At 60.8% G+C, this 113,488-nt stretch carries 111 protein-coding genes and 1 pseudogene (2 of these 112 only partly in view); 58 read left to right on the plus strand and 54 right to left on the minus strand.

The genetic code is table 11. The annotated features are described in order from the left end of the window. The 13 genes from rplF to JK213_RS08900 form a co-directional block, all read left to right on the plus strand. Positions 1–143, plus strand: partial view of a 50S ribosomal protein L6 gene (rplF, locus tag JK213_RS08840; protein ID WP_062029308.1) — the 3' portion only. 394 nt of this gene lie to the left of the window's left edge; 143 of the gene's 537 nt are visible here — the last part of the coding sequence; its start codon lies beyond the left edge, outside the window; it ends in the stop codon at positions 141–143. Next, positions 143–505, plus strand: a complete 363-nt coding sequence (gene rplR / locus JK213_RS08845; RefSeq protein WP_099286914.1) for a 50S ribosomal protein L18 — start codon at positions 143–145, stop codon at positions 503–505. Before rplF ends, rplR begins: the two co-directional genes overlap by 1 nt. 11 nt (positions 506–516) lie before the next feature. Continuing rightward, complete coding sequence (gene rpsE, locus JK213_RS08850; protein WP_099286913.1) at positions 517–1,092, plus strand: 30S ribosomal protein S5; 576 nt, start codon at positions 517–519, stop codon at positions 1,090–1,092. Next, the gene (rpmD, locus tag JK213_RS08855; protein WP_194262298.1) at positions 1,085–1,273 is read left to right on the plus strand and encodes a 50S ribosomal protein L30; all 189 of its coding nucleotides are present in this window, start codon (positions 1,085–1,087) and stop codon (positions 1,271–1,273) included. Before rpsE ends, rpmD begins: the two co-directional genes overlap by 8 nt. Position 1,274: 1 nt before the next feature. After that, a complete protein-coding gene (gene rplO, locus JK213_RS08860) occupies positions 1,275–1,763 on the plus strand; it encodes a 50S ribosomal protein L15 (RefSeq protein WP_194262299.1) in 489 nt (162 codons plus the stop codon). Between the two features lie 97 nt (positions 1,764–1,860). Further along, entirely contained in the window at positions 1,861–3,234 is a 1,374-nt protein-coding gene (secY, locus tag JK213_RS08865) for a preprotein translocase subunit SecY (RefSeq protein ID WP_194262300.1), read from the plus strand. Continuing rightward, positions 3,231–3,812 (plus strand): adenylate kinase, encoded by a 582-nt coding sequence (locus tag JK213_RS08870; protein ID WP_194262301.1) that lies wholly within the window; start codon positions 3,231–3,233, stop codon positions 3,810–3,812. Before secY ends, JK213_RS08870 begins: the two co-directional genes overlap by 4 nt. Positions 3,813–4,028: 216 nt before the next feature. Then, positions 4,029–4,406 carry a 30S ribosomal protein S13 gene (gene rpsM, locus JK213_RS08875; RefSeq protein WP_099286973.1) on the plus strand — a complete coding sequence of 126 codons (378 nt, stop codon included), beginning with the start codon at positions 4,029–4,031 and terminating at the stop codon, positions 4,404–4,406. A gap of 58 nt (positions 4,407–4,464) precedes the next feature. Further along, a complete protein-coding gene (gene rpsK / locus JK213_RS08880) occupies positions 4,465–4,857 on the plus strand; it encodes a 30S ribosomal protein S11 (protein WP_011251943.1) in 393 nt (130 codons plus the stop codon). Positions 4,858–4,988: 131 nt separating this feature from the next. Then, positions 4,989–6,008: a DNA-directed RNA polymerase subunit alpha gene (locus tag JK213_RS08885; protein ID WP_011251942.1), complete on the plus strand. Its 1,020-nt coding sequence runs from the start codon at positions 4,989–4,991 to the stop codon at positions 6,006–6,008. A 27-nt stretch (positions 6,009–6,035) separates the two neighbouring features. Beyond that, positions 6,036–6,458, plus strand: coding sequence for a 50S ribosomal protein L17 (gene rplQ / locus JK213_RS08890; protein WP_099286909.1), 423 nt, complete (start codon positions 6,036–6,038; stop codon positions 6,456–6,458). Between the two features lie 338 nt (positions 6,459–6,796). Further along, the gene (locus JK213_RS08895) at positions 6,797–8,107 is read left to right on the plus strand and encodes an MFS transporter (protein WP_194262302.1); all 1,311 of its coding nucleotides are present in this window, start codon (positions 6,797–6,799) and stop codon (positions 8,105–8,107) included. Positions 8,108–8,486: 379 nt separating this feature from the next. Beyond that, positions 8,487–8,657, plus strand: a complete 171-nt coding sequence (locus JK213_RS08900; RefSeq protein ID WP_194262303.1) for a DUF1328 domain-containing protein — start codon at positions 8,487–8,489, stop codon at positions 8,655–8,657. Positions 8,658–8,721: 64 nt separating this feature from the next. Here JK213_RS08900 and JK213_RS08905 read toward each other — a convergent pair whose 3' ends face one another. The 4 genes from JK213_RS08905 to JK213_RS08920 are packed head-to-tail and all read right to left on the minus strand — an operon-like array spanning position 8,722 to position 18,126. Continuing rightward, complete coding sequence (locus JK213_RS08905) at positions 8,722–10,266, minus strand: efflux transporter outer membrane subunit (protein WP_194262304.1); 1,545 nt, start codon at positions 10,264–10,266, stop codon at positions 8,722–8,724. Then, on the minus strand, positions 10,266–13,544 hold the full coding sequence (locus tag JK213_RS08910; RefSeq protein ID WP_194262305.1) for an efflux RND transporter permease subunit: 3,279 nt from the start codon (positions 13,542–13,544) through the stop codon (positions 10,266–10,268). The genes JK213_RS08905 and JK213_RS08910 overlap by 1 nt, the downstream gene beginning before the upstream one ends. Continuing rightward, positions 13,541–16,741, minus strand: coding sequence for an efflux RND transporter permease subunit (locus JK213_RS08915; protein WP_194262306.1), 3,201 nt, complete (start codon positions 16,739–16,741; stop codon positions 13,541–13,543). Before JK213_RS08915 ends, JK213_RS08910 begins: the two co-directional genes overlap by 4 nt. Before the next feature lie 38 nt (positions 16,742–16,779). After that, positions 16,780–18,126: an efflux RND transporter periplasmic adaptor subunit gene (locus JK213_RS08920; RefSeq protein WP_194262307.1), complete on the minus strand. Its 1,347-nt coding sequence runs from the start codon at positions 18,124–18,126 to the stop codon at positions 16,780–16,782. A 295-nt stretch (positions 18,127–18,421) separates the two neighbouring features. Here JK213_RS08920 and JK213_RS08925 point away from each other — a divergent pair, with 295 nt between their 5' ends. The 4 genes from JK213_RS08925 (at position 18,422) to JK213_RS08940 (ending at position 21,276) form a co-directional block, all read left to right on the plus strand. Further along, entirely contained in the window at positions 18,422–18,712 is a 291-nt protein-coding gene (locus tag JK213_RS08925) for a CsbD family protein (RefSeq protein WP_194262308.1), read from the plus strand. A 76-nt stretch (positions 18,713–18,788) separates the two neighbouring features. Continuing rightward, the gene (locus tag JK213_RS08930) at positions 18,789–19,424 is read left to right on the plus strand and encodes a DUF4339 domain-containing protein (protein ID WP_194262309.1); all 636 of its coding nucleotides are present in this window, start codon (positions 18,789–18,791) and stop codon (positions 19,422–19,424) included. A gap of 146 nt (positions 19,425–19,570) precedes the next feature. Then, on the plus strand, positions 19,571–20,194 hold the full coding sequence (locus JK213_RS08935) for a ribonuclease HII (protein WP_194262310.1): 624 nt from the start codon (positions 19,571–19,573) through the stop codon (positions 20,192–20,194). Next, positions 20,191–21,276, plus strand: a complete 1,086-nt coding sequence (locus JK213_RS08940) for a DNA methyltransferase (RefSeq protein ID WP_194262311.1) — start codon at positions 20,191–20,193, stop codon at positions 21,274–21,276. Before JK213_RS08935 ends, JK213_RS08940 begins: the two co-directional genes overlap by 4 nt. Positions 21,277–21,347: 71 nt before the next feature. Here the strand turns inward: JK213_RS08940 and JK213_RS08945 are convergent, their stop codons facing one another. The 5 genes from JK213_RS08945 to JK213_RS08965 form a co-directional block, all read right to left on the minus strand. Continuing rightward, positions 21,348–21,965 (minus strand): ankyrin repeat domain-containing protein, encoded by a 618-nt coding sequence (locus JK213_RS08945; protein ID WP_194262312.1) that lies wholly within the window; start codon positions 21,963–21,965, stop codon positions 21,348–21,350. 77 nt (positions 21,966–22,042) lie between these two features. Continuing rightward, complete coding sequence (locus tag JK213_RS08950) at positions 22,043–24,082, minus strand: glutamine amidotransferase (protein WP_194262313.1); 2,040 nt, start codon at positions 24,080–24,082, stop codon at positions 22,043–22,045. Further along, complete coding sequence (locus JK213_RS08955; protein ID WP_211571360.1) at positions 24,079–26,817, minus strand: DUF4159 domain-containing protein; 2,739 nt, start codon at positions 26,815–26,817, stop codon at positions 24,079–24,081. Before JK213_RS08955 ends, JK213_RS08950 begins: the two co-directional genes overlap by 4 nt. Further along, the gene (locus JK213_RS08960; protein WP_211571361.1) at positions 26,814–27,740 is read right to left on the minus strand and encodes a DUF58 domain-containing protein; all 927 of its coding nucleotides are present in this window, start codon (positions 27,738–27,740) and stop codon (positions 26,814–26,816) included. The genes JK213_RS08955 and JK213_RS08960 overlap by 4 nt, the downstream gene beginning before the upstream one ends. 5 nt (positions 27,741–27,745) lie before the next feature. Next, positions 27,746–28,774 (minus strand): MoxR family ATPase, encoded by a 1,029-nt coding sequence (locus tag JK213_RS08965; protein ID WP_211571362.1) that lies wholly within the window; start codon positions 28,772–28,774, stop codon positions 27,746–27,748. 152 nt (positions 28,775–28,926) lie between these two features. Between JK213_RS08965 and JK213_RS08970 the strand changes: the two genes are divergently transcribed. From JK213_RS08970 to JK213_RS08980, 3 genes are read left to right on the plus strand one after another with little or no spacing between them, the layout of a single operon-like run. Next, a complete protein-coding gene (locus JK213_RS08970; RefSeq protein WP_228125490.1) occupies positions 28,927–29,466 on the plus strand; it encodes a DUF1285 domain-containing protein in 540 nt (179 codons plus the stop codon). Then, positions 29,463–30,653, plus strand: coding sequence for a CCA tRNA nucleotidyltransferase (locus JK213_RS08975; protein ID WP_194262317.1), 1,191 nt, complete (start codon positions 29,463–29,465; stop codon positions 30,651–30,653). The genes JK213_RS08970 and JK213_RS08975 overlap by 4 nt, the downstream gene beginning before the upstream one ends. A gap of 45 nt (positions 30,654–30,698) precedes the next feature. Continuing rightward, entirely contained in the window at positions 30,699–32,453 is a 1,755-nt protein-coding gene (locus JK213_RS08980; protein ID WP_194262318.1) for an ABC transporter ATP-binding protein, read from the plus strand. Here JK213_RS08980 and JK213_RS08985 read toward each other — a convergent pair. The 6 genes from JK213_RS08985 to JK213_RS09010 form a co-directional block, all read right to left on the minus strand. Continuing rightward, complete coding sequence (locus JK213_RS08985; RefSeq protein ID WP_194262319.1) at positions 32,411–32,923, minus strand: RNA pyrophosphohydrolase; 513 nt, start codon at positions 32,921–32,923, stop codon at positions 32,411–32,413. The genes JK213_RS08980 and JK213_RS08985 overlap by 43 nt on opposite strands. After that, positions 32,920–34,080, minus strand: coding sequence for a divergent polysaccharide deacetylase family protein (locus JK213_RS08990; RefSeq protein ID WP_194262320.1), 1,161 nt, complete (start codon positions 34,078–34,080; stop codon positions 32,920–32,922). The genes JK213_RS08985 and JK213_RS08990 overlap by 4 nt, the downstream gene beginning before the upstream one ends. A gap of 18 nt (positions 34,081–34,098) precedes the next feature. Then, positions 34,099–35,556 carry a S41 family peptidase gene (locus JK213_RS08995; RefSeq protein WP_194262321.1) on the minus strand — a complete coding sequence of 486 codons (1,458 nt, stop codon included), beginning with the start codon at positions 35,554–35,556 and terminating at the stop codon, positions 34,099–34,101. Positions 35,557–35,684: 128 nt separating this feature from the next. Beyond that, positions 35,685–36,965, minus strand: a complete 1,281-nt coding sequence (locus JK213_RS09000) for a murein hydrolase activator EnvC (RefSeq protein ID WP_211571363.1) — start codon at positions 36,963–36,965, stop codon at positions 35,685–35,687. After that, complete coding sequence (gene gpmI / locus JK213_RS09005) at positions 36,952–38,484, minus strand: 2,3-bisphosphoglycerate-independent phosphoglycerate mutase (protein WP_194262323.1); 1,533 nt, start codon at positions 38,482–38,484, stop codon at positions 36,952–36,954. The genes JK213_RS09000 and gpmI overlap by 14 nt, the downstream gene beginning before the upstream one ends. Before the next feature lie 114 nt (positions 38,485–38,598). Continuing rightward, the gene (locus JK213_RS09010) at positions 38,599–38,790 is read right to left on the minus strand and encodes a CsbD family protein (RefSeq protein ID WP_194262324.1); all 192 of its coding nucleotides are present in this window, start codon (positions 38,788–38,790) and stop codon (positions 38,599–38,601) included. A gap of 163 nt (positions 38,791–38,953) precedes the next feature. On the opposite strand from JK213_RS09010, the gene msrB reads away from it, so the two are divergent. The 3 genes from msrB (at position 38,954) to JK213_RS09025 (ending at position 40,374) form a co-directional block, all read left to right on the plus strand. After that, positions 38,954–39,370, plus strand: coding sequence for a peptide-methionine (R)-S-oxide reductase MsrB (gene msrB / locus JK213_RS09015; RefSeq protein ID WP_194262325.1), 417 nt, complete (start codon positions 38,954–38,956; stop codon positions 39,368–39,370). Next, entirely contained in the window at positions 39,367–40,005 is a 639-nt protein-coding gene (upp, locus tag JK213_RS09020; protein ID WP_099286883.1) for a uracil phosphoribosyltransferase, read from the plus strand. The genes msrB and upp overlap by 4 nt, the downstream gene beginning before the upstream one ends. An 81-nt stretch (positions 40,006–40,086) precedes the next feature. After that, positions 40,087–40,374 (plus strand): DUF1330 domain-containing protein, encoded by a 288-nt coding sequence (locus JK213_RS09025; protein ID WP_194262326.1) that lies wholly within the window; start codon positions 40,087–40,089, stop codon positions 40,372–40,374. Positions 40,375–40,377: 3 nt separating this feature from the next. On the opposite strand, the gene JK213_RS09030 is transcribed toward JK213_RS09025, so the two are convergent. Further along, entirely contained in the window at positions 40,378–41,604 is a 1,227-nt protein-coding gene (locus JK213_RS09030) for a threonine ammonia-lyase (RefSeq protein WP_194262327.1), read from the minus strand. Then, complete coding sequence (greA, locus tag JK213_RS09035; RefSeq protein ID WP_099286880.1) at positions 41,604–42,077, minus strand: transcription elongation factor GreA; 474 nt, start codon at positions 42,075–42,077, stop codon at positions 41,604–41,606. Before greA ends, JK213_RS09030 begins: the two co-directional genes overlap by 1 nt. Before the next feature lie 165 nt (positions 42,078–42,242). Between greA and JK213_RS09040 the strand changes: the two genes are divergently transcribed. After that, complete coding sequence (locus tag JK213_RS09040; protein WP_194262328.1) at positions 42,243–42,767, plus strand: DUF2975 domain-containing protein; 525 nt, start codon at positions 42,243–42,245, stop codon at positions 42,765–42,767. Further along, positions 42,767–42,973, plus strand: a complete 207-nt coding sequence (locus tag JK213_RS09045; protein WP_194262329.1) for a helix-turn-helix transcriptional regulator — start codon at positions 42,767–42,769, stop codon at positions 42,971–42,973. The genes JK213_RS09040 and JK213_RS09045 overlap by 1 nt, the downstream gene beginning before the upstream one ends. Positions 42,974–43,029: 56 nt before the next feature. Here JK213_RS09045 and carB read toward each other — a convergent pair whose 3' ends face one another. Both carB and carA read right to left on the minus strand, forming a co-directional pair. Next, positions 43,030–46,284, minus strand: a complete 3,255-nt coding sequence (gene carB, locus JK213_RS09050; protein ID WP_194262330.1) for a carbamoyl-phosphate synthase large subunit — start codon at positions 46,282–46,284, stop codon at positions 43,030–43,032. Positions 46,285–46,287: 3 nt separating this feature from the next. Beyond that, positions 46,288–47,667 (minus strand): glutamine-hydrolyzing carbamoyl-phosphate synthase small subunit, encoded by a 1,380-nt coding sequence (gene carA, locus JK213_RS09055; RefSeq protein WP_194262331.1) that lies wholly within the window; start codon positions 47,665–47,667, stop codon positions 46,288–46,290. A 247-nt stretch (positions 47,668–47,914) separates the two neighbouring features. On the opposite strand from carA, the gene JK213_RS09060 reads away from it, so the two are divergent. Together JK213_RS09060 and JK213_RS09065 are read left to right on the plus strand one after the other, a co-directional pair. Beyond that, the gene (locus JK213_RS09060) at positions 47,915–48,370 is read left to right on the plus strand and encodes a GatB/YqeY domain-containing protein (RefSeq protein ID WP_194262332.1); all 456 of its coding nucleotides are present in this window, start codon (positions 47,915–47,917) and stop codon (positions 48,368–48,370) included. Between the two features lie 129 nt (positions 48,371–48,499). Continuing rightward, on the plus strand, positions 48,500–49,450 hold the full coding sequence (locus JK213_RS09065; protein WP_194262333.1) for a cation diffusion facilitator family transporter: 951 nt from the start codon (positions 48,500–48,502) through the stop codon (positions 49,448–49,450). Between the two features lie 57 nt (positions 49,451–49,507). Here JK213_RS09065 and JK213_RS09070 read toward each other — a convergent pair whose 3' ends face one another. After that, positions 49,508–49,879 (minus strand): hypothetical protein, encoded by a 372-nt coding sequence (locus JK213_RS09070; RefSeq protein ID WP_194267962.1) that lies wholly within the window; start codon positions 49,877–49,879, stop codon positions 49,508–49,510. Between the two features lie 205 nt (positions 49,880–50,084). Here JK213_RS09070 and dnaG point away from each other — a divergent pair, with 205 nt between their 5' ends. The 7 genes from dnaG (at position 50,085) to JK213_RS09105 (ending at position 57,551) form a co-directional block, all read left to right on the plus strand. Beyond that, positions 50,085–51,932, plus strand: coding sequence for a DNA primase (gene dnaG / locus JK213_RS09075; RefSeq protein ID WP_211571364.1), 1,848 nt, complete (start codon positions 50,085–50,087; stop codon positions 51,930–51,932). A 166-nt stretch (positions 51,933–52,098) separates the two neighbouring features. Next, a complete protein-coding gene (gene rpoD / locus JK213_RS09080) occupies positions 52,099–54,057 on the plus strand; it encodes an RNA polymerase sigma factor RpoD (RefSeq protein WP_194262336.1) in 1,959 nt (652 codons plus the stop codon). A 21-nt stretch (positions 54,058–54,078) separates the two neighbouring features. Continuing rightward, positions 54,079–54,654: a GNAT family N-acetyltransferase gene (locus JK213_RS09085; RefSeq protein WP_194262337.1), complete on the plus strand. Its 576-nt coding sequence runs from the start codon at positions 54,079–54,081 to the stop codon at positions 54,652–54,654. Between the two features lie 159 nt (positions 54,655–54,813). Then, positions 54,814–55,296 (plus strand): 30S ribosomal protein S6, encoded by a 483-nt coding sequence (gene rpsF, locus JK213_RS09090; protein ID WP_194262338.1) that lies wholly within the window; start codon positions 54,814–54,816, stop codon positions 55,294–55,296. 5 nt (positions 55,297–55,301) lie between these two features. After that, positions 55,302–55,592 (plus strand): 30S ribosomal protein S18, encoded by a 291-nt coding sequence (rpsR, locus tag JK213_RS09095; protein WP_194262339.1) that lies wholly within the window; start codon positions 55,302–55,304, stop codon positions 55,590–55,592. 10 nt (positions 55,593–55,602) lie between these two features. Beyond that, complete coding sequence (gene rplI, locus JK213_RS09100; RefSeq protein ID WP_099286870.1) at positions 55,603–56,193, plus strand: 50S ribosomal protein L9; 591 nt, start codon at positions 55,603–55,605, stop codon at positions 56,191–56,193. A 140-nt stretch (positions 56,194–56,333) separates the two neighbouring features. Next, positions 56,334–57,551 carry a cyclopropane-fatty-acyl-phospholipid synthase family protein gene (locus JK213_RS09105; protein WP_194262340.1) on the plus strand — a complete coding sequence of 406 codons (1,218 nt, stop codon included), beginning with the start codon at positions 56,334–56,336 and terminating at the stop codon, positions 57,549–57,551. A gap of 9 nt (positions 57,552–57,560) precedes the next feature. Here JK213_RS09105 and rsmA read toward each other — a convergent pair whose 3' ends face one another. Genes rsmA through JK213_RS09150 form a run of 9 tightly spaced genes read right to left on the minus strand, consistent with a single transcriptional unit; the run spans position 57,561 to position 67,491 of the window. Continuing rightward, the gene (gene rsmA, locus JK213_RS09110) at positions 57,561–58,379 is read right to left on the minus strand and encodes a 16S rRNA (adenine(1518)-N(6)/adenine(1519)-N(6))-dimethyltransferase RsmA (protein ID WP_194262341.1); all 819 of its coding nucleotides are present in this window, start codon (positions 58,377–58,379) and stop codon (positions 57,561–57,563) included. A gap of 1 nt (position 58,380) precedes the next feature. After that, entirely contained in the window at positions 58,381–59,739 is a 1,359-nt protein-coding gene (locus JK213_RS09115) for a peptidylprolyl isomerase (protein WP_194262342.1), read from the minus strand. A gap of 2 nt (positions 59,740–59,741) precedes the next feature. Continuing rightward, complete coding sequence (locus JK213_RS09120; protein ID WP_408869892.1) at positions 59,742–62,066, minus strand: LPS-assembly protein LptD; 2,325 nt, start codon at positions 62,064–62,066, stop codon at positions 59,742–59,744. Continuing rightward, on the minus strand, positions 62,066–63,256 hold the full coding sequence (gene lptG, locus JK213_RS09125) for an LPS export ABC transporter permease LptG (RefSeq protein ID WP_194262343.1): 1,191 nt from the start codon (positions 63,254–63,256) through the stop codon (positions 62,066–62,068). The genes JK213_RS09120 and lptG overlap by 1 nt, the downstream gene beginning before the upstream one ends. After that, the gene (lptF, locus tag JK213_RS09130; RefSeq protein ID WP_194254875.1) at positions 63,253–64,422 is read right to left on the minus strand and encodes an LPS export ABC transporter permease LptF; all 1,170 of its coding nucleotides are present in this window, start codon (positions 64,420–64,422) and stop codon (positions 63,253–63,255) included. Before lptF ends, lptG begins: the two co-directional genes overlap by 4 nt. Before the next feature lie 57 nt (positions 64,423–64,479). Further along, a complete protein-coding gene (locus JK213_RS09135) occupies positions 64,480–64,977 on the minus strand; it encodes a hypothetical protein (RefSeq protein ID WP_194262345.1) in 498 nt (165 codons plus the stop codon). Between the two features lie 2 nt (positions 64,978–64,979). After that, positions 64,980–66,005 carry an L-threonylcarbamoyladenylate synthase gene (locus JK213_RS09140; protein ID WP_194262346.1) on the minus strand — a complete coding sequence of 342 codons (1,026 nt, stop codon included), beginning with the start codon at positions 66,003–66,005 and terminating at the stop codon, positions 64,980–64,982. Then, complete coding sequence (locus JK213_RS09145; protein WP_194262347.1) at positions 66,002–66,799, minus strand: 3'(2'),5'-bisphosphate nucleotidase CysQ; 798 nt, start codon at positions 66,797–66,799, stop codon at positions 66,002–66,004. The genes JK213_RS09140 and JK213_RS09145 overlap by 4 nt, the downstream gene beginning before the upstream one ends. 53 nt (positions 66,800–66,852) lie before the next feature. After that, positions 66,853–67,491, minus strand: a complete 639-nt coding sequence (locus JK213_RS09150) for a hypothetical protein (RefSeq protein WP_194262348.1) — start codon at positions 67,489–67,491, stop codon at positions 66,853–66,855. Between the two features lie 92 nt (positions 67,492–67,583). Here JK213_RS09150 and JK213_RS09155 point away from each other — a divergent pair, with 92 nt between their 5' ends. From JK213_RS09155 to JK213_RS09205, 11 genes are all read left to right on the plus strand, one after another. Then, on the plus strand, positions 67,584–69,056 hold the full coding sequence (locus JK213_RS09155) for a leucyl aminopeptidase (RefSeq protein ID WP_194262349.1): 1,473 nt from the start codon (positions 67,584–67,586) through the stop codon (positions 69,054–69,056). Then, positions 69,040–69,516 carry a DNA polymerase III subunit chi gene (locus JK213_RS09160; protein WP_228125469.1) on the plus strand — a complete coding sequence of 159 codons (477 nt, stop codon included), beginning with the start codon at positions 69,040–69,042 and terminating at the stop codon, positions 69,514–69,516. The genes JK213_RS09155 and JK213_RS09160 overlap by 17 nt, the downstream gene beginning before the upstream one ends. Before the next feature lie 84 nt (positions 69,517–69,600). Then, on the plus strand, positions 69,601–70,689 hold the full coding sequence (locus JK213_RS09165) for an aromatic ring-hydroxylating dioxygenase subunit alpha (protein WP_194262350.1): 1,089 nt from the start codon (positions 69,601–69,603) through the stop codon (positions 70,687–70,689). 36 nt (positions 70,690–70,725) lie between these two features. After that, positions 70,726–71,571 (plus strand): aldo/keto reductase, encoded by an 846-nt coding sequence (locus JK213_RS09170; RefSeq protein WP_194262351.1) that lies wholly within the window; start codon positions 70,726–70,728, stop codon positions 71,569–71,571. 122 nt (positions 71,572–71,693) lie between these two features. After that, positions 71,694–72,920, plus strand: coding sequence for a hypothetical protein (locus JK213_RS09175; RefSeq protein ID WP_408869894.1), 1,227 nt, complete (start codon positions 71,694–71,696; stop codon positions 72,918–72,920). Further along, positions 72,920–73,789, plus strand: a complete 870-nt coding sequence (locus JK213_RS09180; RefSeq protein ID WP_194262352.1) for a hypothetical protein — start codon at positions 72,920–72,922, stop codon at positions 73,787–73,789. The genes JK213_RS09175 and JK213_RS09180 overlap by 1 nt, the downstream gene beginning before the upstream one ends. Further along, complete coding sequence (locus tag JK213_RS09185; RefSeq protein ID WP_194262353.1) at positions 73,786–74,307, plus strand: hypothetical protein; 522 nt, start codon at positions 73,786–73,788, stop codon at positions 74,305–74,307. The genes JK213_RS09180 and JK213_RS09185 overlap by 4 nt, the downstream gene beginning before the upstream one ends. Beyond that, entirely contained in the window at positions 74,307–75,395 is a 1,089-nt protein-coding gene (locus JK213_RS09190; protein ID WP_194262354.1) for a hypothetical protein, read from the plus strand. Before JK213_RS09185 ends, JK213_RS09190 begins: the two co-directional genes overlap by 1 nt. Beyond that, the gene (locus JK213_RS09195) at positions 75,365–76,831 is read left to right on the plus strand and encodes a hypothetical protein (protein WP_228125471.1); all 1,467 of its coding nucleotides are present in this window, start codon (positions 75,365–75,367) and stop codon (positions 76,829–76,831) included. Before JK213_RS09190 ends, JK213_RS09195 begins: the two co-directional genes overlap by 31 nt. Continuing rightward, positions 76,828–77,313, plus strand: a complete 486-nt coding sequence (locus JK213_RS09200) for an NADH-quinone oxidoreductase subunit B family protein (RefSeq protein ID WP_194262355.1) — start codon at positions 76,828–76,830, stop codon at positions 77,311–77,313. Before JK213_RS09195 ends, JK213_RS09200 begins: the two co-directional genes overlap by 4 nt. Before the next feature lie 166 nt (positions 77,314–77,479). Beyond that, positions 77,480–78,415, plus strand: coding sequence for an ROK family protein (locus JK213_RS09205; RefSeq protein ID WP_194262356.1), 936 nt, complete (start codon positions 77,480–77,482; stop codon positions 78,413–78,415). A 73-nt stretch (positions 78,416–78,488) separates the two neighbouring features. Here the strand turns inward: JK213_RS09205 and JK213_RS09210 are convergent, their stop codons facing one another. The 3 genes from JK213_RS09210 to JK213_RS09220 form a co-directional block, all read right to left on the minus strand. Beyond that, positions 78,489–79,406, minus strand: coding sequence for a phosphatidylcholine/phosphatidylserine synthase (locus tag JK213_RS09210; RefSeq protein WP_194262357.1), 918 nt, complete (start codon positions 79,404–79,406; stop codon positions 78,489–78,491). Positions 79,407–79,420: 14 nt separating this feature from the next. Continuing rightward, a complete protein-coding gene (locus JK213_RS09215) occupies positions 79,421–80,098 on the minus strand; it encodes a phosphatidylserine decarboxylase (protein ID WP_194262421.1) in 678 nt (225 codons plus the stop codon). A gap of 79 nt (positions 80,099–80,177) precedes the next feature. Next, positions 80,178–80,894, minus strand: a complete 717-nt coding sequence (locus JK213_RS09220) for a bifunctional 2-polyprenyl-6-hydroxyphenol methylase/3-demethylubiquinol 3-O-methyltransferase UbiG (RefSeq protein ID WP_194262358.1) — start codon at positions 80,892–80,894, stop codon at positions 80,178–80,180. 40 nt (positions 80,895–80,934) lie between these two features. Between JK213_RS09220 and gloB the strand changes: the two genes are divergently transcribed. Then, the gene (gene gloB, locus JK213_RS09225; RefSeq protein WP_194262359.1) at positions 80,935–81,651 is read left to right on the plus strand and encodes a hydroxyacylglutathione hydrolase; all 717 of its coding nucleotides are present in this window, start codon (positions 80,935–80,937) and stop codon (positions 81,649–81,651) included. A 56-nt stretch (positions 81,652–81,707) separates the two neighbouring features. Here the strand turns inward: gloB and JK213_RS09230 are convergent, their stop codons facing one another. The 8 genes from JK213_RS09230 to JK213_RS09265 form a co-directional block, all read right to left on the minus strand. After that, entirely contained in the window at positions 81,708–81,857 is a 150-nt protein-coding gene (locus JK213_RS09230; RefSeq protein WP_194262360.1) for a DUF2474 domain-containing protein, read from the minus strand. A gap of 18 nt (positions 81,858–81,875) precedes the next feature. After that, entirely contained in the window at positions 81,876–82,901 is a 1,026-nt protein-coding gene (gene cydB / locus JK213_RS09235) for a cytochrome d ubiquinol oxidase subunit II (RefSeq protein WP_194262361.1), read from the minus strand. Positions 82,902–82,906: 5 nt separating this feature from the next. Further along, a complete protein-coding gene (locus tag JK213_RS09240; protein WP_194262362.1) occupies positions 82,907–84,346 on the minus strand; it encodes a cytochrome ubiquinol oxidase subunit I in 1,440 nt (479 codons plus the stop codon). Between the two features lie 208 nt (positions 84,347–84,554). Continuing rightward, positions 84,555–85,613: a DUF2125 domain-containing protein gene (locus JK213_RS09245; protein WP_194262363.1), complete on the minus strand. Its 1,059-nt coding sequence runs from the start codon at positions 85,611–85,613 to the stop codon at positions 84,555–84,557. A gap of 249 nt (positions 85,614–85,862) precedes the next feature. Then, positions 85,863–86,612, minus strand: a complete 750-nt coding sequence (locus tag JK213_RS09250) for a lysophospholipid acyltransferase family protein (protein ID WP_194262422.1) — start codon at positions 86,610–86,612, stop codon at positions 85,863–85,865. 45 nt (positions 86,613–86,657) lie between these two features. Next, the gene (locus JK213_RS09255; protein ID WP_194262364.1) at positions 86,658–87,251 is read right to left on the minus strand and encodes a YdcF family protein; all 594 of its coding nucleotides are present in this window, start codon (positions 87,249–87,251) and stop codon (positions 86,658–86,660) included. Further along, positions 87,248–88,156, minus strand: a complete 909-nt coding sequence (locus JK213_RS09260) for an ABC transporter permease (protein ID WP_194262365.1) — start codon at positions 88,154–88,156, stop codon at positions 87,248–87,250. The genes JK213_RS09255 and JK213_RS09260 overlap by 4 nt, the downstream gene beginning before the upstream one ends. Continuing rightward, entirely contained in the window at positions 88,153–88,854 is a 702-nt protein-coding gene (locus tag JK213_RS09265; RefSeq protein WP_194262366.1) for a cell division ATP-binding protein FtsE, read from the minus strand. The genes JK213_RS09260 and JK213_RS09265 overlap by 4 nt, the downstream gene beginning before the upstream one ends. A gap of 123 nt (positions 88,855–88,977) precedes the next feature. Between JK213_RS09265 and JK213_RS16075 the strand changes: the two are divergent. After that, positions 88,978–89,070: pseudogene (locus tag JK213_RS16075) on the plus strand (zinc-ribbon domain-containing protein); the annotation flags it as partial. Positions 89,071–89,082: 12 nt separating this feature from the next. Beyond that, on the plus strand, positions 89,083–89,466 hold the full coding sequence (locus tag JK213_RS09270; protein ID WP_228125497.1) for a hypothetical protein: 384 nt from the start codon (positions 89,083–89,085) through the stop codon (positions 89,464–89,466). Positions 89,467–89,494: 28 nt separating this feature from the next. Here JK213_RS09270 and JK213_RS09275 read toward each other — a convergent pair whose 3' ends face one another. Continuing rightward, positions 89,495–89,905, minus strand: coding sequence for a hypothetical protein (locus JK213_RS09275; RefSeq protein WP_099286841.1), 411 nt, complete (start codon positions 89,903–89,905; stop codon positions 89,495–89,497). 138 nt (positions 89,906–90,043) lie between these two features. Between JK213_RS09275 and JK213_RS09280 the strand changes: the two genes are divergently transcribed. The 3 genes from JK213_RS09280 to JK213_RS09290 are packed head-to-tail and all read left to right on the plus strand — an operon-like array spanning position 90,044 to position 94,242. Beyond that, positions 90,044–91,843 carry an ATP-binding protein gene (locus JK213_RS09280; RefSeq protein WP_373319081.1) on the plus strand — a complete coding sequence of 600 codons (1,800 nt, stop codon included), beginning with the start codon at positions 90,044–90,046 and terminating at the stop codon, positions 91,841–91,843. Next, on the plus strand, positions 91,840–93,777 hold the full coding sequence (locus JK213_RS09285; RefSeq protein WP_194262368.1) for a response regulator: 1,938 nt from the start codon (positions 91,840–91,842) through the stop codon (positions 93,775–93,777). Before JK213_RS09280 ends, JK213_RS09285 begins: the two co-directional genes overlap by 4 nt. A gap of 24 nt (positions 93,778–93,801) precedes the next feature. Then, positions 93,802–94,242, plus strand: coding sequence for a SufE family protein (locus JK213_RS09290; RefSeq protein ID WP_194262369.1), 441 nt, complete (start codon positions 93,802–93,804; stop codon positions 94,240–94,242). A gap of 40 nt (positions 94,243–94,282) precedes the next feature. On the opposite strand, the gene JK213_RS09295 is transcribed toward JK213_RS09290, so the two are convergent. The 3 genes from JK213_RS09295 to JK213_RS09305 all read right to left on the minus strand — a co-directional run bounded on the left by JK213_RS09295 (position 94,283) and on the right by JK213_RS09305 (position 97,813). Beyond that, complete coding sequence (locus JK213_RS09295; RefSeq protein ID WP_194262370.1) at positions 94,283–94,492, minus strand: hypothetical protein; 210 nt, start codon at positions 94,490–94,492, stop codon at positions 94,283–94,285. Between the two features lie 107 nt (positions 94,493–94,599). Beyond that, positions 94,600–95,253: an energy transducer TonB gene (locus JK213_RS09300; protein ID WP_249200506.1), complete on the minus strand. Its 654-nt coding sequence runs from the start codon at positions 95,251–95,253 to the stop codon at positions 94,600–94,602. 133 nt (positions 95,254–95,386) lie between these two features. Beyond that, positions 95,387–97,813 (minus strand): glucose/quinate/shikimate family membrane-bound PQQ-dependent dehydrogenase, encoded by a 2,427-nt coding sequence (locus tag JK213_RS09305; RefSeq protein ID WP_211571365.1) that lies wholly within the window; start codon positions 97,811–97,813, stop codon positions 95,387–95,389. 310 nt (positions 97,814–98,123) lie between these two features. Here JK213_RS09305 and rpmI point away from each other — a divergent pair, with 310 nt between their 5' ends. The 5 genes from rpmI (at position 98,124) to lpxB (ending at position 103,579) form a co-directional block, all read left to right on the plus strand. Further along, positions 98,124–98,324, plus strand: a complete 201-nt coding sequence (rpmI, locus tag JK213_RS09310; protein ID WP_046901279.1) for a 50S ribosomal protein L35 — start codon at positions 98,124–98,126, stop codon at positions 98,322–98,324. A gap of 14 nt (positions 98,325–98,338) precedes the next feature. Then, on the plus strand, positions 98,339–98,695 hold the full coding sequence (gene rplT / locus JK213_RS09315) for a 50S ribosomal protein L20 (protein ID WP_062033041.1): 357 nt from the start codon (positions 98,339–98,341) through the stop codon (positions 98,693–98,695). Positions 98,696–98,794: 99 nt separating this feature from the next. Further along, positions 98,795–99,865 carry a phenylalanine--tRNA ligase subunit alpha gene (gene pheS / locus JK213_RS09320; RefSeq protein ID WP_211571366.1) on the plus strand — a complete coding sequence of 357 codons (1,071 nt, stop codon included), beginning with the start codon at positions 98,795–98,797 and terminating at the stop codon, positions 99,863–99,865. Position 99,866: 1 nt separating this feature from the next. After that, positions 99,867–102,335: a phenylalanine--tRNA ligase subunit beta gene (pheT, locus tag JK213_RS09325; protein WP_194262373.1), complete on the plus strand. Its 2,469-nt coding sequence runs from the start codon at positions 99,867–99,869 to the stop codon at positions 102,333–102,335. Beyond that, positions 102,332–103,579 (plus strand): lipid-A-disaccharide synthase, encoded by a 1,248-nt coding sequence (gene lpxB, locus JK213_RS09330; RefSeq protein ID WP_194262374.1) that lies wholly within the window; start codon positions 102,332–102,334, stop codon positions 103,577–103,579. Before pheT ends, lpxB begins: the two co-directional genes overlap by 4 nt. A 4-nt stretch (positions 103,580–103,583) precedes the next feature. On the opposite strand, the gene trpS is transcribed toward lpxB, so the two are convergent. Both trpS and JK213_RS09340 read right to left on the minus strand, forming a co-directional pair. After that, the gene (gene trpS, locus JK213_RS09335; protein WP_194262375.1) at positions 103,584–104,573 is read right to left on the minus strand and encodes a tryptophan--tRNA ligase; all 990 of its coding nucleotides are present in this window, start codon (positions 104,571–104,573) and stop codon (positions 103,584–103,586) included. A gap of 42 nt (positions 104,574–104,615) precedes the next feature. Further along, on the minus strand, positions 104,616–105,101 hold the full coding sequence (locus JK213_RS09340) for a cytochrome c (RefSeq protein WP_322783040.1): 486 nt from the start codon (positions 105,099–105,101) through the stop codon (positions 104,616–104,618). A gap of 95 nt (positions 105,102–105,196) precedes the next feature. Here JK213_RS09340 and JK213_RS09345 point away from each other — a divergent pair, with 95 nt between their 5' ends. Then, entirely contained in the window at positions 105,197–105,739 is a 543-nt protein-coding gene (locus tag JK213_RS09345) for a thymidine kinase (RefSeq protein ID WP_194262376.1), read from the plus strand. A 27-nt stretch (positions 105,740–105,766) separates the two neighbouring features. Here JK213_RS09345 and JK213_RS09350 read toward each other — a convergent pair whose 3' ends face one another. The 8 genes from JK213_RS09350 to JK213_RS09385 form a co-directional block, all read right to left on the minus strand. Beyond that, positions 105,767–106,273, minus strand: coding sequence for an FKBP-type peptidyl-prolyl cis-trans isomerase (locus JK213_RS09350; protein WP_099286833.1), 507 nt, complete (start codon positions 106,271–106,273; stop codon positions 105,767–105,769). A 26-nt stretch (positions 106,274–106,299) separates the two neighbouring features. Beyond that, the gene (locus tag JK213_RS09355) at positions 106,300–107,532 is read right to left on the minus strand and encodes an argininosuccinate synthase (RefSeq protein ID WP_099286832.1); all 1,233 of its coding nucleotides are present in this window, start codon (positions 107,530–107,532) and stop codon (positions 106,300–106,302) included. Between the two features lie 77 nt (positions 107,533–107,609). Further along, positions 107,610–108,833, minus strand: a complete 1,224-nt coding sequence (gene rlmN / locus JK213_RS09360; protein WP_211571367.1) for a 23S rRNA (adenine(2503)-C(2))-methyltransferase RlmN — start codon at positions 108,831–108,833, stop codon at positions 107,610–107,612. 81 nt (positions 108,834–108,914) lie between these two features. Next, entirely contained in the window at positions 108,915–109,676 is a 762-nt protein-coding gene (locus JK213_RS09365) for a TlyA family RNA methyltransferase (RefSeq protein ID WP_194262378.1), read from the minus strand. A 7-nt stretch (positions 109,677–109,683) separates the two neighbouring features. Beyond that, entirely contained in the window at positions 109,684–111,666 is a 1,983-nt protein-coding gene (gene dxs / locus JK213_RS09370; RefSeq protein ID WP_194262379.1) for a 1-deoxy-D-xylulose-5-phosphate synthase, read from the minus strand. Positions 111,667–111,670: 4 nt separating this feature from the next. Then, positions 111,671–112,576: a polyprenyl synthetase family protein gene (locus JK213_RS09375; protein WP_194262380.1), complete on the minus strand. Its 906-nt coding sequence runs from the start codon at positions 112,574–112,576 to the stop codon at positions 111,671–111,673. After that, on the minus strand, positions 112,573–112,836 hold the full coding sequence (locus tag JK213_RS09380; protein ID WP_099286827.1) for an exodeoxyribonuclease VII small subunit: 264 nt from the start codon (positions 112,834–112,836) through the stop codon (positions 112,573–112,575). The genes JK213_RS09375 and JK213_RS09380 overlap by 4 nt, the downstream gene beginning before the upstream one ends. A 97-nt stretch (positions 112,837–112,933) precedes the next feature. Further along, positions 112,934–113,188 (minus strand): sulfurtransferase TusA family protein, encoded by a 255-nt coding sequence (locus JK213_RS09385; protein WP_194262381.1) that lies wholly within the window; start codon positions 113,186–113,188, stop codon positions 112,934–112,936. Between the two features lie 168 nt (positions 113,189–113,356). Between JK213_RS09385 and JK213_RS09390 the strand changes: the two genes are divergently transcribed. Next, on the plus strand, positions 113,357–113,488 hold the start of the coding sequence (locus JK213_RS09390) for a hypothetical protein (RefSeq protein WP_099286825.1). It continues 213 nt past the right edge of the window; 132 of the gene's 345 nt are visible here — the first part of the coding sequence; its start codon is at positions 113,357–113,359; its stop codon lies beyond the right edge, outside the window.

Genomic DNA, 113,488 nt, shown 5'->3' on the forward strand with positions numbered 1-113,488 from the left:
TTGTCGTTGAGGGTAACGACAAGCAGCGTGTTGGTCAGGTTGCGCTCGATATCCGCAGCTTCCGCAAGCCTGAGCCTTACAAGGGCAAGGGTGTTCGGTATGAGACCGAGGTTCTGCGTCGCAAGGAAGGTAAGAAGAAGTAATGGCAACGCAGCAAGGATTGCAGGAACGCCGCCGTCAGCGGCTGCGCTTCCAGCTTCGTCGCAAGAGCGGCGGCCGGCCGCGTCTGTCGGTCTTCCGTTCCAGCAAACACATTCACGCCCAGATCATCGACGATGCACAGGGCCGTACGCTCGCCAGCGCCTCTACGCTGGAAAAGACGCTTCGCGATGCTGGTAAGACCGGTGCCGACGTGTCTGCGGCCACGGCTATCGGTAAGCTGATTGCCGAACGTGGTGTTGCCGCTGGCGTGAAGACTGTCGTGTTTGATCGCGGCTCTTATCTGTATCATGGCCGGGTCAAAGCCCTGGCAGAGGCTGCCCGTGAGGGCGGACTTTCGTTCTAAGGAGATCACACATGGCACGTGAGCCAAGAGAAGGCGGCCGTGGTGGTCGTGAGCGCGAGCAGGGCGATGATCTGATCGACAAGCTCGTCACCATCAACCGTGTTGCCAAAGTCGTAAAGGGTGGTCGCCGTTTTGCGTTCGCTGCCCTCGTCGTTGTCGGTGACCAGAAGGGGCGCGTTGGTTACGGTGCGGGCAAGGCTCGTGAAGTTCCCGAGGCAATCCGTAAGGCAACCGAGCGTGCAAAGCGCACGATGATCCGTGTGCCGATGAAGGAAGGTCGTACCCTCCATCACGACACCTTCGGTCATTACGGTGCTGGCAAGGTTGTTGTTCGTGCGGCTGAAGCCGGTACGGGTATCATTGCCGGTGGTCCGATGCGTGCAGTGTTCGAAAGCCTCGGCGTCAATGACGTTGTGGCCAAGAGCTTGGGAACGCGGAACCCGCATAACATGATCAAGGCAACGTTTGCTGCGCTCGAAAAGGCCAGCAGCCCACGTCATGTTGCGTCCCGTCGCGGCAAGAAAGCTGCTGAACTGTTTGGCAAGCGCGAGCAGGGTCAGACGGAAGCGGAGGTGACAAATGGCTGAGAATGGCAAGACCGTTCAGGTTACGCAGATCGCTTCGGTCATCGGTCGTAAACCGGGCCAGGCTGAGACCATCATTGGTCTTGGTCTGCGCGGAATTGGTTCCACGCGCACGCTGGAGGATACTCCGGCCGTGCGTGGAATGATCCGCAAGGTTGCCCACCTCATCAAGGTGGAGGGTTGAAATGAACCTCAACGAACTGCGTGACAACGAGGGTTCTCGTTATCGCAAGAAGCGTCTTGGACGTGGCATCGGGTCCGGCAAGGGCAAGACGTCAGGCCGTGGCGTCAAGGGTCAGAAGGCTCGTGAAGGCGTCTCGCTCAATGGCTTCGAGGGTGGTCAGCTTCCGCTGTACCGTCGTATGCCGAAGCGTGGCTTCGTGAACATTTTCCGCAAGGAATATGCTCCGGTGAACCTCGGTGCGATCTCCAAGGCCATCGAAAACGGAAAGCTGGACAAGGCTGCAACCGTCACTGAGGAGACCCTGCGTAAGGCTGGTCTCGTCAACGGAAGCAAGCTGGCTGGTGTCCGTCTTCTGGCCCATGGTGAACTCTCGCATGGCGTGACCATCGAAGTTGCTGGCGCCTCTGCTGCTGCTCTGGCAGCAGTCGAGAAGGCTGGTGGTACCGTTAAGGTGCTCGAGACCAAGAAGGACGCCCAGGCTGAGGCCTGAGTTCTCTTCTCCCGGGCTTTGTCCGGGTTAGGGTTGGATAGTGAACAGCGTCCCGTGCTTATGTGCGGCGACGCTGTTTTCATGAAAGGACAGGTGGATGGCTTCCGCAGCAGAGCAGCTCGCCGCCAATCTCAATATGAGTTCGTTTTCCAAGGCGACCGAACTCAAGAAGCGCATCTGGTTTACTCTCGGAGCGCTGATCGTCTATCGACTTGGCACCTATATTCCGGTGCCCGGCGTCGATGCGACCGTGATGGGGCAGCTTCTTGCCCAGCATCAGGGTGGCATTCTGGGGATGTTCGACATGTTCACGGGCGGTGCGCTTGGGCGTATGACCGTGTTCGCATTGAATATCATGCCGTATATCAGCGCCTCGATCATTATTCAGCTTCTTTCCACGGCGCTTCCTTCCATGGAAGCGATGAAGAAGGAAGGTGAGGCGGGTCGTAAAAAGCTCAATCAGTACACGCGCTATCTTACTGTGTTTATCGCTCTTTTCCAGGCTTACGGCATTGCCGTCGGGCTTGAAAACATGACGGCGCATGGTGCGAATGCTGTGGTAGCTCCGGGAGCGTTCTTCATTGCCTCCTGTGTGGTGACGCTTGTCGGCGGGACGATGTTCCTGATGTGGCTGGGCGAGCAGATTACGTCCAGGGGTGTCGGGAATGGCATTTCCCTCATTATCTTTGCGGGTATCGTCGCCAATCTGCCGAATGCTCTGGCCAGTCTTTTCGAACTGGGACGGACAGGAGCGCTTTCGCCAATTTTTGTGGTGATTTTTCTGGTTCTGGCGATTGCTGTCATTGGCTTCATCGTCTTCATGGAGCAGGCACAGCGTCGCGTTGTGATTCAGTATCCCAAACGTCAGGTTGGAAACCGTATTTTCGGCGGTGACTCCACCCACATGCCGCTCAAGGTCAACACCGCAGGTGTTATTCCGCCGATTTTCGCATCATCCGTATTGCTGATTCCTGTGACCATTTCCGGTTTCATGAACGGCCATTCGATGCCGGGATGGCTCTCCATTCTGGGGCAGCAGCTTGGCCAGGGGCAGCCGCTCTATATGCTGTTCTATGCTGCGATGATCCTGTTCTTCTCCTATTTCTATGCGGCGATTACATTCAATCCCGAGGAAACGGCAGAAAACCTGCGGAAGCAGGGTGGATTCATTCCGGGCATTCGACCGGGTGCGAGCACGGCGACGTATTTTGACAAAATCCTGTCCCGTCTGACCGCGATCGGCGCTCTGTACCTGGTTGTAGTGTGTTTGTTGCCGCAGATCCTGATCAGCAAATATAATGTCCCGTTCTATTTTGGTGGCACGAGTCTGATCATTATCGTCTCGGTCACGATTGATACGGTCACGCAGATTCAGTCTCATCTGGTGGCGCATCAGTATTCGGGTCTGATCCGCAAGCAACGCAGTCGCGGAAGCCGTGGTGGAGTGCAGGGAGGCACGAAACGTCGATGAACATCATTCTTCTTGGACCGCCCGGAGCCGGCAAGGGAACACAGGCCAAACGGCTTGAGACCCTCTATGGCTTCAAGCAGATTTCCACGGGCGATATGCTGCGCGCCGAGGTGGCTGCGGGCTCGGCGATTGGCAACGAAGCCAAGACGATCATGGAGAAGGGACAGTTCGTTCCAGACCCGATTATCGTTGCCATGATTCAGAACCGTATCGCACAACCGGATTGCCAGCGTGGATTCATCCTTGATGGCTTTCCCCGGACAGAAAGTCAGGCCGAGGCGCTCGATGCAATGCTGTCGCAGCGTGATCTGACAATCGGTGCGGTCATTCTGCTGGACGTCAACGAAGACGAACTCGTGGAGCGTATCGCCAGCCGCAAAAGTGAGGACGGAACGCGGCGTCCGGACGACAACCCCGAGGTTGTCCGTGCGCGTCTTGACGTCTATCGCAAGCAAACCGCTCCGATCCTTCCTTATTATGAGAAAGCCGGGCGTCTGCTTCATGTTGACGGTATGAAAGACGTTGAAAGCGTTGGCGAAGCGATTGATGCCATCGTCACAGGCGCGGCAAAAAACTGAGTTTCAGACAGATATCACGGAAAAGTGATCTCTATTATTTGACTCAGGTGGGGTGGGCAGTCTATTGCGCGCCCTCGACATAGGTGTAGCCAAACTGTTCGTGCGTCTGCCGGAATCGGTAGGCAGCAGGTTTGGCTACAAGATCATCGACCTGGCCATGGCTGGGGATATAACAGTCTGAAGCGGCTCCGGGCCGTTTCAATGGGAGTAACAAGCGTGGCACGTATTGCCGGCGTAAACATTCCGACCAACAAGCGGGTCGTCATTGCCCTGCGTTATGTCTATGGCATCGGTCCGGCGACAGCGCAGTCCATCTGCACGAAGCTCGAAATTCCCGATGCCAAGCGCGTCAACGAGCTGTCTGACGACGAAATCGTCAAGATCCGCGAACTGATCGATTCCGAACTGCGCGTCGAAGGCGATCTTCGTCGTGAAACCGCAATGAACATCAAGCGTCTGATGGACCTCGGTTGCTACCGTGGCCTTCGTCACCGTCGTGGCCTCCCGGTCCGCGGTCAGCGTACGCACACCAATGCCCGTACCCGCAAGGGCAAGGCTGTGGCGATTGCAGGCAAGAAGAAGGTTACGCGCTAATCCGCGCATGATTTTTTTTCATCGACGTTTTGCTTAAACTTTTAGGACGACCTCTCTCATGGCGAAGGCCGCTGCTCCGCGTATCCGTAAAAAGGAACGCAAGAATATCATTTCCGGTGTTGCTCACGTGCTTTCCACGTTCAACAACACCATGATCACCATTTCTGACGCACAGGGCAACGCGATTGCCTGGTCGTCGTCGGGTGCGCAGGGCTTTAAAGGCTCCCGTAAGTCCACGCCGTATGCTGCTCAGGTCGCTGCAGAAGATGCCGGCCGCAAGGCACGCGAGCATGGCATGGAAACGCTTGAGATCGAGGTCTCCGGTCCGGGTTCGGGGCGTGAAAGCGCTCTTCGTGCTCTTCAGGCCGTAGGGTTCAACATTACGTCCATCCGCGACATGACGCCCGTGCCGCACAATGGCTGCCGTCCCCGGAAGCGTCGTCGCGTCTGAGTGATGCTGTGCTGCGTATCGCGTGCGATACGCAGCATCTGTAAGTGATTGCATCTTTTACCGCACCGATGGTGCGGGCCCAGGTGCCGCCAATCCCCTTGGCGTGCTTCGTTGTTTGAAAGGCCACGACCTTGGTTCTCCAGAAAAACTGGCAGTCCCTCATCAAGCCGGAGAAGCTTGAAGTCGAGCCCGGACCGGTTGCCTCGCGCATCGCCACTGTCGTGGCCGAGCCTCTGGAACGCGGCTTCGGCATGACGCTCGGTAATGCACTGCGTCGTATTCTCCTGTCGTCACTGCAGGGTGCTGCCGTGACCGCCATCCAGATCGATGGCGTGCTGCATGAGTTCTCCGCCGTGCCGGGTGTGCGTGAAGACGTCACGGACATCGTCCTGAACGTCAAGCAGCTTGCTCTTCGCATGCATGGTGAAGGCCCCAAGCGCATGATCCTGACGGCCACTGGCCCGGGTGAAGTGACGGCTGGCCAGATCCAGGCAGGTCATGACATCGAGATCATGAATCCCGATCTGGTGATCTGCACGCTCGATGACGGCGTGAAGCTCGGCATGGAATTCACCGTCAATATGGGCAAGGGCTATGTTGCAGCAGCAGCAAACCGTCCCGAAGATGCTCCGATTGGCCTGATTCCCATCGATGCGATTTATTCGCCAGTCCGTCGGGTTTCCTATAAGATCGAGCAGACGCGTGTCGGTCAGGTCACTGACTATGACAAGCTGCTGTTGACGGTTGAGACCAACGGTGCGGTGACACCCGAAGACAGTCTGGCTCTTGCAGCCCGGATTCTTCAGGATCAGCTGCAGCTGTTCATCAACTTTGATGAGCCGCGTCCGGTCCAGCATGAAGAGCCGCAGGATGACCTGCCGTTCAACCGCAATCTTCTCCGCAAGGTTGACGAACTTGAGCTGTCGGTGCGTAGCGCCAACTGCCTTAAGAACGACAACATTGTTTACATTGGCGATCTGGTGCAGAAGTCCGAACAGGAAATGCTCCGTACGCCTAATTTCGGGCGCAAGTCGCTCAACGAGATCAAGGAAGTTCTCACCGGTATGGGGCTGTCGCTCGGCATGAGCGTCCCAGCCTGGCCGCCCGAGAACATCGAGGATCTGGCCAAGCGTCTCGACGAGACGTTCTGAGAACTTTCAAGGTAAGGAAAACTAGCAATGCGTCATGGTGTGAGCGGGCGTAAGCTCAATGTCACCTCTTCTCACCGCGCTGCCATGTTCCGCAACATGGCCGTGGCTCTCATCAAGCACGAGCAGATCACGACGACGCTCCCGAAGGCGAAAGAACTTCGTCCGGTCGTCGAAAAGCTGATCACGCTCGGCAAGCGTGGTGATCTGCACGCCCGTCGTCAGGCCTTCGCGCAGCTGCGTGACGATGCCGTCGTGACGAAGCTGTTCTCGGCTGTTGCCGAGCGTTACAAGGGACGTGCCGGTGGCTACTCCCGCGTTCTGAAGGCTGGCGTGCGTTATGGCGACAATGCCGATATGGCCGTGATTGAACTGGTCGATCGCGATGTCGCTGCGAAGGGCCAGGACAGCGGACCGAAGCAGAACGTTGCCGCGGAGCAGGAAGCCGCCTGAGGCTCCTGTTTTTGAAGCATTGAAAAAGGCCGGGGCAGGAATGTCCCGGCCTTTTTTGATTCGTGGTTTCTTGGTCACGCAAGTGTGTGATATATAGTCAGCACTCTTTGCAGAATCTTTCCTGTCTCTTTCAGAGACAGTCTGAATTTCCGTTCCTTCACAAGGCGCGGTTTCTCCCTTTTGAAGAATGCTCCGTCGTTCTTTTTCATAGGGGCTGCATCATTCTGAGAAACAGGCCCGAGCACTCTCGTAGGGCCTGCCACGACGCATCGAATATGTATCCCGGCAATGAGGCCCGGATGGGTTCGTGATGCGTCCAGCGTTTGGAGAGCGTTATAATGTCTGAATCTTCCCCTCCAAAACATGGGTTGGCGGAAACCCTTGGAATACCCAGAGCCCTGTTCTGGGCGTTCGTGGGACAGCTCCTGTTCATGGTCGGTGATGGTGTGGAGGCGGGGTATCTCGATACCTACATGCTCCATCATGGCCATACGCAGGGTTTCGTGAATGAAATGTTCACGTTTTATGGCATCACTGTGATGATCGCCGCCTGGTTCTCCGGGCCTCTGTCGGATCTCATGGGACCGAAGAAAGTCATGTGGCTTGGCCTCATTCTGTGGAGCGTGCTTGAAGTCGGGTTTCTGGCTCTGGGACTTGGGCCAAACAGTGGGCCGATGATTCTGCTGTTCTATACGCTGCGAGGGTTTGCATACCCGCTGTTTGCGTATGGCTTTCTCGTCTGGATTGCTGCTGCAACGCCGACAGCCATGCTGGGCTCGGCCGCGGGCTGGTTCTGGTTTTCCTTTTCAGCAGGTCTGCCCACTCTGGGATCGCAGTTCGCACGCTTTGCCATTCCGGAAATTGGCGAGCTTCGCACCTTCTGGTGTTCCCTGGGGCTTGTGATACTGGGTGGTCTTGTTGCGCTGCTGTTCACGCATGAACCGACGGGTAAGAAACGCCTTCTGCCGGACCATATTCCGACCAAGGATATTTTCTTTGGCTCCATGAGCATCATGTGGCGTGAGCCGAAGACGCTGATCGCCGGTATCGTCCGCGTGATTGATACATCTTCGGAATATGCGTTTCTCGCAATCATGCCCGCGTTTTTCGTGGATCATCTCGGCTTTTCTCTTGCCCAGTGGCTGAACCTCCTGTCGCTCATTTTCCTGAGCAACATCCTGTTTAACCTTGTCTCGGGCATGGTGGCCGATACGCTTGGACACCGGTTTGTCGTGGCCGTTTTCGGTGGGATCGGTGGTTTCGTAGCCATTCCGCTGTTTTATTATGTACCGCTCTGGTTTCCGGGAAATTTCTGGGCCGTGGCCGCAGCAGGAATTTTCTATGGCGCGACCGTCGCGGCTTTCGTGCCGCTGTCAGGCCTGATGCCGCAGATCTGCCCACGCGAGAAAGCAGCGGCATTGTCCATCCTTGGTTTGGGCGCCGGTGCGTCCACATGGGTCGGACCGGCTGTTGTTGCTGGTTGTGAAGCGGTTTTCGGACCGGGCATGCAGTATGTGATCTGGACGTTTGCGGTGATCTATCTGCTGTCTGCCGGGATGACGATGGCTCTGACCATCTCTCCTGAAGCGCAGCGCTATAATGAAGAAGCCGCACGTCGGGGCGAAGATGCTCCAGCAGTCGGTCACTGAGTGGACGGTCTGATTCAGATCATCCCTTAAGTGTTCTGACGATGTAAAAGAAAAGGCAGTCCGATAGCGGGCTGCCTTTTCTTGTGTTGGGAGGATGTCATGGCGGGAAGAAGATTTACGAGCACGGATTCGGAGCGCTTGCAGCCCGGGATGATCGAGAGTTGCTGTAAAAGCGCGCTCGTAACAAAAATTTCTCGGGTAACAAAAGAAACGGAAGCACTTGTCAGTGATCTGATGGTGGATCAGCCACTCTTCTGGCTGCTGGCTGCATCTTTTATCGGGTTTTTCCTGGGAAAGCGTCTTTTAAGAAGAAATTAAACTTCCGCACGTGCGTGACGTTACGACATGACCACGAACTCTTGGGCAAGGAACTGCCGTCATGCTGCACTACGCGATTGTTTTCTTCATCATTTCCATCATCGCCGGCGTTTTCGGTTTCTCAGGCATCTCTGCCGCCACAGCAGGTATTGCCAAGCTGTTTTTCATTCTCTTTCTGGTCCTGGCGGTGCTGGCCATTCTCGCAGGTGTGGCAGGACTGCACGCGCTCTGATCACCTGATACGATGCTGATATGAAGAGGGCGGGTGCCGATGGCCCCGCCCTTTTTTATGATCTTTAGTTCCCGTTCTTGTCCCTCTGGATGAAGGAAGGCAGGAACGGATTATCCGTCTGAAGCGAACTTTTGCTTGGAAGCTGTTGCGTCGTCCAGCCTCCGCCCAGATCCGTCATGAGCTTGACCTCGGCGAGAAACTGCTGCTGCCGCACGCTGAGCTGGGTTTCCTGATACTGAAGGGCGTTCTGTTCGGCGGTGATGACTGTCGTGTAAATCTGCGTTCCGGCGAGATACTCGTTCATGGACACCTGAACGGCGCTTTCGGCGGTTTTCACGGCAGCATTCTGTAAGGCAAGCTGCTGATCGAGATAGCGCAGGCCGGACATCTGGTCCTCGGTGTCCTGAAGGGCTGCGAGAACCGTCTGGCGGTAGGTGGCAACGGCATTGTCGTAATCGGCTTCTGCGCTGCGCACCGCAGCAGAACGCGCGCCGCCTTGGAAGATGGTTTCACTTGCAGCCGCACCGAGGCTCCATGTGCGCGTAGCGGTCTGGATCAGCTGTTCAAGAGGATTGCCGCTATAGCCATAGGACGCGGAGAGCGTGACCTGTGGGAAGAACGCGCCGATCTCGTACCCGATTTCCGCATTATAGGCTTCCATATTGCGCTCTGCCTGTGCCACGTCCGGACGACGCTGAAGCAGCATGGAGGGCACGGCGACGGGTGCGGCGGGGATCGTCTCAGGGAGGGGAGAGGCTGCCAGCGTGAGTTCTGCCGGGGCACGGCCCGTCAGCATGGCGATGGCGTGCTCGTACTGCGCGCGGGCAATATGGGCGTTTGACAGGCTGGCCTGCGTCGATTGCAGCAGGTAGCGGGCCTGAAGAACGCTGGTCGGATCAGCGACACCGGCATCAAGCTGGTTCTGGAGGATTTCCAGATTGTGGCGATAAAGATCCACGTTACGGGCATAAAGCGCAATCAGACTGTCCTGATAGCGCAGATCGAAATAATCCTGTGCGAGCTGGAGCTGATAGGACAGCCGCATGTTCGCAACGAGGGCGGCGTCAGCCTGGGTGGCGGCCACCTGCTGCTGAACCTGCCGACGGATCATGCCCCAGACGTCCACGGTCCAGCTTGCGGACGGTCCGGTGGTCCATGTGTTGGACGTGTAGGACTGGCTGGACGTGTAGGGAATGCCGTTACTGGCATTCGAGGTGCTGCCGCCCTGTGAGTTGCGGTTGAAGCTGAACTTGCCGCTCAGGGTCGGGAAAAGCTGCGCGCGGATCGAATCAATCGTTGCGGCCGCCTTGCGGTACTGCGCTTCATATTCTTTCAGGCTCTGGTTGGACGTGGCCACGCGTTCTTCAAGGTCGTTGAGAACGGGATCGTTGAAGATCGTCCACCAGTCTCCTTTGGGCATTTTCGCAAGATCGGGGGCAGCCATCTGCCAGCCCGGCGGCGGAGGCGCTTCCTTGAATTTGGCGGAGATGATGGCTTTCGGACGATGATAGTTCGGCCCGACCATGCCGCCGATACAGCCGCTCAGGAAAGGCAGGGTCGCCGCCCCCAGCAGGGCAGTGCGCAGGGTGGATTTACGGAGGGCGGGCATCAGGACTGTGTTCCCCGGGCTGAAAGATGGAAAAAAGAGGCGACGTGGGCACGCAGACGGCCCATGGCGCGCCCGAACCGGTCGAGATACAGGAAAATGACGGGCGTGCTGTAGAGCGTCAGCAACTGGCTGACGACGAGGCCGCCGAGAATGGCGATCCCCAGCGGTCGGCGGAGTTCGCAGCCATATCCGTTGCCGATGATGAGGGGCACGGCACCGAACGCAGCGGCCAGAGACGTCATAAGGATCGGGCGGAAGCGCAGATGGCTGGCCTGACGGATGGCCTCTCTGGCCGACAGACCCTCACGCTGTGCCACGAGGGCGAAGTCGATCAGCATGATGGCGTTTTTCTTGACGATACCGATGAGCAGGATCACGCCGATCATGGCCATGAGGGAGAATTCCTCGCCGCAGATCTGAAGTGCCAGAATGGCGCCGACGCCTGCGGATGGCAGCGTCGAAAGGATCGTCAGGGGATGGATCAGGCTCTCATACAGGACGCCCAGCACGATATAGACGGCGGCGAGGGCGGCGAGAATCAACAACACTTCGCTCCCTGCGGATTTCTGGAAAGCGGCCGCATTGCCCGCAAACCCTCCATGAATATCTGACGGGACATGCAGCTTCACCATGGCGGCCTGTACGGCATCCACGGCCGTGCCAAGCGAGACGCCGGGTGCAAGGTTGAAGGACACGGTCGTCGCGACGGATTGTCCTTCATGGCTGACGGTCAGGGCCGTATTGGTGTTGCGCTGCCGTGAGAGGACGGATAGGGGGACCATGTTGTCCACGCTTGTGGCGACGGCTGCACCGCTTGATGCCGATTTTCCACCTGCCAGCGCGTTGGCGACCGAGTTCTGATAGGACTGCTCACTCTGCGACAGGGTTGTGACAGCCGTTGTGGCGCGGGCGCGGATGTTGTTCGACGCCGTGCCGCCTGCTGCTGTTCCGCCGGATGTGCTGATCCACATCTGTTGCAGCATCGACGGGTCCTGCCAGTAGCGGGGCGCTGCTTCCATGATGACGCGGTACTGGTTGAGGTTGCCGTAGATAATGGAGGCCGCGCGCTGGCCGAACGCGTCATAGAGCGTATTGGAAATGAGCTGTGGCGTGACGGAATAGCGGGCTTCCGTGTCGCGGTTGATCGCGATGTTGATTCCCTGACCGCCCTGTTCCACGTCCGATGTCACGTCCATAAGTTCCGGCAGTCTGGAAAGCGCGGTTACGATCTTGGGAGTCCATTCGAACAGGTCTTCGGCGGAGGGCCCCTCAAGCGAATACTGATAGGCGGCGTCTCCGGGCCGCGAGCCCGTCCGAACGCTGCCGGGAGCCATCAGACGGAGCTGCGCGCCGGGAATGTGGGAGAACCTGCGGGTCAGGCGCTGGATGGTGGTTGCAAGATCGTCCGTACGTTCGGATTTGGGCTTAAGTGCGATGAACATGTTGGCCGAGTTGGCCGAACGCCCGCCGACACCGCCCATGACGCCCACGACATCTCGGTCAGACGCGACGCTTTTCATGGCCTTGACCACGATTTTCTGAAGCGCCTGAAACGAGATCGACTGATCGGCAACCACACGTCCCATGATCTGCCCGGTGTCTTCGGAAGGGAAGAAACCTTTCGGCATTTTCACATACAGCACACCGGCCAGCACCAGAGTGGCGGGCAGGGACATCGCGATCAGGAACTGATGCCCCAAGGCCCAGTCCAGCGATTTGCCGTAACCCGACGTGGTGGCGCTGATCATGCGTTCGAGGAAACGGCCGGTCTTCTTCCACAGGCCCGGACCGTTATCGTCCGTGTGGGTCAGAAGCTGGGCGCTGATCATGGGTGTCAGCGTCAGGGACAGGAGCAGCGAAATGCAGAGCGTGATGACCATGGTCATCGCGAACTCATGGAACAGCCGCCCCGCGATCCCGCCCATGAGCATGATTGGCGCAAACACCACGATCAGCGAGACCGTGATCGAAACGACCGTGAACGCGACTTCGGTCGTGCCTTTGATGGCGGCGTCCCGCCGGTTGTGACCCATCTCCATGTAGCGCGCGATGTTTTCCAGAACGACGATGGCATCATCGACCACGAAGCCCGTCGAAATCGTCAGGGCCATCAGTGACATGTTGTCGAGCTGGTACCCCATCAGCGCCATGGCCCCGAAGGTCCCGACGATCGAGACCGGCACCACGATGGCCGGAACCATGATGGCGGACAGACTGCGCAGGAACAGCAGGACGACGACGACGACGAGCACGACGGCAATGACAAGCGTCTGTTTCGTATCGTCCAGAGAGGCCCGGATCGTCTTGGAGCGGTCGATCAGGATCGAAATATTGGTATTGCCGGGCAGGGCGGACTGAAGGGCTGGCAGGCGGCCGCGAATGCCGTCAATCGTCTTGATGACGTTCGCGCCACCCTGCGAGAAGACCGTACAGATAATGGCGGCATTTCCGTTCAGATACCCCGCCTGACGGAGATCTTCGACGCTGTTCCTGACGTCCGCCAGATCCGTCAGGCGGACCGGCTGGTTGTTGCGATAGGCGATGACCAGATCGCGATATTCTTCCGCATCCGTCGCCTGATCGTTGGTGGAGAGCATCATCCGCTCGCCATTGGCATCCAGAAAACCTTTGGGCGTATGGGCATTGGCGGAGGCGAGGGCGGCGCGCAGATCTTCGAAGCCGATCCCGTAATGGAACAGGCGCAGCGGATTGATTTCAACACGCACCGCGGGAAGGGACGCTCCCCGGATTTCCACATCACCGACGCCCTGAATCTGGCTGAGCTGCGGGATGAGGATGTTGCTTGCGAAATCGTAGAGTTCCTGCGGCGTCCGGGTGCTGGACGATAGCGTCAAAGCGAGGATGGGCGGACCGTTGGAGTTCGCCTTCATATAGGTCGGGTTGCTGCGCAGACTGGTGGGCAGATCCTGTCGTGCGCCTTGCAGGGCCGCTTCCACGTCACGCGCAGCGCCGTTAATGTCCCGCGACAGATCGAACTGAAGCGTGATGTGCGTTTGGTTGACCATGGATTCCGAGGTCATTTCCGTGACGCCGGAAATCGCCCCCAGATGCCGTTCCAGAGGCCCTGCGATCGTGCTTGCGATTTCGGATGGAGAGCCACCGGGCTGGTTCGCGGTCACCATGATGACCGGAAAGTCCACGTCCGGCAGATCGGCGACGGGCAGGGCGAAATAGCCCATAACGCCGCCGATCACGAGAGCGACCGCCAGCAGCGTCGTGCCAACGGGCCTCAGGACAAAGAGGCGAACCAGATTCACGGAGCGCCTGTATGAGGGCTTGGAGTCTGGGGCTGCGACGGTGGGCTATGGCGGCGGTGGCGCTGTATGAAGGCGCGCGTTTTCGTTCCCAGTTCATCCATGAACAGATAGATGACGGGCGTGGTGAACAGGGTCAGAAGCTGGGACATCATCAGGCCGAAAACGATGGCCACACCCAGCGGTCGGCGCAGTTCGGAGCCGACACCCGTGCCGATCAGCAGAGGCAGGGCACCGAACAGGGCGGCCAGCGTCGTCATCAGGATCGGACGGAAGCGGAGCATCGCCGCCTGCTTGATGGATTCAAGCGGCGTATGGCCCTCCAGACGTTCGGCTTCGAGGGCGAAGTCGATCATCATGATGGCGTTTTTCTTCACGATACCGATCAGCAGCACGATGCCGATGATGCCCATGATGTCGAGATCCATCCCGAACAGATAGAGCCCGATCAGCGCACCGATGGCGGCGGAAGGCAGGGTGGAGAGGATCGTGATCGGGTGGATATAGCTCTCATAGAGAATACCCAGCACGATATAGACCGCGATCACGGCTGCCATGACCAGCCAGACCTCGTTCGATAGCGACGAGCGGAAGGCAGCCGCCGTGCCCTGGAAAGCAGTCTGGAACTCCGGCGGCAGGCCGATCTGCTTTTCCACACGCTCGATGGCGTTGGTCGCAGCCCCCAGCGAATAGCCGCTGGCGACGTTGAACGACACCGTCGTGGCCGGGAACTGGCCGAAATGGCTGATGAGCAGTGGGGCGAGGACATGCGTCATCGTCGTCACCTGCGACAGCGGGACAAGCCCCGATGTCGGCTGGCGCGTCGGGCCGGACGTGCTGCCACCGGCCTGCGAGGAAATGCCCGGCAGGTAAAGCTGGCTCAGGGATGTCAGGTCAGTCTGGAGTTTCGGATCGGCTTCCAGAATGACGCGGTACTGGTTGGACTGCGTGTAGATCGTCGTGATCTGGCGCTGGCCGTAGCTGTCATACAGCAGATTGTCGACCGTCTGCGGCGTGATGGAGTATCGCGCGCCGGTTGGGCGGTCGAGCGAAAGCTGGGCGACCAGACCCTCGGCCTGAAGATCGGACGTGACATCGCGCAGCGACGGTTCCTTGCGCAGGGCATCCACGAATTTCGGCACCCAGATTTTGAAGGTGTCGTAATCCGGATTTTCCAGCATGAACTGGTACTGCGTGGCGGAAATCGAGGAATCCAGAGACAGGTCCTGAATCGGCTGGACGTAAAGCTGCGCCCCGATCACCTGATCTCCGGTGGAGGACAGGCGATGCATGATGGCTTCAAGGCTGGACGTCCGCTGGTCACGCGGTTTGAGGTTGATCAGGAAGCGCCCGACATTCAGCGTCATGTTCTGGCCGTCGATACCCACGAAAGACGAGATGCTGGCGACATCCGGGTCTTTCAGGATCACGTCTCCAAGAGCGGCCTGACGGTTCTTCATGCCTTCAAAGGAGATGGCCTGCGACATCACGGAGATGCCCTGAATGACGCCGGTATCCTGTGTCGGGAAAAAGCCTTTGGGAATGGTCCAGGCCAGAACGCCGGTCAGAACAATCGTGCCCAGCGTGACCAGAAGGGTCGTGACGCGGAAGCGCAGCACGACATCGAGCCAGCGTCCGTAACCTGCGATCAGGGCGTTGATGCCGCGCTCGGTGCTATTGGACAGGCGGCTCCAGACCGTGTTTTTCGTGGATGGCGCATGCGTGTCAGACAGCAGGCGCGCGCACATCATCGGTACCAGCGTCAGAGCGACGACGGCTGAAATGATGATGGTGATGGAGAGCGTCATCGCGAATTCATGGAACAGACGCCCGACGACGTCCTTCATGAACAGCAGGGGGATCAGCACGGCGATCAGCGAGACCGTCAGCGAGATAATGGTGAAGCCGATCTCCCCCGCGCCTTTGAGCGCAGCGGTGTAGCGGTCTTCCCCGGCCTCGACGTAACGGGCGATGTTTTCGATCACGACGATGGCGTCATCGACGACGAAGCCGGTCGCGATCGTCAGAGACATCAGCGACAGATTGTCGAGCGAGAAGCCCAGAAGATACATCGCCGCAAGCGTGCCAATCAAAGACAGCGGAACGGACAGGCTGGGAATGATCGTCGCCGGAACATTCCGCAGGAACACGAAGATCACGCCCACCACGAGGAGCATGGCGAGCGCCAGTTCGTATTCCACGTCGCTGACCGAGGCGCGGATGGTGGTGGTGCGGTCCGTCAGAGGTGTGACGTCGATGCCCGGCGGCAGGTCGAGCTTGAGCTGCGGCAGGACGCGCAGGACGTTATCCACAACGCCAATAACGTTTGCGCCGGGCTGGCGCTGCACGTTCAGGATCAGCGCAGGCGTGCGGTTGGCCCAGGCGGCAAGCTGTGCGTTCTCCGCGCCTTCAACGACTGTCGCAATGTCGCGCACGCGGATCGGACCGTTGTTCTGATACGCGATCACCTGATTCATGAGCTGTTCGACGGACTGGATCTGACCGTCGATGCGCAGGGACGTGGAGCGCTTGGGGCCGTCGAATGTGCCGGTTGGGGAGTTGACGTTGACCGTGCTGATGATGGTGCGCAGCGTATCGATTGCGATGCCGTAAGAGGTCAGCTTCGGAATGTTGACCTGAATCCGGTACGCCTTGCGATTGCCGCCCGACAGGGTGACAAGACCGACGCCGGAAATCTGGCTGATCTTCTGTTCAAGCCGCGTGTTGACGTAATCTTCGACTTCAGGAAGCGGCAACGTCTTCGACGTAATGCCGAGCGTCAGGACGGGGGTGTCCGCCGGATTGACCTTCGCATAGATCGGAGGGGCGGGCAGATCGCTCGGCAGCAAGGAGGTGGCGTTGTTGATCGCGGCCTGAACTTCTTGCTCGGCCACGTCCATCGACATGTCCAGCCCGAAGCGCAGCGTGACGACCGAAGCCCCACCGGAAGACTGGGACGTCATCTGGTCCAGCCCGGCCATCTGGCCAAGCTGGGTTTCCAGCGGCGCGGTGACGGACGTACTCATCACGTCCGGCCCGGCACCCGGATAGAATGTCGAGACCGTGATCGTCGGATATTCGACCTGCGGCAGGGCTGAGACGGCCAGAAAATGGTAGCCGAGCAGACCGCTCAGCAGGATGGCGAACATCAGAAGGCTGGTGGCAACCGGGCGCTCGATGAACAGGCGGGACGGATTCACGATCTTGATGTTCCCTGTTTGACTGTTCTGAATGGCGATCAGTGGTTGCCGGTGTCGGCGGACGAGGACGGGTCGTTCTTCTGCTGAGGCGCATCCGAACTCTGCTGTCCGTCACGATGATGACGGTGCTGGCTGGCGCTCTTGTGCTCGGCTTCCGTCGTCTGCGCTGCTGCGGACGAGGTGTCGGGGATGGAGACCTTCTGGCCGGGGCGCAGATGGCTGACACCATCCGTCACGATCCGGTCGCCGCGGCTCAGACCCTTTTCGATCACGGCGTTCGTGCCATCGGTCGTGCCGACCGTCACGGGCACGACTTCCACGGTCATGTCAGGCTTGACGCGATAGACAAAGCGTCCGTCCGGGCCTGTCTGAAGAGCATTTGCGGGCACAAGCAGTGCGTCATGCAGCGTCGTGACCAGCAGATGCGGGTTGACGAACTGGTTCGGGAAGAGGTGCTCGTCCTCGTTCGCAAAGATACCACGCATCCGGACCGTACCGGTTGCTGTGTCGATCTGACTGTCGAGCGCCTTGACGGTGCCGGTGGCGATTTTGTGAGTGTTGTCGCTGTCCCATGCTTCGACGGACAGCTCGCCGGTCTTGTCCAGATATTTCATGACCTCCTGAAGCTGGTTCTGCGGAACCGTGAAGATCACGGAGATGGGCTGCATCATCGTCAGGATGGTCAGACCGCCGGACTGGCCAGCCGTCACATAGTTGCCGACGTCGAGCACGCGAATACCGACACGGCCTTCGACAGGCGCAATGATGTGACAGTACATCACGTTCAGTTCGGCATTGCGGACATTGGCCCGGTCGAATTCGACCTGACCTTCAAGCTGCTGCACCGTGAACTCCTGATCGCGCGCTGTCATGGCGGAGGTCGAGTTCTGTTTGATCAAGCGCTGGTAACGGGCGTTGTCCACACGGGCCTTTTCAAGCTGCGCCATATCGGCGGCCAGTGTGCCGCGATACTGGGCGAGCGTGGCCTCATAGGGGCGCGGGTCGATCAGTTCGAGTTCGTCACCCTTATGGACGTGCTGGCCTTCCTTGTAATAGACGGCCGAGATATGGCCGTTGACGCGCGGCGTGATCGTCACGTTTGTCACGGGGACGACTGTGCCGAGTTCCTGAAAGATCACGGGCATGTCGCCAGTATGGACGGTTGCGACAGCAACGGGCTGCACGCTTCCATCGGCTGCGGCACCACGACCATGTTTGTGTGTCGCGCCATGAGGGCGGAAGATCGCGAACAGGATCAGAAGAGCAATCAGAAGAACAACGCCCCAAAGGATCCAGCGCCGACGGCGGGACCGCGCAGGAGGGGGAGAAGACTGGGCGGTGCTGTTCGTAAGGCGGTCGCTGGAGCTGGCCGTCTGCTGATCCATGGTGGTTCTGTCTTTCCGCATAGCAGAGCACAGGGCTCTCAGGCGACGATGTTATGTGTTTTCATGCTTATACGGCAGGAGGCCAGCGCCTGCCATGACGCGACCTTAAATCCTGTTCAGTTTTGGTAATGAAAATCAAAATGACCGAAAATGATACGTTTCGTTACATTTATGGATATGAGGTTGGCCGCAGGGCTTGTCTCTTTTCGGTGCAACGATCATATCGGGTTGGAACCGGATGTCTCTGTTATGCGTTTGCATTGAGGACAGGTTAATCCGGACAGAGGAGAACAAAATGGCCGATACAACTGAAACGAAGGTCGAAGGCCTTGTGGATGAAGCCAAGGGCAAGCTCAAGGACGGTTTTGGCGGCTTGACCGGCGATACGAAGCTTCAGGCCGAAGGCAAGTTCGATCAGCTTTCCGGCATGGCACAGCAGGAATTCGCCGATCTGTACGACGAAGGCGAAACCAAGCTCGAAGCCGCAACGGCGTTTGTGCAGGATCGTCCGCTGATCTCGCTGGTGATCGCCACAGTTGTCGGAATGATCGTTGGTGGTCTGCTGTTCGGTCGTAAAAGCGACTGAGGCCCAACAGGCGTTTCGACCATAGGGACGTCTTTGTGCTAAAAGCCTTCCGGAGTAATCCGGGAGGCTTTTTTTCATGGAATGGTTTTACGACAACAACGGGCAGCAGGCCGGTCCAGTCTCCCGTGAGGAAATCCTGCGTCTGATCATGCAGCGGCAGATCAAGCCCGAAACGCTCGTCTGGACACAGGAATTCGGCGCAACATGGCGTCCGGCCAGCGCCGCGGGGCTTGTCTCTCCGCTGACGGGGCTATTGCGGATGTCTGCGGGGAGTTCGGAGCACTGGGCCTGGGCGCTTCTGGTGGGGCCATGGCTGATCCAGCGCCTGACGCTGCTGATCCTGGACTGGCGTCAGATCCCGGATAGTGGCCGGGTAGGACCGCTGTCCGTCGTCGGGATGATGTCGCTGCTCCTGTTCTTCATATCGTTCATGCTGGACCGTAATTCCCTTCGCGAAAGCGGAAAGACGCCGCCGGGTTTCTGGTGGTGGCTGTTTCTGCCGGGATATTTCTGGAAGCGGCGCCAGATCGTCGGTCGCGGGCTGTCGCTGCTGATCGTCAGCCTTGTGCTTCTTGCCGTCAATGTGACGGAGAAAATCTATCAGTTCCCCCAGATCGAGAAGGAACTTCAGATGCAGCACGGACACGCGGAGCAGCCCGCCCCATCGCCTCCGTCAGAGTCCGGTCAGGAGAACCAGCAGGAAGAGCTCTGACACCGTAGGCAAAGAGTCTTTCCCACCACACTTGACATATTAAACTTAGAACTCCTGCATTTTTGGGCTTCCCTTTCGAGTCGCCATGATTCAAAACCGATTCGGTCACCTGATTTCGCGGTGATCTGTCGGGGAGACACTCAGAAATGCCGGATTACGCCCTTGAATCTGCCCATGGGGGGCTGGTCGTCGGGATCGACGAAGTCGGGCGTGGTCCTCTGGCAGGACCGGTGGTGGCTTCTGCCGTAGCTTTTACGGCACAGCCGTCTGACACTCTGGCTGCCCTTCTCGATGATTCCAAGAAACTGACGGCTCGACGCCGGATGCTCGCCTATGAGGCCCTGATGGCCGACGAACAGGCGCTGATCGGCATTGGTGCGGCATCCGTTCTGGAAATCGAGCAGATCAATATCGCCCAGGCCTGCTATCTGGCCATGCGCCGGGCCCTGTCCCGGCTCGGCCGGATACCAGACCTTGCCCTTGTGGACGGCAAACATGCCCCGAAACTCCCCTGTCCCATCAAAATGGTGATCGGTGGCGACGGGATCAGCCTGTCCATTGCCGCAGCCTCCATCATCGCAAAGGTAACGCGCGACCGCCTGATGGCGCGTCTGGCCATGCGCCACGATGCTTATGGCTGGGAGCGCAATGCGGGTTACGGCACGGCCGCGCATATGCAGGGCCTGAAACTCCGTGGGGTGACACCTCATCACAGGCGCGGTTTCGCGCCGATACGAAACATGATTGAAGCAGAGGCACACGCAGCATGAGCGGTGAATTTCCCGTCGACCAGATCCTGCGTGGAGAATGCATCGAAACGATGAAGACGCTGCCCGATGGGAGCGTGGACTGCATTTTCGCCGATCCGCCGTACAACCTCCAGTTGCGCGGTGAACTTCGCCGTCCGGACGAGACTGTCGTGGACGGCGTGGATGACGATTGGGACAAGTTCGCGGATTACGCGACCTATGACCATTTCACGCGCGAATGGCTCAGAGAAGCACGCCGGATTTTGCACAAGGACGGCACGATCTGGGTCATCGGCTCCTATCACAATGTCTTCCGTCTGGGCGCGATCATGCAGGATCTGGGGTTCTGGATCCTCAACGACATCGTCTGGCGCAAATCCAACCCGATGCCGAATTTCCGCGGGCGGCGCTTTACGAACGCGCATGAGACGCTGATCTGGGCGGCACGTGGTCCGCAGAGCAAGTATCGGTTCAACTATCAGGCTATGAAGGCCCTGAACGACGACCTTCAGATGCGCTCGGACTGGTACCTGCCGCTCTGCACGGGCAATGAGCGTCTGAAGAACGAACATGGCCTGAAACTGCATCCGACGCAGAAGCCGGAAAGCCTGCTGCATCGTGTTCTGGTGGCCTCGACCAATGCCAATGATGTGGTGCTGGACCCGTTCTGCGGCAGCGGCACGACCCCGGCAATGGCCAAGCGTCTGGGGCGTCATTACATCGCCATCGAACGGCACCCGGATTACGTCAAGGCCGCGCGGGAGCGTGTGGCGCGGGAAGAGCGCCTGACCTCCGAGCAACTGGCGACGACGCCAGCACGGCGCGAAATGCCGCGTATCCCGTTCGGAAGTTTCGTGGAAACGGGTGTTCTGCCAGCAGGGACGGTGCTCTACGATCGGCAGAAGCGTCTGAAAGCGACCGTGACACCCGACGGCACGCTCGTATCGGGCAACCAGCGCGGCTCTATTCACAAGCTCGGCGCAGGTCTGACGGGCGCGCCGTCCTGCAATGGCTGGACGTTCTGGTATTTCGAGCGCGACGGCCAGTTCGTTCAGATCGACGTCCTGCGTCAGGAAAGTCAGGCGCTGCGCAACGTCGGCTGACGGAGAATCAACACTCATAAAAAAAGCCGGAGAATGTTCTCCGGCTTTTTTTATGTCTGGATCAGGAGCGTTTAGTGCCCTGCAAAGCCGAGGAAGCCGATTGAAGGATCGGCCTTGCCGCCGCTTGCGTCGAAATGCGAGGAAGCGGCGGCGGCGGCGCGTTTGGGGGTGACGGATTTCCCGCCGATCGTCAGATGACCGCTGCCGTTCTTCATCTCCACACCCTGATCGGACACGCTGTTTTCGATCTTTCCGTCCGGATTATAGGTCCGCATCGACAGAAGCAGGAACATGATGTCCTTGCGGTTCAGATCGATGGCCATGTCCAGCGGTGTCTGGTCCAGAACATTATGCCCACCCATATCGGCGCCGCGGTTGAGTGCTTCTTTTGCCGCGTTGAGCGAGCCACGATTGATGGCATCGAACAGGGCGACGGTTGGGTTTACGTCAACGCGCGCATGGCCAGCGTCGTCGTCGGAGGCTTCTGCTCCCGGAAGGGCGGAAGGCGGCGCAGCGCGCTGGGCGGCCTTGCGGGCTTCAGCTTTCTTCTGGTTGGCCTCGGCTTCCTGTTCAGCCTCGGCGTCGTCGGCATCCTGAGCCTGGGCGTGATGCCAGGGTACGAGAATCGTCGGCGTCATTGCCAGAGCGGCAACGAGCAGCAGGCGGGGCAGGGTGGGGAGCAGTCGCATAAAACCAATATACTGTGATCGTTCGTCCTGCGCGAGTCTGCAGATGCCTCTCGGAGGTGCCGGATTGTGACATTTTTTCAATGACCTTCCCGCCACCAGCCAATTGCGAGGAAAATCAGCGCTGCAAGGAGGGCCGCCCATGCCGGAACGAGGTCCGTCGTCCGCGTCTCACCTGCGACGGCCGCCGTGGTGACGGGAAGCCCCATCCAGTCCGAGCCGCTCATGGCCGAGCCGATGGGAACCTGTTTCAGATGGGGCGTATGATCCGCAACCCACGCCACGGTTCCTCCCGATGCCTGAGCACTGGCGCCCATGATGGTCGCGGTGGCGCGCAGGTCCTGCCGCTCGATCGGGTCGTGGGAAACGGGGCTGGCGAAAGCAACCAGACCATCCTGCCGGATACTCCAGATGCCGGGCATGGTGGCGGTCAGCGTGGCGTGCCAGACGCCATCGGTCTGTTTTAGGGTAACGGGCGTGCGTTTTCCGTCCGGCGCGGTGACGAAGGCCTCAGGCGAGACAGCCTGTCCCGCAGCGTGGCGCTCTATATCGAGTTGGCCGTTTTCGATCCGGGCGGTGAGGCGGTTTTCCTCAAGATCCGGCTCTTTCATGAGCCAGTGTGAGAGCCGCCGCAGAAGCTCGGCCTGCGGTCCACCGCCGCCTTCGCCACGAGACCAGAGCCAGAGCTGGTCAGACATGAGCATGGCCACGCGCCCCCGATCAACACGGTCCAGTAGCAGAAGCGGCGCGCCGTCCGGGCCATGCATCAGGTCTTCGCCGTGTGACTGGTCTGCACGGAGGGCGCGATACCAAGGGCCCCAGTCTTCCGTCAGGCCAGCCGTGACGGGATGCGTCTTGCCCAGAGCAGTCAGGGACGGACGGAAAGCCTGTGTGACGACCCCGTCCGTCCCGACATGGGCCGGAAGAATCTGTGCGAGGCTGGTATCCTGAAGGGTGCCCTCCTGCGTGAATTCAGGTCCTGCCGTCACCAGCAGTCCGCCGCCGTTGCGGACATAATCGGCGATATTGGTCAGGTACTCGTCCGGCAGGATGTTGCTGTTGCGAAAGCCGTCCAGAATGATGAGATCGAAACTGCGGATCTTTTCCTGAAACAGTTCGCGAATGGGGAACGGAATCAGCGCCAGATCCGACAGCGGGGTGCCATCATCCGTGTTGGGGGAGCGCAGAATGGTGAAGTGGACGAGATCCACGGACGGATCGGCCTTCAGCAACCTGCGCCAGACGCGCTCGCCCTGATTGGGAACGCCGGAGACCAGCAGCACCCGCAGCCGGTCACGCACGCCCCGGATCCGCACAACGTCGCTGTTGTTTTCCGTAGAGGCTTCGCCGGCCAGCGGAGAGACGGACAGGCCGACAAGTGTTTCGCCGGGATGCTGGACCGGGACCGTGATGTCCTGCGGCGTGCCGGTCCGGATCGGGCGGGTTTGCGGCGGGGCATCGCCTGAGCGAATCGTGAGAAGCGCGTCGGCCGCACCCGGAGCGCCCAGATCGTCGACCTGAACGCGGATCGTGGCGTTCTGTCCGACAATGGCATATGGCGGCGTGCTCAGGATGCGCAGACGACGGTCCTGTTCCTCGCCCCGGGCTGTCAGCAGAAGATGCAGCGGAAGTTTCTGTCCGTCCGGTCCCTGAAAGCGTGCCGGGAGATGGGCCGGAACGTCATGATCCATGCCGTCCGTCACGACGATGGCACCTGCGAACCGGCCCTGCGGCAGATCCGCGTGGTCCAGCGCCTCGAACAGGCGGGTGCCATGGCCCGTGCCGCCGGGAACATCGACGCGATGCAGGGTCAGGCCCGGAATATGGGCCGCATCCTGCATGATCTGCCGTGCGGTCTGATCCGCGATGGTCGTGCGGGGGCTGACCTGCATCGAGGCCGAACGATCCACAACCAGCAGCGCATCCTGCGGCACCGGACGAAGCACCGGATGAAGTGCGCGCGGCCCGGACAGCCATCCCAGCAGGGCCAGAACAGCGAGAGCCCGCCAGAGCATTCCGCGCGCACCGCGCAGGGCACCGTAAAGCGCGCCTGCAACACTCAGTGCGGCCAGCGTCGCCAGCAGCCAGACGGGCAGCATCGGAGAAAGATCGAACATCATGGTGCGTCCTCCTCGTCGGCGGTGTCGGGACTGGTTGTGGCGGGTGTCGCATCCGGGCTGCCGAGGCGGCGGAGCATTTCAGGATACTGGGCCTGATCGTTCTTGTAGTTTCCGGTCAGGGCGTAGAGCACCATGTTCACGCCGAAACGATAGGCCTGCGTGCGCTGGTCTTCGCCCCCGGGAATGACGGCGAAGGGATGGTTGCCCGAGCCGTCTACGGCCCAGGCATGGGCCCAGTCGCCATTGCCGATGATGACGGGGCTGACGTCATCATTCGCCTCGTCTCCGTTGCGCGCGACATAAACTGGCTGCCCGGCAACGCGACCGGGAAAGCCGCTGTGCAGCAGATAGAAGGTATGGGCCAGAACGTGCTTGTCCGTCAGCTTGGCGAGTGGCGGCACGACGAGGCCATCGGTCACGCGCTGTAGCGCGGCGCGGGCTGCTGAACTGGTGCCGGAATCCGTGTCGGTGCCCGCGCCCTGTTCGTCGATCAGCAGGATCCCGCCGTGTTCCATGAACGTATTGAGTGCTTTCGTGCGTTCGGGATCGGGCTGCATATCCGGTGTGATGGGCCAGTACAGGAGCGGATAGAATGCCAGATCGTCCTTGCCCGGAACAACGCCGTCGGGATGGCCGAGTGTCGCGGAACTGCGGGCGCTCGTATAATCGGAAAGGCCCTGAAGCCCTTCGCGGGAGACGGCGTCGATATCGTCATGGCCCGTAAGAACATAGGCCAGCCGCGTTTCGAGCGCGGCCTGCGGCACGGTTGCCGGAAGCGGAGGCGTTGTCTGTGCCGGAGTTTGAGCATGGGCCATCGGCAGAAGCAGAAAGCCTGCTACTGCCAGAGCGCCAAGCAGACCGCGCCGCCGCAGGGATAGGATCAGATCCAGCAGCAGCAGCAGCAGACCCGCCGCCATCAGCGCAGGACCGATCGGACGATCCGCATGCGCGCCATCAGGCGATATCCGGGTGCCGAGCAAAGGTTCCTCCACCATCGGCGAAGCAGCATCACCGAGATTGAGCGCGCGCGTTCCACGAGCTGGACCATAAAGCCCAGCAGGATGCGTGACGGAAACAGCCGTATGCGCCAGATCCGCAGCGCGGATGGAGCGCGCAGCCTGTGGCGGCATGACGAGCCCGCCATCGCTCCCGATGATACGCCATGGCGCCAATTCCGCCGGACCGCCGCCTGCCACGCCAGCGGAGCGTTCGATCAGACGCTCCAGCATGTCGGGAAATAGCCCGGAAAGCGGCACATTCGACCAGTCGGGTGAGGGCGTGACATGGAACAGGACGATCTCGCCATTGCCTTCGGCGCGCGCGGTTACGAGCGGGGTGCCATCGCTCAGGGCCGCCCAGACATGATCCGTCAGCCCCGTCTCGGGCTTGGCCAGAACCTGTCGCGAAACGGTGACATCGGGCGGAATCGTCAGGTCCGAAAACGGCGAGGTCTCGGGGAAGGGCGCCAGCGTCTGGGGTTTCCCCCATGACATCGGGCCGCCCAACTGACGCATCCCGCTCATGAGATGGACGGGAAGGAGCGCATCGGAGGTCGCGTCGGACGCGGCGGTCTGATCGGCCGCGAGACCGGGGCCTGCGAAGCGGACGAGCATCCCGCCATGACGCACCCAGTCCAGAACGCGATGGCGCGTCTGCTCGCCCGAAAGCGCCCCATCCGTTGCGATCAGAACCGACAGGGGCGCGCCCAGCAGGGCCGTGGCGTCGCCGCTATGCAGGTCCGCAATCGGTTGCAGGGCGCGATTCAGGAAGAATGCCGATCCGACAAGAGGTGTCGCGTCGCCGGGCGTCTGGAGAATACCGACCGGGCGGCGGTGATCGGCCTGTCCCATCAGATGCACAGCAGCAGGACCGGTCGCGCCTTCAAGTGTCAGACGGTCGAGCTGATTGCGTAGCAGGGCCGGGAGGGAGAGCGTCTGGTCCTTCCCCGTCGTGAGAGGATAGGCCGCAAGCGTGCCGCCATTGGCGTTGACGGCATGCAGCGTCACGGTCCGGGTCGGGCAGGGCAGCGTATCGACTGTCGCATGAAGCGCGCCGTCCTGACCTGTCGCAGCGTCAAGGCGCAGGATGTCACAGCCGTTCCAGCGCATGTCCTGAACGGACCGTGCCTTTGCGAGCGCGCCCCGCAGCGCGTCGTCTCCTTTCGCAGCCAGACCGTCCGAGAGTACCATCACGCGCTGGTCCGATAGATCCCGCCCCCCGAGCAAGACGGCCAACGCTTGACGGTCCGTTGGCCAGGGCTGCGGACGCAAATGTGAGAGATGTTCGGACAGGGCGTGGGGGTCATGCGTCGTGAAGGGTTCGGGCATTGCGCCGTCCGGCGCGCGCGCGGCGTGGAGGAACGTGACGTCCTGACCGTTGCGGATCGCGGTTTCGCCAAGCGCAAGCGCTGCGGAAATACGGTCGGTCCAGTGCGGAATGGCGGCCCAGCCATCATCGAGGATGAGGGTCAGTGGTCCGTTGCCGGTTTCGGCCTGATGTGGCGTCAGGACAGGACGGGCCAGCCCGAAAATGACGAGGGCCACCGCCACCATGCGCAGAATCAGAAGCCAGAGCGGGGAACGGGCGGCGTCCTCCCGCCGGGCCGTGAGCCGGTTCAGGATGAGCAAGGACGGAAAGGACTGTTCCTGCGGCGCGGGTGGGGTTGCCCGCACCAGCCACCACAGCGCAGGCAGTGCGAGCAGACCAAGCAACAGGAACGGAGCAAGAAGGATCATCGGCCGCCTCCAAGCGCCATGTGCAACGCTAGAAGGGCCGGAAGCGGGTTCTGCGACGTATCATGCACGATGCAGTCGGCATGGAGCGACGCCGCACTCTGTTTGAGGGCCGCGAGATGCGCGTTCATCGCCTGCTCATAGGCCGGGCCGAGGCTTTCCATGGCGGGAAGAGTCAGAACACCCCCTTCGAGTCCTTCAAACCGGATTCGGCCGGAGTGTTTCAGCTCCCGCTCTGCCGGATCGAGAATGCAGAGGAGATGGGTTCGTACCGGGCGGCTGGCGCAGGTTTTGAGGAACGTGTCGATCCGGTCTTCGTCCCACAGAAAATCGCTGATTACGACCAGATCGGACCGTGGAGGAACCAGAGACATGCGGGGAAATTCCGGCTCATCCGCATCCTGACGCAGAAGGGATGCCGCCAGTCGCGGGAGAACCTGACGTCCGGCAAGGGCGCGTCCAGCCTCGATTCCGGTCAGCAGACCCGCGCGTTCGCCGCCGCGCAGGGACGCGGAGGCCAGCGCCAGCGTGCAAAGCTGCGCGCGTTCGACTTTGGTGGGCAGGGTATCGGAAGACCGCCACCTCATGGAGGGCGACGGGTCACACCACAGCATCAGCGACTGGGCGTTTTCGCGCTCGCGCTCACGGACCCAGAACGTGTCTTCAACTGGCGAGCGGGCAGACTGACGCCAGTCGATGGACGTTGCGGGCTCGCCGGCATGATAGGGCCGGAACTGCCAGAAATCCTCGCCCGGTCCTGAACGTCTGCGGCCATGAACGCCGCTTTGCAGGCTTGCGGCAATCTTTTCGGCTTCAAGAACGAGCGCGGGCAGGGGCAGGCTTTCCGCCTGCGCAGTCGGAGCGCCGGAACTGGCGCCCCGGTTGCGGCGGAAGAAACTGCGCAGGGTATCGGACGGACTTTTCACGGCGATCAGAGGAGAGCCTGAGCCTGCTTGCGGATCAGGGCTTCGCTGTCCGTTCCGGCGGCACGGGCGCCAAAGCCCAGCCCGATACGATGGGACAGGACCGGGCTTGCAAGGGCGACAACGTCATCAAGGCTCGGTGCCAGACGGCCATCCAGCAGGGCGCGGGCACGGGTGGCGATCATCAGCGCCTGAGCCGCACGCGGACCAGGGCCGTAAGACACCGCCTCCCGTACCTCCGGCGAGGCGGATGGATCTTCCGGACGCAGCGAACGCGTCAGGTTCAGGATGGCATCCACGATCTGATCGCCGACCGGCAGACGCCGGACAAGGTTCTGGGCGGCGAGCAGACTTTCGGCATTCATCAGAGCCGAGACAGTCGGCGTCGTGGCGCCTGTCGTCTGAAGCAGCATCTGCCGTTCCGCGTCCCGGTTCGGAAAGCCGAGGCTGATCTGGAGCATGAACCGGTCGAGCTGGGCTTCGGGCAGGGGGTAGGTGCCTTCCTGCTCGATCGGATTCTGGGTCGCGAGAACATGGAACGGGCGCGGCAGGGCATAGTCCTTGCCCCCCTGCGTGACCCGACGTTCCGCCATGGCCTGCAACAGGGCGGACTGGGTGCGGGGGCTGGCGCGGTTGATTTCGTCGGCAAGCACAAGCTGGCCGAAGATCGGGCCGGGCAGGAAGCGGAAGGCACGTCGTCCGTCAGCATCCTGATCGAGAATTTCGGCGCCTGTGATGTCCGACGGCATCAGGTCGGGCGTGAACTGGATGCGCGTGGCCTCCAGACCCAAAACCTGTGACGCCGTGTTGACCAGCAGGGTCTTGCCCAGACCGGGCGCGCCCATCAGAAGTGCGTGACCACCAGACAGGATCGTGACAAGAACCTGTTCGATGACGCTGTCCTGACCCAGAACAATACTGCCGATGGCCTGACGGACATGATGGAGAACCGGAGCCAGACGATCGGCTTCAGCCACGTCCGCCTCGCCCCGCAGGGTGCCGGCGGAGACGCCGGAAGAATATTGCTGCTCGCTCATAGTGCCAGTCTGACAGGTGTGGGGGTTTCATCAAGGCTCGATTGCACCCAAGTTGGTGTGAGAAGAGAGTTTTTATGCAGTTGGAGGGAAAATTGAGCGATCATCAGTTCCGGCAGGCGGCCCGGCCTGACGTCTTCGCGGCTCCAGATCCGCTGGTGGCACCGTCATCCTTTCCCGACTGCTCGTCCACGGGCCCTCGAAAGCTGCCCTTTCTGATTCAGCGCGACGGGACGTGGCTGTATCGTGGCTCTGCGGTAAAGCGCAAAGCCATGCTGTGCATGTTCTCGTCCATGCTGACCCGCGACCCCGAAGGCATCTACTGGCTGAAAACGCCGATGGAACAGGGGATCATTCAGGTCGAGGACGCCCCGTTCGTGGCGGTCGAACTGGATTTTCGCGGAACCTGCGGGCGGCAGCAGAATCTCTGTTTCCGCACCAATATGGACGAACTGATCTGCATCGGCCCCGAACATCCGTTGTCCTGTGACTGGGACCGGCCTTCGGAAGAGTGTGCGGGGGCGCCTTACATCCATGTGCGGGATGGCGAAGGCGCCTTGCCAATCCAGGCACGGGTGACGCGCGCGGTTCATTATGAACTCGCGGCTCTCGCCGTTCCCGGTCATGTAAAAGGAAAACCCTGTCTCGGTGTGTGGAGTCAGGATTGCTTTTTCCCCCTTTCGCGGCCTGCATGACACAGAGCTCTGGTCTGCTGGAGCGGCTGCCGGATCGGAACGGTCTGGACCGGATCTGGAGCGTCCTGCCTGAAGCGCGTCTTGTCGGCGGGTCTGTCCGTGATCTGCTCGCAGGCGTCCCTGTCCATGATCTGGACCTTGCGACTCCAGAGCCTCCCGAGGACGTTCAGCGTCGGCTGGAAGGTGCGGGAATTCGTGTGATTCCGACTGGCCTGTCCCATGGAACGGTAACAGCGGTGCTGGATGGTGTTCCGTATGAGATCACGACCCTGCGCCGGGATGAAGAAACGGATGGACGTCATGCGGTTGTGGTCTGGACGCAGGACTGGACGGAAGACGCAGCCCGGCGCGATTTCACGATCAACGCCATGTCGCTGGATTGTCATGATCGTCTCCATGACTATTTTGGAGGACAGGAGGATCTGAAGAAGCGTCAGGTCCGTTTCGTGGGAGACGCATCGCGCCGGATTGCAGAAGACGCCTTGAGAGCGCTGCGTTTTTTCCGGTTCGACGCCCGTTATGGAAACGGCAATCCTGACCGCGCCGCCTGTAAAGCCGTGTCAGAACAACTCGGGCTAATTGGGACGCTTTCTGCCGAACGTGTTGCGTCTGAACTCTTTAGAATTCTGTCGGGTCCGCGCCTTGCGGAAACAATCGCAGCAATGGCGGCGGTTGGACTCTTGCCGGTGATCCTGCCGAACCCGGACCCGGCCGATTTGAACCGTTTGCTGAACTGCGGTGTTCCGGCAAACCCCCTGCTCAGGTTATTTGCTCTCTGCCACGAGAGCAGCCGGGCGTTGCTCGGACGACTGAAACTTTCCAATGCGGATGCGTCAAGAGTTGAAGTCTGGGCCTCAGACAGACCCGTCTTGTCGCCGGGCATGTCTGACGATGACCTGAGACGGCTGCGCGCGGAGCAGGAGCTGGATCCGCTTGTGGAGCGGAGCTGGCTACAACAGGCCCGTCTCGTGGGCGGACCTGACAGCACCTGGGATCGGTTTCGCTCCAGATTGCAGGCGCTGCCACAGCCGCAGTTCCCGTTATCGGGCAAGGATGCTCTTGCTCAGGGGATCCTGCCGGGGCCGGGAATGGGGCAGTGGCTGAAAAAAGGCCGGGACTGGTGGATGGCGCAGGGATGTCTGCCGGATCGGGCGCAGTGTCTGGCCTATCTTGCCGGATATCCGTGAGATCGCGGTTTCGTCCTTTTCGCAAGGTTTGCTACACCCCCGGACATGACGAAAACCACAGCCCTTGATACGGACAGCCGCGTCCTGATGAAACGCATCTGGCGCGAGGAAATGCGCCAGCATGTGGGACGGATCATTTCCGTCGTTGTTCTGACCGTTCTGATGGCCGCGCTGACCGCGCTTTATCCCGCCGTCATCAAGCGGGCCGTGGACATGTTTGCGGCGCATGATTCCCGGATCCTGTATCAGGTCCCGGCTCTTGTCGTGCTTGTGACCGGACTCAAGGCCGCGTCTCAGTATGGGCAGACGATTGCCGTGCAGGGGCTGGTTCTGGCGGTGATCCGGGGATTGCAGTCCCGCATGTTTGCTCATTCGCTCCAGGCAGATGTCTCGACGATTGAAAAGGACGCGCCTGCCAAATGGGCCGCCCGCTTTACGACCGATGCCATCTCGATCCGCGAGGCTATGATCCGTGTGGTCAACGCGCTCGGAGACGCTGTGACGGTGGTGGGGCTGGTGATTTCCATGATCGTGACGGACTGGGAACTGAGTCTGATCGCACTCGTGCTGTATCCGGTTGCGGCTGTCCCCATCCAGAAGCTGGGCAAAAAAGTGCGCCGTGCTTCGGGCGGCATGCAGGAGCAGATTGGCGAAACGTCGGCCCTGCTGAACGAAAGTTTCGCTCTGGCCCGGCAGATCCGTATTTACCGTATGGAAGACCGGGAAAGCACGCGGGTCGATCACTCCCTCGATCTGCTCCATTCGGCATTTCTGCGCATTGCAAAAGGCCGTGCCCGCGTCGATCCGGTGCTTGAGGTTCTGGGTGGTGCAGCCGTGGCTGCCGTGCTGGGGTTCGCGGGCTGGCGGGCTGCTCAGGGCGGTGCGACGCTCGGAGATTTTACTGCGTTTATTGCAGCTCTTCTGACTGCGTCTCGGCCTATTCGGGCGCTGGGCTCGCTCAACACCGCTCTTCAGGAAGGTTTGGCAGGACTGTCGCGTGTTTTCGCGGTAATTGATGAACCTCCTGCCGTGATGGAGCGGGCCGGTGCAAAACCTTTGCCAGCTGGTAAGGGACATCTGGTGTTTGAGCAGGCTGGCTACTGTTACGAAGACGGTCGGGTCGCGTTAAGGGGTCTGACGTTTGATGTTCAGCCCGGAAAAACCGTGGCGCTTGTCGGGCCTAGCGGGGCCGGAAAATCCACGGCTCTGTCCCTGATCCCGCGTCTGCATGATGTGAGTGAAGGGAGTATTCAACTGGAAGGCGTGGATCTGCGCGATCTGACGCTCTCATCCCTTCGCGATGCCATCGCCTATGTCAGCCAGGACACAACCCTGTTCGACATGTCTCTGATCGAGAATATCTGGATCGGGCGACCCTCAGCGTCGCGGGATGAGGTCGAAAAGGCATGCGCCATGGCGGCAGTCGATTTTCTCGATAATCTGCCCGCGGGGCTGGAAACGCGAGTGGGTCCGGGTGGACGTCGACTTTCGGGCGGCCAGCGTCAGCGCGTGGCACTGGCCCGTGCTCTTCTGCGCAACCCGCGGGTACTTCTGCTTGATGAAGCGACGAGCGCGCTGGATTCCGAAAGTGAAGCGCGGGTTCAGAAAGCCTTGGCCAATCTGCGCTCGGGCCGCACGACCGTAATTGTGGCGCACCGGCTTTCAACGGTTCAGGCGGCGGATCTCATCGTCGTTATGGATCATGGTGCCGTCGTCGAAGCGGGCACGCATGCGGAACTTCTCAGACAGGACGGTCTTTATGCGCGGCTGGTACGAACCCAGTCTTTGGCGGCGGCCTGAAACAGGGCCGCCAGTTCTGGGATTAATACGGCATACAGGTCTTTCTTGAAGCCCAGATCGCGTTCCAGAACATCGTTCGGCTCAACCCATTCCCAGCAGTCGAATTCCGCTGGTTCATGAAGGTCCAGCCGAATATCGGAATCCTGTCCTTCGTATCCCATCACGAACCACTTCTGGGTCTGTCCCCGGAAGCGGCCTCCCAGAGCTTTGCCGATCAGGGCAGATGGCAGATCATAGGACAGCCATCCCTCACGCTCGGCAAGAATGCGGGCGTTGCTTGTGCCGATTTCTTCGCCCATCTCTCTTATGGCGGCTGTTTCGGGTGTCTCACCCTCATCGATGCCGCCTTGTGGACACTGCCAGACGCGTCCCGGGAGATCCGTCCGGCAGGCGATGAACAGCTTGCCCTCCCGATTAAAGAGCGCAATTCCGACATTCGGACGATAGGGCAGGGTCATGCAATCGCTCATAAAGGGGCAACCGGGCTGGAAGACAGCAGATTGGCGGCCTGATCGTTTCCGATGCCGCTATCGACGAAACTGGACGGCGGCACCAGAACAAAGCTGGCTGCGGCCAGCCCTTTGAGCCAGTTTGCAAGACGGTCGATCATGACGGGGGTGACGGGGCCAACCATCAACAGAATTTTCGTGGGCTTTCCGTCCTGGGGCAGCAGGGCGGAAAGGCGGCTGTCCAGAGTGGCCGCGTCCGTGTCGCCATCAATCCAGGCTGTCGCAGTCATGCCGCGTGTACGGCGACCATCCTGTGCAGAGCCAGCCAGATAAAGAAGTCCTTTACTGCTGATAATGCTGGCAATCGGAGCGAAATCCGGCGAGGTCGCATAACCGCCGCCCGGTTGGTCGTCTCCGTTTTCAGAAGCGTCCGTCAGCCCGTCTGCGCCTGTGGCGCGGGACAGGCACCATTCCAGTTCTCGCTGGTCATCGGCGGCGGAATTGCCATATCCCAGTGCGTGCGGGCCTTCATCGACGCGTTCGGGGTGCGCGCTTTGCATCGGAAGCGTGACATAGACTTCACGATGGCTGGCATGGGCTCGGGCAATAATGTCGCCGATATTGCTCACATAAGGCGAGATCCCGACCGCGACCGGAGCTGGAATGCGCGAAAGAACGTCGTAGGTCAGCGCGTCGGAATAACCGAAACCCTGAAGCACGATTGCAATGGCGGTTTTGTACGCCGGAACTGCGGGTGAAGGCGGTCTGATAACGGTCGTTGAACTGGCGGCGGCAGGCGACGGCACCGACGGCAGGGCCTGCTGCATCACGGCGGTTGAGGGTGCTGCCGGTGTGGGAGGAACGGCTTTGGCGGGAATGACTGTCGGTGCCGCAACCGGCGTTGCAGGTTGCGGCACCTCAGGCGGACTGACAGGACGGACTGTCTCTTTCGGCACCGGTGTGGAGACGATTGAGGAAGCGTTCTGTGCAGGTGGAGCTTCCGGTCGTGCCGGGGGGGGAGTTTTTGCCAGAACGACGGGTTTCTGTTGATGGAACAGGAGCGCCGCCGCTCCTGCCCCTCCTGCGAGAAGGACGGCCCAGAACGCGATCAGAAGGCGTCCGATAACGGGAAGTCGTTGCCAGAGCCCTGCACGGCTGGAGGCGGGACGGTTCTGCACGATCCGGGATGTCCTTAGTTAGTGATGTGCTTCAGGCGTTTTGGGGGCAGCAGGAGCGGCAGCTTTGACCTCGGTTGCCGGGGCTGTCGCAGGAGCTGGATTTGAAATGCCTGCCATGGCGTTGACGACCTTGATCGCTTGCTGGAGTTGGAAATCCGTCGCGGGCTTCGTCGCGTCAAATGTGGGCCAGTTGGCATCCGGCATCTTGGGAATGGATTTCGCAATCGGCGGAATATCCGTACGTGGCGTTTCGGTTGTCCGGTTACCGCCGATATTCGTCAAAATGTGGGACAGATCCGCTTCACGATATCCGTAGGAATCGTCGTCTTTTGTTTCGGAGACGGGGATATCGGGGGTGATGCCAAGGCCCTGAATGGAACGGCCGGACGGCGTGTAGTAGCGGGCTGTTGTCAGGCGGACTGCACCCTGATCTCCGATCGGGATCAGCGTCTGGACCGAACCCTTACCGAAAGTCTTTTCGCCGAGGATGATGGCGCGGTGATGGTCCTTCAACGCGCCAGCTACGATTTCACTGGCCGACGCGGAACCACCATTCGTCAGAACGACAATCGGCAGACCATTGGTGATGTCCGTACCCTTCGCGTCCCAGCGCTGGTTGTTTTCCGCATGGCGGCCACGGATGGAGACGATTTCTCCGTCCTTGATGAAATCGTCCGCGACCGCGATGGCCTGATCGAGCTTGCCGCCTGGATTGGAACGCAGGTCGAGGATGATCCCGGTCAGCTTGCCACCGGGAATTTTGGCCGCTTCTGCCTTGAGTTTGTCGAACGCGGCATGCATGGCGCCTTCAAGATCGTCATCGAATTCGGTCAGACGGATATAGCCCGTGCTGCCGTAGAGAGCAGATTTTACGATCTGGACATGGACGATTTCGCGCGTCATGTCGAAGGTCAGGGTCTTGCCGGTCTTGGGGCGTACGACTGTCAGGCTTATTTTGGTGCCCGGATCGCCTCGCATCTTGCGGACGGCCTGATCGAGCGTCAGGTCGTCGATGCTTTTGTGGTCGACCATCGTGATGAAATCGCCCGGCTGGATGCCAGCGCGTGCGGCCGGGGTGCCGTCGATCGGGGAGACGACACGGACATGGCCGGATTCACCCTGAACCTGAAGACCCAGACCGCCGAACTTGCCCGAAATCTCGGTCTGCATGTCATGGAACTGGGCTGCGGTCATGTAGGAGGAATGGGGGTCGAGATTGCCGACCATGCCATCCAACGCGTTGTTGATGAGGTCTTTGTCGGACACGGGGTGGACGTATTCCGCCTTCACCACGTCCATGACCGTTCCCAGCAGAGTCAGCAGGCGGACGGTTTCCGCGCTGTTGTCATGAGAAATCTCACGGGCGAAGGCTGCGCCCGGAAAGTCGCTGGAGCCAGCAAGACGCAGGGCGCCCGGTCCGACAGCCAGTCCGGCCAGAAAGGCGGTGCCCAGCAACAGGCCACTGCGAAACTTCATGTGATCTCCATCCTCGGGCACGAAGGAACCTGCTGGCCGACGGTGCTCCGCAGAGAGACTAGGCCGGTTCAGGTTGCCAAATTACTAAGATACGATCCTACAAGGTCAGACGCGCTCGGCAAACCGGCTCAGAGGAACGGCGTCGGGCTGACCACCTGTGTGCCGTGACGGAGCTGGACGAACAGCATCCCTTCCGCCGCAGGCATCTGGCCGAGTGTGGCAGCTTTCCTGATGCTTTGGCCACCCGAAACAGTGAGTTGGCCGAGCCCCGATAGCACGAAACGATAGTTGCGTCCGCAATCGAGGATCAGCATTTGGCCGAAAGAGCGGAAAGGACCGGCAAATTCGACTCGGCCCGTACACGGAGCCTGTACGGGTGCGGAGGAAAGGGCTGCGTAGGTAATACCGGTGGCCGGTCCGGCTTCTGTTGCCTGCCCCCAACGGATCGCAACATGCCCCGAAACCGGGGCGTGGCCGCCGGTGCTGGAAACGCCCTGTCCGGCGGAGGAGAGTGACTGGGCCTGTGAGCGCGCATGACGGGCGCGCTCGAATTCGTGCTGGCGGGCGAGAGCTGCGGCTTCTTTTTCAAGTTCGGCGCGGGCCTGCGCTTCCTGTTGCACCAGGTTGGTGATTTCCGCAGACAGATCCGCTGCGGCCTGCATGGCGTCGGCGACGGCTTTGCGGGCTTTTTGCGCGCCCTGATTTGCGACGGCTTCCTGATGCGCTGCAATTCGAGTCCGGGCCGCGGCGGTGTTGCGTTCATGCGTCTGTTGCGTCAGCAGGTCTGAAAGTTCTTTCTGGTGCTGTTCCAGATCGCTGCTGATGGCATGGAGCTCGTCTTCGCGGGACTGAAGGGTCTGGGCGCGCTGTCGGGTGAGCTGGGAAAAGCCGCCGAGAATGGACAGGGCAGTGACGCTTTCAGATGCTGTTTCCGGAGATGCCAGCAAGGCGGCGTTAGGCGCTATGGACAGGCGCGCTGCGATGGGGAGCAGCGGTTGCAGGGCGGCGTTCTGTTGCCGGATGTCGGCCTGAATGGCTGTCCGTTTGTTTTTCAGTTCTGAGATGTTGGCCTGAAGAGTCTGGATGTGGCTTTGGGTGCTGTCCATGGCGGACTGCGCCGTATGGGTCTGGGCGGTATAAGCGAGTGTCCGGGCGGTGTCCTGCCGGGCTTTTGCCTCGGCCTGCGCCGACGCGATCTGTTTGGCTCGCAGGGTTGCGGCTTCTGCGGCCTGTTGCTGTTCCAGTGCGCGACGTGCGGCCTGTGCGCGGGCGAGGGCTTTCTGCCCCGCGCTCGGCGCTGTCGCCGTTGATTTGGCAGGATGGTGGTGTGACGCATGATGCGCTGTCGCCCAGTGGGGCGACAGGAGCAGGGCAAGCGGCAGAATGTGTCGTGGATCAGGGGCTTTCAAGCAGGGAGACACCCGTCATTGCGTTAGGCTGCCTGATATTCATGAGTGCCAGCATGGTCGGGGCGAGATCTGCCAGACGGCCGTCATGAATGGTTTTGCCGTTTGCATGGGCCAGAATGACCGGCACGACATTCAGGGTGTGGGACGTATGGGCACCGCCCGTTACGGGGTCCCGCATGGTTTCGCAGTTGCCATGATCCGCTGTTACGAGCAGGGCTCCGCCTGCTTTGACAATGGCGTCATTGATGCGGCCCAGCCCCTCATCGACCGTTTCGCAGGCCTTGATGGCGGCGGGCAGGGAGCCTGTGTGGCCGACCATGTCCGGATTGGCGAAATTCAGGACGATCATATCGAACTTGCCGCTCTCGATGGCGGCAACGGCCTTGTCCGTCAGTTCGGGTGCGGACATTTCGGGCTGAAGATCGTAGGTCGCGACTTTGGGGGACGGGACCAGAATGCGCTCCTCACCCTCGAACTGGACTTCGCGGCCACCGTTGAGGAAGTAGGTGACGTGCGGATATTTTTCCGTCTCCGCCATGCGGAGTTGTGTTTTGTCCGCTTTGGCCACCACGTCTCCCAGCAGGTCATCGAGCGGCACCTTGGAGAACAGGACGCTCATGTAAGGGGCCAGATGGTCGGAATAGCGGGACATGCCGCAGACGGATGCGAACTTTATCTTCCGTCCGCTCTCATATTCCGCGAAATTTGGAAGAACCAGAACGTCCAGAAGCTGGCGGATGCGGTCCGCACGGAAGTTGCAGGAGAGGATGCCGTCTCCGTCCTTCATGCCAGCGTAATCGCCCAGAACGGTGGGAAGAACGAATTCATCGCCCTTGTCGCTGTCGTAACTGGCCTGAAGAGCGGAGAGCGCGTCCTTGGCGTGAGGCCCCTTCGCATCGCGGATGGCCGCGACGGCTAGCCCAACACGTTCCCAGCGGCGATCGCGGTCCATGGCGTAATAGCGGCCGCTGAGTGTGGCGACTTTTACGCTGTCTGGCAGGTCGCGGAGGAATTTACCGATGAACTCCTCACCAGAACGCGGCGCGGTATCGCGGCCATCGCTGAAGATATGAACGGCGACCGGAACGCCTGCTGCGCTGACGATTTTGGCCAGTGCCACGACATGATCCTGATGGGCATGTACGCCGCCGGGCGAAATCAGGCCCATGAGGTGGCAGGTTCCGCCCGAGGCTTTCAGCGCCGCAATATGGTCCAGAAGGACGGGGTTCTGGGCCAGAGAGCCGTCCCGGGCGCTGCGGGAAATGCGGGGCAATTCCTGCATGACGACGCGGCCTGCGCCGATATTCAGATGCCCGACTTCGGAATTGCCCATCTGGCCGTCCGGAAGACCGACATCCTCGCCGGATGTTTTCAGAAACGCATGTGGGCTTGTGGCCCAGAGGGTGTCGAATGTCGGGGTATTGGCAAGGCGGACCGCATTGTCGGACTCATCTTCACGCCAGCCGAAGCCGTCGAGAATGACCAGCATAACGGGGCGGGGCGTTGAGGATGCAGACATGACAGTCTCCTGAAGGGAAAGAAGGAGTGAACTGCCGTCCATCATGCCACCATTCCCCGCAAATGCGAACGCCCGCCATGAAGGCGGGCGCTGCATTGTGATCGGAGATGGGGGTCAGAGCTTGTCGATGCCGCTCTTGACCGTATCCTTGGCATCGCCGACGCCTTTCTGGACCTTACCCTTGAGGTTCTGGGCAATGCCTTCAGCCTCAAGCTTCTCATCGTGCGTCACGTGGCCGACTTCTTCCTTGATCTTGCCCGTCACCTGATTGGCAACGCCTTTGATCTTGTCTTCGATGGAACTCATGACCGGATCCTTCCGTCTTGATGTTGTGCGGATATTAACGGGTTTCATCGTGCCGGGTTGCGTTCTGACAGTTTAAGATGCGTGACAAAATACGGACGCGCTTTCATACATCCCCAAAGATCCATCCCCAGAAGATGTCCCTTAGAGTTTCCGGAGAACCAGCATGACCCAGAGTTGCGGCCCGACCGGGCAGAACGGCAGTGGTTGCGGCGTCGGCCTGACACCCGAGCAGCGGCGCATCCTGCACGAGCATGGCACGGAACGTCCCGGTTCCAGCCCGCTCAATGATGAAAAACGTGGGGGAACCTATGCCTGTGCGGCCTGTGGGCGCCCGCTGTTCTCCTCGGAGGCTAAGTATGACAGCGGCAGCGGCTGGCCGTCATTTTTCCAGCCTCTGGCTGAAGGCGTCGAAACCACGCAGGACAGCCGCTATGGTATGGTCCGCACGGAAGTTCACTGTGCGAACTGCAAGGGTCATCTGGGGCATGTCTTTCCCGATGGGCCGCCGCCCACGGGGCTGCGTTATTGTATGAATGGTCTGGCGCTTGATTTTCGCCCGGCCGAAGGAGAAAAAGCATGAGCAAGGCGCTGCCGCCTATCGTCCTCGACCATCCGCTGGTGCGCCACAAGCTGACCCGTCTGCGTGACCACAACACATCCACGGCCGGTTTTCGGCGCCTGACGCGCGAACTCAGCCTGCTGCTGGCCTATGAAGCCACGCGGAACCTCTCGTTGGCGCCGCGTCATATCGAAGCGCCGAGCGGGCCGATGGAAGGTGAGGAACTGGACGGCAAGAAGCTGTGTTTCGTTTCCATCCTGCGGGCTGGAAACGGTCTTCTGGACGGGATGCTGGATCTGGTGCCGTCCGCGCGCGTGGGGCATATCGGCCTGCGCCGGGATCATGAGACACTTGAGGTCAGCGAATACTATTTCAACATGCCGAGCGACGTTCCGGGCCGGACCTGCATCGTGCTCGACCCGATGCTCGCGACTGGGCACTCTGCTGCGGCTGCGCTGACCCGTGTGAAGGCTGCCGGGGCGACAAACCCGATCTTTGCCTGCCTGCTGGCCGTTCCGGAGGGCATTGCCCATATGGCGGAACTGCACCCTGACGTGCAGATCGTGACCTGTTCGATCGACAGCCATCTGGACGAGCATGGTTATATTGTTCCCGGTCTTGGAGACGCGGGCGACCGTCTGTTCGGGACGCGCTGAAACAAAGGCACACGGTCTTGTGTGCTGAAATGCCAGGCGTTTTGTGGCGGGTATGGAGGCTCATCCTGAGGAGAGCTTTTCATGCCTGCCTATGCCCTGTTCGTTCGTGAAAAACTGGCCGATCCGGCTGAATTCAAGAAATATTCGGAAGTCGTGGCTGAAACCTTCAAAGGGTTTCCGGCCAAAATCCTTGCGGCCTACGGCAAGCAGGAAAAACTCGAAGGCACCGAGCCTGATGGTGTGGTGATTATCGAGTTCCCGGATGCTGCCTCGGCCCGCGCCTGGTACGAAAGCCCGGCCTACCAGAAGGCTGCGGAGCATCGCTGGAAGGCCGGGCTGTATAATGTCGTGATCGTGGACGGGGTCTGAGGATCAATCCCGCCGGACGATGTAATGCCGCGCCAGATCGGTTTCGATCTGGTGGGCATGTTCGGTATCGCGGGCTTCCACCATCACCAGCAGTTCCGCCGTCTGAACGGACGGAGAGGCAAACAGGCGGTGATGGGAAACCTCGATGATGTTGCCGCCGTAATTGCCGATACGGGTGGAGATGTCCGCCAGTGTGCCCGGACGATCGGGGATCTGGAAGATCAGCCGCAGGATCCGTCCATCCCGGAGCAGGGAGCGCAGGATCGTGTTGGCGAGAATGCGCGCGTTGATGTTGCCGCCCGAAAGCGGCAGGGCGACGCGGCGTCCTTTGAACAGTTCCGGATAGGCGAGGACGGCGGCAAGGCCCGTCGCACCCGCACCTTCGCACACCTGCTTGGCTTTTTCGGCCAGTGTCGTGACGGCGCTCTCGACCTGAAGCTCGCTGACAACGAGAACTTTGGAAATCCGGTTACGAAACGCGCTTAGGCAGTGATCGCCGAGTCTGGTAACGGCGATGCCTTCCGCAATGGTCGATCCGCCCAGTGTCGGGCCGTCTTCCTTGGGATAGCTGGACAGTGAGGCATAGGCCTCGACCTGTACGCCGATCACCTCAACGTCCGGGCGCAAGGCTGCCATGACGGTGGCAAACCCACCAATCAGCCCGCCGCCGCCGATCGGTACGACGACCGTGTCGATATCCGGGGCGTCTTGCAGAAGCTCAAGTGCAGCCGTGCCCTGACCGGCGATAACGGCCGGATCATTGAACGGATGAACGAGAACGCGTCCGTCCTGCTTTTGAAGCTCTGCGGCTGTTTCACTGGCCTGCGCGAAGTCGTCGCCCGCGAGCACCACGTTCGCGCCCCAAGCCTGCGTTGCCGCGACCTTGGTGGCGGGCGTGAAGCGCGGCATGACGATGGTGGCATCAATGCCGAGAAGACTGGCCTGACGGGCCACACCCTGAGCGTGATTGCCTGCCGAGACGGTAATCACGCCACGGGACCGCTCTTCCGGCGTCAGGAGGGCCATTTTGTTGGCCGCTCCGCGCTCCTTGAAGGAGCCGATCGCCTGAAGGTTCTCGAGCTTGAGTGTAATCTCCGCGCCTGTCAGTTTGGACAGGGCAGGGCAGGAAATCGTCGGCGTGCGGACCACGGTGGACGCGATGCGCTCATGGGCGCTCTCAATATCCGCAACGGTCACAACAGGGGCGGTGGACGTCAGGACGTCAGACATTAGCGGTATGCGACCTTGAGGATTTCATAAGTCCGGTCTCCGCCGGGAGCGGGGACCGACACGGTATCACCGACATCCTTGCCGATCAGCGCCTTGGCCAGCGGTGAGGAAATCGAAATCAGGCCCTGTTTGATATCAGCCTCATGAACGCCGACGATCTGGTACAGGGCTTCCTTGTCGGTTTCTTCGTCAACCAGTTCGATGTGTGCGCCAAAGCGGACACGCGTTCCGGTCAGGGTCGAAGGATCGATAACTTCTGCGTTGGAAATGATGCTTTCCAACTCCAGAACACGGCCTTCGATGAAGGACTGACGGTCACGGGCGGCGTGGTATTCGGCGTTTTCGGACAGGTCCCCATGTTCGCGGGCTTCTGCGATAGCGCGGATGACGGCCGGGCGGTCGACGCTCTTGAGGGTCCGCAGTTCGTCTTCGAGACGCTGTTGTCCCTTCGCGGTCATGGGGATCTTCTGCACTCTGAAATCCTCGAAAAAGCGTGACTGAAATTTGATAAACAGCCTGACAACATAGGATTTCAGGGAGTTTTTTGCAAGATGGCGTATTTTTATTTATCGAAAAGCGATAAAAATCTTGTTGGATCATGAGTATATATGCTTATCGTTTTTCGATAAGGAGAAGTCATGATGAAAACAGTTGATGCCCTTCATCGCGTTCGTCAGGTTCTGCGTTTTCTTTTCGCTACTTCAGCGGTTTTGTTTTGGTGCGAACTGCTCCTGTTGGTGGGCTCTCTTGTTCTCATGCCGGTACTGTATGTGTTTTGGAACAGACAGTCCTACTCTCTGGCGCACGATGGCAATGACATGGCTGGCCTGATCGTGGGAGTTGTTATTTTTTATATTTTGAAGAGCATTTTGGGGAATTCCATCTCGATTGTTGACAATGCTCTCTCGGGGAAAATTTTTTCTCGAAATAATTCCGATATTGTTTGGATTATTTTCAGAAAAATCTTTTGTTTTTCTGGAATTGTCTTTTTCGCAGGAGTGTTTTCTAGTTTCCTAGATCCTGCTGCATACGGTCCATTTTCCTGGATTGAGCTTCTTTCGGATCTTGCTGATTCCGCACTGTGTCTGGGGCTGCTTTATCTTATCGCCTTACTTTTCGAGATGGGTGTTCAGCTTCAGTCCGAAATGGATGAGGTCATCTGATGCCGGTGCAGGTCAATCTGGATGAGTTGCTGAAGGCGCGGGGGATGTCTTTGACGGAACTGTCGGAGAAAGTGGGGCTAACGCTGGCCAATCTTTCAATTCTTAAAACAGGCAAAGCAAAGGCGATCCGGTTTTCGACCCTTGAGGCTTTATGCCGGGTTCTCGACTGTCAACCGGGCGATCTTCTTCGATATTCAGGCGACTAGAAACAAAAAAACCCCGCCAGCGTGCTCCGGCGGGGTTTTTCAGGGTCAGGAAGGGTTCAGAACGCGCCCTTGAAGTAGGACTGGAGCGGGGCCACGCCCAGATCGTCTTCCTTGAGGACTGCAATGGCATAGGTCGCCGCACGGGCGCCTGCGATCGTGGTGTAGTGCGGGATTCCCATGGTCAGGGCGCTGCGACGGATTTCGTAGCTGTCCTGTGCGGCCTGACCGCCCTGTGAGGTGTTGATGACCATCTGCACGTCACCCGAGCGGATGGAATCCACGCAGTTCGGGCGACCCTGCATCACCTTGTTCACGCGCTTTACGGGAATGTCCGCGTCTTCCAGACGGGACGCCGTGCCGCTGGTGGCGAGGATGGTGAAGCCCATGGCGACCAGTTTGCGGGCCAGTGGCTGGACATGCGCCTTGTCGCTGTCACGGACGGACAGGAATACCGTGCCTGCAAGCGGCAGTGTGACGCCAGCGGCAAGCTGCGACTTGGCGAAGGCGCGCTCGAAGCTGGAATCCAGCCCCATGACCTCACCCGTGGACCGCATTTCCGGGCCGAGGATCGTGTCGGCATTGGCGAAGCGGTGGAACGGGAACACCGCTTCCTTGACCGCCACATGCGGAGACACCGCACCGCCATCGAGCTTGAACTCGGTGAGCTTCGCACCCGCCATGACGCGCGCGCCGATCTTCGCAACCGGAACGCCCGTTGCCTTGGCAACGAACGGTACGGTTCGCGAGGCGCGGGGGTTTACTTCGAGAACGAAGACTTCCTGATCCTTGATGGCGTACTGGACGTTCATCAGGCCGCGGATGCCCAGTTCGCGGGCCATGGCTTCGGTCTGCGAGCGCAGTTCCGTTACCAGTGCCGGGGAGAGCGTGTAGGGCGGCAGGGAGCAGGCGGAGTCACCGGAATGGATACCGGCTTCCTCGATGTGTTCCATGACGCCTGCGACATAGACGTTCTCGCCGTCGCAGATGCAGTCCACGTCTGCTTCGATGGCATCGTTGAGGTAATGGTCGAGCAGGACCGGGCCGGTCGAGACTTCCGGACCTGCGGCGCGCAGGACTTCGTTGAGGTAGCGCTTGAGGCCCGGTTTGTCATAGACGATTTCCATCGCGCGACCGCCAAGGACGTAGGACGGGCGGGCGACGACCGGATAGCCGACCTCTTCCGCGATGGCCTCAGCTTCCGCCGGGCTACGGGCGATGCCGTTGCGGGGCTGGCGCAGGCCGAGCTTGCGCAGCATGGTCTGGAAGCGTTCGCGGTCTTCGGCGCGGTCGATCGCGTCTGCGGGTGTGCCGAGCAGCGGGATGCCAGCGTCTTCAAGCGCGCGAGACAGCTTGAGCGGAGTCTGGCCGCCATACTGCACGATGCAGCCCAGAACCTTGCCGCCCTTTGCTTCGGTGCGGATCAGGGCGATCACGTCCTCGGCGGTCAGGGGCTCGAAATACAGGCGGTCCGAGGTGTCGTAGTCGGTTGAGACCGTTTCAGGGTTACAGTTGACCATGACCGTCTCGAAACCGGCTTCGCGCAGAGCGTAGGCGGCGTGGACGCAGCAATAGTCGAACTCGATGCCCTGACCGATACGGTTGGGGCCACCACCGAGGATGATGATCTTGTCGCGGTTCGTCGGGCGGCTTTCGCATTCCGGCGTACCGAACCCGCCTTCATAGGTGGAGTACAGATAGGGCGTGTCGGACGCGAATTCGGCGGCGCAGGTGTCGATGCGGCGATAGACCGGCGTGACAGCCAGTTTTTCACGCAGTTTTGCGACATCCGTGACGCTCTGGCCGGAGAGGCGGGCGAGCTGGACGTCGGAGAAGCCCTGGGCCTTGAGGCGGCGCAGATTGTAGGCGTCCGTGGGCAGGCCGTTCTTTTCGATCTCGCGCTCGGAGGCCACGATGCCTTCGAGCTGGCGCAGGAACCACGGCTCGAACTTGCAGGCTGCGTTGACCTGTTCGACCGACAGTCCGGCGCGCAGGGCCTGTGCGGCCATCAGGATGCGCTCGGGACGCGGCTCGGCCAGAGCGGCGAGATAGGCGTTGTGCGAACCGTCGCCGGGAGCTTCGACCGGATCGAGGCCGGTAAGGCCCGTTTCCATCGAGCGCAGGCCCTTCTGGATGGCTTCGGCGAAGGACCGGCCCACCGACATGGCTTCACCGACCGACTTCATGGATGTCGAGAGGAGTGCCGGGGAGCCGGGGAACTTCTCGAAGGTGAAGCGGGGGATCTTGGCGACGACATAGTCGATCGTCGGCTCGAAGGAGGCCGGGGTCGTTTTGGTGATGTCGTTCTTGAGTTCGTCCAGCGTGTAGCCGACGGCCAGCTTGGCGGCGATCTTGGCGATCGGGAAGCCGGTGGCCTTTGAGGCAAGCGCGGAGGAACGCGACACGCGCGGGTTCATCTCGATGACGACCAGACGGCCATCGGCGGGATTGACGCCGAACTGCACGTTGGAACCGCCGGTCTCGACGCCGATCTTGCGCAGGCACGCGATCGAGGCATCCCGCATCCGCTGGTATTCCTTGTCGGTCAGCGTCAGGGCGGGGGCGACGGTGATGGAGTCACCGGTATGGACGCCCATCGGGTCGATGTTTTCGATGGAGCAGATGATGATGCAGTTATCCGCGGTGTCGCGGACCACTTCCATCTCGTATTCTTTCCAGCCGAGAACGGATTCTTCGATCAGGACTTCGGTCGTGGGGGAAGCATCGAGGCCGCCTGCAACGATCTGGTCGAATTCCTCGCGGTTATAGGCGATGCCGCCGCCAGCGCCGCCCATAGTGAAGGACGGGCGGATGATGGCGGGCAGGCCGACATCGGCCAGGGCCGCGCGAGCTTCTTCGAGCGTATGGGCGATGGTGCTGCGGGGGCTTTCGATCCCGATCTCGTCCATGGCTTCACGGAACTTCTGGCGATCTTCTGCGCGGTCAATGACTTCCGCGTCCGCGCCGATCAGCTCCACATTGTGCTTTTTGAGGAAGCCGGACTTGTCGAGCGCCATGGCAGCGTTCAGGGCTGTCTGGCCGCCCATCGTCGGCAGGACGGCGTCGGGCTTTTCCTTGAGGATGATGCGCTCGACGAATTCGGGGGTGATCGGCTCGATATAGGTCGCATCCGCCAGACCGGGGTCGGTCATGATGGTGGCAGGGTTCGAGTTGATCAGGATGACCCGATAGCCTTCCTCACGCAGGGCCTTGCAGGCCTGTGCGCCGGAATAGTCGAATTCGCAGGCCTGTCCGATGACGATCGGGCCAGCGCCGATGATCAGGATGGACGAAATGTCTGTCCGTTTGGGCATGGCTCAGGCTCCTGCTTTAGCGCGACGGTCCATGACCGCGACGAAACGCTCGAAAAGATAGAAACTGTCGGACGGGCCGGGGCTCGCCTCGGGGTGGTACTGGACGGAGAAAGCATCCTTTGTGGTGGAGGCGATGCCTTCGTTGGAGCCATCGAACAGGCTCACATGCGTCACCTTCACGTCGGCCGGAAGGGACTTTTCGTCCACCGCAAAACCGTGATTCTGGCTTGTGATTTCCACGCGTCCGCTCTCGACGTCCTTGACCGGCTGGTTCGCGCCGCGATGGCCGCGCTCCAGCTTGTAGGTCTTGCCGCCCAGCGCCTGTGCGAGAAGCTGGTGGCCGAGGCAGATGCCGAAGACGGGGACGTTCGCGTCCAGCACCGTGCGGATGGCGGGGACGGCATAGGTGCCGGTCGCGGCCGGATCTCCGGGGCCGTTGGAGAGGAATACGCCTTCGGGCTTGAGTTCCAGAATCTCTTCGGCGGTGGCCGTGGCGGGCAGGACGGTGACGTCACATCCGGCGGTCACGAGGCAGCGCAGGATGTTATCCTTGGCGCCGTAATCCATGGCGACCACGCGGCGGCGGTTTTCGGTCCGCGCCGGGCGGGTGGTTTCCCACACGCCCTGTGTCCAGACGCGCTTGGGCTGCGTCACCTCTTTGGCGAGGTCCATGCCTTCGAGGCCGGGCCACTGGCGGGCGCGGTTCAGCAGGCTGTCCGTGTCGATGCGGCCATTTTCGGGGAAGGCGAGGATGGCGGTCTGCGGGCCGTTGTCGCGCAGGGTACGGGTGATGGCGCGGGTGTCGACGCCGCTGATACCCGCACGGTTGTGCTGCTTCAGCCATGCCGCGAGGGGTTCATGCGAACGCCAGCTTGCGGGGGCGGTGATGTCTTCCTTCACGACGGCACCGAGGGCGGCCATTTTCGGGGCCTCGTTGTCATCGGCGTTCGTGCCGACATTGCCGATATGCGGGAAGGTGAAGGTCACGATCTGTCCGGCGAAGGACGGGTCTGTCAGGGTTTCCTGATAGCCGGTCATACCGGTGGAGAAGCACAGTTCACCGACGGCGCCTTCCGTATGGGCGCCGAAGCCGCGGCCCCACAGGACTGTCCCGTCTGCAAGGACAAGGGCGGCGTTGGCGCCGGGAGGGCAGGGATTGGACACGTCCGTCTCTCTTTCTTGTTCTTGTGGGGTTTGAGGTGCGGTGAGATCCGCTGTCAGATCCTGAAGGGCGATTCCCGGCACGCGCAGCAGGGCTGGCCAGTGTTTGGTGGGGACCATGCGGGACTGGCGCCATTTGCGCACGGCCTCCAGCCCTACGCCGGCGAGAGCGGCGATTTCGTCCGCGCCTCCGGCTTTTTCAATGATTCTGTCGATGTCCATGGTCGCCCCGTTGCTGGCTGCCGGATGTACTCTGGAGGCCCTGAATAAGGGATCGGCAACGGAATGGGAAGTTTTTTCCCACTGCGTGTTGTGCATGCCGGGAGGAGGTGGGAAGTTTTTTCCGAATGGCTCGTTTCGTGCGTTGGAAGGCTGTCGGATTGTTGCAAACCGGCTTTTGTGCGATTTTGCCGCGATTCAAGGAATGAGGGATGGCTCCATGCGGGCTGTCCGATGAAGGAGAACGGCGATGTCGCTTCGCAAGCAGATCATGGATGACCTCAAGACGGCGATGAAGGCCGGTCAGTCCGAGACGGTGGCGCAGATCCGCGGGATTACGGCCAAGATCAAGGATCTGGATGTCGCTGCCCGTGCCAAGAGCGCCGAGGTGACGGATACGGACATCATTTCCGCCCTGCGCTCCATGATCAAGTCCCGCACGGAATCTGCCACGATGTATCGCGAGGGTGGCCGTCCGGAACTGGCGGAAAAGGAAGAGGGCGAGATCGCCACGATCAAGTCCTACCTGCCGCCAGAACTTGATGAGTCCGCGCTGAAGGCCGGGATTGCCGAAGCGGTGCAGAAGACCGAAGCGACGGGCATGAAGGACATGGGCAAGGTCATGGCGGCTCTGAAAGAGCGCTTCGGCGCAGATCTGGACCCGGCGAAGGCCAGTGCGTTGGTGAAGGCGCATCTTTCGGCCTGATCGACCGTTCAGAAGCCCATGATGCAGAAAGCCGCTCCTTCGGGGGCGGCTTTTTTGTTGGGACGGACGTTTGACAGCGGCGCGTGGAGGTCATCACTCTGATGTCCGGATTTTACGAATGAGGCCAGAATGTCCGCAGGTGGTTCAACGAAGGTCGTTTTCATTGCCCTGGGGGTCAATTTCGGGATTGCCTGTGTGAAGGGGGCCGCTGCGCTGCTGACCGGTTCGGCGGCCATGCTGGCGGAGACGGTTCATTCGTTTGTCGACTGCGGCAACCAGATCCTGCTGCTGGTGGGGATGAAGCGGGCCGCGGCTCCGGCGACCAAAGAGCATCCTCTGGGACATCACCGGGAGCTTTATTTCTGGACGCTGGTTGTGGCAGGCGCGCTGTTTGTCGGGGGTGGTGTCGCGTCCCTGCATGAAGGTTGGGAAAAAGTTTGGCATCCGTCGGCGATGGAGTCTGTTCACATTCTGGGACACGTCCTGCCCGGCTGGTGGCTGAACGTGGCCATTCTCGGGATTTCGGGAAGCATGGAGGGCTATGGTTTTCTGGCGGCCATGAAGTCCATGCCAGCGGGTAAGGGATCTTTGTGGACCATGATCCGGCGCAGTACCGATCCGGGGCTGTTTGTCGTGCTGTTTGAGGATGGGGCGGCGCTGGTCAGTCTGATGATCGCGCTGGTCTTTACCGTGTTGTCCGTTGTGACGGGGTGGCATGTTCTGGATGGCGTTGCGTCGCTGCTGATCGGGGTGGTTCTGGTGATCGTGGCGGTGCTGCTGACGAACGAGACGCGCTCTTTGCTGGTCGGGGAGAGCAATCCGGAAATTGACGCCTATGTGCGCAAGGAGGCGATGAGGCTGCCGGGCGTGGTCGGGGTGAATGAGGTTGTGACCGAAACGCGGGGCCCGGGGAGCATTATCGTGCTGCTGTCGCTGGACTGGGAGGATACGCTGACGGCCGGTCAGGTCGAGCAGGGCGTGTCAGCGCTGGAGCGGATAACACGGGCGCGGTATCCGTCGGTCATGCGAATGTATGTCGAGGCACAGGACCACAGGGATGGTGTGCCGGTTCCGATCTGAAACGGGCTTTCTTCAATGGAACCGGGCTTCCGTTGAAAGAAGCCCGGTGTGGTGTGCTTACTGGGGCTGTGCCGGAGCCGTTGCGGCAGGTGCGTTGGTTGCAGGGGCGGTGCCAGTCATCTGGCCGGGCTTTGTGGAGTGTTCCACGTCATAAGCCGTAGCCTTCTCTTCATAAGAGCCTTTGGCGCCCGGGTGTTCCTGATCGTACAGGGCCGCCTTGGCGCGGGCTTCCTTGCGGTAGCGGTGACGCACATACATGCCGGTCACGCAGCCGCCCATGGCGCCCAGAACACCGTGGTGGTTGGCAACATGGCCGCCAACGGCGCCAGCGGCGCCATATTTGAGGCATCCGCCCGGTTCGGCCTGTGCTGTCGTGAGCGACGTTGCCAGCAGGCCGGTTGCGGCTGCAAGCATCAGGGACTTTTTCATGAACGTTTCCTGTTTTTCAAAGCTGTCGGAAGACCCGGCAGCAGAGAGATAGCTTTAATCATGCCTTAACCTTGTATCCTGAACAACGGGCGGTGCGATGTGACGGATATGGATTTCGGTGGAAAGTTTCCTTTAAACAGGAGCGCTGGCGCTGTATGCGCTCGGGAAACTTTTCTCCAACGCTCATGAAAGGCTCTTTCTGCCCATGGCAATTGATCCGGCCTTTCTGGATGAATTACGGAACCGGACGCCGCTTCCGTCGCTGATCGGGCGGCGCAACAAGCTGGTGAGGTCCGGGCGTAACTGGAAAACCTGCTGCCCGTTTCACGGCGAAAAAACGCCGTCCTTCTATATTTATGACGACCATTTCCATTGTTTCGGCTGCGGTGTGCATGGAGATGCGATCTCTTATGTGATGCAGAGCGAAGGGCGCAGCTTTCCCGAAGCTGTCGAACAGCTTGCTTCTGAAGCCGGGCTTGAGGTTCCGAAAGCGGATCCGCGAACCGAGGCGCGTGCGCGGGAAGCACAATCGCTGGGCGATGTTCTGAATCTCGTGCAGGAGAGCTATCGGCGGCGTTTGTATCGTCCGGAAGGGCGCGAGGGGCTGGCATATCTGCGTGGGCGAGGCCTGACAGATCAGACGATTGAGCGGTTTGGTCTGGGGTGGTCTGGAGACGGACGGCAGTTGCTGGACGAACTGCGACCACATGGTGTGAACGTTGAGATGCTGATCCGTGCGGGTGTCATGCGGGTGGACGAGCAGGGCGCGCCGAAGGGGGAACTGTTCTTCAACCGTGTGACGTTCCCAATCCGGGATCGGCGCGGACGGATGATGTCCTTTGGCGCGCGGACGTTGGGAGACGGGCAGCCCAAATATCTCAACGGTCCAGAGACGGCGCTGTTTTCCAAGCGGCGGACACTGTTCAATCTCGATCTGGCGCGGGAAGGCGTGCATCGCGGGGCGGATCTCGTGGTGGTCGAGGGGTATATGGACGTGATTGCCCTCGATCAGGCCGGTTTTGGCGGGGCGGTCGCGCCTCTGGGCACGGCGATGGGCGAGGAGCAGCTTGAACTGCTGTGGCGCATGTCGCCGTCGCCGATCCTGTGTCTGGATGGCGATGCGGCGGGCGCGAGGGCAGCGCTGCGGGTGTGTGAGGTTTCGCTGCCGCTTCTTTCGCCGGAACGGACGATCCGCTTCTGTCGGCTGGATGCGAAGGACGATCCGGACAGTCTGATCCGCAGTCGTGGACCGCGAGCCATGAAGGAGGCGCTGGCAGGCGCGACGTCCATGGCGGAGGAACTGTTCGGGCTTCTGACGGCGGGGCTGGTCGATCCAGGGCCGGACCAGCGGGCGGCGCTGCGGGAGAAGCTGGTGACGTTATCGAAGCTGATCCCGGATCGGGCGTTGTCTTCGGAATATCGCAGCACCCTGCTGGACATGTTCTTCGAGCGTTTCAGGCGGAAGAAAACTTTCCAGCGCAAGGCCGGAGAGAGTCTGAAGCTGTCCACGCAGGCCCCCGGCGCGATGCGCGATGTGGAGTCGGGCAATGTGGAGCGGCTCAACATCATGACGACGATGCTGCTGCTGCATCCCGATATCCTTCCGGAAGTGGAACAGGCCTATGCAGGGCTTTCTCTCCCGTCGGATCTGGATCGTTTGCGCTCTGCGCTTCTGGACTGGTCCTGTCAGGAAGAGGGGCGCGATGCCCTGACGGAAGAAAGCTGCATGGCGTGGCTTGAAGAGCATGGGCTGGCGGATCTGGCGGGGGCGCTGAAAAGCGGACCGCTGCCGCGCGGTGTGGGGGACGGGAAGGTCCGGGATGAGATCCTGAAGGTGGATGTCATTGAAAGCTGGTGGCATTTTTATGCCTTGGTCAATTTCCAGACTTTCGAGCGCACTCTTGAAGAAGACGTGACCAAAGCTGTTGTGAATGGTGACATGGAGTCTTTTGTGGATGAGACTGGTCAGAGTGGGTTGCGCTTTCCCAGTGCGCTCATGACCCGGCTGCGGGTGCGTGATGCTCTCAAAAGCGGAGAAAGAGTCGGAGAGTGAGCGCACTGATGTGATGTCGGGATCACTTGCGAAGAAACGAATACGAAACGATTTTTATTCCCGAAAGGTTGCATTCTTTGGGGCTGCAATCTTGACTTCGGGCGAAGGATCGACCACCTGCACGCTGCCGGATTGCTAACTCGCGGCGGAGTTGACGGAGAGACGAATGGCGACGAAAACAGCCTCTGGAACGGATCGGAACGCGCAGGAACAGGAGGGGGATGCCACTCTCCTTGATACGCAGTCCGCTGCCGTCAAGCGGCTGATCGCCAAAGGGCGTGAACGCGGACATATCACTTTTGATGAACTGAATGCGGTCCTGCCGCAGGACCAGATGTCTTCCGAGCAGATCGAAGACGTCATGGCGGCCCTGTCGGAAATGGGCATTCAGGTTCTTGAAAACGAGGATCAGGACGAAGGCGAAGGGGCTGCCGAGAAGGAAAGCGAAGCCGAGACCGAGGAGGCTGAAGGCCCCCAGGGCGGCAACGTTGATGCCGAGGCCGCCAGCCGCACGGATGATCCGGTCCGGATGTATCTGCGTGAGATGGGTTCGGTCGAACTGTTGTCTCGCGAAGGCGAAATCGCGATCGCCAAGCGGATCGAGGCGGGCCGCGATGAGATGATTGGCGGCCTGTGCGAGAGTCCGTTGACGATTCGCGCCATCATTTCCTGGCATGAACGCCTCAAGGACGGCGAGATGCTTCTGCGCGACATCGTCGATCTGGAGGCCAGTCAGGGCGGTGGTCCCGATCCGGACGCCGTTGAGGGCGAAGAAGGCGATGAGGCGTCCGAAGAGGACGACAAGGCCGAGGACGAGAACGAAGAGGGCGACGGCGAGCAGCAGGAAGGCAGTGGCCTGTCCCTGTCCGCGCTGGAAGAGAAGCTGAAGCCGGAAATTCTGGCCCGTTTCGAAGCCATCGAGCCGCTGTATCACAAGCTGCGCAAGATCCAGATCAAACGTATTGAGGCCTTGACGGGCGGCGAGGATCACTCGGACAAGTCCGAGCAGACCTACGAGAAGCTGCGTCATGAACTGGTCAGTCTGGTTGAGCAGGTGCATCTGCACAACAACCGGATCGAGGAACTGGTCGCGCAGATCAAGATGCAGGTCCAGAAGCTGAACGGCGTTGAAGGCCGGATGATGCGTCTGGCTGAGAGCTGCAAGATTTCGCGTGATGACTTTCTCATCAAATATCGCAGCCGCGAACTGGACCCGACCTGGCTGGACAGCATTTCCGCGCTGCCCGGCAAGGGCTGGAAAAATCTGACGACCAAGCACATGGACCAGCTGCGCAACCTGCGTGGCGAGATTGCGGCCCTGTCGCATGAAACGGGTCTGCCGGTTGGTGAATTCCGTCGCGTTTATGCGACCGTTTCCCGAGGCGAGCGTGATTCCACGCGTGCCAAGAAGGAAATGATCGAGGCGAACCTGCGTCTGGTGATCTCGATCGCCAAGAAATACACGAACCGTGGCTTGCAGTTCCTGGATCTGATTCAGGAAGGCAATATCGGTCTGATGAAGGCTGTGGACAAGTTCGAGTACCGTCGCGGCTACAAGTTCTCGACCTATGCGACCTGGTGGATCCGTCAGGCAATCACGCGTTCCATCGCGGATCAGGCCAAGACGATCCGTATTCCGGTTCATATGATCGAGACGATCAACAAGTTGGTCCGCACATCGCGCCAGATGCTGCATGAGATCGGGCGTGAGCCTGCTCCGGAAGAGCTGGCTGAGAAGCTCGGTATGCCGCTTGAGAAGGTCCGCAAGGTCCTGAAGATCGCCAAGGAACCGATTTCGCTCGAGACGCCGATTGGCGACGAGGAAGACAGCCATCTCGGTGATTTCATCGAGGACAAGACGGCCGTTATTCCGCTGGATGCCGCGATTCAGACGAATCTGCGTGAAGCCACGACCCGCGTTCTGGCGTCTCTGACGCCGCGTGAAGAGCGCGTGTTGCGGATGCGCTTTGGCATTGGCATGAACACGGACCACACCCTTGAGGAAGTGGGCCAGCAGTTCAACGTCACGCGTGAGCGTATCCGTCAGATCGAGGCAAAGGCGCTGCGCAAGCTCAAGCATCCGAGCCGTTCGCGCAAGCTGCGCTCCTTCCTCGACGACAACTGAGCCGTCTGAGAACGCGCGACAATGTTGCCGGACTGGCTCAGGCCGAAAGGGGCATCCACCCGTCTTGCGGTGGATGTCACTTTTCTGGAGACGTGTTCTTCCCGACCCTCTCCGGTTCTGCCTGAAGGGTTTTCCCTGTCGCGCATGACGGGGGACGAAGCTCTTCCGCTTTATCGTTTCCTATATTCGACAGTCGGGCAGGAATACTGCTGGTGGATGCGCCGGTCGATGCCGGATGCGGAGCTGGAAGAAATCCTCCACGATCCTGCTGTCCATTTCATGGTTCTGCGTGACAATAGTGGCGAACCGGCTGGTTTCTATGAGCTGGATCTGCGGCAGGGTGGGGATGCCAATCTGGCCTATTTCGGCCTTCTGCCGCAGGCAATGGGACGTGGATTGGGTCGGGCACTTCTGGACCATGCCATTGCGCGGGCGTTCGGGGCAGGGAGTTGGCGGCTGAGGGTCAATACCTGCACGCTGGACCATCCCAATGCGCTTCCGAATTATCGTCGGGCGGGATTTGCAGTCCGGCATGTTGTGTCTGAAACATGGGACGTTCCGGACGAATATGTGCCGGAAAGACTGAGGCGACTCTGAGTTAAGACTTGCTTTTGGGGGCTGTGCGTGATTAATGCCGCCTTTCCCTGCCGGGCGATGTGGCATCGCGCCGGCTATACCCGCGCCCTGAAACATGGGCCCTGTTTCCGGCATGGGTCGGAGCCAGTTGCGGGTTGACCCAATCCGAAGGGAGTCTTCATGCCATTGTATGAAAGCGTGCTCATTGCACGTAATGATGTGTCGCAGGCTCAGGTGGAAACCCTGGTCGAGACCATCGAAACCCTGCTCACGGACAACGGTGGTTCCATCCAGAAGCGCGAGTTCTGGGGCCTGCGTTCCCTCGCATACCGCATCAAGAAGAACCGCAAGGGCCATTACGTCCTGCTGGGCCTTGACTGCACCCCCGACACGCTGCGCGAAGTTGAGCGTCAGCTCGGCCTGAACGAAGACGTGCTGCGCGTCCTCACGCTGCGCGTCGACGAGATCGACGAGAACCCCTCTCCGGTTCTGGCTCGCAAGAGCGACGACCGTGGCGATCGCGGTAACTTCCGTGGCGGCTCCAAGCCGGCTGGTCGTTTCGAGAGCGGCCGTGGCGGTCCCCGTCGCAGCAGCGAAGACCGTGAAGAATATCGTGCACGCGGTGAGCATGACGATGCTCGCGAGACGGCTGGAGCGGAGTAAGAATCATGTCTGACACCATCACTCCCGATTCAAACGAAGTGAACCCCGCTGCCCGTCGCACGGCAGTTGGCGCACGTCGTCCGTTCTACCGTCGTCGCAAGTCCTGCCCGTTCTCCGGTGCCAATGCTCCGAAGATCGACTACAAGGACGTGCGTCTGCTGAGCCGCTTCCTTTCCGAGCGCGGCAAGATCGTGCCGAGCCGCATCACGGCCGTTTCGGCCAAGAAGCAGCGTGAGCTGGCACAGGCGATCAAGCGCGCCCGCTTCCTCGCCCTGCTCCCCTACGTTGTGAACTGAGGAGAGCATCATGTCCCAGACCGCACTGATCCTGCTGCAGCGGGTCGAGCATCTCGGCCAGATGGGCGACCTGGTGCACGTGAAGCCGGGCTATGCCCGTAACTTCCTGCTGCCCCAGGCCAAGGCCATGCGCGCCACGGTTGCCAACAAGAAGCGTTTCGAAACCGAGCGCGCCCAGCTTGAGGCCCAGAACCTCAAGAAGCGCGAAGAGGCCGAGCGCCTTGCCGAGCGCATGCATGAGCTGTCCGTTGTTGTCATCCGTCAGGCTGGCGATAGTGGCAGCCTGTATGGTTCCGTCAGCACCCGCGACATCGCGGTTGCTGCTACGGATGCCGGCCTGACGATTTCGCGTCAGCAGGTTGTTCTGGCACACCCGATCAAGCAGCTTGGTCTGACGGAAGCACGCGTTGTGCTGCATCCGGAAGTTTCCATTCCGCTGACGGTCAACGTTGCCCGTTCCGCTGAAGAAGCCGAGCGTCAGGCTCGTGGCGAAGAGATCGGCGTGCAGGAAGAGGATGAAAACATCCTTGGTGACCTGCAGGCTGAGAACGCCGCCGAAGAGGCTGCTGCTGAAGCTGCCGAGGCATCGGAAGAAGCGTAAGGCTTTTACCGCTGATCTTGGTTTTAAAGAACCCGGCCGGGAATATTCCCGAGCCGGGTTTTTTTATGTCCATTTGACTGGCAGGATACAACTACAGGCCCGCTGAGGCTTTTTCCCGGTATTGGAATCAGGAGATCGGAATGAAGCGAATTCTGGATTTTGTCTTGCGGAAATTCATTCAGACGGGACGCCTGCGGGTCACATTCAGCAATGGTGTTGTCCGGACCTATCGCGGATCAAAGCCGGGACTTGAGGCGGGTCTGCATCTTCGGACCAAGCAGGCCGAGCGGGCCCTCATCGTCAATTCCGGTCTCGCCTTTGGTGAAGAATACATGGCGGGCAGCATCGTGCCCGACGGATGTACGCTTGAAACGCTGTTGACGGTGCTGATGGAGAACATCAACAACCATGGTCATGTCTTCGAAGAAATCGAGGATCGTCTGCGTTATGTCACCCGGGCCTGGAAGACACTGAATTCTCTCAAGACGTCCCGAAGCAATGTGGCGCATCACTATGATCTGAACGGCGCGTTGTACGATCTGTTTCTTGATAAGGACCGGCAGTATTCCTGCGCGTATTTCGAGCGCGAGGACATGACGCTGGAGGAGGCGCAGAGTGCCAAGAAGCGCCATATCGCGGCTAAGCTCAATCTGGATCGTCCGGGGTTGGAGGTGCTGGATATCGGCTGTGGCTGGGGTGGCATGGCGCTGACGCTGGCGAAGGATTACGGCGCACGGGTTCTGGGGATCACGCTGTCACGAGAACAGCTTGCTGTGGCGCGGCAGCGGGCGAAGGATGAGGGGCTTGACGGGCAGGTCCGGTTTGAACTGATTGATTATCGCAATCTGCACCAGCAGTTTGACCGGATTGTTTCGGTGGGCATGTTCGAGCATGTGGGGCCGCCGCAGTTCGAGGCCTTTTTCCAGAAAGTGAAGGCCTGTCTGAAGCCGGATGGCGTGGCGCTGATCCATTCGATTGGACGGATGGACGGGCCGGGAACGACCAATCCCTGGATTCAGAAATATATTTTTCCGGGCGGGTACTCGCCTGCTCTGAGCGAGACACTGGCAGCGATTGAGCGATCGGAGCTGTGGATGACGGATTGTGAGGTGCTGCGTCTACATTATGCGCGCACGCTGGCGGAATGGCGCAAGCGCTTCGATGCCAACCGTGAGAAGATCCGGGCGCTGTATGACGAGCGCTTTGTCCGGATGTTCGAGTTCTATCTGGTCGGGGCTGAGCTGTCGTTCCGGGTGCAGGGGCACATGAACTTTCAGCTTCAGCTGACCCGGTCGATTGATGCGGTGCCGTTCACGCGCGATTACATGTTCGAGCGTGAACGGGAAAGCGCAGGCTAGTAAGGAGTTTTAGCGGCTGGCGAGATTGAGTTCCGCCAGCCGTGCGAATTCAGCGACCGAGAGGGTTTCGGCGCGGCGGGTCGGCTCGATTTCGGCTTTTTCCAGAAGGCGCTCGCCCCCGATGGATTTCAGCGAGGAGCGCAGCATCTTGCGGCGTTGTCCGAAGGCGGCTGCCGTAACCTGCTCCATGGCGCGGAACAACTGTGGGGTGGGCTGCTCGGCGTGTGGGATGATGACGGCCACTGCGGAATGGACCTTGGGTGGCGGTGAGAAGGCTCCGGGCGGGATGCGCAGGGCGACCGAGCATGTGGCGCACCACTGGGCCAGAACTGCGAGGCGCCCGTAAGCTGAACTGCCCGGTTCTGCGCAGATCCGCTCAGCGACTTCGAGCTGGAACATCAGGGAGAGCCGTTCCCACTGCCACGCCTGCCGCAGCCATCCCACGAGGAGCGGGGTGGCGACGTTATAGGGCAGGTTGGCGATGATCTGGCGCGGTGCGGGGGCGAGGGTGGCGGCATCCAGCTTCAGGGCGTCCTCGCGGACGACGTGCAGGCGGTCCGGATAGTAGGTCGCCAGTTCGTCAAGCAGGGGCCAGGCACGTTCGTCGATTTCCACGACATCGACGCGGGCGGCGGGCGTGTCCAGCAAAGCACGGGTCAGGCCGCCGGGACCGGGACCGATTTCAACGACACTGCGCCCGGTCAGGTCGCCGCCGAGGGCTGCGATCCGGGCGCAGATGCCCGGATCGAGAAGGAAGTGCTGGCCGAGGGATTTCTTGGCATCCAGACCATGGATCTGGATGGTGTCGCGCAGTGAGGGAAGGGACACGTCAGTTGGTGGCCTTGGCGGCGGGGCGCATCTCGATGATGGCACGGCGCTGAAGATCACGCTGAAGCTGGCGCGACGCCTGCTCGACATGCTCGTTCATGAGCTGGTCGGCGATTTCGCTCGGGCTCTGTTGTGCCAGATTTTTCTGCTGACGGTTGCAGACCATGAGCAGGGCGATACCGTCCATCGAGACCAGCGGGCGGCTGACCTTGTTCGGCGGCAGCGATTCGAGGACGGATTTCATCTGCGGCATCAGGCGTTCCAGAATCTGAGAGCCGGGATTGCCGGGGCGCTTTTCACCCAGAGATTTGTTGAGCGCTTCCATGGCATCGCAGCTATGGATCGTCTGAACGGCGGTCGTGGCTTTTTGCAGAGCTGCACGTTGCTGTTCGGTCGGGTTCTGCGGGTTCAGGGGGGCGTCGAACGGGAAAAACGCCTGTCTCAGGTCAAGCTGGGTGCCCATTTGTTTGCCGACCACGCGCTTGGCCTGAACGGTGGCGATCACGAAGCCGCCCGCGACCTGAATGGGGTTGGAAATGGCGCCGATCGGCATCTGGCGGACGATGTTGACGACCTGCGGATCGAGGTTGTCTTCCTGCACCCAGCCCATGGAGCCACCGTCGAGAGCGGACTGGGCCTGAGAGAACTGCGCGGCCACAATCGGGAACGGCGCGCCCTCGCGGAGCTGGGAGATGATGGTTTTGGTGAAGGCGAGCTCGGCTTCGTCATGGCGCGGGTCGGCGACGGGGACGAAGATTTCGCTCATGAAATACTGAGGGCGCCCCTGTTCCGCCTGAAGCGCCTGTTCGCGCTGGCTGATCTGGGTTGCTGTGATCCGGCCTTCTTCGCCAAGCTTTTCACGGAGCACCTGCATCCAGCCGATCTGGACGCGGATCTGGTCGATCAGTGTCGTGAGCGAGACGCCGTCCGAAGCCAGACGGTTGCGCAGGGCGTTTTTGGGCATCCCGTTGCGCTGTTCGATGTTGGCGATGGCACCTGCGATCTGATCCGGCTCCACGTTGATGTGGCGCTTGAGGATTTCCTGCGTTTTCAGGCGTTCGTCGATCAGCTGATGGATGATCTGGCCACGCATGCGCCCCATGATTTCCGGGCTGATGGGCAGGCCGGTCGAAAGCACGAACAGCTTTGCGCGGTTGTCCACGTCACGCTGCGTGAGAACCTGTCCGTTGATGACGGCCAGAATCTGGTCCTCAGGAGGCTTGACCGGGGCTGCGGCCTCTTTGGTGGCAGCAGGTTTCGTGGCCGCCTTGTGGTGCGGGGCGGCCATGGCCGGGAGAGTGGCCGAGAAAGCCAGAAGGACAGCCAGGGCCGTGGATGCGGTGCAATGGGTCTTGGACATGCTCAACCGTTGATTCCGAAGGTGCCGATCGTCTTAAACGTGAAGTTGAAGAGGATGGTCTCGTTACGCTGTTCGCCGCCGATACGGGTGTATTGTTTGATATACATGATATCCAGCCCGAAACAGTCATTGGAATAGCCGATTGTGCCGCCATTGGCGACGAACTGTTTCCGGGACAGGCTGCGACGGAAGAAACCTGACGCATGGTAATTGCGCCAGTGGGTGGAGAAACCGCCTGTCACTTCGCTGGTTTTGACCAGATAGGGGGCGTTGGGGCCGTTTTGGCGGAAATCTGTTGCGTAATAATAATATGGCGTGACGGGAGCATAGACGTAGCCGCCTGTTAGACGGAACATTGGAACACCAGTGCTGATCAGGCCTTCGCCGTAATCGAACTGGTGGGTCCAGGGATTATAGCGACCGCGGGCTGTCACATCGACATACTGGTTCGGGCTGACACGCAGGCGGGCCACCGGGTCAGACAGGTGATGGTCGAGGCCGGAATAGGGCAGGCGGTTATGGTCGATATGCTGCTGGAAGCTTTCGCCGACGAGCATGTCGATCGCATGGCCGTTCCATGACCAGTTCTGATGGATGCCCACATTGGCGCGCAGGCCACCATCAAGGCGGTCGGTCCCGAGATAGCGGTTAAGGGAAAACAGCGTTGTGTCCGTGAATTCATAGGACAAACTGTCTTCGTTGGGCAGGTGGCGGTTCTGCGAATTGCCGGTGTTGGGCGCGGCGATGATCTGGGCGATGGGTTCCAGGATCTGCGAGCCATGGCCTTTGGCGAAGCTGCGCAGGAACGGCCAGTTCATCCGCAGGGCGATGGTCGGCTGGACCTGTCCCACGAGATGGTTGCCGCCTGCGTTCATGTAATAGGTCGGCTGCTGGTAGGCCTGCGTGGCGTGATAGACCATCGAATCGATCCGCGCTGTCAGCAGGAACTGCTGGCCGAGTTTGTTGTGGAACGGACGATCCCACTGGATGGCGGCCTGACCACGCTGATCGTTGATGCCGTTCTTTCGGTACAGGTTGAAATCGGTCGTCTGCACACTGAGGCGACCGCCGAACATGTCCGGCTGTCCCTGAAACGCATAGGTCAGTCGCGGGAGAGCCCAGGGCAGATCGGAGTTGCGGATGACGCCCTGGTTCAGGCCCTGATAGGCCTGTCCGTCAAACCGCAGGTAGGAGCCGACGCCATATCCTTCGAGGAACAGGTTGGAGTTCAGCATTTCCTGACCGTAGCCGGGAACGCGGTAGTCGCGCATGTAATTGGCGGAACTGGCGACGTTGATGTTGGCGCCGAGCTGCCAGTTGCGGTTGAGGGCGAAATTGCCCCGACCGAACACATAACCCTGAATGCCGTATTCGTTAGAGGAACCGACATTGTTGCCGAAGGTGTTTGTGTAGCGGTTCTCGTCATGGGTGTCGTAGGCGACACCACCGGTGACGTCGATGGAACCGAAGTTGAGGCGGTTGCGGTACTGCGCGGTCAGTTCCGGGCCGGTCTTGGTGGAGACGAGGCCACGGACCGTCAGATCCTGCTGTTCGTCGATCGCCCAGAAATAGGGGAGGGTGAAATAGGTGCCGAGATAGCGGTCATGCGGGCTGATGCCCGGCATCAGGAAGCCGCTTTGACGTTTCACGGACGGATCGGTCATGGAGAAGAACGGGAAATAGAAGACTGGCAGACCGAGCATTTTAAGCCAGGCATGATCGAATTCGAGCCGCTTGTGCTGCACGTCCTGCGTCGCGTCGAAAGCCTGAAACTGCCAGAACGGCGGTAGGTCTGGATTCTTCTCGCAGATCTTGCAGGCCGTATAGACGGCATGCGTCAGGTCGTTGAGCATCCCGTTCGTACGGCGCATGCCGTTGCCGGCCAGCTTGGCGTTGTCTTCCATGCGGATATAGATGCCGCTGCCGATGCCATCGTGCATGCCGTGGCTGAACTCGACATAATCGGCATAGGTCGTGCTGCCGTCGGGTTCCACGACCGCGACATGGCCCTTTGCCGACAGGATGCCGGTGCTGCGGTCATAGGTCACGCGGTCCGCGCGCAGGGCATGGTCGCCCTGCCAGACGCGGACATTGCCGTCCCATGTGATCAGGCCGTTCTTCGCATAGCTTTCGCTATCGGCGAGATAGGTCAGGGGATCGGTCTGGGACGTGGGCTTTCCGATGACGATGACATGGGAGTTGTCGCGCTGCATCGTGTTGGCAGACATTTTCTGCGGCGCTACGAGCGCGGTTCCAGCCATCAGTGTGGCACCGACGAACGAAGCGCGTCTGCGGGCGCGTGCTGGGAGCCACAGGGGCACCGTCATCAACCATCCTCCATGTGCAGTAAAAGCGCCACGGCGAGGCAGAGCCCCGCACCCGTCGGCGCCCATGCCGCAAGAACCGGTGGCAAAGCACCGGATTCACCAAACTGTTCGGCCACTTTCGAGATGGTGAACAGCGCAAAGCCTGCGGCAATTCCCGATCCCAGCATCCGGGCCACGCCGCCGCGCCGTGTCGGACGCATCGAGAAGCCTGCGGATACCAATGCCATGGTCCCGGCCAGAATGGGAAGGGCCAGCAGCGACTGGAAATGAAGTCTGTGTCGGATCGAGGGGAATCCCGAGCGTTCCAGAAGGTTGATGAACCCCGGAAGTGCGAAGACCGACAGTGTGTCGGGGGAGGCGAAACTTTCCTGCACACGGCCGACTGTCAGGTCGGATGGCAGGGTCATATCGCCGATCTTTTGGGGCAGGTGATCGGGATGCAACACGGAGGTGTCGTGCAGGAGCCACTGATGATCGCCTAGAGCGCCATTGGGGGATTCGACACGTAGGATCAGGCGATCCCGGTCGTCGAGGCGGAAGATGGAAACACCGGAAACGTTCAATGCGCCGTTGACGAGATGGACATCCTGCGCGTGCAGGATGGCAACGCCGTGGGGGACCAGTCCGTCATCGGACTGTCTGAGCCACAGGGCGCCTCCGTTGAGGGTCAGGGGGCCTCCGCCGGTGCGGAGATAGGTCTGATCCAGCATTTCGGCGCTGCGGAACATGCTCGACGACAGGGCGGAAATACCGGTTGTGGTCAGCAGGCCGGTCAGAATCGCGCAGGCCAGCGGGCTGGCGAGGAACTGCCAGGCGGAAATACCTGCGGCGCGGGCGACGATGAGTTCGGACGAGCGTGTCAGGCGCGAAAAGCAGACGATCCCGCCCAGAAGGATGCCGAAGGGCAGGACATAGATGATGTAGTACGGCACATGCAGCGCTGCGATCTTGACGACGAGGCTGGCCGGAACATTGGGCCGCGTGGCTGCGCGTCGTAGCAGGTCGATGAAATCGAACAGTGAGACCAGACCGGTCAGAGCCAGCACCATGGACAGGGTGCTGAGCATGAACTGACGGGCAATATAGATGGCAAGCGTTGTCGAGAAACCGGCGTGGTCGTCTCGGGTACTGAAGGCCTGAAACAGTGAGGTCAGCCATGAGCCCAGTCTCGGGGAGGCGATACTTCTCATCTGGAGGCCTCCGGCGAGGGTGTCATGGGAACGGGCTGCTTCACACTTCCGGTCCATTGTTCGAGGAACAGCAGGACGGCGCAAACGACTGCGGGCAGGAGAGCTTCGAGCCAGATGAGCGGGACCAGCGCAAGATGCCGGCCGGCGAGGTTCTGGAGCATGAGCGAGAGGGCCAGCAGTCCGACGACGGTAAGGATGGCCGTCAGGGGGCGGGTGATGTTGCCATGACGGGAGAAAGCACCGCGCAGCACTGTCACCAGCCCGATCATGGCAAAGGACAGAGCGGTCAGGGGAGAGGTGAGCCGTCGCCAGCCCACGACGATGTTCTTGCCGCGATCGCGTTCGGACACTTCATGAGGGTCGGGATGGAACAGTTCGTGGAGCGACATCTCGTCCGGGTCGCGGTCTTCGTGGCTGTTCCGGCGCCCTGAGGTCAGGTCAATGGTGTTACGCCCGAAGGTCAGGACGTTCAGCCGCCCGGTATGGCGGTCGATTTCCTCGCGCGAGCCATCATAGAGAACGACGCGGGGCTGGTCGTTCACCACGACCATGGTGCCGCGCTCGGCAAGGATCGTGGTGTGAGAATCGGGGTTGCGGTCGTCTTCGACCAGAACGCCATGAAGCTGGCCGTCACTCGTCCGTCCGCGGACATAAACGGTCATGTCTCCGGAAAGGCTGGTGAAGACACCATCCTGAAGCAGGAAGGCGGCCATGCGGTTGCGGATCTGGAATTCGTAGCGGTGAAACGCATGATAGGATACGGGCGCGAGCCATAATGTCAGGGTATAGCACAGCGCCACGGAGAAAAACGCGCAGAGCAGTCCCGGTCGGGCCAGTTCCAGCGGGGAGCGTCCCGCGGCGCGCATGACCGTCAGTTCCCGGTCTCCGACCATTCGCTGATAGGTAAATAGCACGACGAGGAAGGTCGTGATGGGAAGGATGACGGCGATGAACGTCGGGAGCATCAGCGAGGTGAGTTGGATGAACACGCGCAGGGACAGGCCGTGCTGAACCACCATCGAGACGAAATGCAGCGACTGGGTCAGCCAGATCAGGGCCGTGGCACCTCCGGTCAGCGCCAGCAGGGCGATGAGGAGTTGACGGAGGATGTAGCGGTCGAGCAGAGGCAGGATCTGCCGCCCGGAAGTACCGGAGGATGAGGCCATGGTCCTTCATCTATCCCTAGCGCGTGGCGGGAGGAAGGCGAAAAAACGAAACAGTTTTTATCGCAGGTAGGCAGCTCGGTCGATGGGCGCCCTTGTGTCCGTCAGGCTGTGGTAGAATTGGGTCCCGGCGATACCGACCAGAAGACCTGCACCCGCTGCGAAGGTAATGGCAATATAGCGCCAGGGTTTCTGCATCCGGAATGTGGCCACTTCCACCTGAAGCAGGCCCATGTCCATCTGGCACCGCCCGAGCCGCAACTGGGCGGTGCGGGTATCGGTCTCGCTCTGGCTGAGGCGGTGTTCCAGATCGTGAACGCGCTCGCGCAGGCCTCTTTCCCGCGTTGCAGTGTCTCGCTGGGGCACAGTACCGATACGTGTGATGAACAGGTTTTTCAGCGCGCCGCCGGTGACGCCATCGCGGCGGGCCATCTGTCGGATCCGTTCCAGGGCCGTGGCGGCATGGCCGGGCTGTTCGTCCAGCACCAGTGCCAGAATGTCGGACAGGATCTTGATTTCCCGCGGGTCGATATCTTTGGAATCAGGCGCACGGGCCATGTTCAGGACGGTGCCATGGTATCTGCGTGGGTGTCAGTGCGGGGTTCGGCCGCGCGGCGCAGGCGATCACGGATCGCGAGGCCCAGTCCGTGACGGGGGATCGTCTGGGCTGCAATGGTTTTCAGGCCGCGCCGTGTGCCTTCAGCATCCAGAAAGCGCAGTCCGGCGAAAAGACGGGCCGCTGCTTCTTCAAGATTGCCGCTTTCGCTCAGGTTCCATGTCAGGCCCGCGCCGGGGAATGGTCGGCCGAAAGCAAGCTGGGCTTCGTCGGGCGCAATGGAGGTCACGTCCAGCCTGACGGGCAGGCTGGGGGCGTAATGTGAGGCCAGTCTGCCGGGGGAGGCGGGGGCGATTTCAGCGAAATCGTCCGGATGGCGGATCGGGCCGCAGAGATCGTTCAGCTCTTCGAGCGTGACCCCACCCGGACGCAAAAGGACCGGCACGTTCCGGGTCAGGTCCAGAACCGTGCTTTCTACGCCGATGGAGCATGGGCCGGAATCCAGAACCGCGTCGATCCGGCCATCCAGCGAGCGCAGGACGTGGAACGCATCGGAAGGACTGACGGTGCCCGAAACATTAGCGGACGGTGCAGCAACTGGTGCGCCCACTTCGCGCAGGAGCGCCAGTGCCGTCCGTCCACGGGGGACACGCAAGGCGAGCGTGGAGAGCCCGGCGGCGGCGAGATCCGAGACGGTCGAGTCAGGAGAGCGGGGGAGCACCATCGTCAGCGGGCCGGGCCAGAACCGCTCGGCCAGCGTATGGGCGATTTCTTTCATCCTGCCGCTGAGGGAGGCCTGTGCAAAGGCGCTTTCGGCATCGGGAAGATGGCTGATAAGGGGATTAAAGCGCGGGCGCCCCTTGGCGGCGAAAATTCGGGCGACAGCCGTATCGGACGAGGCGATGGCCCCAAGCCCGTAGACGGTCTCGGTACCGAAGGCGACCAGCTTTCCGGCTTTCAGAAGCTCCGCCGCGCGGCGGATGCCCTCGGGCGTGGCTGTCAGGCGTTCGGTATACGGCGTGTCGCTCAAGATGCACCTCCCGTGCAGTAAAAGGACGAATTCAGTCGGCCGGGCTTGCCGTAACGCAGGGGCTCTCCGTTCGCATCCAGAAGGGCGCCCCCTGCCGCTTCGAGAATGGCCTGTGGGGCGGCCGTATCCCATTCCATGGTGGGACCAAAGCGCGGGTAGAAATCCGCCGATCCCTCTGCGACGCGCATGAATTTGACCGACGAGGAGAGCTTGTCGATGGACGCGACTTTCCGCCCTGCCAGCCAGCGGTCCAAAAGTTCCGGGTCGCCATGATGGCTGGAGGCCAGCACGCGCAGGCCCTCGACAGACGGGGTAGCGGTCTGGATCGGGGTGTTTTGGGTGCCGTCCCAGCGATGCGCCCCCAAGCCCTGACCACCGCTATAGATCAGTCCGTAACCGGGAAGCGCTACAACGCCCAGAACCGGACGGTCATGGCGGACGAGGCCAATATTGACCGTAAAATCCCTGCCACCCGATGCAAAGCCCCGCGTGCCGTCCAGCGGATCGACCAGCCAGTAGGCGTCTCCTGCGGCGATACGGATCCCGGCCGACATTTCTTCCTCACCGATTGCAGGAATGGACGGGCAGGCCGCGCGCAGGCCCGACAGGATGTGATGTTCGGATGCGTGGTCCGCTTCCGTGACGGGGGAAGCATCGTCCTTGATATCCGTGCGAAAGCCGCGTTCGCGGATGGCGTTGATGATGTCTGAGGCTTCGGAAGCGAGCCTGAATGCCAGATCCAGCAGGGCGCGGTCATCGTTTGCGGGGACGATGAAGGGGGAAGCGGAAGTCATTCTGCCAGACTACTCCAAGATGGCTTTTGCGTCATGTGTTGATGCGGGTGGTGTCACTGCGGACAGGTCGGCACGGGCTCCTGAGGGCCGTTCCATGTTGTAAACGGAATTTTTGTTGCGGCGCTGAGCGCGATGTCCGCATGGCAGGTCGTGACGGGGGAGGCGATTGTGGACAGGGGCCTGAAGGTGAATGCCGTGGTGCCGGGTTCGCCGTCTTCGCGTGTCAGTTGATAGATCCGGACATGCGCCGGGCTAGGCTGCGGGACGGGGTAAAGGCCCATGTCACGCGTTGTGACGAACAGCAGAAGGCCGGGTTTTCCGTTCACGCGGGCCTTAGCGAAATGGACGGTCTGGATTGCGTCTTCGCCGGTGTGGGGACTGTCCGCAAGCATGTCGGTGAGCGGAGCGGACGGGTCCGCGTCCTGTCTGTCCACGAGGTCGGCCTGATCGGGCTGTTCGGCGTCGAGGGCGGTGACGGCATAGAGATGATAGCCCCATGCGTTTCCGTTTTCACGCCAGAACGGCGTGACTGTCACGGCGGGAAAGCCCTTCGGATGCAGAGTAACCGGGCTGTTGCCGATCAGGACGGGCACGATGTCGGTGATCCGGGGCGCTGTGGGAGCGGCGTGTCCTTTCGGGAGGCCGAGCATAACGGCGGAGCAGAGCAGGATCTTCAGGGCGGTGCGGCGCATGGAAGGTCTTTCTCGGGGGAGGGCTTGTATGCCGGGGCGGTGTTTCCGATAACGGAGCTGACGATATTCATGTTCCAGACGACAGGGCCATCATGCTTTCAGTGATTTTCGATTCCCTTCCTGCTTTTTCGGCGGATGCGCCCAAGGCGGTCGTACTGCTGTGCGAGACTGCGGCTGGCGAGACGTTTTCGGCGCTGGATAAGGCGACGGCGGGGGCGGTGTCGCGCGCTGTTGCTCTGAAGGGGTTCAAAGGAGAGGCCGGGCAGAGCGTGGTGCTGCCTGCTCCGGCTGAAGGGCTGTCGCAGATCGTTCTCGCCGGGGTGACGCCGAAGGGCGGCGCGGCTGTGGATGCTGTGGCGGTTGAGAATGCTGCGGGTCGGGCGGTGCGACTGCTGGATGGCGTTGAAAGCGCGGTTCTGGTCGTGTCCGGGGCACTGGAGCAGTTTGCTCCAGAAGCGGCTCTGGGTGCGCGTCTGGCGTCTTATGATTTCGACCTGTATCGCAGCAAGAAGCCCGGTGCGCGACCGGTTCTGAAGACGCTGACTGTTGCAGTGTCGGACGTGGCTGCGGCTCAGGCACGCTGGACGGCTCTGGATGCGGTGTCCCAAGGTGTGATCCTGACGCGGAACCTCGTGAGCGAGCCGCCGAATGTGCTTTATCCTCAGAGCTTTACGCAGCGGATTGAAGAATTGCGTGACCTTGGCCTGACGGTTGAGGTTCTTGACGAAAAAGCCATGACGGAGCTTGGGTTCGGTGCGCTTCTGGGTGTGGCGCAGGGCAGCGTACACAAGCCGCGGACGGTGATCGTCCGTCACGACGGCGGTGGAAGCGAGGCGCCTCTGGCGTTCATCGGCAAGGGGGTCACGTTCGATAGTGGCGGCATTTCCATCAAGCCTGCGGCTGGCATGGACGAGATGAAGACCGATATGGGCGGGGCCGCGACCGTGATTGGTCTCATGAGTGCGCTGGCCCGTCGCAAGGCGCCGGTCAATGCGATCGGCGTGGTCGGGCTGGTTGAGAACATGGTGTCCGGTGGGGCGCAGCGTCCGGGCGATATCGTGCGGGCCTATGACGGGCAGACGATCGAAGTCCTCAATACCGATGCGGAAGGGCGTCTCGTTCTGGCGGATGTGCTGTCTTATACGCGCAAGCGGTTCAGCCCGAAGCTCATGGTCAATCTCGCCACGCTGACCGGCGCGATTGTGGTCAGTCTTGGCTATGAAAACGCCGGTCTGTTCAGCAACAGCGATGCGCTGGCCAAGGGGCTCTCGGAGGCGGGCGCGCAGGTGGGTGAAGGCCTGTGGCGGATGCCGATGGGCGAGGTCTATAACCGCGAAATCGATTCCGATATTGCCGATATGAAGAATATCGGTGGTCGTCCGGGCAGTGCGATCCTTGCCGCGGAGTTCCTCAAGCGCTTCGTGGGCGATACGGACTGGGCGCATCTCGATATTGCCGGGACGGCCTGGAAGACCAAGGCGTCTGCCGTTGCGCCGAAGGGTGCAACGGGTTTCGGTGTGCGGCTGCTGGACCGTTTTGTGAAGGCGCATGAAGCCAGCGCCTGAGGGGCAGGATCACGCTGTGGATGTCGGGTTCTATCATCTGACGCGCACGCCGCTTGAAGAGGCGCTTCCGGCCCTTCTGGGCCGGACGCTGGATGCGGGGGAGCGCGCGCTTGTGCGGTGTCCTGATGCGGCGGCGGTTATGGCGCTGGATACGGCGCTCTGGGCGTGTCGGGACCCGGTCTGGCTTCCGCATGGGAGCGCAAAGAATGGTCATGCGGCTCGACAGCCGATCTGGCTGACGGAAAGCGAAGACGTGCCGAACGGGGCGCGTTTCCTGTTTCGGGTTGATGGTGCGGGGGAAGATGATTTCGCGCCATTTACCCGGATTTTCGATCTGTTCGACGGTGGCAATCCGCAATCAGTGCAGCGTGCAAGAGACCGCTGGGTGGCGATGAAATCTTCAGGTCACAATCTCGTGTATTGGAAACAGGAAGAGCGGGGCTGGAAAAAGGCCGGTTAAGGTTTCAAAGTATGTCTGAAGCCATTGGTGGAAGACGCTCGATAACAGGCGCGTCTTTCATGTCATTGGAGAGGACACCTGACTGTGCCGGACCCCACGAATTCTTCCCCTGATCCTCTGAAAACCGATCTGCGTCGCGTCGATATCAATCCGGACTTCTGGTATCCGCTGGCGTGGTTGAAGGATCTTAAACGCGGGAAGACGATCGGGCGTCGGTTTGGGCGGCATCCGATTGCACTGGTCCGGCCTGCAGAAGGGAGCGTGTTTGCGCTGGAAGACCGTTGCGCGCACCGGCAGGTTCCGCTCAGTCTGGGCAAGGTCAGCGGTGAGGCTGTTCAGTGCTGCTATCATGGCTGGGCGTATGGCCGCTCAGGGAGGTGCATTGATGTGCCGTATCTGGGCAAGGGCAAGCTTCCGAACGGTGTGAGGACCTATCCCTGCCGTGAAGCGGGGGGGATGATTTTCGTGTTTCCCGGTGATGCGGCGAAAGCGGAGAGCGTTCCCCTGCCGCCACTGGCGCAGGTGGACAATCCAGCGTTCAAAACGCGGCATTTCAGCCCTGTCGTGAAATGCCATTACACGTTCATGCATGAGAACCTGATGGACATGAACCATCAGTTCCTGCACCGCCGCCAGATGGGGCAGATCAAGGCGCGTTTTCTGGGGCAGGATGCGGGCGAGGGCTTTATTGAGGCGCGTTACAGTTTCGCACGTAGCGGCAACCAGCAGCCATTGGCGGAGCGGTTGATTTTCGGCAAGCATCACGATGATCCTGGCCGTGAACAGCCGGTTGAGGAAATCGTGAGTATCCGCACGACCTATCCGTATCAGAGCCTGAAAATCCACGATAAGGACGGTGATCTGATCATGGAGCTGTTCAGTGTTTACGTCCCGAATAGTGTTGATGGTGCGAGTACGCAGACATTCGGTCTGCTTTCGGTGCTGCGTCCGAAAACGCCATTCCTGATTGATGTGATCTGGCCCGCGCTAGGCATTTTCACGAACCGGATTTTTGAGGAAGACCGGGAGATCATGGAACTGGAGCAGGCAGCCTGGCGGGACTTGGGGGGCGATCACAACGTCGAGGTTTTCCCGATCGTGCGGAAGCTGCGCGATCTTCTGAAGGTCGAGGGGATTGTGAGGGAACAGAGCGCGGATCCTGTCGTTGTCTGAGAACATAGGTCTTGAGGACACGGACAGGAGACGGTCATGAAAACAGTCACGCTCAGGAATGGTGTCACGGTTCCGGCACTGGGGATGGGAACCTGGAATATCGGTGATAGTGCCTCACGGCGCAGCAGCGAGATCGAGAGCCTGCGAAAGGGGTTGGAGGCCGGTCTGCGGGTTATTGATACGGCTGAGATGTATGGCAACGGGCGCTCGGAAGATCTGGTCGGGGAAGCCATCGCGGATGTGCGCGAGGAGGTTTATCTCGTGAGCAAGGTCGTGCCGTCCAATGCGTCTTATGACGGGGTTCACAAGGCGTGCCGGCGTTCTCTGAAGCATCTGGATACGGACTGGCTGGATCTGTATCTACTGCACTGGCACGGGGGGACGCAACTTGAGGAAACGATCCGCGCCTTTGAGGATCTGAAGGACGAAGGTCTGATCCGGGGCTGGGGGGTGTCGAACTTCGATGTCGATGACATGGAAGAGATCGAAAGCCTGTCCGAAAACTGTCTGGTTAATCAGGTTCTGTACAATCTGGAGCACCGGGGGACGGAGTTCGATCTTCTGGACCATGATCTGAAATCCGGGACGGTGACGATGGCTTATTCGCCGCTTGGGCAGGGTGGGGAGCTTCTGGAGCATCCGGCACTAAAAGAGGTGGCATCACGGCATGAAACGTCGCTTGGGCCTGCCGATCCCGCCCAGATTGCTCTGGCCTGGGTGTTGCGTCGGCCAAATGTTCTGGCCATTCCGAAGGCCGCGTCTGAGACGCATGTGGCGGGAAATCTGGCCAGTCTGGAGATCAGCCTGACGGATGCGGATCTCAAAACGCTTGACGGCGCTTTCCCTTCTCCGAAACGCAAGCTATCTCTCGCCATGATCTGACGGTCGTGATGGTTGCGGTCCGTTCTTCCTAACCTGCGGACCGCGCCCTGCATATTTTCACGTCCCTGTTCCATACTGATCCGGTTTCCCTCTGCCTTGCGGTTCTGGTGGTGCCTGCCTGTGTGTTGGCGATCCAGCCAGGACGGTTCGGGCAGGCCGTAGTCGTGTGTCTGACGGCTCTGGCTGCGGTATTGGCGCTTTCGCCTGCCGTGCTGGCTGTGGCGCTGGGTGTGATTGCGGCGCAGGAGCGGGATACCTGCCCCGCGGTATGGGGTGTTCCGGTTCTGCTGCTGAGCGTTCTGTTTCCAGCCCAGACGCCTGTTCTGCTGGGGCTGCTGCCTGTTCTGTTCTGGTCTGCGCTTGCGCGTCGCAGAGACGGGGGCTGCTCCGCCGTTATGAGCCTTCTGGGTGTGTCGCTGGTGTGGCATGCTCCGGGGGCGGTATCGGCGGAGCTGGTTGCGGGTCTGGGCGTGTGTGTGCTCGGGCTGATCGGCTGGGCTGTTCTGGGAGCGCATCGGCCGGGGAATCTGGGGCTTTTGCGTCCCGTTCTGTTGATGGCTCTCGTGGTGGCCGCGCAGAATGAGGGGCTTGCGGTCTGTGCCCGGATTGCGCTGGAAGCCGCGCTTCTTGATCTCGCAACGCTGGTTTTGATGGCATCACTGGAGCCTCGGTTTCCGGCACTGACCGTATTGCGGCTGCCGTTTCCGCCTTTGCCCGGACTGGTTGTGTTGTGGCTTGGGATTCATGCGGCCTTGGGTATGGCGGCAGGTGTTGAGGGCTGGAGCGTACTCGGCGTGGCGGTGGCATTGCTGCTGGGCGTTCTGGCGCTGTCCGATCTGCTTGTCGTTGGGCGGCAGATGTCTGGAGGGCAGGCTGCCATATCCGGTGTTTCCGTATTGCTGGTGGGTGTTGGGAGCCTATTTTTGCCCGCGCTGGTGTTCGGGCTGACAAGTCCTGCGCTGCATGGTGTGGGAGGGGAATGGGTTTGGCCCGTCTGGAGTATTGGTGCAGGCGATGGATCCCATTTCCGGCTGATGGCCTTCGTGATGGTTGGAGCCCTGATCTGGATTCTTCTCGTGCGTCCCTGGCGCATTATGGGGGGGATCGTTCACGCAGCCTCCACGCTGGCTCCGGCATTGATGACACTGCTGGCATCAGGCGATGCCCTGTTTGAAGAGGCGCCGTCTCTGGGCTGGAGCCTGCGCCGTTTTGTCGTGTCAGGGCGGCTTCGCTTGAGGGCGCTGAAGGGGATGAAAGCACCTGTTCTGCCCGATCTGCGACAGGGGGCCGTGGGGCTCTGGCTTGTTCTTCTCGGCCTCGTTCTCGCGGTGCTGGGAGTGATGACGTAATGGCGCATGACGCAGGGCTGATTGCGCTGTCGGTTCTTGAAGCGCTGTTTCAACTGGGGTTGCTGCTCGTTCTGGCGCCTGTGCTGGGCTGGTGTCTGGACGGTCTGCCGTTCTGGCTGGCTGGCCGCGCGGGTGGTGCGGTGCGGTTTCGTCTCTTGGGTGCGGGACGGTTCTGGAAAGCTGTGCTTTGGAGTCCGTTGGGGGGGCGTCCGGCGCTTGCGTTGACCGTGGGTGTGCTGGCGCTTGTGTGCCTGCCTGCGGTGACGACGGGATCGGTGCTGTCACCGCTCGTAGACCCGCTTGTCATGGGTCTCATGCTGTTGATGGGGCGTGGATTTCTGGGGCCGGGCGTTCTGTCGGGAGAGGCATCGCGTTTGGTTCCGGCGGTTCTGCTGCTGTGTCTGACGGAAGCACTGATCGCGCTAGCTGCTCCGGGGACAGATGGCCTTGGGGGCTTGTGTGCGATGTTGCATATCGAGCCTGAGCCGGGTCTGGAGGGTGCACTTGCGGCCTGTGCGCTGGCTCTGGGAATTGCATGTCCGCCGCTTCGTTCCGAGGACGTGACGGGTATGTTGTCCGGGGTGCGGGACCGGCAGGAGCGTGAGGCGGCGCGCAGTATTGCGGATGTGCTGAATTGTGGCTGGCTGCTGCTATTGGCTGATCTGGCATGGCCGGTGAGTGTGGGGCTCGCGCAGGGAGGCGTTCAGGGCTGGTGGCTCGGGTTGGTTGCGCTTGTCGCACGGCTGGCGCTGGCTGTGGGCGTGGCGGTCGGGCTGAGACTGATGGCGCAGGAGCGGAGCGCGCGGTTGACGGCGCTGTTTGCGGGTGTGGCGCTCCTTCTGGCTCTGGCGGGGAGGTTTGGCACATGATTGTAGGGTTCGGACTGCTTTTGCTGCTGGCGCTCGCGGGGTTGGGGAAAGACGGGCGGGGACTGCCGCTTTATGGGGCGGTCTGCGCTTTTGCCGGGGCGACTGTTTGTTCGGGGCTGATGGCGCTGCTGACGTCCATGGCGCTGATCGGGCTGAACGTTCTGGCATGGATCTGGCTGCGACGGTTTGCGCCGGAAGCGCCGGACAAGGCGGCTGTTCTGCCGGTTGTGGGTACGCTTGTTCTGCTTCTGGCACTTGGTTTGTCGGGGGCTGGGCTGGGGCTTGCTCCGGTTCTGGGCGCGGGGGCGGTTCTGGCCGGGTTATGTGGTGCGGCGTGGGGAACGCCGCTGGTTCAGTTTACCGGGCTGATCCGGGCGGCGGACGGGCTGGTTGTTGTGGCGTGCGTTCTAAATTCATGGCCGCTTTTTGCTGCTGCCCTCAGCCTGTGGGGCGTTCTGGCGGCCCTTGGCGTCACGCTGCTGCCCCGTCTGGCATGGCGGCGGGTGGAGGACGTCTGATGCATCCGCTTGCACCTGTTGGCACGCTGTTCGCCGTTACCGTCTGGCCGCTTCTGGCAGCATTTCTGTTGTTCCTGACGCCTGAAAACCGTCAGGCCGCCAGCAGTCGGACGTTTGCTGTGGCGGGGCTTGTCATCACGCCGCTGGCCGTGTGGCTGATGCCGGGGACGGACGCTCTGGCTGCGGCGTGTTCCTGCATCGTGACGGCCATTCCGCTGCTTCTCCCGCAGGCGCGGGACCGGACAGGGCGGATTTTGCCGTTTCTGGTGACGGGATGTGCGTTGTTGGCGCTGAATGTTCATTCGGCGTTCGCAGTGACGATCCTGTGTGGCGCGGGAACGGTTCTTTTGGCGTGGCGCGAAGGGCGTGGTCCCCGGCAGGCCGCAATTGTGTGGGACATTGCGCGCAGTCGGCTCGGGGGTGTGGTTCTGGGGCTTCTGGGCGCGTCGCTTCTGCCGATGCAGCAGTCCTCACTGGGGGCGGTTCTGTTGACGGTCGGGCTGTGCATGGTGGCGGGGTTGGGGCCATCACCCGCGCCTGCGCCGGAGGCGGCTCTGCTGGATACGGGGCTGCGGTTTGCGGCGCTGATGCTGATGTTCCGCCTGAGTGCCTATCCGCTGGTCCATCTGCTGATGCTGATTGCGGGTTTTGGAACACTCCTCATGTTGGTGGTGTCGCGCTCGACGGGGCGGACGATCTCTCTGCCGATGCTGTCGGCGCTGGGTGCTATTGCGGCCGCGACCGGCGAAGGTCCGGCGCTCGTCCTGCTGCTTTTGTCAGCGCTGGGATTGGCTGTTCTGGATTTGCATGAGGCTGAGGGAGCAGAGGTTATCGGGGCAGGAGCCGCACCATGGCCGGTGTTCTGTGCGCTGGTCGGGATCGGGCGGTCGCTTGATGTTGGGCAACTCGTTCTGCTGGTGCTGTGTCTGCTGCCTGCTTTGTGGTCCGTACGTTCTGTGACCCTGCTGCCAGCGTTCGGGCGCGGTGAGCGGGGTATCGTAGCTGTGACGCAGGCTGTTCTTCTGCTGGGCGGTTTGTGTGGGCCGCTGTTTCTTGCATGGCATCCGGTGACGGGGTGGCGACCATGAGGAGCATGGGGCGGATCATCCGCAGTGGCGAGCGTGTGGCGCTGTCGCATTATCATCTCGATCCCGCACAGTGGAGCGATATGCTCTGTGTTCCGGGCGCGACGTTGCCGCTGATCTCGTGCTGGGCGGATGATGCGCGCGCCTCTGTTCTGTTGCTGGAGGGGGATCGCCCGCTTCTGGCGAGTACGGTTGTGGAAGACCGTCGGTATCTGGCGCCGTCGTCGCGGTTTGCCGGAGCGGAATGGGGCGAGCGCGTGTCGTATGATCTGTATGGCGTCGAGGCCATGGAGGCGCGTGGGAATGGTACGCCTGCGCTGGATGAAGGTGGCTGGACGTCCACATGGCCACTGTCGTCCCGTCCCGGACCGGCTTCGGGCGGTCTGCGTCCGATCGGGGGGAGCCGCTTTCTGCGGCCGGAGCAGACGGGGCTGAGCGGCCCTCTGGACCTGTCTTTCGAGGTTCTGAAAGGGAAAGTCCGGACTGTGGATGTCTGTGCGGGCGGGGCGCATCGGGGTGTGGTGTCCCGTCTTTTGGGGAAGACGCCGGAAGAGGCCATGGTCCTCGTGGCACGGATGACGGCGGGCGGTTTTGTGGCGCATCCTCTGGCCTTTGCGCGTGCTGTGGCGCAGGCGCGCGGGCAGGTTCCGGGGCCGGGAGTTCGGGATGTGTGGATGATCCTGCTGGAGATCGAGCGGATGTCGCTTCATCTGTTCGACATGGCCCGGACGGCGCGGGGCGTGGATGCGGAGCTTCTGGCGACGCATTGCGATCATGCGCGCGAGGCCATTGCGCAGGCCTGTTCGGAACAGGGGGTGTCGCGGCGTTTGATGGATACGGTGAGTTGTGGCGGCTTTCGCGAGGGGCTGGAAATCGTCCCGCTGGCGCAGGCGGTTCACGCGGCGATGCAGCCACGTCTTGCGGCGCTGGAGGAGCTTCATCGGGTGTTTGCGTCCCGTCTGAACGGGTTTGCAGTTCTGGATGTGCGGCTGGCGGAGCGTTTTGCCGTCGGGGGTGTGACGGGGCGTGCGAGCGGTCGCAGCATGGACATGCGACGGCGGGAAGCCGGAATGCGGCTGGAGGCGCTGCGGGCGACGGGATCGAGCCGGGGCGATGCCCGTGCGCGTGATGGGCTGCGGCTTGCGGAAATCCGGGATTCGCTGAAGCTGATGGAACGGATTTTGGGCAGCATTGGTCTGGACGATGACGAACCCGCGCCGGACAGCACGGATGAGGGTATCGGCGTGGCCGAGGGTGCGCGCGGAGATGTGTGGTACTGGGCGCGGCTGAAAAACGGGCGGATCGAGAACCTGCATGTCCGTGATCCGGGTGTCTCGGTTCTGCCGGTTCTGGGGGCGATGCTGCAAGGCTGTCCTGTGGAGCGTGTGCCTGCGGCTCTTGGGTCGATCGGGCTGTCTCCGGCGGGGATTGCGTTGTGAAGGGATTACGGCGGACAGGGCCTCTGAGCCTGCTTTACGCCTTCATGGATGCGCGTCGCTGGCGGCCCTCCACAGAGGGCGCATTTCTGGGGCGTGAGCGTCCCATCGGGTTGTATGTGCTGGAGACGGGGGGATGCGAGGGCTGCTTCATGGAGATCGAGTCCCTGAAAGGCAGTGCTTTCGCTCTGGAGCAGGCGGGCTTCGTCTGTGTGAGCGATCCGGCGGATGCGGACTGGCTGCTGCTGACTGGCGCGGTGACGCGGGTCTGTGCCGAGATGGTGGACCGGGTCTGGCGGGCGATGCCGCCGGGCCGGAGTCTGATTGCGGTCGGGGCCTGTGCGGTCGATGGAGGGCCGTTTCCGGCCAGTTACGCGACGCTGGGGGGCTTACAGGCCCTGACGCCGGTGCGGCGTGCGATTCCGGGCTGTCCCCCCGCGCCGCAGGAGATCCTGCGGGCCCTTCAGGAACTGGCGCGGGTCTGATCGCGATATTCTGAAACTGGAAATTGCCTGAAACAACGAAGTTTTGTCTTCGGATGGCTTGTCGTGACACGGTTTCGCGTTAAAGCAGACGGACGCACTGGATGCGTTTTCCCATGAGGTCCGGCCACCTGTCGTTCAGGTCGCCGCACAGAGCACAGGGCTTGAGATGGCTGATTATCGCCTTGGAATTGATCTTGGTGGCACGAAGATCGAAATCGCAGTTCTGAATCGTTCGGGCGATCTCGTCCTGCGGGAACGAATTGCCAATCCCGGTATTTATAACGAGGCCGTTCTGGCGATCCGGGATCTGGTGGCGGATGTGGATCATCGTCTGGGTGCGGTGCCGAGCCACCGCGTTTCGGCGGGGCAGCATACGTCCACGCTGGGCATCGGGATTCCGGGATCGATCTCGCCAGAGAGCGGGCTGATCAAGAATGCCAATGCAACCTGGCTGAATAACCAGCCTTTCGGGCACGATCTGGAAGCCGCGCTGGCCCGTCCGGTCCGGACGGAAAATGACGCCAACTGCTTTGCGCTGTCTGAAGCTGCCGATGGTGCGGCCAAGGGCATGCTGACCGTTTTCGGTGTCATCATCGGGACGGGCATGGGCGCGGGCATCGTTAATAATGGTCGCGTTCTTGAAGGGCGTCATCATATTGCTGGCGAATGGGGGCATCTGCCTCTGCCCTGGTCGACGGAAGAAGACGCGCCGCCGCGCGAGTGCTTCTGTGGGAACAAGGGCTGCATGGAGCGCTATCTTTCGGGCCCGGCACTTGCCGCGGACTGGAAGGGGCCGGGGCATCGCAATACGGCCGGTATCGAAGAGGCTGCGGCCAATGGCGATCAGGCTGCGATTGCGGCACTGGGCCGTTATACCGAGCGTTTTGCCCGGGCCTGCGCCATGGTCATCAACTTCCTTGATCCGGATGTGATCGTTCTCGGTGGCGGTGTTTCGAACCTTCACACGCTCTATGAGCGCGTGCCGCCGCTTCTGGCCAAGCATGTCATCACGCCGGTCTGCACGACGCCGATCGTGAAGAATAAGCATGGCGACAGCTCTGGCGTGCGTGGCGCGGCATGGCTGTGGGACGTGACGGAATAAGCCTGTCGCGTATTGGACATGAAAAAGGCCGCCCGGAGAACCGGGCGGCCTTTTTTGTTGGGATTTCCTGCTCTCAGGCGGGTTCTTCTTCCACCGTTTCCGACATCTCTTCCGCCGCCAGTTTCAGGCGATGGTACGAGCGGCGGGAGAAGGGCAGGATCGCGATATAGAGCAGTCCTGCGCCTGCGAGGGCGCCCCAGGGGTCCGCGACCAGAAGGGCCGCGTACAGGCCCGTTCCGAGCATCAGAGGGAGGACATAACGCGCCGGAACCTTGAAGTTCTTGAACGACCAGACCGGCAGGGTCGAGACCAGCAGCAGGCCGGTGACAATCAGGCAGACGGCCGAGACGAGGGGCAGGCGGGCGAATGCGGCCAGACCTTCGGCATGGAGGCGGTCGGCTTCGAGGCCGAGGAAGACCGGAAACAGGACCAGTCCGGCTCCGGCAGGGGCCGGGACGCCTGTGAAGAAGCTGTAGGAATAGTCCGGCTTGTCGTCGTCATCGAGGCTGGCGTTGAAGCGGGCCAGACGCAGGGCCATGCAGACCGTGAACAGGATGCACGGGACGAAAGAATAGCGCCCGGCATGTTCGAGCGACCACATCAGCAGCACGAAAGACGGCGCGACGCCGAAGCAGACGAAGTCCGACAGACTGTCGAATTCCGCGCCGAAGCGGGTGGCGCCCTTGAGGAGGCGCGCGATACGTCCGTCGAGCCCGTCGATGCAGGCGGCGATCAGCAGTGCTACGGCCGCGGGTTCGAACTGGTGCTCGAGCGCAAACCGCATGCCGCTGAGCCCGGCGCAGAGGCCGAGCATTGTCATGATGTTGGGGATGAGGCGGTTGAACGACGGCCCGCGCACACGGGTGCGCGGGTTGCGGCCCATACGGCGGAGTCTGCGTCGGATGCGGCGTTTTCGGCCAGAAGCGCTCACAGAGGCGCCAACAGGCTGGGCGGGTTCGCGGGTGGGTTCAACCGTCGGAGGCGTGGTCATGTATGGCGTCTGGCTCAGAGCGTCGCCAGGACAGTTTCGCCACCAACCATGGTCTGCCCCTCCACAACCAGAGGTTCGACGCCGGGTGGCAGATAGACGTCGGTGCGGGAGCCGAAGCGGATCAGGCCGAAGCGTTCGCCTGCTTCCATGCGATCGCCTTCCTCGACGAAGCACAGGATGCGGCGCGCGATCAGGCCGGCGATCTGGACGACGCCGATATTGCGGCCATCCGGCAGCGTCAGGCGCAGTTCGTTGCGTTCGTTGTGTTCCGACGCCTTGTCGAGGCTGGCATTGAGGAACTTGCCTGCGTGATAGGCGATCTTCGTCACTTCACCGGCGGCGGGCATCCGGTTGATATGGACGTTCAGCACGGAGAGGAACGTCGAGACGCGCCAGACCGGCGTGTGTCCCATTTCCAGCGCGGGTGGCGGCGTGACGAGGGCGACGGATGTGACGCGGCCATCGGCGGACGCCAGCACCAGATCGGGGCGCGGCGGCGGGGTGCGCTTGGGGTCGCGGAAGAAGTACAAACAGAACGCCGTGAAGGCGATGCCCGCATTGCCCAGCAGGCGCGTGGCGCGCCAGGGCGTGGCCCGTCCGAGCAGTCCGACGAACGAACCGGCGAGGAGGAAGGGAGTCGCGGCGCGGTGCGGCGGCGACAGGACGAGCTTGAAGGACTGGATCAGCGACATGGAACGCACTCTTACGGCACACGGCGGGAGGGTCAAGAATTCGCCACAAAGAAGGCGTTTTTCGGGCAGGTTTTCTGGTTCAGGCGGGTCTGGGGACCTGTTGGGGAAGTGTGGCGGCCAGTTTATCGTCGATCATGGGGATTCCGGCATAGGCATTTTTGCGGGCCGTGACGAGGTGAACACCGCCGCATGGCAGGCGCAGGCCGCGTCCGATCTGCTCCATGATCCGTCCCTGTGTGGCGGAAAGAGCAGCGGGTGGCGCCATCAGAGCACCCGAATGATGGTCGATCCGGAACAGGGTCTGGTCGAGAAGGCGGGTCAGCTGGCGGCTGCTGTAGGGACTGCCGTGGCCGAAAGGGGTGGCGTCGGTATGCGCCCAGTAGCCGGAACGGTTGGGAACGATCAGGATCAGGACGCCGTTATCGGTGAGGGTGCGCCAGATGGCCCGGAGGAAATCCGGGGCGACACGCGTGAATTCGAGACCGTGAACTACGAGCACCGCGTCCATTGAAAGGTCGTCGAAAGGCAGGCGGGCGCTGTCGACGATGCAGTCTTTCGAGGAAGGGTGCAGTGTTTTTTGCGTCTGCGCATGAAGCAGGCGCGCGGAGACTGCGAATTCGGCACTTTCCGGAAGATAGGGGGCTGTGTAGCCTATGCCGAGAATGCGTCGGCCCCGCATGGGGGGTATGATGCGTCGCAGGCGCTCGTTGAGGAGCAGGGCCGTGCGCTGTCCCTGTCGGCTTTCATAGAAAGTCGCGGCATCATCGGAACGGATGCGGGCCAGGGACGTCAGCATGTAACTACCTCATTAGCAGGACAGTCCAAGGGGAACAGTCATGCCACTTGATATCAAGCCGATTCCGGTTCTGTCGGATAATTATGCCTGGCTGCTAACGACGCCAAAGGGGGAACGGGCCATCGTGGACCCCGGTGAGGCCGGGCCGATTCTTGATGAGATCGGGGAGGGGCGGCTGGACATGATCCTGCTGACTCACCATCACGCTGATCATACGGCCGGGACGGAAGCATTGCGGGAACGCTATGGCGCGCAGGTTTACGGGCCGCGCCAGAATCAGGAACGGCTGCCTCGGCTGGATCATGCTGTTGAAGATGGGGACGTTGTTTCTCTAGGAAATACGCAGATTCAGGTCTGGTCCACGCCGGGTCATGCGGTTGGGCATGTGTCGTATGTTGTGGCCGCGGTTCCGGCGCTTTTCTGTGGGGATGTGTTGTTCAGTCTGGGCTGTGGGCGATTGCTGGAAGGCACGGCGCAGGAACTCTTCGACAGCCTGCACCGCTATGACAGTCTGCCGGACAGCACGCTTGTCTGTGCCGGGCATGAATATACGCGCTCCAACCTTGCTTTCGCACTGCATGTCGATCCGGAGAACGCCGCCCTGAAGGCGCGGGCCGGGGAAGTCGAGCGTTTGCTGGAAGCCGGGCGGCCGACGCTCCCGGTCGCGCTGGGCGTGGAGCGGCGGACCAATCCGTTTCTGCTTGCGCCGGATGTTGCGACTTTTGCGCGCCTGCGCAGGGAAAAGGATACGTTCTGACGGCACAAAAAAAGCCCCGCTCGAAAGAGGCGGGGCTTTTTAGCATCATCAGGCCGTTACCAGCCGAAGATGATTTTCTTGAGCAATTCAGCGCCAAGGCCCACGACGATAACGCCGCCCGCCCAGATCGCCACGAACCAGCCCACGCGTTTCATCCAGTTCAGGAAGCCCGGTTTCTCGTCGGGCTGACCGTATTCGATACGCATGGGGCTGATCCTCCGCCGTTAGTGGTAGTGGTGCCCGGCGGACATTTTTCCGCGGAACACATAGTACGAATAGGCGGTGTAGGAGAGAATCAGCGGTAGGAGGAACATCGTTCCGACCAGCAGGAAGGTCTGGCTCTCCGGCGGGGAGGAGGCCTGCCAGATGGTGATGGTCGGTGGCACGATATAGGGCCACACATTGATGCCCAGACCGCTGAAGCACAGGAAGAACAGGCCCAGCGTTGCGATGAAGGGCAGCAGGTGCGAGCGCGGGTTGCGCAGGCCGAGGAACAGTGCCGCTGCGAGAACGACGACTGCAACCGGAACCGGCGCCACCAGAGCGAGCTGCGGCATGTCCAACCAGTGCTGCATGTAGGTGGTGTGGAGCATTGGCGTCCAGATCGAGACGAGCGCGATCGTCACCAGCATGAGGCCGCCGAGGACAAAGGAGATCCGGCGCATTGCATCATGCAGTTCGCCTTCGCAGCGCCACAGCAGCCATGTTGCGCCAAGAAGTGCGTAACCGATGACGACGGCGAGGCCGCAGAACAGGGCGAAGGGAGTAAACCAGTCGAAGCTGGACCCAACGAACACATTGTTCTCGATTTTGATCCCCTGAACGAGCGTTCCGAGAATGACGCCCTGCATGAAGGCCGCAACGATGGAGCCGCCGCAGAAGGAGCTGTCCCAGAAGAACTGGCTCATGGGCGATTCCGACTTGAAGCGGAACTCGAAAGACACGCCGCGCAGGATCAGGGCCAGCAGCATGAAGAGGATCGGCAGGTAAAGGGCCGGGAGGATCGTGCCGTAGGCGACGGGGAAGACGCCATAGAGCGCGGCTCCGCCAAAGATCATCCAGGTTTCGTTGCCGTCCCAGACGGGGGCGACCGTGTTGACCATGAGATTGCGATGATCGTGGTCCTTTTCCTTGAGGAAAAGGATGCCGATCCCGAGGTCGAAACCATCAAGGCAGACATAGAGGAAGATGGCGGTTGCTGCGAGCAGCGCCCAGACCACCGGAAGCCAGAAGCCGGCTGTTTCTGTCATGGTTCTTACTCCGCCATGCCAGCGCCGGCTGTCGGGCCGGACGGGGGCTGATGGGAGACCTGTGTTGTACCTGCGGCACGCTGGGGCTGGTCCTCGGCGGGGCCGTGTTCGCCCGGATGGGGTTCTTCGGCGAAGGTCCGCAGCAGGATGGTAATGCCACCCATGAACACGATGAAATAGACGACGATGAAGGCAATCATCGACGTTGCGATGCTCGGCAGGGCGATCGGAGACACGCTGTCGGCGGTCCGCATCAGGCCGTAGACGGTGAAGGGCTGACGGCCGACCTCAGTCGTGACCCAGCCACACAGCAGGGCGAGGAAGCCCGCCGGAGACATGAACAATGCGACCCGATGCAGAAGCGGCGTGTCGTACAGTTTGCCTTTCCAGCGCAGATACAGCGACCACAGACCGACCAGCACCATCAGCATGCCAAGGGCCACCATGATGCGGAAGGAGAAGAACAGCAGCGGGGAGTAGGCGCGGTCTTCTTTCGGGAAGTCCTTCAGGCCCGGGACCTTGCCGTCGAGACTGTGCGTCAGGATCAGCGAGCCCAGATAGGGGATGGCGATTTTGTAGCGGGTGGTCTCGCTTTCCATGTCGGGAATACCGAACAGGATTTCCGGTGCGCGGCTTTCGGATTCCCAGTCGCCTTCAAGTGCGGCGATTTTAGCGGGCTGATATTCCAGCGTGTTCAGGCCCTGCGTATCACCGGCCAGAACCTGGATCGGGGAGACGATTGCGGCCATCCACATCGCCATGGAGAACATCAGGCGGACCTGTTCGGACGCCTGATGGCCTTCACGACGCGCCTTGAGCAGATGCCATCCGGCCACGCCTGCCACGATAAACGCCACGCACAGGAAGGCTGCGAGGCCCATATGGACGATGCGGTATGGGAAAGACGGGTTGAAGACGATCTGCCACCAGTCGACGGGCAGGAAACGACCGGTGGCTTCGTCGATGCGATAGCCACGGGGAGTCTGCATCCAGGAATTGGAGGACAGGATCCAGCTCATGGAAATCAGCGTACCGATCGAGACCATGCAGGTGGCTGCGAAATGCAGGCCTTTGCCGACGCGGTTGAGGCCGAACATCATGACGCCGAGGAACCCGGCTTCAAGGAAGAACGCCGTCATGACCTCATAGGCCAGCATCGGACCAAGGATCGGCCCGGCTTTCTGTGAGAAGGCCGACCAGTTCGTCCCGAATTCGTAGGACATGACGAGGCCGGAGACCACGCCCATGCCAAAGACGACGGAAAAGACCTTCAGCCAGTATTTGAAGAGGTCCAGATAGGCGCTGCGGCCTGTCTTGAGCCAGAGGCCTTCCAGAACAGCCAGGTACGCTGCAAGACCGATTGAGAACGCCGGGAACACGATGTGAAACCCGACCGTAAACGCGAACTGGAACCGCGCCAGGAATAAAGCCGAGAGGCCAAACATTTCAGTTGCCTTCTGGAGAGATGGCGAGAGGCAGATTCCGTCAGAAGCAAGGCCGCTCCCTGCGGGATCTGACGCACGCAGAACGAGGGTAACGAAGTTGTGATCGTTTCGTGTGTCGCCGTCTTTTGAACCCACAGAACGTGTTTGGCCAGAGAAAGTTCTGTGTTCCGGTGGGTTTTTTGATGAAAATCAAGCGGAAATTTCGGCCTCAGGGGGGAGGGAATGTTCCGTTGAAAAGCGTGGAAATCGCCTGTGTATCCGGGAGGATCTGGCCGTTGACGACGGGGAGCGCCACCGAAAATGGTTGTTCGTTTTGGGGCTGTGGAACGGAAGCCTTTTCCAGCGCTTTGCGGAGGGCGGCCTGAAGGTCCGGGGCGAGGTGCGACTCTATTCCAGGCCGATCCAGAAGGCGTGCTGCAAGCTCCTGCCAGTGCATCAGGGTCAGGGTAAGCGTGCCGGTTTGGTTTGGGAGGGTGAGGGCGCCGGAAAGCATGATGTGACTGCCTGTCGAGGCTGGGGAGGCTGAGGCGCCCTGAAGCAGGAGACGGTCGTATGACGCCGGGTCAAGAAATGAGCGGTCTGTGGAAGATCCGGATGCTGTCAGGGCGAGCGCAAGATGCGCCTGATGCAGGTTGGCGGAGGCTCCATAGGGCAGTGGAAACCCGGACAGTTCTGCCGCTTTTGCCTCTATGCCGAGCCGTGTTGCGCCGACGGGGGCTTCAGGAAAACGGATGAGGCGTCCGGAGAGGTTTTTCGCGAAGATCTGCCTGTCAGGCCATCCGCCCGAGAGCGCCATCTGAAATTGTGGCGCTGAAAATCGCAGGTCTTCTGGGGTCCTGAAACGGATCAGAACACCCGACGTCAGAACAGTCAGGATTTTGTCATTCAGGACAAGCCGTATCGCCTGATGCCCCGTCAGGGAAATCGGAAGCCCTGTGCGAAGAAGGGAGGTCCATGATCCTCCAAGACGAAGATGCTCTGCGGCCCAGCCTGCCTCGTAGGGCGAACCGGACGATGCTGGATGTGTGGCGTCCAGATGGTCCAGTTCCACCCATGCGCCAAACGGCCAGCCGCCTCTGCGTAACGGAGTCGCATGAACGGCCCAGCCGTTTTTGTCTGTGGTGGCGATGGCGGTGTGGGCGCTGGTCTCCAGCCGGTGGATCGTGTGATGCCAGCAGAGTGTATCGAGGAGGATCGATATTGCGAGAATGGCAATCAAGACCACAGCATATCTGCTGTAACCGACAGTAAAGAACGAACGATCCATTGAGCATCTCTTTTCGGGAGTGGCTGCGGGATTGGTCAACCCCTGTCTGTTTTATCCCCAGCCATGGAAAGTGCTTCGGGAGTGCCCGAAAATGCGTCCATAGGTCGGTTTGCCATAAAAGCCATGGCGGTTGTGCAGCAGTGAAAACCGCAGAAAACCAAAGGATATGGAGATTTTATTAATGGTTGGATGTTGGAAGCGCGAAGTTTTTGGGAGAGCGTTGAAAAATTTCAGTTTTTTGCAGCCCGATCATGCGTTTTCCGGGTCCACAGAGTTATCCACAGGATCTCTGGGCAGGGCGTGGGTTGTGCACAGTTCGTCCCACGTGCTTTCCAAAGCCTTGGTAAAGGCCTTGCGTTCCTGTTGGGCCGCGAGAGGCTGACCGATCACAACGTGAAGGGTGCCCGGACGTTTGAGCCAGGGGTTTCGGTCCCAGAAGAGCCCTGAATCGGTTGCGACGGGTACGACAGGAACGTTGGCCTGTCGTGCCAGAGCGACGATACCGGGCTGGATCGGATGACGTTCGCCGGGCAGCGTGCGGGTGCCTTCGGGGAAGATGATGATCTGGCGGCCCGCGTCGTGAGCCGATTTTGCATCCTGCATCATGGTGCGGAGGGCTTTTGAACCGGCTTTTCGGTCGACGGAAATCATGCCGGTCAGGCGCAGCATCGGGCCCACCACGGGAATGCGCGTCAGTTCTGTTTTGATGATGTAGTCAGGGCGTTCGACGAGGGTCATCCAGATGAAGCCATCGAAGAAGGACTGGTGCTGCGAGGCGATCAGCAGCGGGCCGGGCGGCAGGTTCTCCTGACCCGTGATTTTGATTCTGACCGACGAGATCCGGGTGAAGCCGAACAGAACGGCACGCGCCCAGAGTTTTGCATAAGAGAGGGCCAGATCCTGATTTTTCATCAGGCGGATCGGGATGGTCCCAAGGCCCATGAACAGGGTGATCCAAAAGAGATAGAGATTGAACAGGACGCCGCGCAGAATGCTCATCATGGTGTTCTGCACACCAGAAAAACCTGTCTGGCACAAGGGCTGTCAGGCGCCATCCAGTCCTTCACGACCATCTGGCAGGCCTGTCAGGACGCCAATTTCGGCTCCGAGTAGTTTGTTGTATTCCCGAAACATCAGGAAGAGGGTTCTGCGCGACGGGGTGCTTTGCAGGGCGAGCGGCACCACCGGATAGGTGATGAGGTCCAGATCAGGGGCTGTGCGGTGGATTTCGAGAACAGCCCGACGAATATGATAGCCGGAGGTGACGACGAGAAGGCGGTGTAAGCGGTTGTTTTTGGCCCATTCGGCCGTTTCGTGGGCGTTGCCGATGGTGCTGGTGGCCCGGCGCCCCAGAGTGATGCGTGCGGCCAAAGGCGAAGAGAGGGGTTCCTGCTGAAGATGCAGGATATGTTGCAGCGTAACATGCGGCCCAACGCCTGAAATCAGCAGCAGATGTCCGTATCCGCCCCGCAGGAGCGTAATGGCCGTATCGACGCGCTGTTCTCCACCAGTCAGGGCGACGATGCCATCGCAGACAGTGGCGGTGACGGGAGGGCTGCTGGCGTCCTGAACGAACCAGACGAATCCCGCCAGCCAGAGACCTCCCAGCGCCAGACATGCCCGGAAGAGGCGTGTCATGGCAGGCGCCGGAGCCAGACGAGCACGACGGTCTGTGCGGTGAGCCAACCCAGACAGGCGGCGATCAGGGGCAGGGCGCCGAGTTCTTCAAGAAGCATGCGTGGCAGGACGTGCAGGGTGCTCCACCATGTCGCAATCAGGACGTCCCATGTGTTTGAGGGAGAGTTGGTTGGAGGTGCGCCATGTGAGAAGGGCGTGAGCTTCTGGGCCAGCATGGTGATGACCGGGCTCAGAAGCAGAAGGCCGACGAGCCCTCCGGCGAGACTGAGCAATGCTGCCCGCCCGGCGATCCTGCTGGAGATGGTCAGGTCTCCTGCGCCAAGGAAATGGACAATTTCGACGGCCTTTCGCTGGGCCATGACGGAACGGCGGACGGTCATGCCGACTGAAAGAACCGCAATGGCCGCGATGAGGCTGACGGCCAGCCATGCACAGGCGATCAGGCTGCTTCCCAGACCGTTGAGACGTTCACCCCAGCGCCGGTCTTCCTCTACGACGGCTTCAGGCAGGACGTTATGTACGATTGCGCCCAGATCGGGCGTGCCGGTATGGGCGACAATCAGGACGGCAGGCAGTGAGAGGCCTGGAAGGCCTGCGCTGTCAGACACCTGCCCCAGCCATGGTGTGAGAAGGGTCTGGACCTCTTTGGTGGAGAGTTCGCGGACTGCTGTGACATCGGGCGTTTTGTTCAGGGTCTGGACTAAGGTGTGGGTGCGGTCTGCAAACTGGGGCGTGTCGGACGGAATCTCGATTGTGGTTGCGTTTCGGGCGGCACCGGACCAACTTTCGGCAAGGGTCTGCACGCCTGCCAGCCCAGCAAGTGAGAGGCCTGCGAGCAGGGTCATGAGTGCGACGAGAAGCGGCAGGCTGCCTGAACGCAGTCCGGGGGAGACCGGGGCACTCATGAGCGTTCTGTCCGTCTGGTGGAAGTTCCGTTCTGACTGTCGGTATTTGCGATCGTGCCGTCCTGAAGGATGATGGAGGCTGCCGGAGCTTCGCGGACCAAGGCTTCATTATGGGTGGCGACGATGACGGTCGTGCCCATTTCGATCAATTCCTGAAATGTCGTCAGAAGGCGTCTGGCCTGCGCGTCTTCGAGTGCATTGGTCGGTTCATCGGCGAGCAGGAGTTCGGGGCGACCGATCAGGGCGCGGGCAATGGCCGTGCGCTGCTGCTCACCGCCGGACAGGGCGCCGGGGCGCTTATCGGCGAGATGGGCCACATCCAGCCATTCCAGTACGGCGAATGCCTCGCGTCTGGTGTCGCGCTCGGAAGCGCCGCGCAGTCTGAGCGGGAGAGCCACATTGTCGAACACCGTCCATTCCCCGATCAGGCGATAGTCCTGAGGAACAAACCCGATTCTTCGGCGCAGGTTTCGCAGCGTTGCGCGGCTGGCGTGGCTGACGGAAACGCCGAGCAGGTCCATCTGACCGGCGGATGGGCGTGTTTCGAGCGTCAGGAGGCGCAGAAGGCTCGACTTGCCAGCGCCGGATGGTCCGAGCAGCCAGCGGAACTCTCCCTGCGGCACGGAAAGCGTCAGGTTTCGCAAGACCGGCTGCCCTACGCCGGGAGGCATCATCGAGACATTCAGGAGGCGGATCATGACGCTTTCATTGAAAATTGGAGTAATTTATTAACCATTTAATAACGATCATTTTGTCATAACAGACAAGTACGCGGATCAGGCTAGGCTGGATCGGAGCCGGCTGTCGAAGGGATTGATTGAATGCGCATTGAATGCCCCCATTGTCATGCGGTCTTTGAAGTACCGGAGGCGATGGCAAAAGGGGTTAAGCGTCTGCGCTGCGCCAATTGTGGAGACAGTTGGGAAATGACTGCCTCTGCTGCGGCGGTGGTGCAGGAATCTGTTCCCGAAGCCACGCCGGCTGTTTTTGAGGTTCCGGAAGAGGAAAGCAGCAGCAAGCCTGATGTGGTGGACGCCCCTTCGTCCGTTTCGGAAGGAACATTCCGGGCGACCGGGGCGATGGCGGGACGAAACGCTGAGCGCCGTTCGGCTGTCCTGCATTCCCGTTCAGCTGGCGACGTGCAGGCACGGGCTGAACAGGCTGGTCCGTCGATGATCGGGTCTACCGGTCTCTGGGTCGCGGCCTGGGGTGCCAGTCTTGTGCTGGCGGGCTCCGGAGCTGCGGCGTTGTGGTACTGCAAGGGCGCGGGTGTATTGGGTTTTCTTCCGGGGATCGGACATTTTTCCTGAACCCCGGTTTGGCCGACACCGGCTGATCTTACATGTTGCGGGCGGCGAGTGCCGAGAGTGTGGCCCCGATGGCAGCTACGGCCATGAGCAGGATGCCGTCGAAAATAAGGGAACCCGGCGTGATGAGGTGGCTGCCGATCTGAAGATGGGTCGGAAGGGTTCCTGCGACGTGATTCATGACATCGCGTGCCTGTGGGTCGGCACTGGCTGCGCTGGTTGTGATCGCATTGACGATATGCGGAAGAATGTACCAGCCCAGACCCAGAATCAGCAGGAGAGGCGCCATGAGTTCGGCAATCTGCTGGGCCAGATAGAAGGCAAAATAGCAGACGGACCATACGCCCATCCGGATCATCGACGATGTTGTGAGCGATGACTCGCTCCGGCTTCTGCTACCGAGGAGACGGTCCGTGATATGGGGCGGGGGCTGCATGTCCATGAGATATGGCTTCCAGTGGTCCGGCAACGGGAGTTAGTGTTCGTCCCTGAAAGCGGACGAATGGTTCACTTCGGACTAGCTGCAAGAGATCGCCAATGCAAACTTTCCCGTGCCGTCATGCCTTTTCCTGAATTCGAGATGCCGATGGTAACGCCGAATATGCCCCGGGTCGTTCTGGTGGAGCCTGACTGCGACCATGCCCGGCAGATTGCTCGGATTCTGGTCAATGAAGGCTTTGCGCTCACCTGCGCGACCAGCGGCGAGGAAGGTTTGGGCACGATCGAGGATACGATGCCCGATCTGGTTGTGGCCTGTACCGAGCTTCCGGGAATGAGCGGAGGCCAGCTTGCGCGGCGGCTGCGGCTGGATGCGCTGACTCGCAACATTCCGATCCTGATGCTGACGGAAGATGCGTCGCCGGGCGTCGAGCGTGAGGGACTTGAGAGCGGCGCTGACGCTTATATTTCCAAATCGGCTCATCCTGACCTGATGGTCCTGCGGATGCGGGCCCTGTTGCGGGAAGGGCCGGAGCTTCTTCAGGTCGATGAGGCATCCCGGTTGCGTCGGGCCCGGATCGTGATCGTCAATTCTCCACGGGAGGAGGAAGACGAAGACGATACAGCTGAGGAAGCACCCGAAACGACGTTGGGGGAGTTGCTCTGGCGTGACGGGCATACCGTGACATCCATCGAGCGTTCGGACGATCTGATCGAAGGCGGATGGCTGCGGGGGGCCGACAGTCCGGACTGTCTGGTGCTGGAACTCGGAAGCGGAGACGAGGATCTGAAATTCTGCCGTCTTCTGGATGCGCGGCGGCAGGCTGTTCTGGAGGCTGGCGGAATTCCGTTCCGGACACTGGGGATCGTGGAGGCGTCACGGTTCAGGCGGCAGTCTTCCGGGGAGTTTTTTGAGGCCGGAATTGATGATCTGGTGCCGAGCGATATCGCGCTTGAAGCTCTTGCGATGCGAATCCGGACACTGGCCCAGCGCAGGATGGCACAGGACGAGTTCCGCCAGCAGGAAATCGAGCGCCAGCAGAACGCTCTGACACTGGAGGCCGCACGAGCCAAGGCGGAAATGGCCGAAGCGCTGGCGCAGGCCAACATGGAACTTGCGCGTACGAACGAGCGGCTTCTTCAGGCGCAGTCCAAGCTCGTGCAGACGGCAAAAATGGCCTCGCTGGGTGAATTGGTGGCGGGGATCGCGCACGAGATCAACAATCCGCTGGCCTTCACCATTGCCCATGCCGATACGGTGGCACGGACGTTGAAGCGGTTGCAGGGCGTCAATGCGTCTGACGAAGCAATCTCGCTGACGAAAAAAGGTATGTCGCGTCTGGACTCCATGAAGCTCGGCTTGCAGCGGATTCAAAATCTGGTGCTGAGCCTGAGGCGGTTTTCACGTCTGGATGAAAGCTCGTTCCAGAAAGTCGATGTTCCGGCTGCGTTGGACACGGCGCTTGCTTTGCTGGCCCATAAATTGGGGCCGGGGATTGTGGTTCGGAAGGACCTTCAGGCTCCGCCTGAACTGGTCTGTCAGCCGGCTTTTCTCAATCAGGTTGTCATGAACATCATTTCCAATGCGGCGGATGCGCTTGCGGATCTGTCCGTGGATAGTGATGTGGTGCGCGGGACGATCGTCATCGCCTCGCGTCTGGAGAACGGGCGTTATGAGATGAGTGTGAGTGATGACGGACCGGGTCTGCCTTATGAATTGCGGACACGGATCTTTGACCCGTTTTTCACAACCAAGCCTGTGGGAACAGGGACAGGGCTGGGACTGGCCATTGCCTATAGTGTCATGGAGGCGCATGACGGGACGATCGAAGTAACGGACGCCAATCTGCCGGGCGGGCATGGCATCGGAGCCTGTTTCCGGCTGAGTCTGCCCGTTCGCATGACCGAGGAGGGGCCGGTGGCGACTGGCCGCGCAGCATGACTTTCTGGAGCGCAAAAGGACCGTCGCGTCCTCTGATTCTGCTGGTGGACGATGAGGAGGAGATCCTCGTTGCCCTGACAGATCTGCTGGAAGACCAGTATGAAATCCTGTCCACGACGGACCCACTGCGGGCGCTGGATCTGCTGCGGGAACATCGGGATGTTGCGACCATCATTTCCGACCAGCGGATGCCCGGCCTGACCGGGGATCAGTTGCTGATGCAGGCGCGGGCATTTTCGGACGCGCGCAGTATTCTGCTGACGGGGTATGCCGATCTGGAGGCCGTCGTATCGGCGCTGAATCAGGGGCAGGTGCAGGCTTATGTGCATAAGCCTTGGGATTCGGATGCGCTGCGGTCACTGGTTGGGGAAGTCACGCAGCATTGTCTGGCGCAGCGGGCGTTGCGGACCGAGCAGGCTCTGCTGCGGGGACTGATGGAAGCGCTGCCGATTGGACTGGTTTTTTCTGATCGCGACGGGCGGTGTATCCGCAGCAATGTGCGTGATGAATCCGAAAGTGGTGCCGAAACCGAGCAGGCCCATTTTCCGGAAAATCTGTGGCCTGACGTGGAAGCTATGCGAGAGAGCGTCCGCAGGTCTGGGCAGGAAGAGCGTCTGGTTGGGGAAGTTCTTGCGCAGGAGGATGGCAAGACATCCATGCGCTGGCATGAACTGACGCGACTGGCGCTGGCGTGGCCAGAAGGTGTGACTTCGGAAGATGCCTGGCAGGTCAGCATGGACCGGGATGTGACATCGCGTGTTGCCATGGAATCGCGGCTGCGACAGGCGGAAAAGCTTCAGTCTCTCGGGACGCTGGCAGGAGGAATCGCTCATGATTTCAATAATCTGCTCGCCGCGATTTCCGGGTCTCTCGAACTGCTGGAAGATATTGCCGATCTTGACGAGGCGTCTTTAACGCTGCTGCGCAATGCTGCTGACTCAGCGCAGCGTGGAGCAGTTCTGACACGACGGCTGCTTCAGTTCGGACGTCCGCGTGAGGCGCGTCTGTCGGCGGTGTCGCTGGAGCAGCTCCTGCCCGGTTTGACGGACCTTCTGCGTCAGAGTCTCAAAAAACGGGGTGCGCCTGCGGTGGCGTCACCTTGTGCGCTGTGCGTTGAAGACCTCCCGCAGGATCTGCCTTTGGTGTGGTCGGATGCCGATCAGCTTGAAATGGCCCTGTTGAATCTGTGTGTGAATGCACGCGATGCCATGGCGGAGGGTGGAACGGTGCGGATCAGTGCTCGGATTGTGACACAAAAGCGGACGGACCTGCCTGCCGAGTGTTGTCCCGATCGGGCGGTGGCGCTGGACGTCGTGGATGAAGGCGCGGGCATGACGCCGGACATTGCGGCGAGAATTTTTGATCCGTTCTTTACGACCAAGGATGTCGGGCGCGGGACAGGGCTGGGCCTGTCGAGCGTGTATGGGTTCCTCAGCCGCAGTTATGGGGAGATCGTTGTCGACAGTGTCGTGGGTGAGGGAACGCGCATGACGCTGATTCTGCCTGTGGCACAGAGCGGGCAGCAACCGGGTCGTCAGCCTGAACGTCCCGGCGGGAGTGTCGGGCGGTCGCTGAAGGTTCTGGTTCTGGATGATGAAGCGCCGGTACGGATGGTGACATCCGGTTTCCTTACACAGGACGGACATAAGGTGACGGCTGTTTCTTCGCTGGAAGAGGCGTTGAACTCTGTTGATGCGGCAGCTCCGTTTGATCTGGCGATCGTCGATATGCGGATGCCTGATCATGATGGGCTGACCTGTGCGACAGCGTTACAGAAAGCGGTGTCGGGATTGAAGGTGTTGTTTATCAGCGGACATACAGATGATATGCCAACGCCTGAAAACGGTCTGCTTCTGCCAAAGCCTTTTACACAGGACGCCTTGCGCAGAGCCGTTGCCGAAACCATGCGTCACGGCAGCGGAAGTGCGGACTGAGGCCTGTAACGGAGATTGTGACGCGTGAGTGATGCCTATCTTGTTCCCCCGGAAGACACGGCTGCTGCGGCTATTGAGGAGGTCGAGGCTGAGCTGGGTCTGTTTGATGACTGGATGGAGCGGTATCAGTACATTATCGAGATGGGCCGCAAGCTGCCGCCTTTTCCGGAAGACTGGCAGGATGATGCCCATCGTGTGCCGGGCTGTCAGAGTCAGGTCTGGCTTGAAGCGATTGAGCGGGACGGGAAGCTGTTTTTTGCTGGTGCCTCCGATGCCGCGATCGTTCAGGGGCTCGTGGCGCTGTTACTGAGGGTTTACTCAGGCCGATCCAGCGCAGAAATCCTTGGGACAAGTCCGGTATTTTTGCACGAGATGGGGCTGGTCAAAGCGCTTTCGACCAACCGTGGCAACGGGGTGGAAGCCATGGCGCAGGCGATCCAGAAGCGGGCTGCCCTTCAGGCGTAAAAAAATCCCCGTTGGCTGGAGCCTTCGGGGATGTGAAATGTTACTTCGGCGCTGTTGCGGGAGCCGTGCTGCTGGCAGGTGCAGGGCACTTGGTGAACTTGCCTTTTGCGTCCCGGCAGGGCTTCGGCTTCGGAGGGGCTTCACATTTTGTGAACTTCCCTTTTTCGTCACGACACGGCTTGGCGTGAGCCATCTGGGCACCGAGGGCCATGACGGCAAAAGCGGCAACGGACAGGCGGCGGAATGACATAATGCTGGTCTCCAGAGGGGGCCGGGTCGTGGACGCCGCGCCCTAGTTTGGCGGAAATCATGCAATAGGTTGCGGGCGGGACGCAAGTTTCGTCGCACTTGCTAAAATCAGCGAAATCCCTGTTGGTCTACCGGGTGGGAGGCGTCCCAGTCGATGCTGCCGTGATACTGCGCTGAGACGGGCTGTCCGTCCTTCAGGGCCGGGTAGTATCTTGCGAGACCGTAATAGGCGAGCGATGCGCGTTGCAGGATGGCGGGGCCGTCGCTGGCGGTGCAGTCATGGGCGATCCCGATCTGATCGATCTGGCATGTGACGGTGATGTGGGCCCCGATGGCGGCAACATCTGCGGCTTCCGGATAATGAGGGGGGGCAGAGTGCATTTTATCGAGCAGCGGATGTGTCAGGTCGGCGGACGTGTGGAAAGTGTATGTGTACTCCCACGCGCTTTGGACGGCTTTCCCATTCTCGTAAGCGGGCAGGAATTTTGAGCTATAGGCCAGATTTTCGGCGGCGAGTGCGAAGTCCGGCTGTGATGCGGTTGTCTCGCACTCTGTGGGAAAGCCCGCAGCACTGACGGTACAGCGGATATGCGCCGTTCCATTTTGGCGTTGTTCGAGTTCCGCCGGGGGGTAGATGAGCCTGCCGTGATGATGTGGGTCGAGCATGGCACCGAGGGGGCGCTCCTCGGCATGCACTGCCATTATCGTGCTGAGAACTGCAGCCGTTATCGCGAGTGCGGGGCGGATGGCGGGCAATGTCATGGCATGTCTCTTGTCTACGACCAGAATATTACCATATGTAACGAACGGTTCTCTGGCCAGCCAGCTGCCATCAAAAAAGGGGAGATGCCGGATGGCACCTCCCCTTTTTCATGACCTGTATGGTCCTGTCAGATCATTTCTGATCGGGCAGGGCGTAGGCAATGATGTCGTCGCCCATGCGGGTCGGGAACGAATTGTGTCCGCCAGCATAGGTTACGATGTACTGCTTGCCGTTGATGGCATAGGTCATCGGGGTGTTCTGGGCACCAGCCGGCAGACGATCCTGCCAGAGGACCTTGCCCGTCGTCAGGTTGTAAGCCCGGATGTAGTAATCCATGGACGACGTCAGGATGCCGATGTTGCCAGCCGTGGAGAGCGGGCCACCAAGGCTTGGGACACCGATCTTGATCGGCGGCAGCGGGATCGGCAGGGAGCTGCCATACATCGAGTCACGCAGAGTACCGTTGCGGTGCTGCCAGACGACCTTGTTGGTCTTCAGGTCAATACCGGCGACATAGCCCCAGGGCGGCGTGCGGCAGGGCATCTTGATGCCGAGCGGCAGCAGCACCGGATCCAGGAACGGATGCAGGTTGACGGCATAGGGAATGCCATAGTTGTGCTGCAGGCCGGTTTCGCCGCCCGTGCCCTTGGCGTTTTCGTCAGGCCAGAGCGGGTTGCCCGGTCCGCGAGGAACCAGTTGGGAGACGAACGGCAGGGAGATCGGGTTGGCGAAAGCCACTTGGCGCTGCGGATCAACGGCCAGACCGCCCCATTCAAACATACCCAGATCGCCCGGGAAGATGAGCGAGCCCTGAAGCGACGGCGGCGTGAAGGGGCCTTCGTAGCGCAGGCTATGGAAATAAATGCTGCAGAACATCTGGTCGAAGATCGTGCCGCCCCAGATATCAGAGTCGTTCAGCGGATTCTTCGGACGCAGGGTCAGCTGCGACATGCGCTGTGTCGGGTTCGTGTAGTCGCCAGGAGCAGCGCCGCCGGGAACCGGGGTTTCCGGAGCTGCGACAATTTCCTTACCGGTGCGACGGTCGAGGACGAAGATATCGCCGGTCTTGGTCGGGATATACATGGCCGGAACAAGTGTGCCGTCCTTTTGCGTAATATCCACGAGGCTCGGCTGGGACGGAACGTCCATGTCCCACAGATCGTGATGAACCGTCTGATAGAACCAGGCGAGCTTGCCCGTGTCTGCGTTCAGCGCGACGATGCCCGGAGCAAAACGCTCGGAATCCTTCGTGCGATATCCGCCCCACTGGTCGGGAGTGCCCACGCCCATCGGAATGTAAACGAGGTTCAGGTTCTTGTCGTAGGACGACACGATCCAGGAGTTCGGAGAATTCGGATGGAAGACAGGATGGTTTTCATCCGGAAGCTGGTTCGGGTCGGAGTTCGAGGCGTCGAAGACCCAAACGCGCTTGCCGGTATAGACGTCGAATGCCTGCGTGGCACCCGAAGCCTGCTTGACCGAACCGTTATCGGTGATCGCACTGTTGGCGATGATCAGCTTGTCCGCAATAACCGGCGGGGACGTCGGCTCGTACTGGCCGGGCGTCGTGTAGGGCTGGTTCGGAACGCGCAGATCGATTTCACCATTGGTGCCGAAGCCCGAGCAGGTCTTGCCCGTGTCTGCGTCGACTTCAACCAGACGGCCGTCGTTGACCGGCAGGATGATGCGCTTGGCGCAGTCCGTCGGGGCGGGGTTGCCATCGGAATCGGTCGCATTGGCCGGGGTTTCGTGGAAGCTGACGCCACGGCAGGTCAGATGCTGGAAGCCGGGATTGATCTGGAGCTTCGGATCATAGACCCATTTGACGTTGCCGGTCGCGCCGTCGATCGCAAACAGCTTCTGGTGCAGGGAGCACATGTAAAGCGTGTTGTTGAATTCGATCGGGGTGGCTTCGTTCGTCGCTTCACCCGGGTCGTTGGGCGTCATCATATCGTGCGTATGAATATGCCACGCGACCTTGAGGTTGCTGACGTTTGATGCATTGACCTGATTCAGCGGGGACCAGCGGTCACCGGCCTGCGTGCGGCCATAGGCGTGCCATTCGCTGGCCGGGACGTTGTCGGGGTCGACGGGGGAGGCGTTTGCGATCTGCGTCGGCAGTTCGCCGCTGATGTCGTGCGGGTCCGTGAAGAGGCTGGCGAACAGGGCCAGAACCGCAACGCCAACGGCACCGGCAAGCGGCAGAATGGTCGTGCGTGTTCCGCCGATCTGACGGGAGACGAACGGCAGCAGCAGCCAGATGCCGAGGATGATGACGATGTCCGAACGCGGGATCAGGGCCCAGATGTCGAGGCCGACAACTGTGAGTTCCCAGATGACCGTTGCGAAAACGACGACTGCGAACAGATAGAGTGCAGCCGGATTGCGTCGGAATGAGAGGAAAGCCGTGGCAAGAAGTGCCAGGCCAAGGAGGACGTAATAGAGTGGGCCGCCGATAGCGGCGACCCAAGCGCCGCCTACGGTAAGGATCGCGCCGCAAAGCGCGAAGACCGCGGCCGTTATCAGGGCCCAGAGCCCTGGCCGGGATGATGTGCTCATGATGTTCCTGAAGATGTTGTTCTGGTGCAGCACGGTGACTTCCGGACAAAGCACATGGAAGGATATCAAGGGTCAAGATGTCAGAAGGTTCACTTTGCTCACGTCACTGTGAGGACATTCACGTCGTCGTGACTTGAGGAAAGGAGGCACTTATGATTGAGCGTTCAAGAAAATAATGCGCTTGCAGAATACTTTGGCCTCCGATAAGGACACCGCTTCCGCGCACGCGTCCGGGCCACGAGTGGCATGCCCGGCCGTGCAGAGTCCCTACTGTGCGAGGGACCAATCGTTTACGGCGAGGGAGACCGAAATGCCCAAGATGAAGACCAAGTCGTCGGTCAAGAAGCGGTTCAAGATTACCGCGACCGGCAAAGTGATGTGCGGCCCGGGCAACAAGCGCCATGGCCTTATCAACCGTCCGCAGAAGATGAAGCGCACCAACCGTGGTCCCCAGACCATGACGGACATGGATGCGAAGACAATCAAGCAGTGGGCGCCCTACGGGCTCTGAGGAGATAAGGTACTATGGCACGTGTCAAGCGGGGCGTAACGTCGCACGCCCGTCACAAGAAGGTTCTCGGGCTCGCCAAGGGCTATCGCGGCCGTTCGTCCACGAACTATCGCATTGCTCTGGAGCGCGTCGAGAAGGCGCTGCGTTATGCGTATCGTGACCGCCGCAACAAGAAGCGTGATTTCCGCGCCCTGTGGATCCAGCGTATTAACGCTGCCGTCCGTGAGCATGGTCTGACCTACAGCCGCTTCATCAACGGTCTGGACAAGGCTGGTATCGAGATCGACCGTAAGGTTCTCGCTGCCATCGCTTTTGACGATAGCGCCGCTTTCGGTGAAATCGTGAAGAAGGCCCAGGCCGCTCTCGGCTGAGCTTTTCCGGCTTGATCCCGTCCTCGGGGTCTGGTGGCTGGCGGGCCGTCCTGTTATCAGGACGGCCCGTTTTGTTTTGTGCTGCAGGAGATGGGCGGTATGGCTGACGATCTCGATATACTCAGGAATGACACGCTGGCGGCGCTGGCTGGCGCGCAGGACCGTGCGCAGTGGGACGCGATCCGCGTCGGGACACTGGGTAAATCCGGTGCGTTGACTGGTTTGCTCAAGCAGCTCGGCAAGCTGGAACCTGAGGAGCGCAAGGAGCGCGGTCAGGCGCTGAACCGTCTGCGCGACGAATTGACGGCCGCTGTTGAGGCGCGTGGTCACGATCTTGAGGAAGAGGCGCTTCAGACCCGCCTGCGCTCCGAGCGCGTCGATGTGACGATGCCCGCGCCTGCGGTTGTGACAGGCACCATCCATCCCATCAGCCGCACCATTGAAGAAATGACGGCCATTTTCGGCGCGATGGGTTTTTCCGTTGCCGAAGGGCCGGATATCGAGAGTCAGTGGCACAATTTCTCCGCACTTAACACGCCGGACCATCATCCCGCGCGGACTGAGCACGACACGTTCTATCTTCCGCCGGAAACAGAAGGCATGGAGCCGCGGGTGCTGCGGACGCAGACATCCGGCGTGCAGATCCGCACGATGCTCGGCTCACAGCCGCCTGTCCGTATTATTGCACCCGGCCGGACGTATCGTGCCGATCATGATGCAACGCATTCGCCGATGTTCCATCAGTGCGAAGGTCTGGTGGTGGATCGCAATATCACGCTGGGCCATCTCAAGGGCTGCCTGATCGAATTCCTGCGCGTCTATTTCGACAAACCAAACCTGCCGGTCCGTTTTCGTGCCTCTTACTTTCCGTTTACCGAGCCTTCCATGGAAGTTGATATCGGATGGTCGAAGGCGACGGGCGAGATCGGCGGCGGGTCTGACTGGCTTGAGGTTTTGGGTTCGGGGATGATCCATCCGCGGGTTCTGGCGAATTGCGGACTGGACCCGGCTGAATGGCAGGGCTTTGCGTTCGGAATGGGAATCGAGCGTCTGGCGATGCTGAAGAATGGCATCCCCGATCTGCGCTCTTTCTATGAGAGCGATCTGCGCTGGCTGCGTCATTATGGATTTTCGGCGTTTTCGCCGGCCACGCTGACGGAGGGCGTGTGACATGAAGTTCTCTCTCTCATGGCTGCGTGAACATCTTGATTTTACGGCTTCTGTTGAAGACATCTGCGCCCGCCTGAATGTCATCGGGCTTGAGGTCGAAGGCGTTGAGAACCCTGCCGATCGTCTGGTAGGTTTCCGGACGGCCAAGATCGTGGAAGCGCATCGTCATCCTGATGCGGACCGCCTTCAGGTGTGTCGTGTGGCGGCTGGCGCTGGTTTTGAAGACGTGCAGGTCGTGTGTGGTGCGCCGAATGCCCGTGCGGGTCTGCATGTGATTTTTGCGACGCCGGGGACGTATGTTCCGGGGCTCGACATCACCATCAAGAAAGGCAAGATCCGGGGGCAGGACAGCAACGGAATGCTGTGCTCCCTGAAGGAACTGGGGCTGGGCGAGGAAAGCAACGGGATTGCCGAGCTTTCCGAAGCAACTCCGATTGGGGAGGCCTACGCGGCCTATGCGGAACTGGATGATCCGGTTATCGAGATCGCGATTACGCCCAACCGCGGCGATGCGCTGAGCATTCGTGGCATTGCGCGCGATCTGGCCGCGGGAGGCATCGGACGTCTCAAGCCTTGGCTTACGGAAGCCGTGGAAGGGGATTTTCCATCTTCGCTGTCGTGGAAGACCGAGCATCCGGCCTGTCCGTATATTGTCGGTCGGGTCATCCGGGGTGTGAAGAACGGCCCGAGTCCAGACTGGTTGCGGCGCCGTCTGGAAGCTGTTGGGGTTAAGCCGATTTCGGCCCTCGTCGATGTGACGAACTACCTCACATACGATCTTGGCCGACCGCTGCATGTCTTTGATCTTACAAAACTTAAAGGCGATACGCTGACGGTGACGCATGCCGCGCGTGAGACCTTTACCGGGCTTGATGGACGCGAATATGTGCTCGGCACCGAGGACATGGTCATTGTCGATGAAGCCGGGGTGCAGTCGCTTGCCGGGCTGATTGGCGGCGAGAGCAGCGGTGTGGACGACAACACGACGGATGTGTTCGTGGAATCCGCTCTGTTCGATCCGGTGCGGATTGCCCTGACCGGGCGCCGTCTGGCCATTCACACCGATGCGCGGCAGCGTTTCGAGCGTGGGATTGATCCGGCGCAGGTTCTTAACGGGCTTGAGGCCGCTACGATCATGATCCGTGATCTGTGTGGCGGTGAGGTCAGTGAGATTACCGAAGCGGGCACTCTGCCGGACTGGAAGCGGACCGCGACACTGCGTTTCGAGCGTCTGAAGACGCTGGGTGGCGTGGAGATCGCGTCTGAAGATGCTGTACGGGCTCTGGAACATCTCGGGTTTGAGGTGACCGAGCAGACGACGGACGCTGCGACGTTCCTTGTGCCGTCCTGGCGGAATGATATCGCTTCGGGGCAGGTTCTGGCACAGGCCCCGACGCTGGATGAGGTTGTGGCGGCGAAGGCTGCAAGCCATGTTCAGGCTATGGAAGCGGAGTGCGATCTTCTTGAAGAAGTGCTGCGTCTTTACGGGCTGGACAATGTTCCAGCGGTCGCGCTGCCTCAGGCGACGGTGGTTCCGGCTCCAGCCGTGACGTCTCTTCAGGCCCGCGCGGCTCTGTTGCGGCGGATCTGTGCAGCGCGTGGACTGACCGAGACAGTCGGCTTTTCCTTTGTGGCGCAGGATGATGCTGCACTGTTCGGAGATCTGCCGGAGACCCAGCATCTTCTGAACCCGATCGCCACGGATCTGGATCAGCTCCGCCCGACCCCGCTGGTCAATCTGGCGCGGGCGCTGTCCCGTAATTTGGCGCGTGGCCTCGGCGTCTCGGGAGAAGGTGCGCTGTTCGAAGTCGGACCGTGCTTTGATGCCGAGGGGCAGCATCTGCGTCTTGCCGGACTGCGGGCCGGACAGACAGCGCGGGAGCCGGGTGTGGCGGCGCATGACGCAACCTTGTGGGATGCAAAGGCGGATCTATCGGCGGCTCTGGTGGCGCTTGGTGTGCCGGAAGCGGCGCTGTCCGTGACGGCGGATGCTCCGGGCTTCTATCATCCGGGTCGGTCAGGGCAGGTCCGGCAGGGGCCGAAGACGGTTCTGGGCAGCTTTGGCGAACTACATCCGCGTGTTGCGCGGGCCTTGGGCCTGAGTGGAACCGTGGTGGCGTTTGAAGTCTATCTGGATCAGGTGCCGCAGCCGAAGGTCAAACGGAAATCCGTGCCTGTTCTGTCGTCGTTGCAGCCTGTTCGGCGCGACTTTGCTTTCGTCGCGGGGCCGGATGTCGAAATCCAGGCCGTTCTGAAAGCGGTGCGGATGGCGGATCGCAATCTGGTGCAGGATGTGCGTCTGTTCGATGTGTTCGAAGGCGGCAGTCTGCCAGAAGGGCACCGCTCGCTCGGTGTGGAAGTGGTCTTGCAGCCGCAGAGCGAGAGTCTTACGGATACGCAGCTTGAAGCGGTTTCCAAATCGGTGGAAGCTGCGGTTCTCAAGGCAACAGGGGCAGTACTGCGTCGATGAACTCTCTTCCAGAATCCGGATCTGACGGACAGGCCACGGCGGACCCTTCCCAAAAGACCACACCTTTGCCCCGTTACGGGCGGGTGATCTGGATTCTGGCAGGCGAGGCGAGCGGAGACGTGATTGGAGCGCGCCTGATGCAGGCGCTTCATGCACAGGACCCTTCGCTGGTTTTCGCAGGCGTCGGGGGCGGCCGCATGGAAGCGCTGGGGCTGCACAGCCTGTTTCCCATGAGCGATCTGGCGGTGATGGGGTTTGTCGAGGTTCTGCCTCGCCTGCGGCATCTGTCGCAGCGGCTTCTGGAGGCTGTGCAGGATATCGAACTGCGGAAACCCGATCTTGTCGTGACGATCGACAGTCCGGGTTTTGCCCTGCGGCTGTTGCAGAAGATCGAGCGTTCCGGGATCAAGCGCGTTCATTATGTGGCGCCGCAGGTCTGGGCCTGGCGGGAAAGCCGGGTCAAGGAATTTCCGGGTCTGTGGGACAGGCTTCTTTGCCTGTTGCCTTTCGAACCTGAATGGTTTGCAAAACGCGGACTTGAGGGGCGCTTTGTCGGGCATCCGGTGCTTCAGTCCGGTGTGCGGCAGGGGAATGCGCAGCGGTTCAGGCTGAGGCACAATATTCCGCCCCATGCGCCGGTCGTGATCCTGATGCCGGGTAGTCGGCGTTCGGAAGCGCCCCGGCTTCTGCCTGTGTTTCGTAAGATGCTGGATCTATTGCGGGTGCAGTATCCGGATATCTGTCCTGTGATCCCGGTTGCGCCTGTGATTGCGCCGACGATTCGTCAGTTGATCCGCAAATGGCCGATCCAACCGCATATCGTCACGGACATTCATGACAAGCATGATGCTTTTGCAGCCGCGCAGTGTGCCCTGACCAAGTCAGGGACGTCTACGCTGGAGCTTGCGATGGGCAATGTGCCGATGGCGGTGACGTATCGGGTCAACCCGGTGACGGCGACGATCGCGCGGCGTCTGATCAAAGTGCCGCATGTGGCGATGGTCAATCTTCTGGCTGGTCGGGAAGTTGTGCCGGAACTGCTTCAGGAAGACTGCACGCCAAAGAAGCTGGCCGAGATGGTCTCGAAGCTGTTGAGTGATCCGCAAATGGCCGAAAAACAGCGTATGGCGTTTGCCGATGTGCTTGAGATGCTTGCACCGCCGGTGGGAACGCCCGCAGATGCTGCCGCCGCCGAGATCATGGATCTGCTGAACGAGCCGGTTTCCCGGTCGTCCAGCATCTGAAATCCTAGCGCAGGAAGCCGACGAGGCGTTCGGCTTCCTGAACGATCGGTTCCGAAACGCTGTTTGCACGTTCGGCACCGGCACGCAGAACCGAGAGCAGATGCGCTTCGTCCTGAAGCAGGCGCTGTGTTTCGCTGGCGACCGGGGCCAGACGTTCCACCAGAAGATCCGCGAGAGCGTTCTTGAACGGGCCAAAGCCCTGACCGCTGAAACGGGCCAGAATGTCTGCCGGTGTTTCATCCGACATGGCTGCATAGATGGAAACGAGGTTCCGGGCTTCCGGACGTTCGCTCAGACCGTCCATTTCGCTGGGGAGCGGTTCGGAATCAGTTTTAGCGCGGCGGATCTTCAGGGCGATGTCATCTGCCGTGTCGGTCAGGACGATGCGGCTCTGCTCTGACGGGTCGGACTTGGACATTTTCTTGCTGCCGTCGCGCAGGCTCATGACGCGGGCTGCGGCGGGAGGGATGAAGGCCTCCACCTGCGGGAAGAACTCCACGCCCATGTCGTGATTGAATTTCTGGCCGATATCGTTGGTGAGTTCGATATGCTGGCGCTGGTCTTCGCCGACGGGGACGCGAGTTGCGTGGAAGGCCAGAATGTCAGCGGCCATCAGGTTGGGATAGACATACAGGCCCGCCGAATGGTTTTCGCGGTTCTTGCCAGCCTTGTCCTTGAACTGGGTCATGCGGTTGAGCCAGCCGAGGCGTGAGACGCAGTTGAAAATCCAGCCGAGGCGGGCATGCGCGCTGACGGCGGACTGGTTGTACAGACGTGTGGGTTCGATTCCGGCCGCGAGCAGGCAGGCTGTTGAGCCGAGCGTCTGTTCACGCAGGGTCTGCGGATCCCAGGGCATGGTGATGGAATGTAGGTCCACCAGACAGAAGACGCAGTTATGGTCTTCCTGCAGCGTAACCCAGTTGCGGATTGCTCCGAGATAATTGCCCAGGTGGGGAATGCCGGTTGGCTGAATGCCGGAAAATACGCGCTGCATGGGTTCTGTCTTCATTTGCTGGGAAAGGGGAAGCGAACGGCTTCAATGAACGGGTGTTTGCAGGTCCAGCCTCTGGCGTTCCTGCAGGACATCCGCCGCCGACATCGGATGAACTCGTGCCGCTGCAATATCGGCGGCGGTGAATTTGGGGGCGTCTGCGGACATTTCCTGACTTGCGACGAATGTCAGGATGCGGGCGATTTCATCGTTGGGAAGACGATGAAAAGACGGCATGGAACTGTTGTACTGGCCGTCTCCCGCTGTGATGGGGCCGTCCAGTCCGTAAAGCAGGACATCGACAAGATAGTGATGACCGGCAGGAGTCTGTGCGATCGGGCCGACGCGGCCGAAAATAGGGGCGACTTCAGAAACCTGACCATGACCGCCGTGGTGGCAGGTGCTGCATTCATTGGCGTATTCGCGCGGGGCCTGAGCGCGATTTTCCCAAGCGTGACCGACAACGAAGACCGCCACCATGAAAATGGCGAGAAACAGGGGAAGTCGGACGGCTGGGTCAATTCTGATCACAGTGTCGTTGTCGCATTTTCAGAGCCGTTTCAGCAAGTCCGGGGCTTGGCAAATCGGCTGTAATAGGGCTCATGGCGCTATCGGAAGGAGAAACCATGACCGTCAGAGGCCGTCTTGTAGTGTATGTGGGGCCGATGTTTGCGGGGAAATCCGCGCATCTGATTGCCGCAGCGAAAAAGCAGACGGATGTTCTGGCCCTCAAACCCGGCTTTGATACGCGCGATGGCGCAGAACTTGTCAGCCGGGATGGATCTCATCTCGCTGCGATTTCGGTGAACACATGGCCTGCAGATGCGGACCGGTACGGCCATATCGTTCTGGATGAGGGGCAGTTCTGGGTTGCGCCGCATTATCAGGGCGATATCGTTGAAGATATCCGGGATGTTCGGTCGCGGGGCGTGGATGTGACCGTCGGGGGGCTTGATACCGATTATCGGCGCGTTCCGTTCGACGTCATGGAGCGGCTGAGGGAAGAGGCCGACGACGTTATTGTCCTGAAGGCCCGCTGTCATGTCTGTGGCGCGCCTGCGGTATGGACCGCCAAAACCCATGACACCGGCCATCTGCTGGAGACGGGCGATCAGGAGCTTTATGAAGCGCGCTGCGAGGCGCACTGGACCCTGCCGGAACGGCCCTGAAGGCGGCTCCGGCAGAGATGACGGCTGTTACTGCTGGCCGCCGCCGCCGTTATTGACGCCCAGAAGGCGGATCTTGAAGATCAAGGGGCTGTTGGGCGGGATGATGCCCATGGAGCGCTTGCCGTAGCCAAGGTTTGGCGGCAGATAGAGCATCCATTCGTCGCCGACATGCATCATGGGAAGGGCTTCAAGCCAACCCTGCACAAGGCCGTCGAGCGGCATTTCCATGTAGGCGCCGTTGCCGTGCTGGTCGGAACTGTCGAAAATACCGCCATCCGGAAGGCGACCCTCGTAGATGACCATGATGGTTGAGCCGTGATGCGGGCTGTCACCATCTTTCGGGCCTGACTGGAGAACCTTGTAGGCCAGGCCGTCCGGCAGGGTCTTGACGCCGGGCTGGGCATGGATTTTCGCCATGAACTGCGCCGGTGTCAGGTCGGAATCATCCACCGGCTTGGGAGCGCCCGAGCAGCCCGCGAGGGCAAAGGCGCCACACAGGGCGAAAGCGGATGTAAGACGGATCAGACTGGTCATGGTTTCCCGGGGAGTCAGTTGAGAAGTCAGAGTGTGCCGCCACGACGGCCGATCTGACCGCCGAGCCGCAGGCGCAGGGCGTTGAGCTTGATGAAGCCCTGCGCATCCTGCTGATTATAGGCGCCTTCGTCGTCCTCGAAAGTCACGACGCGGGTATCGTACAGGCTGTTCGGGCTTTCACGGCCAACGCAGGTCACATTGCCCTTGTACAGGCGCATGCGGACACGGCCGGTCACGGAATGCTGGCTGGTGTCGATGAGGGCCTGAAGCATGCGGCGCTCGGGCGAGAACCAGAAGCCGTTATAGATGATTTCGGCATAGCGCGGCATGATGCTGTCCTTGAGATGGGCAGCTTCGCGGTCAAGCGTGATGCTTTCGATGGAGCGATGCGCGGCCAGCAGGATCGTGCCGCCCGGCGTTTCGTAGATGCCGCGGGACTTCATGCCGACGAAACGGTTTTCCACGATGTCGAGACGGCCGATGCCGTTGTCGCGGCCCAGTTCGTTCAGGCGGGTCAGCAGAGTTGCCGGGGTCATTTCAACGCCGTTGATGGCGACCGGGTCACCGCTGACGAAATCGATGGCAATTTCCGTTGCGACGTCAGGAGCAGCTTCCGGCGAGATCGTGCGCTGGAAGACGATTTCTTCGGCTGCGATCGATGGGTCTTCAAGCAGCTTGCCTTCGGAAGATGAGTGCAGAAGATTCGCATCCACGGAGAACGGGGCTTCGCCGCGCTTGTCCTTCGTGACGGGGATCTGGTTTTCTTCGGCGAAAGCAAGGAGCTTTGTGCGGGACGTCAGATCCCACTCGCGCCATGGAGCGATGACCTTCACGTCCGGCTTGAGCGAATAATAGCCAAGTTCGAAACGGACCTGATCGTTGCCCTTGCCGGTCGCACCATGCGCCACGGCATCGGCACCGACGGCTTCGGCGATTTCGATCTGGCGCTGTGCGATCAGCGGACGGGCGATAGACGTGCCCAGCAGGTACTGACCTTCATAGAGCGTGTTGGCCCGGAACATCGGGAACACGAAATCCTTGACGAAGGTTTCGCGCAGATCCTCGACGAAGATTTCCTTGACGCCGAACATCTCGGCCTTTTTGCGGGCCGGCTCCAGTTCTTCACCCTGCCCGAGATCGGCAGTGAAGGTGACAACCTCACAGTTATAGGTTTTTTGAAGCCAGCGAAGAATAACCGAAGTATCCAGGCCGCCAGAATAGGCGAGCACAACTTTCTTGACGTCCTGGTGGGCACTCATAACGGTGGGGTCCTTGGTGTGTTTCGTTTGAGAAGCGTTTCTAGCAGTTCAGCCGACAGAGGGAAACCGGGCGCGTGTCAGGTATCCGATGCGGCTGTACGGCGCTGGCGTTCGCTTTCGGTTTTCAGCTGACCGCAGGCTGCGAGGATGTCCTGTCCGCGTGCCGCCCGGATGGGGGAGGCGAAGCCTGCGTCCATCACGATATTGGCGAATTTCGCGATCTGGGCGCGGCTGGAAGGCTGAAAATCCGAGCCAGGCCAGGGATTGAACGGGATCAGGTTCACCTTGGCTGGAAGGTCGCGAATCAGGCGGACCAGTTCGCGGGCATCGGCTTCGCTGTCGTTCACGCCCCGGAGCATGATGTATTCGAAGGTAATGCGCCGCGCGTTGGACGCAGCCGGATAACGGCGGCATGCAGCGATCAGCTCTTCGATCGGGTATTTGCGGTTCAGCGGGACGATCTGGTCGCGCAGTTCGTTCGTCACGGCATGCAGGGAAATGGCCAGATTGATGCCAAGTTCTTCGCCGCAGCGATCCATCATTGGGACGACACCGGAAGTCGAAAGCGTGATGCGGCGGCGGGAAAGGGCGATGCCTTCGCCATCCATGATGATCCGCATGGCTTTTGCGACATTTTCGTAATTATAGAGCGGCTCACCCATGCCCATCAGCACGATCGTGGAGAGATAGCGTGGCATGTCGGCGCTGGGGCTAGGCCATTCGCCATAGCTGTCCCGGGCGGCCATGAACTGGCCGACGATCTCGGCCGGGCCGAGGTTGCGGACGAGTTTCTGGGTGCCGGTGTGGCAGAAGGTGCAGGATAGGGTGCAGCCAACCTGTGAGGAAATGCAGACAGCACCCCGGTCTTCCCGACGATCCGGAATATAGACGGTTTCGGCTTCCTGACCGTCGCGGAAGCGGAAGAGGAACTTGCGCGTCTCGTCCACGGAGGTCTGTTCGGTGGCGGTCTCGGGGCGGCTGACGACGAAATGTTCGGCGAGTTTGGCCTGCATCGGCTTGGCGATGGTCGTCATGGCCGAGAAATCGGTCGCACCCTGATGGTAAATCCAATGCCAGAGCTGCTTGGCGCGGAAAGGCTTCTCGCCGATATCCGTCATGAGTGCGGCCAGCTCTTCGCGTGACAGGCCCACCAGATCACGTCGCCCATCCGCGAGACGCGCTTCGGGCGGCGCGAACAGGGCGGATTTCGCGTGAATGCGCTCGCGCTCGGTAGCGTTCAGGTCGTCGGAGGCGACGGAATTGATTCGGGGGCGGATGTCGGGATGGATTACGGCTGTCATGACGGCGGAGCCATAGCACGGAGAAGACCCGCAGTTCCAAAGGAAAAGCGCGGTCTTTCCGGGAAAGCTGTTTTTGGAAAACTATTCCGCTTCTGGCTGGGCCGGAGCCGTTTTTCTGGCAGCGATCAGGAACTCGCGGTTGCCTTCGGGGCCGGTGATGGGGCTCGCTTCGATCCCGAGAACGTTCCAGCCGGGGAGGGCTGTGAACCATTCGCGGATTTCTTCGCAGACACGTTCATGAACCGCAGGGTCGCGGACGACGCCTTTGGCACCGACTTCGCCGCGTCCCGCTTCGAACTGCGGCTTGATGAGGGCGACGGCCCAGGCATCCGGCGTGGTGAGTTCAAGCGCTGCGGGCAGGACGGTGCGCAGACCGATGAAGCTTGCATCGCAGACGACAATTCCAGCGGGCTCAGGAATCTGTTCGACTGTCAGGGCGCGGGCATTCGTCTTTTCCATGACGACGACGCGCTCGTCCGAGCGGATTTTCCAGGCGAGCTGACCATGTCCAACGTCCACGGCATAGACTTTTTCAGCACCGTGGGTCAGGAGGACGTCTGTGAAGCCTCCGGTCGAGGCGCCGACGTCAATGGCGATACGGCCTTTCGGGGCCAGCCCGAAATGTTCAATGGCGTGAATCAGCTTGAGCCCGCCGCGCGACACCCAGGGATGGTCCTGACCTTTGAGGGCGAGGGGGGCATCTTCGGGAAGCTGGTCGCCAGCCTTCGCGATCCGGCGGTCGCTTGTATAGACGAGGCCAGCCATGATCAGGGCCTGTGCCCGCGTCCGGCTTTCGACCAGCCCCCTGTCAACAAGGAGCTGGTCGGCGCGGCGTTTGGCCATCAGTCGCTCAGGCGGACTGCTGGGCGACGTCTACGCCCAGGGCAGCAGCGGCGACATGCACGATGTTCGGCGCGGTCAGGCCGGCTTCCTCGTACTGGGCGTCCTGCGTGTTGTGGTCGATGTAACGATCCGGCAGGGCGAGCGGGCGGAACTTCACCTTGTCCAGCAGGCCGGTCTCGGCAAGGTGCTGCACGACGAGGCTGCTGAAGCCACCAATGGCACCTTCTTCAAGCGTGATGAAGACTTCATGCTGGTTGGCCAGATCTTCGACAAGAGCCTTGTCGATCGGCTTGGCGAAACGGGCATCGGCGACCGTAACGGGCACGCCCTGTGCGGCCAGCTGATCTGCGGCGCGCAGGGATTCATGCAGGCGCGGACCAAGCGACAGGATGGCGACGCCACCGCGGGCGTTCGGAGCGCGGCGGGCTTCGCGGACGATGCGGCCCTTGCCGATTTCCAGAACTTCGCCCTTTTCAGGCAGATCAAGCCCGATACCGTTGCCGCGCGGGTAGCGGAAGGCGATCGGTCCGGCGTCATATTCACAGGCCGTCGCCGTAGCGTGCAGCAATTCGATCTCGTCGCACGGTGCCATCACGACCATGTTCGGCAGGCAGCACAGGTAGTTCAGGTCGAACGAACCGGCATGGGTGGCGCCATCGGCACCGACCAGACCGGCGCGGTCGATGGCAAAGCGGACGGGGAGGTTCTGGAGCGCCACGTCGTGAACGACCTGATCGTAGGCGCGCTGCAGGAAGGTCGAATAGATCGCGCAGAACGGGCGCAGGCCTTCGGATGCAATACCGGCGGCGAAAGTAACGGCGTGCTGTTCGGCAATCCCCACGTCGAAGAAGCGATCCGGATAGGCCTTGGCAAACGCGCTCAGACCCGTGCCAGACGGCATTGCCGCGGTGATCGTCACGAGCTTGTCGTCGGTCTTGGCGCGGCGCATCAGTTCGCGGCTGAAGATGGAAGTGTAGCTCGGCGGACCGGCCGGAGCCTTCTTCTGCTCACCCGTGACGACGTTGAACTTGCTGACAGCGTGATACTTGTCACCGGCGGCTTCAGCGGGTTTGTAGCCGCGGCCCTTTTCGGTGATGATGTGCAGCAGGATCGGACCCTGATCGTCGGCATCGCGCAGATTGCGCAGGATCGGCACGAGCTGGCTCATGTCATGTCCGTTGACCGGGCCGACATAATAGAAGCCGAGCTCTTCAAACAGCGTGCCACCGGTGATCAGGCCGCGGGCATATTCTTCGGCGCGCTTGGCGGTGCGCTCGATCTTGCCCGGAAGGCGCTTCGCGACCTTGCCGGCGAGATCGCGCAGGCTGAAGAACTGGCGCGAAGACATCAGGCGCGACAGGTAGTCAGACATTGAGCCGACCGGGGGTGCGATCGACATTTCGTTGTCGTTCAGCACCACGATCAGGCGGTTTGCGCCGGGGCCTGCGACTGCGGCGTTGTTCATGGCTTCATAGGCCATGCCAGCCGAAATCGAGCCGTCGCCGATGACGGCGATGACGTTGCGTTCGTGATAGCTCGGGTCTTCTTCAGCGCGCAGATGGTGCGCAACGGCCATGCCGAGGCCAGCCGAGATAGACGTCGAGGAGTGCGCCGCGCCGAACGGGTCGTATTCGCTTTCCGAACGACGGGTGAAGCCGGACAGGCCCTCGGGCTGGCGCAGGGTGCGGATCCGGTCGCGGCGGCCGGTCAGGATCTTGTGCGGATAAGCCTGATGGCCGACGTCCCAGATGATGCGGTCGTCCGGTGTGTTGAAGACGGCGTGCAGGGCAACGGTCAGTTCGACTACGCCAAGAGAGGCGCCGAGATGGCCGCCCGTGGTGGAGACGGCGTCAACGGTTTCCGAGCGCAGTTCGTCAGCAAGCTGCTTGAGCTGGTCGACGGACAGGTTCCGCATGTCGGCAGGGAAGCGGACGCGATCCAGTTCGGGATAGCGGCCATAGGTAGGAATCGTAGAGGAATTCTTGCTCATGGGATCAGTTCCTGCGCTCGACGACATAATCTGCCAGTGCCCTGAGGGCGTCGGCCTGTGCACCGAAAGATGAAAGAGCCTCCCGGGCCCGGTCGCTCAGGCGACGGGCTTCGGCGCGGGCACCGTCGATGCCAAGCAGGGAGACATAAGTTGATTTGCCGCTGGCTTCGTCCTTGCCAGCGGTTTTGCCGAGTTCCTCGGCGGTAGCGGTATAATCCAGAACGTCATCGGCGACCTGAAACGCGGTGCCCAGATCGCGGCCATAGGCGACGATGGCAGCGCGGCGTTCATCGTCCACATCAGCCAGAATGGCGCCGGACTCGGCGGCATAGCGGATGAGGGCGCCGGTTTTCAGGGCGTGCAGACGTCGGACCTGATCCAGCGGCAGGGCGCGGCCTTCGCCACGGATGTCGATGACCTGACCGCCGACCATGCCAGCCGATCCAGAGGCCTGCGCCAAGGCAAGGGCCAGATTGGCGCGGACGGCCGGGTTGGGGCTGGTTTCGGGTTCGACGAGAATTTCAAAAGCGCGGGTTTGCAGAGCATCGCCTGCCAGAATCGCGATCGCTTCGTCGAACTGCTTGTGCGTGGACGGCTGACCGCGGCGCAGGTCGTCGTCGTCCATGGACGGTAGGTCGTCATGGACCAGCGAATAGGCGTGCAGCAGTTCGACCGACGCGGCAACGCGCAGGGCGGCTTCACGGTCTGCGCCAAACAATGTCGCCACTTCGACGGCCAGAAAACCGCGCAGACGCTTGCCGCCGCCAAGGGCAGCATAACGCATGGCGTCCAGAAGAACGGACTCGTCTCCCGGAACCATGGGCAGAAGGGCGTCGATCGTGCTTTCGATTTCGGCACAGGCGCGGGAAAGCGCGTCCTTCAGGGAAACAGACGGGGTAGGGGCATTCATCGGCCGGAGTCTCCGGTATCGGCAAGAGGCTCCGTGCCTGTCGTGCCGTCATCGTTCTGCACGATGGCACGCACACGCATCTCGGCCTCTCCCAGCTTCGCATCGCAATGTCTGCGCAGGGCAGCACCGCGTTCATAGGCGGAAATAGCGTCCTCGAGCTTCATCTGACCGCCTTCAAGGCCACGGACGATCCTCTCCAGTTCGGACAGGGCATCCTCAAAAGACAGGGCATCCATGGGGGCATCAATGGGTTCGGGCATGAAAAGCCTCAAGGCACACTTTGGAACAAGGTAGCGAGGGGATTACAGGCAGAAGACAGTTTTTGCCAGCCCCGCACACGGGAACGCTGGAGTTTCCTCAGGAGGGTGACGTTTCTGCACGTCGCCGGATCACGAAGGAAAGCATGCCTGCGGTTTCCGTGAACGCAATGAGCGCATGGCCGGTTTCGCGGCAATAGGACTGGAAATCCGCCACTGAGGCGCGGTCGGTGGCGAGGATGCGCAGCTTCGCACCCGGGGCCATGTCACGCAGGGCGCGATTGGCTTTGAGGACGGGCATGGGGCAGGCCAGACCACGCAGATCGAGAAGTGTTTCTGTCGGAAGAACAGTCATGGGACGCAATTATGCGCCTATCTCCGAAGGCGGCCAAGTCGGCTTTTGGTGCGTTTGCCTGAAGGTTTCAGGTTTTCATTGATAAATCAGGTGCTTGTTTCTATATTAATGGCTTAATGCCACAAAAGCGTTCCTTCCGGGGAGCGCTTTTTTTATTTGGGGGACGGCATGTCGGACGGGGAAGGCCAGGTAGTCAGTCTGGCTGATGGAAATGAGAGACGCGCCTATACGCTGCGGATGCTTGAGGATCGGGTTCTGCGACTGGAGACGATCGCGGGGGGGCTTTCGGATCGATATGAG

This window comes from Gluconobacter sp. Dm-44 (assembly GCF_018256175.1).
Lineage (GTDB): Bacteria > Pseudomonadota > Alphaproteobacteria > Acetobacterales > Acetobacteraceae > Gluconobacter > Gluconobacter cadivus.

Coding starts and splice junctions, on each gene's coding strand:
- JK213_RS08930 (WP_194262309.1), top strand. CDS start 18,789: ATGGAATGGTTTTACGACAACAACGGGCAGCAGGCCGGTCCAGTCTCC.
- JK213_RS08895 (WP_194262302.1), top strand. CDS start 6,797: ATGTCTGAATCTTCCCCTCCAAAACATGGGTTGGCGGAAACCCTTGGA.
- JK213_RS09350 (WP_099286833.1), bottom strand. CDS start 106,273: ATGACCAGTCTGATCCGTCTTACATCCGCTTTCGCCCTGTGTGGCGCC.
- pheT (WP_194262373.1), top strand. CDS start 99,867: ATGAAGTTCTCTCTCTCATGGCTGCGTGAACATCTTGATTTTACGGCT.
- lpxB (WP_194262374.1), top strand. CDS start 102,332: ATGAACTCTCTTCCAGAATCCGGATCTGACGGACAGGCCACGGCGGAC.
- JK213_RS09120 (WP_408869892.1), bottom strand. CDS start 62,066: ATGACGGTGCCCCTGTGGCTCCCAGCACGCGCCCGCAGACGCGCTTCG.
- rplI (WP_099286870.1), top strand. CDS start 55,603: ATGTCCCAGACCGCACTGATCCTGCTGCAGCGGGTCGAGCATCTCGGC.
- msrB (WP_194262325.1), top strand. CDS start 38,954: ATGACCCAGAGTTGCGGCCCGACCGGGCAGAACGGCAGTGGTTGCGGC.
- dxs (WP_194262379.1), bottom strand. CDS start 111,666: ATGAGCAAGAATTCCTCTACGATTCCTACCTATGGCCGCTATCCCGAA.
- JK213_RS09285 (WP_194262368.1), top strand. CDS start 91,840: ATGACTTTCTGGAGCGCAAAAGGACCGTCGCGTCCTCTGATTCTGCTG.
- JK213_RS09240 (WP_194262362.1), bottom strand. CDS start 84,346: ATGTTTGGCCTCTCGGCTTTATTCCTGGCGCGGTTCCAGTTCGCGTTT.
- JK213_RS08935 (WP_194262310.1), top strand. CDS start 19,571: ATGCCGGATTACGCCCTTGAATCTGCCCATGGGGGGCTGGTCGTCGGG.
- rpsR (WP_194262339.1), top strand. CDS start 55,302: ATGTCTGACACCATCACTCCCGATTCAAACGAAGTGAACCCCGCTGCC.
- JK213_RS09170 (WP_194262351.1), top strand. CDS start 70,726: ATGAAAACAGTCACGCTCAGGAATGGTGTCACGGTTCCGGCACTGGGG.
- rplT (WP_062033041.1), top strand. CDS start 98,339: ATGGCACGTGTCAAGCGGGGCGTAACGTCGCACGCCCGTCACAAGAAG.
- JK213_RS09070 (WP_194267962.1), bottom strand. CDS start 49,879: ATGAAAAAGTCCCTGATGCTTGCAGCCGCAACCGGCCTGCTGGCAACG.
- JK213_RS09205 (WP_194262356.1), top strand. CDS start 77,480: ATGGCTGATTATCGCCTTGGAATTGATCTTGGTGGCACGAAGATCGAA.
- JK213_RS09105 (WP_194262340.1), top strand. CDS start 56,334: ATGAAGCGAATTCTGGATTTTGTCTTGCGGAAATTCATTCAGACGGGA.
- JK213_RS09180 (WP_194262352.1), top strand. CDS start 72,920: ATGGCGCATGACGCAGGGCTGATTGCGCTGTCGGTTCTTGAAGCGCTG.
- JK213_RS09365 (WP_194262378.1), bottom strand. CDS start 109,676: ATGGCCAAACGCCGCGCCGACCAGCTCCTTGTTGACAGGGGGCTGGTC.
- rplO (WP_194262299.1), top strand. CDS start 1,275: ATGAACCTCAACGAACTGCGTGACAACGAGGGTTCTCGTTATCGCAAG.
- JK213_RS09135 (WP_194262345.1), bottom strand. CDS start 64,977: ATGGCCCGTGCGCCTGATTCCAAAGATATCGACCCGCGGGAAATCAAG.
- JK213_RS09380 (WP_099286827.1), bottom strand. CDS start 112,836: ATGCCCGAACCCATTGATGCCCCCATGGATGCCCTGTCTTTTGAGGAT.
- rplR (WP_099286914.1), top strand. CDS start 143: ATGGCAACGCAGCAAGGATTGCAGGAACGCCGCCGTCAGCGGCTGCGC.
- JK213_RS08985 (WP_194262319.1), bottom strand. CDS start 32,923: ATGAGCGATTGCATGACCCTGCCCTATCGTCCGAATGTCGGAATTGCG.
- JK213_RS09085 (WP_194262337.1), top strand. CDS start 54,079: ATGTTGCCGGACTGGCTCAGGCCGAAAGGGGCATCCACCCGTCTTGCG.
- JK213_RS09245 (WP_194262363.1), bottom strand. CDS start 85,613: ATGGATCGTTCGTTCTTTACTGTCGGTTACAGCAGATATGCTGTGGTC.
- JK213_RS09195 (WP_228125471.1), top strand. CDS start 75,365: ATGGCATCCGGTGACGGGGTGGCGACCATGAGGAGCATGGGGCGGATC.
- JK213_RS08925 (WP_194262308.1), top strand. CDS start 18,422: ATGGCCGATACAACTGAAACGAAGGTCGAAGGCCTTGTGGATGAAGCC.
- gpmI (WP_194262323.1), bottom strand. CDS start 38,484: ATGTCTGCATCCTCAACGCCCCGCCCCGTTATGCTGGTCATTCTCGAC.
- JK213_RS09115 (WP_194262342.1), bottom strand. CDS start 59,739: ATGTCCAAGACCCATTGCACCGCATCCACGGCCCTGGCTGTCCTTCTG.
- JK213_RS09030 (WP_194262327.1), bottom strand. CDS start 41,604: ATGTCTGACGTCCTGACGTCCACCGCCCCTGTTGTGACCGTTGCGGAT.
- JK213_RS09185 (WP_194262353.1), top strand. CDS start 73,786: ATGATTGTAGGGTTCGGACTGCTTTTGCTGCTGGCGCTCGCGGGGTTG.
- gloB (WP_194262359.1), top strand. CDS start 80,935: ATGCCACTTGATATCAAGCCGATTCCGGTTCTGTCGGATAATTATGCC.
- JK213_RS09220 (WP_194262358.1), bottom strand. CDS start 80,894: ATGCTGACGTCCCTGGCCCGCATCCGTTCCGATGATGCCGCGACTTTC.
- JK213_RS08965 (WP_211571362.1), bottom strand. CDS start 28,774: ATGAGCGAGCAGCAATATTCTTCCGGCGTCTCCGCCGGCACCCTGCGG.
- JK213_RS09045 (WP_194262329.1), top strand. CDS start 42,767: ATGCCGGTGCAGGTCAATCTGGATGAGTTGCTGAAGGCGCGGGGGATG.
- JK213_RS09250 (WP_194262422.1), bottom strand. CDS start 86,612: ATGAGCATTCTGCGCGGCGTCCTGTTCAATCTCTATCTCTTTTGGATC.
- JK213_RS09295 (WP_194262370.1), bottom strand. CDS start 94,492: ATGTCATTCCGCCGCCTGTCCGTTGCCGCTTTTGCCGTCATGGCCCTC.
- JK213_RS08920 (WP_194262307.1), bottom strand. CDS start 18,126: ATGGATCAGCAGACGGCCAGCTCCAGCGACCGCCTTACGAACAGCACC.
- JK213_RS08940 (WP_194262311.1), top strand. CDS start 20,191: ATGAGCGGTGAATTTCCCGTCGACCAGATCCTGCGTGGAGAATGCATC.
- JK213_RS09210 (WP_194262357.1), bottom strand. CDS start 79,406: ATGACCACGCCTCCGACGGTTGAACCCACCCGCGAACCCGCCCAGCCT.
- JK213_RS09060 (WP_194262332.1), top strand. CDS start 47,915: ATGTCGCTTCGCAAGCAGATCATGGATGACCTCAAGACGGCGATGAAG.
- JK213_RS08950 (WP_194262313.1), bottom strand. CDS start 24,082: ATGATGTTCGATCTTTCTCCGATGCTGCCCGTCTGGCTGCTGGCGACG.
- JK213_RS09230 (WP_194262360.1), bottom strand. CDS start 81,857: ATGCGTATCGAATACGGTCAGCCCGACGAGAAACCGGGCTTCCTGAAC.
- pheS (WP_211571366.1), top strand. CDS start 98,795: ATGGCTGACGATCTCGATATACTCAGGAATGACACGCTGGCGGCGCTG.
- rpmI (WP_046901279.1), top strand. CDS start 98,124: ATGCCCAAGATGAAGACCAAGTCGTCGGTCAAGAAGCGGTTCAAGATT.
- JK213_RS09040 (WP_194262328.1), top strand. CDS start 42,243: ATGATGAAAACAGTTGATGCCCTTCATCGCGTTCGTCAGGTTCTGCGT.
- rpsF (WP_194262338.1), top strand. CDS start 54,814: ATGCCATTGTATGAAAGCGTGCTCATTGCACGTAATGATGTGTCGCAG.
- JK213_RS09270 (WP_228125497.1), top strand. CDS start 89,083: ATGACTGCCTCTGCTGCGGCGGTGGTGCAGGAATCTGTTCCCGAAGCC.
- carA (WP_194262331.1), bottom strand. CDS start 47,667: ATGGACATCGACAGAATCATTGAAAAAGCCGGAGGCGCGGACGAAATC.
- rlmN (WP_211571367.1), bottom strand. CDS start 108,833: ATGACAGCCGTAATCCATCCCGACATCCGCCCCCGAATCAATTCCGTC.
- JK213_RS09300 (WP_249200506.1), bottom strand. CDS start 95,253: ATGACATTGCCCGCCATCCGCCCCGCACTCGCGATAACGGCTGCAGTT.
- lptF (WP_194254875.1), bottom strand. CDS start 64,422: ATGGCCTCATCCTCCGGTACTTCCGGGCGGCAGATCCTGCCTCTGCTC.
- JK213_RS08955 (WP_211571360.1), bottom strand. CDS start 26,817: ATGATCCTTCTTGCTCCGTTCCTGTTGCTTGGTCTGCTCGCACTGCCT.
- JK213_RS09375 (WP_194262380.1), bottom strand. CDS start 112,576: ATGAATGCCCCTACCCCGTCTGTTTCCCTGAAGGACGCGCTTTCCCGC.
- JK213_RS08995 (WP_194262321.1), bottom strand. CDS start 35,556: ATGAAGTTTCGCAGTGGCCTGTTGCTGGGCACCGCCTTTCTGGCCGGA.
- JK213_RS09305 (WP_211571365.1), bottom strand. CDS start 97,813: ATGAGCACATCATCCCGGCCAGGGCTCTGGGCCCTGATAACGGCCGCG.
- secY (WP_194262300.1), top strand. CDS start 1,861: ATGGCTTCCGCAGCAGAGCAGCTCGCCGCCAATCTCAATATGAGTTCG.
- trpS (WP_194262375.1), bottom strand. CDS start 104,573: ATGCAGCGCGTATTTTCCGGCATTCAGCCAACCGGCATTCCCCACCTG.
- JK213_RS08980 (WP_194262318.1), top strand. CDS start 30,699: ATGACGAAAACCACAGCCCTTGATACGGACAGCCGCGTCCTGATGAAA.
- rpoD (WP_194262336.1), top strand. CDS start 52,099: ATGGCGACGAAAACAGCCTCTGGAACGGATCGGAACGCGCAGGAACAG.
- JK213_RS09215 (WP_194262421.1), bottom strand. CDS start 80,098: ATGTCGCTGATCCAGTCCTTCAAGCTCGTCCTGTCGCCGCCGCACCGC.
- JK213_RS08945 (WP_194262312.1), bottom strand. CDS start 21,965: ATGCGACTGCTCCCCACCCTGCCCCGCCTGCTGCTCGTTGCCGCTCTG.
- cydB (WP_194262361.1), bottom strand. CDS start 82,901: ATGACAGAAACAGCCGGCTTCTGGCTTCCGGTGGTCTGGGCGCTGCTC.
- JK213_RS09260 (WP_194262365.1), bottom strand. CDS start 88,156: ATGAGTGCCCCGGTCTCCCCCGGACTGCGTTCAGGCAGCCTGCCGCTT.
- rplQ (WP_099286909.1), top strand. CDS start 6,036: ATGCGTCATGGTGTGAGCGGGCGTAAGCTCAATGTCACCTCTTCTCAC.
- JK213_RS08870 (WP_194262301.1), top strand. CDS start 3,231: ATGAACATCATTCTTCTTGGACCGCCCGGAGCCGGCAAGGGAACACAG.
- JK213_RS09355 (WP_099286832.1), bottom strand. CDS start 107,532: ATGAGTGCCCACCAGGACGTCAAGAAAGTTGTGCTCGCCTATTCTGGC.
- JK213_RS09155 (WP_194262349.1), top strand. CDS start 67,584: ATGCTTTCAGTGATTTTCGATTCCCTTCCTGCTTTTTCGGCGGATGCG.
- JK213_RS09385 (WP_194262381.1), bottom strand. CDS start 113,188: ATGACTGTTCTTCCGACAGAAACACTTCTCGATCTGCGTGGTCTGGCC.
- JK213_RS09145 (WP_194262347.1), bottom strand. CDS start 66,799: ATGACTTCCGCTTCCCCCTTCATCGTCCCCGCAAACGATGACCGCGCC.
- JK213_RS09010 (WP_194262324.1), bottom strand. CDS start 38,790: ATGAGTTCCATCGAAGACAAGATCAAAGGCGTTGCCAATCAGGTGACG.
- rpsE (WP_099286913.1), top strand. CDS start 517: ATGGCACGTGAGCCAAGAGAAGGCGGCCGTGGTGGTCGTGAGCGCGAG.
- JK213_RS08900 (WP_194262303.1), top strand. CDS start 8,487: ATGCTGCACTACGCGATTGTTTTCTTCATCATTTCCATCATCGCCGGC.
- JK213_RS09025 (WP_194262326.1), top strand. CDS start 40,087: ATGCCTGCCTATGCCCTGTTCGTTCGTGAAAAACTGGCCGATCCGGCT.
- rpmD (WP_194262298.1), top strand. CDS start 1,085: ATGGCTGAGAATGGCAAGACCGTTCAGGTTACGCAGATCGCTTCGGTC.
- JK213_RS09150 (WP_194262348.1), bottom strand. CDS start 67,491: ATGCGCCGCACCGCCCTGAAGATCCTGCTCTGCTCCGCCGTTATGCTC.
- JK213_RS09065 (WP_194262333.1), top strand. CDS start 48,500: ATGTCCGCAGGTGGTTCAACGAAGGTCGTTTTCATTGCCCTGGGGGTC.
- lptG (WP_194262343.1), bottom strand. CDS start 63,256: ATGAGAAGTATCGCCTCCCCGAGACTGGGCTCATGGCTGACCTCACTG.
- carB (WP_194262330.1), bottom strand. CDS start 46,284: ATGCCCAAACGGACAGACATTTCGTCCATCCTGATCATCGGCGCTGGC.
- JK213_RS09190 (WP_194262354.1), top strand. CDS start 74,307: ATGCATCCGCTTGCACCTGTTGGCACGCTGTTCGCCGTTACCGTCTGG.
- upp (WP_099286883.1), top strand. CDS start 39,367: ATGAGCAAGGCGCTGCCGCCTATCGTCCTCGACCATCCGCTGGTGCGC.
- JK213_RS09280 (WP_373319081.1), top strand. CDS start 90,044: ATGCCGATGGTAACGCCGAATATGCCCCGGGTCGTTCTGGTGGAGCCT.
- JK213_RS09275 (WP_099286841.1), bottom strand. CDS start 89,905: ATGGACATGCAGCCCCCGCCCCATATCACGGACCGTCTCCTCGGTAGC.
- JK213_RS08905 (WP_194262304.1), bottom strand. CDS start 10,266: ATGCCCGCCCTCCGTAAATCCACCCTGCGCACTGCCCTGCTGGGGGCG.
- JK213_RS09255 (WP_194262364.1), bottom strand. CDS start 87,251: ATGACACGCCTCTTCCGGGCATGTCTGGCGCTGGGAGGTCTCTGGCTG.
- dnaG (WP_211571364.1), top strand. CDS start 50,085: ATGGCAATTGATCCGGCCTTTCTGGATGAATTACGGAACCGGACGCCG.
- JK213_RS09265 (WP_194262366.1), bottom strand. CDS start 88,854: ATGATCCGCCTCCTGAATGTCTCGATGATGCCTCCCGGCGTAGGGCAG.
- rpsK (WP_011251943.1), top strand. CDS start 4,465: ATGGCGAAGGCCGCTGCTCCGCGTATCCGTAAAAAGGAACGCAAGAAT.
- JK213_RS08975 (WP_194262317.1), top strand. CDS start 29,463: ATGACACAGAGCTCTGGTCTGCTGGAGCGGCTGCCGGATCGGAACGGT.
- JK213_RS09345 (WP_194262376.1), top strand. CDS start 105,197: ATGACCGTCAGAGGCCGTCTTGTAGTGTATGTGGGGCCGATGTTTGCG.
- JK213_RS09160 (WP_228125469.1), top strand. CDS start 69,040: ATGAAGCCAGCGCCTGAGGGGCAGGATCACGCTGTGGATGTCGGGTTC.